Below are 110301 nucleotides of genomic sequence, written 5' to 3' on the forward strand. Positions count from 1 at the left end.
CCCCACGTCCCCGCCGCCCGCGAGGCCGCGGCCAGGGTGGGCGACTACGTCGCCGAACTGGAGCGCGACCTCGGCTTCACCACGCCCCCCGCCTCGATCCGCGGGCCCTCCGGCCTGTTCCCCGCGCTCAGGCTCACCAGGACGCTGCTGCCCCTCAACGAGGCCTCAGGACTGCCCACCGCGTTCCCCGCGGCCTGGTCCTGACGCCCCCGAACCCGCCCGCCGAAGAGAGAAGAGACGACAGTGCCCACCGTGACGACGACGCACACGAGCGCCGAGCCCGCCCAGCGGATCTGGGAGGTGCTGCTCGACTGCGAGGACTACCCCACCTACATGGACGAGGTGGTCGACGTGACGATCCTCGACCAGTCGGAGACGGGCAGGACCAGCCGATGGGCGGTGCTGCTGAAGGGCTCCGAACTGGAGTGGGTCGAACGGGACAACGTGGACCACGAGCGCCGCAGGATCGAGTTCGAGCAGATCGAGGGGGACCTGGCCTACTTCGACGGCTACTGGCAGGTCACCGACGACGGCGCCGGACGGACGACGATCGAGCTGCACGTCGAGTTCGACATCGGCATCCCGCTCATGGCGGACATGCTCAACCCGGTCGCGGCCCGCGCCCTTGAGGAGAACTCCAGGGCCATCCTGACCCGGCTGAGCACCCGCAACAGCGACGTCAGCCCCGTCGCCTGACCGCGCCTGACCGCACGGCACAACGCGGGTCCGTGTTCTCACCGGGCACGCAGAAGGTAAGGAAAGGGAAACGTTGGATCGCCACGTGCTGGAACCGTCCGCCCCGCCGGGGGCCGCGGCTCCCGACATCGCACGGGTCACCTTCCGCAGGATTCAGCGGCACATGTCCCCGGGGATCGCACTGAGCGGCAAGTTCGCCGGCCAGGGCGCGGTCGAGGAGAGCGCCTCGGGCTGCGAGGTGCTCCTGTCGGACGGCCGCTCGGTCCTGGACTTCGGCTCCTATGCGGTGACCCTCCTGGGCCACCGCAACCCGGCCGTCGTGGACGCCGTACGGCGCCAGCTCGACGTCATGCCGACCTCCACCAGGAGCCTGGCCAGCCCGGTCTCCGCCCTGGCGGCCGAACGGGTCAGCGAGTATCTCGGCGGCGGCCTGAACCGGGTCTACTTCGGCATCAACGGCGCCGACGCCGTCGAGGCCGCGGTGAAGCTCGCCCGCCTGGCGACCGGCAGGCGCGTCGTCGTCGCGGTCGAGGGCGGCTACCACGGCAAGTCGCTCGGCGCGCTCGGTCTGACCCACCACGACCGTTTCCGTGACGGCCTGACCGGGCTGCTCGACGGTGTGCTGCACGTCGCCCCCGACGACCCGGAGGCGGTGGCGCGGGTGACGGCCGAGACCGACGTCGCGGCGGTCGTCTTCGAACCCGTCCAGGGGGAGAACGGCGTGCGCCCGCTGGAGACCGAGGTGCTGCGGCGCTGGAGCGCCGACGCCAGGCGGGCGGGCGCCTTCACGGTCTCCGACGAGATCCAGTGCGGCCTGCGGCGCTGCGGCGACCCCTCGGTCGCGCTCGCGGCCGGGATCGAGGTGGACGCGGTGCTGCTGGGCAAGCCGCTCGGCGGCGGCGTCGTGCCGGTCTCCGCCCTGGTCTGCTCCGACGCCCTCTACGAGCCGCTGCTGAAGGACCCGTTCCGGCACACCGCGACCTTCGGCGGACACCCCCTGGCGACGGCCGCGGTCCCGGCCGCGCTGGCCGGGATCGAGGCCGCGGCGGACAACGGCGCCGAGCTGGCCCGGCTGATGGAACAGGGCCTGCGGACGCTGCGTGAGGACAATCCCGGGCTGGTCGCCGACGTCCGCGGCAGAGGACTGCTGTGGGGCGTCGACTTCGCCGGGACCGAGCTGGCGGGCGAGGTCCAGATGGGACTGGCCAGCCGCGGCCTGCTGGTCTCCCCGTGCCTGAGCAGGCCGCGGACCCTTCGGCTGCTCCCGCCGCTGGTGGCGGGCCCGGCCGAGGTCGGACGGGCGATGGCCGTACTCGACGACGCGCTGAAGGAGGCCGGGGCGGCATGGGGAGGACGCGGGTGAGCACGACGGTGAGCACCGGCCTCCCGTCCGGTGAGCTGTGGCCGGACGTCGGCGCCCTCATGCCCGCAGACGCCCTGGAGAGCATCGCGGCGGGCGCGGCGGCGGCCGACGAGAGCGGCCGCCCCGACCCGGCGAGCCTCGACCTGCTGCGGAGGATCGGCTGGCCCGCCCTCGCGATCCCCACGGACTTCCAGGGCAAGGGCGCGAGCCTGCTGGAGTCGTGCGCCGCGCAGCGCCTGCTCGGCAGGGCCGACCCGGCGCTCGCGGTCGCGGTGAACATGCACATCTTCACCATCGGCCTGACGGTCGAGCACTGGCGGCGCAACACCGACGTGTCGTGGCTGCTCATCGAGGCCATCGCGACCCAGAACCGGCTGGTCGCCTCCGCCTTCGCCGAACCCAACCTGGGCGGCTCGGCGACCAGGTCCACACTGACCGCCGGGCGGGTGCCCGGCGGCTGGGAGGTGACCGGCAGGAAGTACCCGTGCTCGCTGGCCGCGGAGGCGGACCTGGTCTGCCTCCAGGTGGCCGCCCCGGGCCAGGACGGCGCCGCCCCGCAGGTCCTGGTCGCGATGCTGCCGACCAACGCCCCCGGGCTGAGCGTGGTGGAGAACTGGGACGCGATGGGCATGCGCGGCTCCGCCTCCAACACCCTGGTGCTCGACCGCTGTGTGATCCCCGACGAACTGGTCTTCTACCAGGCCCCCGCGGGCGCCGAGGACGACGACGTCTTGGCGGCGGGCGTCATCTGGTTCTCGCTGACCGCGACCGCGGTCTACCTCGGGCTGGCCGAGTCGGCCCTGGGTGCCGGGCGCGACCTGCTCGGCACCCAGCGGATCGCGCACCTGGGCAGCACCAGGGCGCGGCTGCCGAGCTACCAGGCGGCGCTCGGCGACCCGTACGCGGCGCTGCTGACCCTGGAGGCGGGCTGCGCGGCGGTCGCCGCCGGGATGGACGCCGGCGCCGACCCGCAGCGGCTCCTGCCCGCCGCGCTCGCGGTCAAGCAGCAGGCGGTGCGTACGGTGCCCGACCTCGTCTCGGCGATCGCCGAGGCGTGCGGCGGGGCGTCCTACGCCAGAGGGGGCGTGCTGGCGCGGCTGTGGCGGGACGCCCAGGCCGTCCGTTTCCACCCGCCGACCCCCGTCGCGACCCGGCAGTTCCTCGGCAGGCGCGCGCTGGGCGTGCCCGCCTCGCTCGACCTGGACGAGTGCGCGCCGTCCCTGGCCCCCAAGCACCACACCTGATGAGAGAACGACGATGAACCGAGCCGAAATATCCGAGTTGATGATCGAGAAGGTGTCCGAGGTCCTGGGGGTCGACCAGGCCGAGATCGGCGAGCAGACGGACCTGGGCGCGGAGTACGCCGTGGACAGCCTCGAACTCATGGAGATCGGGGCACGGCTCGAACGGGCGCTCGGCGTCCGGATGCAGATCGAGGACCTCCTCGACATGCGCAACATCGGTCACGCCGTCGACCTGGTGGCCGCGCGGATCTCGGCGCACCCGGCATGAGCGGCCGCAGACGGGTCGCGGTGACCGGCCTCGGGGTGAAGTCCCCTGCGGGCAACACCGTCGAGGCGCTTCTGGGGCGGCTGATCGAGGCCCGGCCGACCGCGGCGACGGTCGAGGAGCTGGTCAGGAACGAGGTCGCGGTGACGTTCGCGTGCACCGTCCCGGAGTTCGACCTCGACCACTACCTCACCCTCCGCCAGCGGCGCCAGATGGACCGCGGCACGACGCTCGCCCTGGCCGCCGCGGCGGACGCCGCCGAGGGGGCCGGGCTTGAGGACCTCGCGCCCGAGCGAGTCGGGGTCGCGGTCGGCACCGGGGTCGCGGGCCTGGGCGCGACCGAGGAGGTGCTGCGGCGCTGCGAACACGACCCGGCCAGGATTCCGGCGTTCACCGTGCCGCAGATCATGTCGAACTCCGCGGCCGCCAGGATCGGCATGCGGCTGGGGGCCAGGGGCACCACGCTGACCTACGCCACCGCCTGCGCCAGCGGGGCGACGGCCATCGGCGAGGCCATGCTCAAGATCCGTTCCGGTGAGTGCGACGTCATGGTCGCCGGGGGCGTCGACGCCCCGGTCACCCCGATGGTGATGGCCTCCTTCGCGCGGATCGGCGCGCTGTCCGGCCGCAACGACGACCCGGCGGCTGCCTGCCGTCCCTTCGACGCCGACCGCGACGGCTTCGTGATGGGGGAGGGCGCGGCGTTCTTGGTTCTTGAGGACTGGGAGCACGCCAGACGGCGGGGCGCCGCCGTACTGGGGGAGGTGCTCGGCTACGGGAGCACCTCCGACGCCCACCACATCGTCGCGCCCCGGGAGGACGGCGAGGCCGCGGCCGCCTGCATGGCCATGGCCGTACGGGACGCGGGGCTGTCCTTCTCCGACGTGGGCCACGTCAACGCGCACGGCACCTCCACCTATCTCAACGACCGGGCCGAGGCCCGCGCGCTGGCCACCTGCTTCGGCGACCGCTGCCCGCCGGTGACCGCCCCCAAGGGCGTCGTCGGTCATCTGATCGGCGCGGCCGGGGCACTGGAGGCGGTGATCTCGCTCGGTGTGGCCCAGGCGGGGCTGGTGCCGCCGGTGGCCAACTTCGGCAAGAGCGAGTGCGCCGACGGGATCGACCTCGTCGCGGGGGCGCCGAGGCGGATCGGCTCGCCGGTCGCGCTGTCCAACTCCTTCGCCTTCGGCGGGCACAACGTGTCCCTGGTGCTGCGGGCCGCCGTATGAGCGGCCGTGTGGGCGGCGCGCGGCGGGTGCTGCTGACGGGATCGACCGGGGTGGTCGGCACCGAGCTGTGCCGTGCCCTCGGGAGCGCGCCCGTCGAGCTGGTCCGGGTGGCCAGACGCCCCCAGGGGGAGGGCGAGATCGGCTGGGAGATCGGCGTCCGGCCGCCCCCCGAGGAACTGCGGGGCCCCTGGGACGTCGTCGTGCACGCCGCGGCCTCCACCCGGTGGACGATGAACGCGCAGGAGGCGCTCGACTCCAACGTCCGGCCGCTCGACGCGGTGCTCGGCCTGCTCACGCCGCAGACCCACCTGGTGCACGTCTCGACGGCCTACGTCGGCGGCTCCGACGACCCCTACGCCAAGGACGAGGGGTTCGGGCGCTACCGCAACGGCTACGAGTGGTCCAAGGCCAGGTGCGAGGAGCTGGTGCGGGAACGCCACCGGGGCCCGGTCACGATCGTACGGCCGCCGCTGATCCTCGGCCGGGACGACGACGGGTCGATAGCCCGCTTCTCCGGCCCGTACACGCTGCTGCAGACCCTGGTCTCCGGGCTCGCCGCGGCCGTGATCGGCGAACCGGGGGGATACGCGGAGGTGGCGCCGGTCGACCTGGTGGCCGACGTGATCGCGGAGGCCGTCACCGGGCCGCCGCCGGAGGGCCTCAGGGTCGAGACGATCGCGGGCGGCGGCGCCTGCATGACCCTGCAGACGCTCCTGGACGTCACCTGCGGCACGCTCAACGGCTGGCGCGCGGAACGGGGCATCCCGCCGGTGGCCGTGCCGCCGTTCATCTCGCCCAGGCGCTGGCACCGCTTCTTCCTGCCCTTCGCCGAGCAGCACCTGTCGCCCATCCAGCTCCAGGCGGTGCGGCTGCTGGGCATGTTCGAGAGCTACACCAGCATGGCCGACCCGTTCGAGCCGACGCGTCAGGTGACCGACCCGGCGGCGACCCTGGCCAGGTCCGTCCTGTGGTGGGCCGACGCCAAGCCGCGCCTGGCCTCGCGGATCTCGGAACCGTGGGGCCTGATCGCCTGAGACCCCTCCCAGGCCCGGTCCCGGCGAGGACCGGGCCGGGGAACGGGTCAGCGCCCGGTGATCACGCCGCAGCCGATCCGCCCGCCCGCGTCACCGGTCTTGAGCGTCGCCTCGTCCGGCCCCGTCTTGCCGTTGGCGTCGGCGTAACGGGAGGGGATGTTGGCGAGGTTGTCGGGCAGGCCGTGGACGATGACCGCGCTGCCGTCCTTGTCGAGGAGCTGGCCGACCCGGAAGCGGTCGGTCACCACCGACGCATTCCCGGTGCCGTCCGCGCCGACCAGCAGGGCGGGCAGGTCGCCCGTGTGGTCGCCGTGGCCGCCGGTGCCGAGGTTGAAGTGGCCGCCCGCGCTGAAGAAGGGGCTGCCGGTCGCCGGATCGGTCGACTTGGGGTCGCAGATCCCGGCGGTGTGGATGTGGAAACCGTGGTAGCCGGGGGTCAGGCCCTTGACGGCCACGGTCACCCTGGACTTGCCGTAGCGTTCGTGGTCGATCCTGAGGGTGCCGACGGCCGCCCCCTCGGCGTTCTTGATCACGGTGTACGCCTGGTATCCGGAGTGGCCTGACGCCGATTCGGCCGCCGCCGCGGCGCCGACGGAGACGACGCCGGCGCCGAGGGCCACGATCAGGGCCAGATGGGTCTTGCGTAACATGGCAGACCTCCCTTGGGTCCGTGCTGGGTTGTCCGTGAGCGGTCTTTCAGGGAAATCCTTCTGCACGCTACGGTGCCGACGCCGTATCTGGCCGGATTCGGCCGGTAACGGGCACCCAGAGCACGGTGAGGGCCGGGAGGCTCAGACGTACAGCCGCAGGAGGTCCTCCTCGGTCTCCCTGCGCACGATCACCCGGGCGGACCCGTCGCGGACCGCGACCACGGGCGGGCGCGTCACGTGGTTGTAGTTGCTGGCCATCGAGCGCTGGTAGGCGCCGGAGGCGGGGACGGCGAGCAGGTCGCCCGGCCGGACGTCGGCGGGCAGCGGCAGGTCGCGGACCAGGACGTCCCCGCTCTCGCAGTGCTTGCCGACCACGGTGACCTCCCGGGCGGGGGCCGAGGAGGAGCGGGAGGCCAGGACCGCGGTGTAGGCGGCGCCGTACATGGCGGGGCGGGGGTTGTCGCTCATCCCGCCGTCCACGCTGACGTAGGTGCGGGCGCCGGGGATCTCCTTGACCGTGCCGACCTCGTACAGCGCGACGGCGCTCGGCCCGGCGACGGAGCGGCCGGGCTCGACGGCCAGCCGCACGTGGGCCGGTACGGCCTCGCGCACCGCGGCGATCACCTCGGCGGGACGCGGGGGGAGCGGGTCGCCGGGCCGGTGGACGATGCCCAGGCCGCCTCCGAGGTCGAGCTTGGGGATCGTCACGTCGTTCTCGTCCTCCATGGTCCGCAGGAAGGCGGCCATCCGGCGCGAGGCCAGGGTGAACCCCGCCAGGTCGGTGATCTGCGAGCCGATGTGGGAGTGCAGCCCGGCCAGTTCGAGCGACGGCTCGGTCAGGACCCGGCGGACGGCCTCGGCCGCGAGCCCGGCGCGCAGTGAGAAGCCGAACTTGGAGTCGTCGCCGCCGGTGGCGATGAACTCGTGGGTGTGCGCCTCGACCCCGGGGGTGACGCGGATCATGACGCTCTGCCGTACCCCCGCCTCGGCGGCGACGGCGGCCAGGCGCCCGATCTCGGCGAAGGAGTCGACGACCACGCAGCCGACCCGCCAGGAGACGGCGCGGAACAGCTCGGCCGGGGACTTGTTGTTGCCGTGGAAGACCACCCGCGCCGGGTCCATGCCGCCGGCCACGGCCACCGCGAGCTCGCCTCCGGTGCACACGTCGAGGCAGAGCCCGGCCGTGTCGAGCCAGCGCACCACCTCGGGGCAGAGGAAGGCCTTGCCGCCGTAGTGCACCTCCCCGTCGGGCAGCGCCCGGCGCCACTCGGCGCAGCGGGCCAGGAAGTCCTCCTCGTCGAGGACGTAGGCGGGGGTGCCGAACTCGGCGGCGAGCTCCCGCACGCCCACCCCGCCGATGTGGAGTTCCTCACCGGCCCACGTCGTGGTGCGCGGCCAGCCGTTCTCGATCACCAAGGTCATGGGGTCGAAGGTAGGGCTTTAAGGCATTTGTCCGGTCTGAGCATCGAAGTTTTCGATGCTCAGACTCGCAAGCATTCACCTGCATTGGGACCGTTACCTGCCGTCGGCAGCATAAGCTCAACTATTCGCAAAACAGGAGCTTAAATGACAAAAAGGACTTATTCCGTCATTGCTGCCGCCCTGATCGTCACGGCGCTCGCGGGCGGCTGCGGGCGCTCGGCGTCGGAGACGGACGCGAACACGGGCGCGGCCGCCGCGGCGGGCAAGACCGCCAAGGACCTGGTGCCCGAGGCCGTGCGCAAGACCGGTGAGCTGCGCATGGCGACCTCGGAGGGCTACCCCCCGATGGAGATGTACAAGGAGGGCACCCAGGAGCTCATCGGCGTCGACCCCGACCTCGCCGCCGCGATCGCCGCCAAGCTGGACCTGAAGATCAAGGTGACCAACGCCGCCTTCGACGGCCTGATCCCCGGCCTGCAGGCCAAGCGCTGGGACATCGTCATGTCCTCCATGAGCGACACCGAGGAGCGCCGCGCGGCCGTCGACTTCGTCGACTACTTCAACGCGGGCGGGGCCGTCATGGTCAAGAAGGGAAACCCCGAGGGCGTCAAGAACCTTGAGGACCTGTGCGGCCGCGTCGTCGTGCTCGCCAAGGGCAGCTCGAACCTCGCGATCGGGCAGCGGCAGAACGACAAGTGCGCCAAGAAGATGCAGATCATGCAGAGCGAGGACGCGCCGACCGGCCTGCTGAGCATCGACTCGGGCCGCGCGGTCGCCACCATCGTCGACTCGCCCGTCGCCGCCATGTACGCCAAGGAGACCGGCAAGTACGACGTGCTGCCCGAGCAGTACGACGCCGGCCCCTGGGGCATCGCGATCGACCGCAACAACGCGGGCCTGCGCGACGCCGTCGCCAAGGCCATGCAGGAGCTGCTGGCCGACGGCGGCTACAAGGAGGTCCTCGAAAGGTACGGCGTGACCTCAAACGCCGTGTCCGAGACGATGGTCAACACCAAGCCGTGGAAGTGACAGGCGCCCCCGAGGTGGCCACCGGCGCGCGGACGGCGCCCGAACCGCACCTGCCCATCGACGCGATCCGCCCGCCCAGGCCCGGCAGGTGGATCGCGGCGGTGGTCGCCGTCTTCGCCATGGTCTGGCTGCTCTACACGATCATCGTCAACGAGAACCTGCACTGGGACGTCATCGTCGAGTACCTGACCGACGGCAGGATCCTCGGCGGTCTGTGGGTCACCATCCAGCTCACCGTGCTGTCCATGGTGATCGGCCTGGCGCTGGGCGTTCTCGCCGCCGTGATGCAGCTGTCCGGCAGCCCCGTCCTGCGGGCCGCCTCCGGGCTGTACACCTGGTTCTTCCGCGGCACCCCGCTGCTGGTCCAGTTGATCTTCTGGTTCAACATCGGGCTGGTCTTCCCCTCCTTCGGCATCGGTGTGCCCTTCGACGGCCCCAAGCTGATCGAGTGGCAGGCCAACGAGCTGATCACGCCCTTCACCGCGGCGCTGCTCGGCCTGGCCATCAACGAGGGCGCCTACATGGCCGAGATCGTCAGGGCGGGCATCCGCTCGGTCGATCCGGGACAGCGTGAGGCCGCCGAGGCGCTCGGCATGTCGCACCGGCAGGTGCTGCGCCGGGTCGTGCTCCCGCAGGCGATGCGTGTGATCATCCCGCCGACCGGCAACCAGTTCATCTCGATGCTCAAGACCACCTCGATGGTCTCGGTCATCGCCGGAGCCGAGCTGCTGACCGTCTCCCAGCGCATCTACCTGGGCAACTTCGAGGTCATCGCGATGCTCATCGTGGCCTCCATCTGGTACATCGTGCTCACCACCATCGCGAGCGTCGGCCAGCACTTCATCGAGAAGCGGTTCGAGCGCGGCCACCACGCGCTGCAGACCAGGGTCCGCCGCAACCTGCGGCCCTTCGGCAAGGGGAGTGTGTGATGGCCGCGGCAGTCACCGGGAGCGCGTCCACGCGGCCCATGGTGCGGATCCGTTCGGTGCGCAAGTGCTTCGGCCCCGTCGAGGTGCTCAAGGGCATCAGTCTCGACGTGCCCGTCGGCGGAGTGGTCTGCGTCGTCGGCCCCTCCGGGTCAGGCAAGTCCACGCTGCTGCGCTGTGTCAACCGCCTGGAGACCATCGACTCGGGCCGCATCTGGGTCGACGGCGACCTGATCGGCTACACCGAGCGGGACGAACGCCTGCACCACCTGCGTCCCGCCCAGCTGTGCGCCCAGCGGCAGGACATCGGCATGGTCTTCCAGCGCTTCCACCTGTTCCCGCACCGCACGGCGCTGGAGAACGTCATGGAGGGCCCGGTCGTCGTCAAGGGCGTCCCCAGGGAGGCCGCCAGAAGACGGGCGATGGAACTGCTCGAACGGGTCGGCCTCGCCGAGCGGGCCACGCACTACCCGGCCCAGCTGTCCGGCGGCCAGCAGCAGCGCGTGGCGATCGCCCGCAGCCTGGCCATGGACCCCAAGCTCATGCTCTTCGACGAGCCGACGAGCGCCCTGGACCCCGAACTGGTCCAGGAGGTCCTGGCGGTCATGCGGGACCTGGCGGCCAGCGGCATGACGATGATGGTGGTGACCCACGAGATGGGCTTCGCCCGCGAGGTCGGCGACAACCTGGTCTTCATCGACGGCGGTGTCATCGTCGAGCAGGGCGACCCCCGGCAGGTGCTCGCCAACCCGGCCAACGACCGCTTCCGCGCCTTCCTCGGGCAGGTGTTGTGAACCACTTCGACCTGCTGCTGCGCGGCGGCCTCGTGATCGACGGGACGGACTCCCCGGACGCCGCGCGCCCGGCCGACGTCGGCGTCGCCGGCGGACGCCTCACCCTGCTTCCCCCGGGAGCCCCGGCCACCGCCGACGAGGTCGCCGACGTGACCGGCCTGGCCGTCGCCCCCGGCTTCATCGACGTGCACACCCACTCCGACGGCGTCACCCTGATCGACGGCGAGCTCGGCCGCGAGATGGTCATGGCCTCGGTGCTGCAGGGTGTGACCACCGAGATCTCCGGCAACTGCGGTTCGAGCCTGTTCCCCGCGCTGCCGGGACGGCTGGCCGCCATGGGCGCGGAGAACCGGGTCTACTTCGGCGGTGACGTCGGCATGTACGAGGGGTTCGCGGAGTTCGGCGCCGCGCACGCCGCCGTGCCGAGGGCCAACCACCTGGCCTCCCTGGTCGGGCACGGCACGCTGCGCAGCGGGGTGATGGGCCCCGTCGACCGGGCGGCGACCCCCGAGGAGCTTGAGGCCATGTGCCTGCTGCTCGACCGGGCGCTGACCGCCGGGGCGGCAGGGCTCTCCACCGGGCTGATCTACACCCCCGGCACCTACGCGGGCACGGACGAGGTCGTCGCGCTCGCGGCCGTCGCGGCCCGGCACGGCAAGCCGTACGTCACCCATCTGCGCGACGAGATGTCCCGGGTGGAGGAGGCGCTTGAGGAGGCCGTCGAGATCGCCGCCAGGAGCGGCGCCCCGCTGCACGTCTCCCACCACAAGACGGCGGGAAAGTACGCATGGGGCCGTACGGAGCGCACTCTCCCCAGAATCTCCACTCTTCGTACAGACGGGATGGATGTGACATGTGACGTCTATCCCTATACTGCGGGGAGTACGGCGCTGGGCGCGATGCTTCCGCCATGGGCTTCCGAGGGCGGGATCTCCGCGCTGACGGCACGCCTGGCCGACCCCGGCCAGCGCGACCTGATGCGCCTTGCCATCGCCGAAGGTGTCCCCGGATGGGAGAACACCGTCGGCAACGGAGGTTGGGATCGCATCTCGATCGCCTGTGCGCCGCGCCACTCCGAAACGGAGGGGCTCACGATCGCCGAGCTGGCCGTCACCCGCGGCCAGGACCCCCTCGACGTGGCCGCCGCCCTGCTCGTCGCCGAGCAGGGCGAGGTCACGATCATCAGCCACTCCATGGTCGAGGAGGACGTACGGCGGGTGCTCGCGGCGCCGTACTCGATGATCGGCTCAGACGGCGTGCCCAAGCCGGGCGGACGTCCCCACCCCCGCTGGGCCGGGACCTTCCCCCGGGTGCTCGGCCACTACGCCAGGGACCTGGGGCTGCTCAGCCTGGAGACGGCCGTGCACAAGATGACCGGCATGGCCGCGGCCAGGTTCGGCCTGCGGGGGCGCGGTGTGATCGCCGACGGCGCCCACGCCGACCTGGTCGTCTTCGACCCCGCCACGATCGCCGACCACGCGACCTTCACCGACCCGCTCCTGCCGCCGGCCGGGGTGCACCGGGTGGTCGTCGCCGGGCGGACCGTGGTCCGCGACGGCGCGGAGACCGGCGCCAGGCCGGGAAGGGTGCTGGCCGCATGAGCGCCGAGGTGGTGGACCAGGAGGGACCGGGCACCCTCGCGGTCTCGGTGCCCGGGCTGCTCGCCCTCCGGGAGGACACCGAGATGGTCCTCGCCAGCGCGGGCAAACTGCTGCTGCTGGCCGTGACCGCCCGGCGGATCGTCTCGGGGGAGCTCGACCCCGCCGAACCGGTGGAACTGCGCCAGGAGGACCGCTGCGGCGGCTCGGGGCTGCTCGGCCTGTTGTCGGCCCCCTCCTGGACGGTCGCCGACCTGGCCGTGCTCGTGGCCTCGGTGAGCGACAACACCGCGACCAACGCGCTGCTGCGCCGCGTCGGCCTGGAGGAGGTGGCGCGCGGCGCCGCCGAACTGGGCTTCGTCCGGACCCGTGTCCTCGACCGCATCCGCGAGCCCCGGCTGCCCTCGCACCCGCCCACCTTCGCCGTCGGCACGGCGGGTGAGCTGGCCGCGTTCGCGGCAGGGCTCGACGGGCGCACGGAGTGGACCCGGCTCATGCTGCGCTGGATGGCGCACAACGGCGACCGGAGCCTGGTCCCGGCCCTGCTGCCACACGAGGCCGAGGACCGTGAGGTTCCCCGGGCGCCTGCGCGGGGGATGGTGTGGGTGGCCAACAAGACCGGAACCGACACCGGGGTGCGGACCGACGTCGGGGTGATGATCGGCCCCGGCGGCAGGATCGGCTACGCCGTGCTGGCCAACGGCCCCGCCGGGAGCGAGCACGCCCTGGTCCGGCGCGTCCGCGAGGCGGGCCTGCGCGTCGGAGCCCTGGCCGGGCTCACCGGACAGGACTCCTGAGGCCCCGTACGGCGGGCGGCTCCTCCGTCCGCCGTACGGGCAGGGAACCCCGGCTGTTTGTCACTCTTCGCCAGAAAAGCCCAAGAAACAGTGGAAATCCATCGCTGGAACGCGCTAACACTGTTCGAAGGCAGGAGCGGGACGACATGACACGGGCCCGCCGACGGGAGGAACGCCAGTGGAGCTCCACGAGTACGCACGTCACGACGCCGTCGGGCTGCGGGACCTGATCGCGGCGGGCGAGGTGACGGCGGCCGAGGTCGAACAGGCCGCCAGAAGGGCGCTGGAGGCGGCCGACGCCGAACTCAACGCCCTGGCCCTGCCGCCGTTCTCCCCGGCGCTCGACCACGCGGCGGACGGGCCGCTCGCGGGCGTGCCCTTCCTGATCAAGGACAGCGGGCCGATGGCGCGGGGTGTGCCGTCCTTCCTGGGCAGCAGGGGCCTGAAGACGGTCCCCGGCCACGACAGCGAGCTGATGACCCGGCTGCGGGCCGCGGGCCTGGTCACCCTGGGCCTGACCACCGTGCCGGAGATGGTGGTCAGCTTCTCCACCGAGTCGCTCAAGCACGGGCCGACCCGCAACCCCTGGGACCTGGAACGCGGCGTCGGCGGATCGAGCGGCGGTGCCGCCGCCCTGGTCGCCGCGGGCGCCGTCCCCCTCGCGCACGGCACGGACGGCGCGGGCTCCATCCGTGTCCCCGCCTCCTGCTGCGGCCTGGTCGGGCTCAAGCCCAGCCGGGGCCGTGTCTCCAGCGGCCCCGACGCCGCCGAGGTGACGTTCGGGATGTCCTGCGACTTCGGGCTGACCCGCACCGTCAGGGACGCCGCCGCCCTGCTCGACGCCGTCCACGGCCCCGCCGCGGGCGACAAGTACACCGCGCCGCCCCCGGCCAGGCGCTACACCGAGGAGATCGGCGCGGACCCCGGCAGGCTGCGGATCGCCGTCACCACCACGGCCTGGTCGGGCGCCGCGGTCGACCCCGAGGTGGCCGCCGCGGCGGTCGCGACCGGCAGGACCCTGGAGGGAATGGGCCACCTCGTCACCGAGGCGAGCCCCGAGGTCGACTGGGACCTCGTGATCGGCGGCGTCGTGCCGGTCGCCGTCGCCTGCGTCGCCTCGGCCGCGGCCCCGGGAACGACCCCTGGGACGCCCCCTGACCCCGAACGGTTCGAGGCGGTCACCAGGCACGCCCTCGACGTCGCCGGAGACCTCGGCGCCCTCGACCTGATGGGCGCCCTCGCCGCGCAGAACCGGATCAGCCGCTCCGTCGGCGCCTTCTTCACCGGGCACGACCTCCTCATCACCCCCACCCTGGGGCAGCTGCCCGCGCCGCACGGAACCCTGCGCTACGACGACCCCGGCCACACCATGACCAGCTGGCACGAGAGCCTCTTCGAGTACGGCCCCTTCACGGTGGTGTTCAACATCGCCGGGCTGCCGGCCGTCAGCCTGCCGCTCGGCTGGAGCCGGGACGGGCTGCCGATCGGCGTGCAGCTGGTCGCGCCGTACGGCCGTGAGGACCTGCTGCTGCGGCTGGCCTCCCACCTGGAGGAGGCCCTGCCCTGGCGGGGCCGGGTCCCCGGCGTCTTCACCGGCGCCTGAGCCGCGCTCAGCGCAGGGCGTTGCGGATCTGGGCCGAGGCGTCGCGCAGATAGTCGATGAAGGACCGCAGCGCCGGGTTGGGGTTGGTCGGCCGGACCGCCGCCCCGATCCTGCGGTAGAGCCTCGGGCCGTCCAGGCGGCACACCTGGATGCCCGAGGCGCCCTGCGCGCCGAGACTGGGCACGAGGGCGACCCCCAGCCCGGCCCTGACCAGCCCCAGCGTCACCTCGTAATGGTCGCTGCGGCAGCGGATCGTCGGGTTGAACCCCTCAAGGGCGCTGGCCCGCTCAAGGACCGAGACCGGGGTGTCGGTGCCGTAGGTGGTGATCCACGGCTCCTCGGCCAGGTCCGCCAGCCGTACCCGCGGGCGCTGGCCCGCCGGGTGGCCGAGCGGTACGACGAGCAGCTGTGGCTCGTCGAACAGGTGGGTGACCTCGACCCCCTCCGGGGCCTTCCACGGGTCGAGGGCGTGCTCGAAGACCACCAGCACGTCCAGGGCGCCGCGCTCCAGGTCGGGCAGCAGCTCGTGCGGCTGGCCGAGCACCAGGTCCAGCTCGACGGCGGGATGACGGGCGGTGAAGGTCGACAGCGCCAGCGGCAGCAGCCGGTATCCGGCGGAGGCGAAGAACCCGATCCGCAGCTGGCCCGCGTCGGCCCTGGCCTGGGCCAGCAGGTCCTTCTCCGCCGCCTCGATGATGTCCAGGACCTCCTGGGCCCTGGTCGCCAGCCGCCGTCCCGCCCCGGTCAGCCGCAGGCTCTGCGCGCCCCGCTCGACCAGGCCGACACCCGCCTCCTCCTCCAGCTTCGACAGCTGGTGGGACACGGCGGACGGCGAGAGCCGCAGGACACGCGCTGCCCCGGCTATGCTCCCGGTCCTGAAGACCTCAAGGAGCACCCGCAGGCGTTGACTGCTCAGCACGTTTTCAGTATCGGCGCAGGCAGGGGGTGCCGAGCACGGGGCGCAAGGACCGGAAGGTGAGACGAGAAGGTGAGAAAAAGGGGCGGAGACGCCGACCCCCGGCTCCTCGACCGAGGAACCGGGGGGACGCGAAGGGCGCGGGCCGGGTCAGGCGCTCTTGCGGCGCTGTGCGCGCAGGATGGCCAGGCGCTCGTTGAGGACCTCCTCCAGATCCTCGATGGTGCGGCGCTCAAGTAGCATGTCCCAGTGGGTCCGCGGGGGCTTTACCTTCTTGGTCTCCGGCAGTTCTCCGTCCACCCGTAGCGCCGTCGCACCGCACATCCGGCACTCCCAGGTCGCCGGGATCTCCGCCTCGGCGGCGAGGGGAACGTCGAATCGATGGCCCTTCGGGCAGGTGTAGGACACCTCCTGGCGCGGGGCCAGATCGGTGTTGCGGTCGTTCTCGTAGCTGGTCGCCCCGAGTCGGGTACCGCGTAGCGCACGCTCGCCCATGTCTCAATGCCTCCTGAGGGCCCCGTCGTGAGGGGTTCGTCTCCCACGGCGTACAACGCTTGATACCGTGTGTGGATTCCCACACCCGGGGTGATCCAATCGCGCCTTCTTGACCCGGTCTGCGGAGAGAGCCGTTCTCGGGCCGTTCAGATGCGCTCGGGAACCCTGTTGCCCGCGGCCCTGATCGCCTTCGGCAGGTTGATCGCTCCCAGCGCCACCAGGCCGACCAGGAAGAACACCAGCAACGACAGCACGCCGAGCCGGTAGCTGTCGGTCAGCTGCAGGGCCACGCCCAGGGCGAAGGAACCGAGAAACGTCGAACCCTTGTCGCTGATCTCGTAGAGGCTGTAGTACTCGGCCTCCTTGCCCGCCGGGATCACATGGGAGAACAACGAACGCGACAGGGCCTGGGTGCCGCCCATCACGATCGCGATCGCGAAGGCCAGCGCGAAGAACGGCAGCGCCGAGCCCCTCGGCAGGAAGTAGGCCACGCCGACCACGGCCATCCAGGCGACCAGCGCGCTCATCACGACCCGCTTGGCCCCGTAGGAGGAGGCCAGCCTGCCCAGCAGCAGGGCGCCGCCGAAGGCGACGAACTGCACCATCAGGATCGCCGCGATCCGCGAGGTCTGGCTCAGCCCCAGCTCCTTGTCGGCGTAGGTGGCCGAGAAGGAGATGACGGTCTGCACGCCGTCGTTGTAGATCAGGTAGGCCACCAGGAAGGCCAGCGTCAGCGGATACCTGCGCAGCTCCGCGAGCGTACGGCCCAGCTGCCTGAAACTGCCCGTGACGACCGTGCCGTGCGCCCCGGCCGCCGATCCCGGGTTGCGCAGCCTCAGCATCGGGATGATCGTGAACCCCGCCCACCACAGGCCCGCCGAGGCCAGGCAGATGCGCACGGCGTCGGTCTCGGAGACGCCGAGGGTCTCGTGCCCCAGGAAGAGCGCCAGGTTGAGGGCCAGCAGCAGGCCGCCGCCGAGGTAGCCGAAGCCCCAGCCGCGCGCCGAGACCCGGTCGCGTTCGTCGGCGGTCGAGATCTCCGGCAGGAACGAGTTGTAGACGACGAACGCCGTCGAGAACCCCAGGCTGGCCACGATGAACAGCACCCCGCCCAGCAGGTATCTCCCGTCGGAGACGAACCACATGCCGACCGTGGCCCCGGCGCCGACGTAGGCGAACAACCCCATGAGCTCCTTCTTGCGCCCGGTGTGGTCGGCCAGGGCCCCGGCCACGGGCATCAGGATGATCTGCAGGACGGCCGCCGCCCCGACCACGAAGGAGTAGTAGGCGCTGGGCCGTACGTCGAACCAGAGCACCGGCACGTACGGCCTGCCCCCGGCGGCGTTCTCGGCGATCGTCGTCAGATAGGGGCCGAGGAAGACGGTCAGCACGGTGGAGTTGAAGGCGGAGTTCGCCCAGTCGTAGAAGTACCAGCCGCGCTGCTGCCTGCGGCGGGCGAGGGGGGATTCCTCGACGGCCTGTCCTGCGGTCATGGGCGTCCTTTGCTCACGGGGGGACGGGGGGTCGTGCGCTCACGGAGAGAGGGGTCAGGCGGCGCCGGGGTGCCACTGCCCTCGGGCCTGGAGCACCTCGCGCAGGCCGGAGATGTTGTCGGTCATCACACCGTCCACCCCCAGGTCGAGCAGGCGCTCCATCTCCCGGGGGTCGTTGACGGTCCACACGTGGATCTGCATGCCGAGGGCGTGCGCGGTGCGCACCAGCGCGGGCGTGGTGACGCGCAGCCCGCGAAAGCCCAGCGGGACCTGCGCGCACGGCACGCCCGCGCGGGCCAGCCGGGCCAGCAGGCGGCCGTAGCCCGAGGTGGTGGCCGCGGCGCGCAGGGCCGCGACCCCGCGCGGCCCCAGGGAGGAGCAGACCGGCCTGCCGACGGCGGCGCGGGCGCGGGCGAGCCGCTCGTCGGAGAAGGACGTCAGGCAGACCCTGTCGTAGGCGCCGGTCCGCCTGATCGCCTCGGCCAGCGGGGCGATGGCCGAGGCCTCCTTGACGTCGATGTTGAAGCGCGCCTCGGGCCAGGAGCCCAGCAGGTCGTCCATGAGCGGGATCTCGTCGACGCCGTCGATCCGCGCCTGACGCACCAGCCGGTACGGCAACTCGGCGATGCGGCCCCGCCGGTCGGTCACCCGGTCCAGGGTGTGGTCGTGGAAGGCCAGCAGCACCCCGTCCGAGGTGGCGTGCGCGTCGGTCTCCAGGTAGGTGTATCCGAGCTCGACGGCGCGGGCGAACGCGGCGTGGGTGTTCTCCCGGCCCTCGGCCGCCCCGCCCCGGTGGGCGAAGGCGAGCGGGCCGGGATGGTCGAGGAAGGCGTAACGGGGCTGCACGTGCAGGAGTATGCCCGTTACGGGCACGGCCCGTCATCGCCGGAAGCTGAACGTTCGGGAACCACCCGCCTCCGGCGGGCCGCTCACTGCCCTCCGGTCACCCCGCCCCCGGCCGGGAGCCCGGCCCACTCCCTGCGGCGCACCTCGGCGACCGCGATGGCGGTCGCGACCGCCACGTTGAGCGAGCCGACCCGGCCGACCTGCGGGATGTAGCAGACGGCGTCGGCGGCCTCAAGCAGCGCGGGGGAGCAGCCGTGGTCCTCCCCGCCGACCACCAGGCACACGTCACCGTCCAGCTTGGCCTCGTGCAGCGGTACGGCGTCGCCGGTCAGCTCGATCGCGACCACCGTGAACCCCTCGGCCCTGGCCGCCCGCACCGCCTCCGCCGAGGGGACCGGCTCCTCCCAGGCGACCAGGCGGTCGGTGCCGAGGGCGGTCTTCTGCGCCTTCGGGTTGGTCGGGGGAGTGGCGTTGCCCGCCAGCCAGATCCGGTCCACACCGAACGCGGCGGCCGTACGGAAGATGGAGCCGATGTTGAACGGGCCGGTCACCGACTCGACGATCAGGGCCAGGCGTCCCCCGGTGTTCCTGCGCCAGGTGCGGTTGAGCCGCTTGACGTCGGTCGGCCGTAGCTGCCTGCGCGGGTTGGCGGTCATCGGTCGTTCACCGTTCCTCGTCCGTTGTCGTTCTTCGTCTCGCCCATCGGCCCGCTCACCGCTCCTGGTCCGCGGGGCGGGCGCCGACCCGGAGGATCCGGTAGGAGGAGCGGGAGGCGGCGCGCTCGGCGGGCCAGCCCTGATCGTTCAGCCAGCGCTGCAGGGAGTCGGAGCCCAGGTGCTTCTGGACGACCAGATGGGCCTGGCCGTCCGGGGTCAGCCGGGACAGCCAGCGGGCCAGCATCTCGTGCAGCGCGGCCTTGCCGATGCGGATCGCCGGGTTGGACCAGATGGCGGAGAAGCGCACCTCGGAGGGGACCTCGTCGACGTGCACCGACCTTACTTTGTCAAGGGCGGCGGTCCGGGCGTTCCTCGCACACAGCTCGACCGACCTGCGGTTGACGTCCACGGCCCACACGGTCGCCTCAGGCGCGCGTGAGGCCATCGTCAGCGCGATCGGCCCGTAACCGCAGCCCAGGTCGAGCAGGTCGCCCGTCGCGGGCGGGGCGGGCACGCTCTCCAGCAGGATGCGGGTCCCCTGGTCGACCCGCTCGGGGGAGAAGACCCCGCTGTCGGTCTCAAGTCTCAGGTGCAGGTCGGGGAGCACGAGCGTGACCGAGCCCGGGCGGCTGGCGGTCTGGGGACGCTCCTCGAAGTAGTGGGCCACGTCGTAGAACGTTACCAACGGTGGAGACCCGGTCAGGGCAGCCGTGATCCCAGCAGCCCCGCCGTCACGGCCACCAGCAGCCCGGTCACGATCGCCGCGACCACGAACCACTGGCTGACCTCCTGGTTGACCGTGCGGTAGCCCAGCGAGGTGCCGATCTGCTCGTACACCTCCCGCAGCTGGCTGCCCGACTCCGCCTCGTAGGCCCGTCCCGAGGTGCCCTCGGACAGGGACTGCAGGGTGGTCTTGTTGACCGGCACGTTCACGTCGCGGCCGTCGATCGAGACGGTGCCCTCCTGGGTGCCGTAGGCGATGGTCGAGACCGGCACGCGCGCGTTCATCGCGGCGTCGATGGCGTCGCCGACCGAGCGGCCCGAGGTGTTGTCGCCGTCGGACAGCAGCACGATCGCCGCGGGCGGCGGGTCGGTGACGGCCTGCTGGTCGAAGGAGCGCAGGGAGTCGATCGAGCTGAAGACGGCCTCGCCGATGGCGGTGCCGGCCCTGGTGGTGAGGTTGCCGATGGAGGTGACGACGGCCTGGTGGTCGGTGGTGGGGGAGACCACGACCGAGGCCGAACGGGCGAAGGCGACGACGCCGACGTTGAAGCGCTCGGGCAGGTCCCTGACGAACCGCTGGGCCGCCTCCTTGGCGGCGCTCAGCCTGCTCGGCGGGACGTCGGCGGCCTCCATCGACAGCGAGACGTCCATCGCGATGATGATCGTGGCGCGGTCGCGCGGAACCCGTACGGAGTCCGCGGGCCGGGCGGCGCCGACGACCAGCAGGCCCATCATCAGCAGGAACAGCAGCGGAGCCAGGTGCCTGCGCCAGTCGGGCCCGGAGGGGGCGACCAGCGTCAGCAGCGGCAGGTTGGTGAAGCGCACCGCGTAGCGCCGCCGGGCGAACTGGGCGACCACATAGCCCGCGACGAGCAGCGCGAGCACCGCGAACAGCCACAGCCACGCCGGTGAGAGGAAGGTCATCTGGCCGCTCCGGGGACGATGGACCGGTGCGCCAGGTGGGCCGTGCGCCGCTGCCGCAGGACGAAACGGGCGATGTCCGCCACCCAGTCGCGGTCGGTGCGCAGCACCAGGTGCGAGACCCCGCAGCGCCGCAGCGCCACCGCGGTGGCCTCCCGCTGGGCGGCGGCGGCCCGCGCGTAGGCCGCGCGGACCCTGCCGGTCAGGCGGATCCTGCGGGCGCGGCCCGTCTCCGGATCGGTCAGGGTGACCAGGCCGACCGGCGGCAGTTCGAGTTCACGCGGGTCGATCACCTCGACGGCCAGCACCTGGTGCCGGGCGGCCAGGCGGCGGATCGGCCGTTCCCAGGGCGGCTCGGCGCCGGGATCGAGGACCGGGGCGGCGTCGAGGAAGTCGGAGACCACCACCCGCAGGCCGCGCCGCCGCCGCGCCGAGGCCAGCACCTCGATCGCCTCGGCCAGGTCGGGGGCGTCCGCGACGGGACGGCCCCTGGGCGCCTGGGCCAGGGAGTTCAGCAGGCCGTACAGGGCGGGCCTGCCGCCTCTGGCGGGCATCCGGTGGACGTACTCGTCGTGCAGGACGTAGGCGCCGAACCGGTTGCCGATCCGGCTCGTCAGGAAGCCGATCGCACCGACCGCGGCGACCACCAGGTCCCTCTTCTCCATCGTGTCCGTGCCGAAGTCCATGCTGGGCGACAGGTCGGCCAGCGCCCAGGTCTCCAGCTCCCGGTCGGCGATCAGGTCGCGCACGTGCGGGACGGTCGTGCGGGCGGTCACCGCCCAGTCCATCCTGCGGATGTCGTCCTCACCGGGGACGTAGACCCTGCTGTCGCCGAACTCGCCGCCGGGGCCGGGCAGCAACCCCTGGTAGGAGCCGTGCAGCAGGCCGTCCAGGCGTCTGACGATGGTCAGTTCGAGCCGTCGCAGCGCCCGCTCCGAGGCGCCGGTGACGCCCGTCACCGTGAGTCCTGGTTCCACACGACCAGGGGCGGGGGCACGGCGGCCAGCACCCGCCCGACCACGTCCTCGGGGTTGACCCCGTCGGCGAGGGCGTCGAAGGTGAGCATCAGGCGGTGGGACATCACGTCGGCGGCCACGTCGCGGACGTCGTCGGGCAGCAGGTAGTCACGGCCCCGCAGCAGGGCCAGGCCACGGCCTGCGGCGACCAGGCCGAGGGTGGCGCGGGGGCTGACCCCGATCTCGATGTCGTCGGCCAGCTCCGCCAGGCCGTACTCGGCGGGGGAGCGGGTGGCCATCACCAGCCGGACCACGTAGTCGGCGACCAGGTGGTGCACCGACACCTGTTCCGCGGCGGCCTGCAGCGCGATCAGCCGGGCCGGGTCGAGCACGGTCCTCGGCTCAGGCGGGGTCACGCTCATCCGGTGCAGGATCTCCAGCTCCTCGTGGGCGCTGGGGTGGGCGACCCGGATCCTGAACAGGAAACGGTCGCGCTGGACCTCGGGCAGCGGGTAGACGCCCTCGGACTCGATCGGGTTCTGGGTGGCCAGCACGATGAACGGCCTCGGCAGCCGGTGGGTGCGTCCCGCGAGCGTCACCTGGCGCTCGGCCATGACCTCAAGCAGCGCCGACTGCACCTTGGCCGGGGCGCGGTTGATCTCGTCGGCCAGCAGGAAGTTGACGAACACGGGCCCGAGCTCGACGTCGAACTCCTCGCGGGAGGGATGGTAGACCCGGGTTCCCACGATGTCGCTGGGCACCAGGTCGGGGGTGAACTGGATGCGGGCGAAGTCACCGCCGACGACGGTGGCCAGCGTCGAGGCCGCCAGCGTCTTGGCCACCCCGGGCACGCCCTCCAGCAGGCAGTGGCCACGGGCGAGCAGGGCGACGAGCAGGCGTTCGACCATGTGCTCCTGGCCCACGATGACCCGCCGGACCTCGGCCAGGGCCTCGCGCAGCAGTCCGGCGTCGGTCTCGCTCGGCAGTTCTTCCGCGACGGTCATGTTGACATTCCACCAAATGAAGTGCCGGGTCGCACGGCTGGTCGGGTGCCCATTTCCCGTTCCTACCCACAACGCGGTGCCCGTGTGGACGAGGGGACGTCCGCGCCGTGTGCTTTCATGGCAGGCGTGGCCAGTCCGCTTCAGCACGGTGACCCGCCCCACCTGGGGCCCTTCGTGCTGCGGGCGCGGCTGGGGGTCGGTCCCGCCGGGCTGGTCTACCTCGGGCAGGGCTCCGACGGCAGGCAGGTCTCGGTCGCGGTGCTCACCAGGGGCGCCGCGCACGACCCCGCGGCCCGCGACCGCTTCGTCACCGGCATCCGCGAGGCGGCGGCGAGCCGTTCGGGGATGCGGGGCTGGATGGTCAGGGCGGCCCGCGGCCGTACGGCGGTCGCGGACACGATGCCCCAGGTTCTGGCGATGGACGGCGGAGACGCGCCGTGGGTGGCGACGCCGTACGAACCGGGCAGGGCGGGGGCGGAGCGCTTCCTCGAACCGGTGCTGGTGCGCGGCACACTGATCGGCGAGCGGCACGGCCCCGACTTCGCGCCGCACTGGGTGAGCGATCGATCGCCCGCGCTGCCCGCGCCGCCGGTCGGAGCGCCGCCGCCCGTCGAGACGCGTCGTTCCGTGCTTTTCGCCACGGTCACGCTCGCCGTGCTGCTGGTGCTGCTGGCCGTGATGCTGCTGGTGCTGCTGCGCAGGCAGGAGGAGGGGGCGCCGCCGCCGAGGCCGCGTCCGCAGACGACGTTCGTGCCGACTCCGCCGCCGGTTCCCGCGACGACCGAGCCGGGGCAGCCGACCCCCTCGCCGTCCCCTTCGGAGAGCGGCGGTGGCAGGCCGGGGCCGGGGGAGGGCGACGAGGACGACGGTTCCCCCATCTGAGGCGTCCCGCCGGGTGGCTCACGGGGCCCGCGGTGTCACCTGGGGGAGACGAAGCCCGACTCGTAGGCGGCGATGACGGCCTGGGGGCGTTCGCGGGCGTCGAGTTTGGACAGCACGTCGCTCACGTGCGTCCTGATCACGTCCGTGCCGACGGCCAGTTCCACGGCGATCTCACCGTTCGACAGGCCGCGTGCCATCAGGCGCAGTACGTCCGCCTCGCGTTCGGTGAGCCTGCCGATGCCGGGGACGGTCCTGCCGTCGCCGTGCAGGGCGGCGAGGGTGCGTACGGCGGAGGGGAAGAGCAGGCGGTCTCCGGCGGCCACGGTCCTGATCGCCTGGACGAGTTCGTCGGGGCGGGTCCGTCTGAGCAGGAAGCCGCTCACCCCGGCTCGCAGCGCCTCGTAGACGAGGTCGTCGTTGCCGAAGGTGGTGATCACGATGATCTTGGGGGGTTCGGGCGGGGAGAGCAGGTGCCGGATGGCCTGGACGCCGTCCACCGCGGGCATCCGCACGTCCATGAGCACCACGTCGGGGCGCAGTTCGCGTGCGGCGGTCAGGACCCCGGCGCCGTCGGCCGCCTCGCCGACCACGGTGAGTCCGGGTTCGGAGTCGATGATGATCCGCAGCCCCGTGCGGGTCAGGTCCTCGTCGTCGGCGATCACCACGCGCAGGGTCATGGCCATGACCATACAGACCGCGCTCGCAGGGGCCCGCCCCGCATCGGTGGAGGTCTTTCCCGGGCCGCCGCTGTAGGGAAAGGGCAGGGCTCATCGGTGATTTACGAGCTTGCCGGGAATTGCGAGGAAAGCCGGGCTGTCGCCTTTTGGTGTGGCATGCCCGTCAAGTCTCAAGTTTGACATGAAAAGGCGTGCCGCGCCCGGTTTGTCGTGCTTGGGGCATGAAAAACCCCTGACGAGAAAAGCGCTGGCCAGTCACTCTTCGCGTCAGGGGTTGGTGCTACGTGAGAATCCTCGTGCCTCTATGACGGTGCCCGCTGTGCACATGAGCGGCCGTCACAGGCGCCTAGTTGTTGTTGCTGCTAGGGCTGAGGATGGGGATGTTGACGTCGCACAGGTTCAGGCCGAGGCCGAGGCCCAGGAGCAGGCCGAGACCCTGGTTGTTGGTGGAGCAGGTGGTCTCGCTGCTGGTGACGTCGACGTCCTGGTCGTGGCCGACGTGGAACGGCGGCACGTGGTAGGGCGACGGGAAGGGGTCGGTAGCAGCGGAGGCCGCGGTGGCCTGCGTCATGGCGGCGACAGCCAGGGCGCTTGCGACGGCCGCGCCGACGATAACGCGACGGATCATGGTATTCCTCCATGGAGACTAATGGGAAATTCTGGGCGAATCAGCGTGAGTGCCTTTCGGCTCCCTGCGGATCGCCAGGGACAATGATTGTGCATCGAGGGTCTGGATTTCAACGTTGTCGAGCAACTGGAAAGTAAAGTACTGAGGGTTTATCTCAAAAAATAGAATATGATCGTTTTGGTCCTTTGGGGACGACAGTGATATGTCATCGATGGCGCTTTTTTCTGTCTCCGGTGTATCTGGTACTGACATGTCGTAAAAGCGCGACAAACGAGCCCTTTGCGGGAATTGGTGCACGGATATTTCCCGACACTTCCGACGAGATCGACCACGTCGATCGCGTCAGGCGGCGTCCCGCACGCCGTGCGAGGCCGGAGATCGTGGCCCGCTCCGGCTGAGAGACGGGTGGAACGTGACCTGTGCCATATCCATGTCGTGGCCGTGTCGTGGTCGTACGGCAGGGCCGACGGGTGTCCTGAGGGAGTTCGGCGGACGGCCCGGGAGGGCCGCCGGCCTCCGGCGGCCGTCATCGGCGGGCGGGAAGGAGCGCGGAGGTTCGGAGATCGTGCCCTTGACGGGCGGCTTCTCAGGGAAATCCGAGGTCAAGACGCCCCGATTTTTCCCCCGAAAAGGTATGAATGTACTTCCTGCGGGCACGCGATCCAGAAGCCGAGCCGCCAACCGTCGAGCTTCCTCACCGTCATTGGATCGCCTATGTCTCTTCAGGGCAACGTCATCCCCATCATCCACTGGTCGCGCCGTTCTCTCTGTCTCACCGAGGACCCCGAACTCTTCTTCCCCGTCTCCACGGAGGGGCCGGGGCGGGAGCAGTACGAGCAGGCCAAGGCCGTGTGCCGCCGCTGCCCGGTGCAGCACCGCTGCCTGGAGTACGCCCTGAACACCCACCAGATGTACGGGGTGTGGGGTGGGACGAGTCCCGACGAGCGCAGGGCGGCGATGACGGCGCCCAGACGCGGGGCCAGGTGACGGATCACGGGAACGGGGCCGTACCCCTCAGCGGGGGCGGCGCGCGGCGGGGTGGGTGAGGACCCCGGCGCGGAAGGAGGGCGCGGCGTCCCCGGCCTGTCGTGACTCCTCGATCAGGGCGGCCAGCCGGGCGGCGGTGCGCTGCGAGGTGTCACCGCAGCAGACGTTGGTGAGCACGTGGGTCGTCTCCGCGCTCCGGGAGAGCGCGAGGATCCGGGAGGCCCACCGCCTGAGCTCGGCCTCGGTGTACCGGTAGGAGAAACGCTCCTCGACGTTCCCGCCCACCCACCGCGACGAGTGGCCGTGCAGGCGGACCACGGCGAGGTCGGAGGTCACGGCCGTCACCGGAGGGATCGAGGAGGGGTGTCCCTGGGGCATGTCGACGCACACGTAGGGGATGTCGTGCTCGGCGAGGAAGCCCAGGGTCGCGGCGCGGCCGGCCCCCTCCATCCAGGTCCGGTTGCGGAACTCGACACAGATCCGCATCGGCGCGCATCGGCGGGCGCATTCGAGGACGCGCCGCCTGCCGTGCTCCCCGGCGGGCAGCCACGGCGGGAACTGGAACAGCAGGGCGCCCAGCTTGCCCGCCTCGTGCAGCGGGGTGAGCGCGCCGAGGAAGCGCCGCCAGACCTCCTCGGCGATCCGCGGGCCGACGCCGTCCAGATAGAGGCGCTCCGGTACCTCGCCGAGCGTGTCCCGCAGGTCCTTGTAGAGCGCCTCGGGGCGGGTCGGGTGACCGGTGAGCAGGGAGAACGCCTTGACGTTGAAGACGAAGCCCGCCGGGGTGCGGTCCCGCCAGGCCTGCACGGTCCGCAGTGACGGCGGGTGGTAGTAGGTGGAGTCGACCTCCACGATCGGGAACCGCGAGGCGTACCAGGCCAGTCGCGCGGCCGGGGTCGAGGCCTCCTCGGGATACCAGCCCGACTCCAGCAGCGATCTGTCCGTCCAGGAGGCCGTACCGACCAGAATCCGGCCCGGGCGGGCCGTCCGGTGGATGGCGTGTGTCATGCCCCGCCCCTGCCCCCGCGCCGGCTCCTCTCACCCGTGAGCCGACCGTGAACCACCCGCCCGCCGTTCGAACGCCGTCCGGGAGGCCCTCTGTGCGACCGGTTTGCCGAAGTTTCCAGCTTTAGTGAAATGTCGCCGTTTCCGAGGGTCGGTCACTAGGGTTGCCCGGGTGGGGGCGGATACGGGGACACGGGTGTGGAGCGAACTGCGGGTTTCCTCGGCGCCGAGGGTCTCGGTGTCGATCTCGCCGAATCTGACGGCTCTGGCCGTGATCGCCGACGCGCTGGCGGGCAGACGGAGGGGGCTGCCCGAGCGGTGGCGGCGGGTGATCCAGGATTCGGTCGGCCCGCAGGCGCGTGAGGCGGTCAGGCCGCTCGGCGCGCCGGGATACTCGGTCGTCCCCGACAGCGTGGTGCCCCAGACCCCGATCGAGGGCTTCTCCGTCGCCTCGCAGGCCGAGCTGCTGCGCGCGGTACCCGAGGAGCAGCTGACCGCCGACCTCGAACAGGCCTTCGGCGAGCAGGGGGTGCCCGAGCACTGGCGCTGGGCCGCCGACCGGCCGAAACGCTGGCTGGCGGGGTACGCGGCGGCGCTCGGGGACGTGTGGGACGCGACGGGGCCGGTGTGGGCGCGAGCCGCGTCCCTGCTGGACCGGGAGGTCGAGCGGGTCGGCACCGCCGTCGTCAGGGGCGGCCTCGACGTGCTGCTGAGCTCCCTGAGCGAGCGGATCCAGTACGGCGAGGACGGGCTGCTGATCGCGGACCTGGAGCCGAGCCGGTACGACCTCGGCGACCGCAGGATGATCCTGGTGCCGATGCTGGCCGGGCGTGACGCCGTGATCGTGAAGCTGGACCACCCCGAGGTGGTGTGGATCGCCTATCCGGTCCCCGGAGCCGAGACGCTGTGGCACGGGCCCAACCCCCGGGCGGCCGACGAGCTGACGGCGCTGATCGGGCCGGTGCGCGCGGCGCTGCTGCACACCCTGGACCAGCCCGCCACGATGAGCGCCCTGGCCGCCGGGGCGGGGATGGTGCCCAGCGCGATCACCTACCACTGCGAGCGGCTGGTCGCGGCGGGCCTGGTCAGCCGCGAACGGCGGGGCCGTGAGGTGTGGATCGTCCGTACCCGCAGGGGCGAGGAACTGCTGGACCTGTTCCGGCACTGAGGCCCGCCGGGGCCGAGGCCCGCGCGATCCGTCGCGGGGGCGTGTGCGAACCTTGGCCCATGGCTACTGCGCGCTGGAACGGCGAGATCATCGCGGAAAGCGACGAGACGGTGATCGTGGAGGGCAACCACTACTTCCCGATCGAGTCCGTCTCCTCCGAGTACCTCAGGCCGTCGGAGACCACCACCGTCTGCGGCTGGAAGGGCACGGCGAACTACTACACGCTGCACGTCGAGGGGGCGGAGAACCCCGACGCCGCCTGGTACTACGCGGACCCGAAGGAGGAGGCCGCCCAGATCAGGGGACGGGTGGCCTTCTGGAAGGGCGTCGAGGTCACCGGCTGAGCCGGCTGCGGGACGGAGCGGAAAAGGAAGGGGGACGGCCGCGGTGCCGTCCCCTTTCCCATGGCCGGGCGCCGGCGCACCGGTTCAGTGCACCAGTTCGGCCTCGACCTCGTGGCCGTACAGCCAGGCGTTCTGCCGCAGCGGGTCGCCCTTGGCGAAGCCCTCGTCGCGCCTGCGCTGTTCGGGACCGTCGGGCAGGTGGTTGACCACCTCGCGCCCCCGGCTGCCGAGCTGCACCTGGGAGGCTCTCGGCTTGCGGATCTCCTCGTAGCGCAGCAGCGCCCGCGCCGCGGTCTCCGGCGTCGCCTCCCGCAGGCATCCGGCCAGGACCGTGGCGTCCTCGACCGCCTGGCAGGCCCCCTGACCGAGGAAGGGCAGCATCGCGTGGGCGGCGTCCCCGAGCAGGGTCACCCGCCCGTCGGTCCAGCGGTCGAGGGGGCCGCGGTCGTACATGGCCCAGCGCTTGGTCTCCGACGCGGCGGCGATCAGTTCCCCGAGCCGGGGGTCCCACGTCTCGAACTCCCGGGCCAGGTCCTCAAGCCGGCCGTCCGTCGTCCACGACTCGACGCGCCACTCGCCGGCGGGCACGACCGCGACGACGTTGACCAGCCGTCCCCGGCTGACCGGGTAGTGCACGAAGTGCCTGCCCGGCCCGAGCCAGATCGTCTGGGACGGCCTGGTCATCAGGGAGGGGGCGGCGTCGGCGGGGACCAGGCACCGGTAGGCGCACAGCCCGGAGAAACGCGGCGGCGCCTCGGTCACGACCGTGGGCCGTACGGTGGAGTGGATCCCGTCGGCGCCGACGACCACGTCCGCGACGGCCGTGCTCTCCCGGCCCGCCGAGTCGGTGAGGGTCAGCTCGACCTCCCGCTCGTCCTGCCGCAGGCCGGTCAGCCGCCGGTCGAGCCGTACGATCTCCTCGGGCAGCGCCTCGGCCAGCATGGCCAGCAGGTCGGCCCGGTGGGCGACGTAGCAGTCGACGCCGTACAGCTTGCGGCACTCCGCCCCCATCTTCTGGGCGAACAACACACTGCCGTCCTGCCAGCGCCGCATCTCCCAGGCGGTCTCAAGGCGTACGGCGAACTCGGCCAGCCGTTCGCCGAGCCCGGCCCTGACCAGGGGGCGCACCATGTTGGGGGCGACGATGATGCCCGCGCCGACCTCACGCAGCTCACCGCTCTGCTCGTAGACGGTCACCTCGACCCCCGCCCGGCTCAGCAGCAGGGCGGTGGTCAGCCCGCCGAGTCCCCCTCCGACGACGGCGACTCTCATCGGGCACCTCCGCTGTTCACAGGCCCCGCCAGACGGCCGAGCCCTCCGTCAACTCTGATTCTGGACGGTCCCCCGCCGGGCAGCGGCGGCAGCCCGTCGTCGTCGGAGCGCCAGTCCTGTACGGGCACCAGCCCCGGGGCGAGCAGGTCGAACGGGCCGAAGAGCGCGCGGACCCGCTCGTGCGGGCGGAAGGTCACCTGCATGGGGGTGTTCGCCGTTCCCGAGGACAGCTGTGCCCGCGCGGCGGGCGTGCTCTCGGTCATGACGTGTGAGAGCGCGAGATGGCTGCCCGGCGCCACCCGTCGGGCGAACTCCCCGACGAGGCCCTCCGGGTCCTCCTCGTCGGTGACGAAGTGCAGCACCGCGACCATGACCAGGCCGACCGGCTCGGAGAAGTCGATCAGCCGGGTGACCTCGGGGTCCTCGACGATGTCACCGGGCCTGCGGACGTCGGCCTGGACGCTCGTCACGTTCTTGCCGCCGGCCAGCAGTACCTCGGCGTGCAGCCGTACGACGGGGTCGTAGTCGACGTAGACCACGGTGGCGGACGGGTCGGCCGCGTGCGCGATCTCGTGCACGCTGGGGGAGGTCGGGATGCCGGTCCCCAGGTCGATGAACTGCCGGACGCCCTGTTCGGCCATGACCTGGACCGCTCTGACCAGGAAGTCGCGGTTGGCCCTGGCCGTCGTCCTGGCGTCGGGGGCGACCGTGAGCAGCCGTTCGGCGAAGGTCCGGTCGACCGCGAGGTTGTCCTTGCCCCCCAGCAGGTAGTCGTAGACCCGCGCCGAGCTGGGCACGGTCGGATCGACCCCCGGGGGAACACGTTCCAACTTGGTCACCGCGACTCCTCCGTCGGCGAAGGCCAGCGCGTTGATCATACTGGTGGAATTACCACTCAGGATGGCTTATCAGGACCAAGTATCCGTTCTCGCTATCCCCTTCCGTACGGCCCCGCCAACGGGCGCGGGCCGTACGGAAAGAGAGTGTTCAGCGTGTCTGGACCTGGACGGAGACGATCTGGTGTGCGGTGATCCAGGTCGAGGAGGTCGTGCCCGCCGGGGCCCATTCGCTGTAGATCGGGATGTATCCGACCTCGGCGAGGAAGTGCTTCTGCAGGACGAAGACACGGTGCTCGCCCGTGCCACCCGAGCAGTAGCTGCTGGCGGTCTGGCCGTTGATCTGGTAGCTGCAACCCGTTGGGGCCGCCGAGGCGCTCGTCGCGGTACCGGTCACCATCGTGGCGGTCAGCAGCGCGGTGGCGCAGACGGCCGAGACCCGGCTTCTGGCGTTCATGCGTGACTCCTGGGGGGTGGGCGTCGGGTGTGCCGCCCGCCTTTCCGGTCCGCGCCGGGGTCGCGGCCTTCCTGGGCGGGCAAGAAGGCGGCCCCCGGGGCGGGGCGCGCCGAAGTCGCCGTCGAAGGCGATTAGATGAGGATGATGTCGCAGGTCAGCGCGCTTATGGTTAGGAAAGTTTCTTTAAAGAAAAGATAAACCGGGTCTTGGGGGGCGTCAATATCCCGTTTGGGGGAGTGCGCGGGCCGCCGTTTTCCTGTCCGGATCGGGGGTCGTGCGGGTCCCCCGGTGACGGTGCCCGGGAGGCGGCGGGCCGTTGTGGCGGGTGCCGGCCGCGTCTGTCCCCCCGCCGCCACGTCTGGGCTGTCCGTCCCCGGATGGCCATCACTTCGGGTGATCCCCCCGGCCTCTTCTCGTGTCCGCGGGAGTCGTGAGGTCGCCGACAAGAAGGATGGAACGGTCTAGAGTGTGCTCTCCAGGCGTAACCCCTTGTATGCGGCCAGAAGCAGGGAAGGGCGAACGGCTCGGCATGGTATTACGGACCCGCCGATTCCAGCAATTCGCCCGTGGCCGAAAACGGGCGGCGCGAGATGAAAATCATCCGCGAACGCCTTGACCTGCTCGTTTACTGGAAAAAGGTGCATAGCGTGAAGTTATAGAAAACTGTGGGGTTCAACCCACTCCCGCACGGTGTCAGCTTTGGTCCAGTCCAGGCTGCCTGGTTCGTTCGGCCCGCCCGCGGCGGCATCGCACATCGCCGGTCCCTCACCGGCCTCGTCGGCGCCGTGCGCGGCCGGGAGGAGCGGCCAGGCACGACCCCCCGAAGGCCAAGGAGGCCATTGTGGACGCCGAGAACATCCCCGTCGAGGAATTCGACGAAGAGAATGACACCAGGGGCATCAGCCGTAAGACCCTGCTGAAGGCCGCCATCATAGGTGCCCCGATCCCGCTGCTGATGGGTGGGGTGCCCGCCCTGGCTCGGGACGCCAAGCAAGAGGGCAAGCTGCTCGACCCGACGCCGTTCTGTGGCAACGGCGACGCGGCCACGATCGCCCAGACCGAGGGCCCGTACTTCAAGCCGGGTTCCCCGCTGCGCGACACGCTGACCGGTCCCGGAACGCTGCTGACCGTGAGCGGTTACGTGTTCAACCGCTCCTGCCAGCCGGTCGCCAACGCGCTGATGGACTTCTGGCAGGCGGACAACGCCGGTAACTACGACAACTCCGGCTACACCTTCCGCGGTCACCAGTTCACCAACGCGCAGGGCTTCTACAAGCTGACCACGATCGTGCCGGGTCTGTACCCGGGCCGCACCCGTCACATCCACATGAAGGTGCAGGCCCCCGGCCGGGGCATCCTGACCACCCAGACGTACTTCCCGGGTGAGCCCCGCAACAGCACGGACACCATCTACGACTCGCGTCTGCTGATGAACGTCAGGACGGTCGGCTCGGGCAAGGAGGCGACCTACGACTTCGTGCTCAACTTCACGGGCACGCCGCAGACCCCCACCCCCACGCCGACCCCCACCAACAGCAGCACCCCGACCCCGACCGGCAACCCGGGTGGCACCTGGGCCGCGGGCACGAGCTACGCCGCCGGAGACGTCGTCTCCTACGGTGGCTCGAACTACCGCTGCATCCAGGGCCACACCGCCTACCCCGGGTGGGAGCCGCCGAACGTCCCCGCCCTGTGGCAGCGCGTCTGACGCGCCGGCCCGTCATGACCGGTGTCCGCGTGCGCGCGGCCACCGGTGCCGGATACTCCGGCCGGCGCACCGTGGGGCCGGTGCAGCGCGGACCGGTGGGCGGGACGGCCAGCCGTCCCGCCATGGCGGCGGTCTCCTTCCGCCGCGCGAACCCCGTAGTCACCGTGCCAGGGCGGGCGCTCATCCGGTGACACAGCGGGACGCGCGGGCGGCGGGGGACCGGCGCCGCGTCCGCGGATCGGGTGCCACGCCTGGGCGTGGCACCCGATCCCGTCGTGGTCTTCCCCGGTGCGCCCGGACCCTCCCGGGTCCGCACCCCCTTTTTTCCGGGGAACGCCGGGAGGCGGCCCGTCCGTCCAGGACGCGCCTCCCGGCGGCCAGGAAGCGGTCAGCGGTTCTGTTCGGTGACGAGGAAGGCCACGGAGCCCCCCTCGCCGATGTCCGCGTCCAGCGCCTTGTCGTCGAGCATGTCGGCGGCCGCCCGGTCCAGGAAGATCCGGGCCCCGTCCGTCTCGACCACCTTGTCGTCCGTCTCCGGGCCGTTCACGACCGACAGTGTCAGTGAGCCCGTGCCGTCCGCCTGCGAGGCGATCCGGACGCCGGTGTCCTCCGATTCCGCCACCTGAGAACTGAGGTCCCTGATCACCTGGGCAGCGGTGTCCGTCAATGTGAGCATTGTGACTCCTTGTCGGGATCTCGGGTTGATTACTCGCCCTTGCCCGCTGTGAAAGTGCCCAACCTCCTCGCCGGTCGTTATTTCCTCCGCCGTGCCGTACGAGGTCCCGGACGGGAAACCGGTGCCGAGGAGTTCGGTGGCGCTTGGCGACGCCTGGTGGCGCCCTTCACGCGCTCACCCGAACGGACGCCTCGCCGGGTGGTCGGCGAGGGTGGCATCGCTATATTTGCTATATTTAGTACATGCTAAATATGACCGATGCGCTGTCGTTCGACGGGTGTGACCTGCGTTACGGCGACAGCGGCGGTGAGGGGGTGCCGGTGGTCCTCACGCACGGCGCCGGGGCCGACCACGTGATGTTCGACGCCCAGGCCGAACATCTGCGCGTCCGGGGGTTTCGCGTCGTCGTCTGGGACATGCGCGGCCACGGCCTGTCCCAACCGGCCGCCGGCCCGTTCACCGCGGAACGGGCGCTGGCCGACCTGCGCGCGCTCATCGAACACCTGGCGCTGGACCGGCCCGTGCTGGCAGGCCAGTCTCTAGGCGGCAACCTCGGCCAGGCCCTCGTCCGGCGGGACCGCCACCTGGCGCGGGCCCTGATCGTCATCGACTCCGCATGGAACACCGGGCCGCTGTCCTGGGGCGAACGCGTGCTGCTCAAGATGGCCGCGCCGATGTTGCTGGCGCTTCCGGCCAGGCGTCTCCCGGAGCTGATGGCCAACGCCTCAGCGGTCACACCGTCCGCCCGGGCGGACGCGCGGCGCGCCTTCTCCCAGATGCCCAAGGAGGACTTCGTCCAGGTGTGGAAGGCCGCCGTCGAGCTGGTCGTCCCCGATCCCGGCTATCGCACGCCCGTTCCGCTGTGCCTGATCCGCGGCCTGCACGACCGAACCGGCAACATCGCCTCGGCCATGCCCAGATGGGCTCAGGCCGAAGGTGTCGAAGAGGTCGTCATCCCTGACGCGGGCCACATGTCCACCCAGGACAATCCGCGAGCCGTCAACGCGGCGATCGAGACGTTCCTCGACACGCTGACCCGTCAGGAGCGGTGATGGACGCCGACAAGCGCGACTCGTTCACCGTCTCGGTGGGTGACCTGCTGGCCTCCTGGAACCTGCCGCACGCCACCGGCCGCGTCTACGGGCTGCTCCTGGTGAGCGAGGAGCCGCAGTCCCTGGACACGATCGCCGCCGAGCTCTCGCTGAGCAAGGGATCGGTGAGCACCGCCGTGCGCCAGCTGGACTCCTGGGGGCTGGCCAGGACCATTCCCCAGCCGGGAAGCCGCAGGCTCCTGGTCGAGGCCGCCGGTGGAATCGCGTCCTTGCTGGAGGCCAGCCACGCGCGCGCCGGGACCCTGATCGCCGCCCTGCGAGAAGGAGAGGACCTGGTCGGCCCCGGTCCCGCGCGACGGCGGCTCCAGGACGTGATCGGCCTGTTCGAAAGTTATGTCGACGTCGGAAACCAGATGCTCACCGCGTACCGCAGGCAGCGGGAACGCCGGCCGTGAGCTCCGGCGGGTCGTCCTCGCCGGACACGTGGGGGAGGGGCACCCGTCCCGGGGGAGGCCGGGGGACACCGGGGAACGCTGTGGGGCGGCTGCGGGACAATGGTGCGCATGCGTGCGAGTCGCCTGCTGTCACTGCTGCTGCTTCTGCAGACCCGGGGGCGGATGACGGCCACCGAGCTCGCGGGAGAGCTTGAGGTCTCGATCCGCACGGTCTACCGGGACGTCGAGGCGCTGTCGTCGGCGGGTGTGCCGGTCTACGCCGACCGGGGGCCCGCCGGGGGATACCAGCTGCTGGACGGCTACCGCACCCGCCTCAACGGCCTGACGGCACAGGAGGCCTCCTCGCTGTTCCTCGCGGCGCTGCCGGGGCCCGCGGCGGAACTGGGCTTGGGGGAGCTCGCGGCGAACGCCGAGCTGAAGCTGCTCGCCGCACTGCCGCCGGAGCCGCGTTCCCACGCCACCCGGATGCGCGAGCGCTTCCACATGGACGTCCCCGGGTGGTACCGCGACGCCGACGAGACCCCTTTCCTGGCCGACGTCGCGGAGGCGGTCTGGGAACAGCGGCCGATCCGCATGACCTACCGGCGCTGGGGGCCTCGCGAGGTCGTACGGCTGGCCCAGCCGTACGGCCTGGTGCTCAAGGGCGGGACGTGGTACCTCGTGGCGGCGGCCGACGGGGGAGGCCCGCGCACCTACCGCGTGTCGCGGATCGTGACCGCCGAGATCCTCGACGGCCGCTTCGAACGGCCCGAGGGCTTCGACCTGTCCGCGTTCTGGAGGGACTACTCGGCCGAGTTCCGTGCCCGCATGCACACCGGGCACGCCCTGGTGCGGGTCGCGCCGGAGGCGACGAAGATGCTCCGTTACGCCGTCGGCGCCGAGATCGTCGACACCGCCCTGGCCGACGCGGAGCCGCCGGACGAGCGGGGCTGGACCACACTGCTCCTGCCGACCGAGTCGACCAGGCACGCCCACTGGCTGCTGCTGCGAATGGGCGCGGACATCGAGGTGCTCGAACCGCCCGAGCTGCGCGCCATGATGACCGAGACGGCCGCCGGGCTCCGCGACCTGTACGGTTCCCGGGGGGAGCCCGGAGAAGGCGTCTGAACAGCGGAAACGCCAGGAGGAAAAACCGTCGCCCATCGCAGGGTCGCTGCCCTACTCTGTCCGGATGCCGAAGCCTTTCTCCCCCGCCTTTCCCATTCGCACCGCCCGTCTGATCCTGCGCCCCTTCACCCACGACGACCTGGAGGAACTGCACGTCATCCGGTCGCTGCCCGAGGTCGCACGGTACGTGCCCTGGGAGCCGGGTGACCTGGAGAAGACCGCCAAGGCGCTGGAGGCCAGGATCGGGCAGACGACGCTGACCGAGGAGAACCAGCCGCTCACCGTCGCGGTCGAGGTGGCCGAGACCGGCGAGCTGATCGGCGACGCCATGTTGTTCTGGGTGAGCGAACAGCACCGCTGCGGAGAGGTCGGCTACGTCTTCCACCCCGCCCACCACGGCAGGGGATACGCGACCGAGACGGTCATGGCCCTGCTCGAACTCGGCTTCGACGGCCTGGGCCTGCGCCGGATCATCGGCCGTCTCGACACCCGCAACGAGGCGTCCGCCCGGGTGCTGGAGCGCGTCGGCATGCGCCGTGAGGCCCACCTGGTGGAGAACGAGCTGTTCAAGGGGGAGTGGACGGACGAGTTCGTCTACGCGATCCTGCGGCGCGAATGGGAGTGCCGGTAGGACCCGTGCGACCAGGTACACCCGTTCAACGGATCTTTCCGTGATCGTCGGGCGTACGTGGTCGTGATCCGGATTCGTGAGGGTCGCGGCGGCGCGGCCGACCGCTTCGCGAGAGAGCCGGACGCCGCGTGCGCCATCCCGGCGCGCCCCCGGGCTGCTTCGGCGACGGAGGAACCGCAGGTCGAAACCCCTCGAAGTCAGACTCTGAGCAGCCCCGGCGGGGCACGCGGCAGACGGATGCAGGGTGCGCCCCGGTCATCGACGCCTGGTGTTCGCTGGACCGAGCTGTCGCGTGGGAAGCGGTTCGCCCCGGGCGAGGGCGGGTGTGGTCAGCCGACGCCTTCGACGATGCGGAAGTCGCGCTCGACGCCGTCGGGGAGGGCCACCAGCGCCTTCTGGTAAGCCTCGCTCTCGTATGCCGCGACGGCCTGTTCAAAGCTGTCGAACTCGATCAGAACGACGCGTTGCGTGATTCCGGCCTCGTGGGCGATGACTCGACCGCCACGGGACGGCAGGAGGGACAGGTTGCGCCCGCCCCCAGCCTGGACAGCCAGACCGGCCAGCTTGTCGTAGGCGGTCAGCCTCTCAGGGTCGGAGACGGCAGGGTAGACACTGACCCAGTAGCCCTTGGCCATGGAAACCTCCTGTGTTCGGCCGGACACGTCCGACTTCGAATCGGCACTCGGATCGATCGATCCCGGCGGCGGGTACCGCGGCCGGTCGAATCGCCGTACGCGCAGGTTAGGGCTTGATGTGCGGCCGGGGGAAAGACCGGTCCGGGATAGACTCAGAACGGATCGTTATCAATCGGCAGGGGGCACATGGCGCCGGACACGGTGAGCCTGCGGTACTTCCTGGTGCTGGCACAGGAGCTGAACTTCACCCGCGCGGCCGCACGGATCGGTATCGCACAGCCCGCGCTCAGCGCCCGGATGCGCCGACTGGAGGCGGAACTCGGTACGGCCCTGCTGGTCCGCAACACGCGTAGCGTCGTGTTGACCACGGCCGGGGCGGCTTTGGCGGAGTCCGCGCCGCCCGCGCTGGCGGCACTGGACCGGGCATGGGACACCGCCCGGAGCGCGGCGGCCGGTGAACTGGGCACGCTGCGCATCGGATACAGCCTCACCGCCGGGGCCGAGACGGCACCGGCCCTGGTGGACAGGCTCATTCGCAGCAGCCCGGGGCTCAAGGTCGGCGCGGTCCCGATGGCGACACCGGAGATCTGCCCCGCGGTCGCCGACGGCCGCATCGACGCCGGGATCACCCGCGGTGAACAGCCGGGCCGTGGCGTGCGCCGGTTCCTGCTGCGGCGTGAGCGCGTCGGGGTCCTGCTGGCGCGGCACCATCCGCTGGCCGAACACCCGGAGATCGAGATCGCCGACGCGGCCGCGTATCCGCTGCGGCTCCCGGACCGTGCGGCCAACCCCGTGATCTACGATCAGCTGTCCGCGCTGTTCCGAGACATCCGGCCACACCCCCGGTTCCACACGCCCGCGGTCACTGTCGACATGTCTCTGCGCGACCTGCGCGACGGGGCCACCCTCGCCCCGGGCGGAGAAGCCGCGGTCACGGCACAACCGGCCGGTCTCACCTGGCGACCGCTGCGGGGCGCGCCCAGCCTGACGATCCACCTGGTCCTCCCACGTGAGCCGTCGCCGCTACACCGCCGCATCCGTGCCGTCGCCAAAACCCTGGCGCACGAACTGCACTGGCTGCCGGACTGACGCGCGAGAGGTCAAGCGAGACGGACGCCTGCGGTGGCGGGGCCGGAGACCTTGCCCCGTCCGCTGACCCGGCTCAGTCCTCGATGCCCGGGTTCGCCGCGAGGACGTGGTCCCTGAGCCGCCTGAGGCGCGGCAGGAAGTCGCGGACCCGCAGCGCCCGTTCGCGCAGCCCGGCGGCGGAGCCGACGCCCAGGTCCTCGGTCAGGTCGAGGAAGCCGGGCATGAACGCCTCGGCCGCCCCGGGGCCGCCGTGGGCCAGGATCTTCAGGCAGCGGGCGTAGGTCGCGGCGATCCAGAAGACCGCCTCCCGATGGTGCCCGCGAGCCAGAAGGTCGTGGCCGCCGCCGACCGCGATCGGCCGCGCCGCCGCTGTGACGTCCGAGGCGAAGGGGTACGGCGTCGCGGGCCCGGCGGAAGCGGCGTCGAAGGCCCGTGTCATCGTCCCCAGGTGGTGCGCCACGCGTTCCGGGGTCAGATGCGCGCAGCCGAGCAGCGCGAGCAACTCCTCGTGGGCCTCCGGTCTGCCGTACTCGATCAGCAGCGCCCGTGCCGCCAGGTAGCGCAGCCGTACGGTGGGATTGCGCAGCCCCGCGGTGAGCAGGACATGCGTGGTCACACCGGTCGGGAACAGCCAGCCCGTCACCCGGTCGTACGGCGGAGCGGAGACGTCGAGTGCCGCGAGCCCGTCGGTCACCCTGCGCTCGGCCTCCTCGCAACGCCTGACGACCCACCTCCGCCTGGCGTAGTCCCCGGCGGCCGCGGCCCGCAGCGCGGTCAGGGCACCCGTGGGGTCGGCCAGGACCGTCTCTCCCCGCAACGCGCCCGCGAGGTGGTAGGAGGCCAGGATCTCCTCACCTGAGGGCATCGGTTCCCAGCCCAGATAGGTGACTTCGAGCAGGGCCCCGCCGTAGCGGAACTTGCCGGGCTTGCGGGGGGTCCGCCTGGCCGAGAGGACGACCATGACGTCGACGTCGGAGGAGGGGGAGAGCTCGGCCTCCGCGGGCAGCCAGGCCGTCGACCCGCTGAGGAAGGCGCCCGCGAAGTCAGGGATGTCCGAGGAGTGTTCGGCGACCCACCGCTCCGCCACCGCTCGTGCCTCTCCAGCGTTCACCGGTTCATCTTATTGATTTACTTTGTAAAGGCGTCGGCTCCGGACGAAGCCGTCACAACGGAAACCACAAATAAACTGGCCTTGAGGCCGGGAAGCTGGAGGCGGGATGGAGTTCGTCGTGCAGGCGCCACCGCCTGTTTTGCGGCCCTTTGTCGCGGGCTACACCGGCTATCGGGAGGCGGGGCCGGAGCCGAGGGTGCACCGTGGCCTGCCGTCGCCGTACCTCACGTTGATCGTCACCCTCGACGAGCCGCTCGTGATCGCGGTGCGTTCCGACGGGAGGGCGGGGCCGGAGCGGTACGACGCGTTCGTCGGCGGTCTGCACACCAGCTCGGCGCTGATCACCCATGACGGGCGTCAGTCGGGCATCCAGCTGGCGTTGACGCCGCGGGGCGCGCGGGCGCTGCTCGGCCTTCCCGCGGGGGAGATGGCGGGCGCCGACCTGCACCTGTCGGAGGTCGCGGGAGGCTGGGCGGGGCGGTTGCGTGAGCGGGTGCTCGAAGGCGGGGCCGACGGCTGGGCCGGGCGTTTCGCGGCTCTCGACGCCGAGCTGCTGGCCCGGGTGAGTGTGGAGCGGGTGATGCCGGCCGAGGTGGCGCGGGCCTGGGGGTTGCTGACGGCCTCCGGTGGTACGGCGAGCGCGGCCGAGCTGGCCCACGCGGCGGGCTGGAGTGGCCGTTACCTGAGCCGGAGGTTCGCCGCGGAGATCGGTCTCCGGCCGAAGGAGGCGGCGCGGGTCGTGCGTTTCGACCGGGCGCGGCGGAGGTTGCGGCGGGCGGCGGCGCTGGGGGAGAGGCTGACGCTGGCGGATCTGGCGGCCGGGTGCGGTTACTGCGACCAGGCTCATCTGGCCAGGGAGTTCGGTGCGCTCGCGGGGTGCCCGCCGAGTCGCTGGCTGGCGGAGGAGTTCCGAAACGTCCAAGCCTGGGGTGCCGCGCTGGCGGAAGACTCGGGTTCATGAGCAACAACACTTCACAACCCCGGGTGTGGCCCATGTTGCGCGCCCGGAATCCTCGTGATCTCATCCGTTTCCTCACCGAGGCGTTCGGTTTCGAGGAGAGCGTGGTGTACGGCGACGGCGAGCGGGTCGACCACGCCGAGCTCTCCTGGCCGCTCGGCGGCGGTGTCATGCTCGGCGGGACGCGCGACGTCGCGGACGATCCGTGTGGGCTGGTGCCGGGTACGTTCGGCGCCTATGTCGTGACGGACGCGCCCGATGAGCTGTTCGCCAGGGCGGTCGCCGCGGGGGCGCGTCCGGTTCGCGAGCTCACGGACACCGACTACGGTTCCCGTGACTTCGTCGTCGCCGATCCTGAGGGCAACCGGTGGTCGTTCGGTACCTACGGGGGGCATGTCGCGGAGTGAGGCGCGGGCCACGGGGTCGTCCCGTGGCCCGCGCGTTCACCGGCCTTCGGTTCCGGCCAGAAGGTCAGTGGGTCAGGGGGTCAGGATGTCGTCGATGGCGGCGTGCAGGTTGGGCTGCGGGCCGATGTGGTGGGGGTCGCCGGTGGGCTGGGCCGTTCCGGTGAGTTTGAGGGTGTCGCGGACCTGGGCGGGGGTGAGCACGCCGCTGTTGACCTTGGCGACGCCCTGCAGGGCGGCGACGGTTCCGGCGATGACGGCGCTGGCGCTGGAGGTGCCGTTGAAGGAGCCGTTGTAGAGCTTGTTCGGGTTGGTCTCCGAGGGGGTCAGTTCCTGCCAGCCGGGGACGCCCAGTGTCGCCACGCAGGCGCCGTAGGCCTGGACGTCCAGGCGGGAGCCGTAGGTGGAGAAGGACAGGGCGGTCCGCTCGGCGGCCGGGCTTGAGCCGGTGCAGTTGGTTCCGCCGGGGCTCGGGGGTGCTCCCGCCCCGACCATGATGGCGCCGGAGTCGGGGCGGCCCATGATGGTGGTGGCGTAGGTGTCGGTGGTGTCGTCGAGGTTGTTGCCGCCGTTGCCCGCGGCCTCGACCACGGTCACTCCGGCGGCGACGGCCAGGACGGTCTGGTCGTAGACGCTGCCGTCGACCTCCCAGGGGTACCAGGGGCCGCCGCCGCCGGACGGGGTCACCGCGACCTCGTACAGGATGACGTCGCCCGGTCCGGAGTGGGCGGTGGCGTAGGCGACGCTGTCGGGTACGGCGGTGCCGGACACGTGGAGGGTGGCGTTCGGGGCGATGCCGGCCATGCCGACGCCGTTGTCGTCCTGGGCGGCGATCACTCCGGCGACGGCGGTGCCGTGGGCGACGGAGGAGTCATGCGAGCAGGGGTCGCCGAACAGGGACGGCACCTGGACGATCTCGCCGGTCGCGACGCGTCCGGCGAGGTCCTCGTGGCAGAGGTTCCACTGGTTGGTCAGCCCGTTCAGTTCGACGGGGCTGTGCCGGTTGGTGGTGGTTCCGTCGCCGAGCTGGCCGCTGCTGTTCATGCCCCAGACGTAGAACCACTGGCCGAGTTTGGTGATGGTGTGGGCCAGGCCCGCCACGGCCGCCTCGCTGTTGGCGGTGGTGGCGGTGGGGGAGTGTCTGTCGGTGGTGGTTCCGTCGCCGAGCTGTCCCTGGTTGTTGTCGCCCCAGGTGTAGGTGGTCGAGGAGACCGAGGAGGTGGTGGCGACGCTGTGCTTGGTTCCTGCGGAGACGCCGTTGACGTTGGTCAGGCCGGTGACGGAGACCGGGGTGGTGCGGGTGGTGGTGGTTCCGTCGCCGAGCTGGCCTTCGCTGTTGTCGCCCCAGGCCTTGACGGTGCCGCCGGTGATGAGGGCCAGGTTGTGGTCGCCGCGGCTGCTGACCTGGCCGACGTTGGTCAGGCCGGTGACGGTGGCGGGGGTGGTGTGGTTGGTGGTGGTTCCGTCGCCGAGCTGGCCTGCGCCGTTGTTGCCCCAGGCCTTGACGGTGCCGTTGGCCATCAGGGCCAGGGAGTGGACGCCGCCCGCGGCGATCGTGCCCGGTCCGGCGGCCACGCCGGTGAGGCCGGGGACGGTGATGGCGACGGGGGAGTCGGAGCCGGCGTAGCCGAGTTGTCCCTGGCTGTTGTCGCCCCAGGCGCGTACGGTGCCGTCGGACAGGACGGCGAGGGAGTGGCCGATGCCGGCGCTGATGCCCACGGCGTTGTAGATTCCGGCGACCTGTACCGGGACGGTGCTGTCGGTCAGGGTGCCGTTGCCGAGCTGGCCCTGGCTGTTGTCGCCCCAGGCCCAGACGGTGCCGTCGCTCTTGAGCGCGAGTGAGTAGGCGGCGCCGGCGGAGACGGAGGAGATGTCGGTCAGGCCGGGGACCTGGGAGGGGACTGTCTTGGCCGTGGTGTTGCCCAGGCCGAGCTGGCCCTGGCCGTTGTCGCCCCAGGCCCACACCTGCCCGAGTGTCGGTGACCAGGAGACCATCAGGGAGTGGTCCTCGCCCGCGGCGATCGTCTGTGCGCCGTAGGAGGGGATGACCGGGGACTGGACCTCGATGTCGGTGACGGTGATGCCGTCGCCCTTGCCGCCGGTCTGGGCGTTGGCGTAGTCGGCGTCGACGCCGCCGCCGGCCGGGGAGCCGGTGGCGTTGCGGTACTTCTGGTGTGAGGCCAGGGGTTCGGTGGGGGAGACGAGGTTGGGCCTGGCCTGGGCGATCTCGACCGAGGGCAGGGCGTTGAGGTCCTTCAGCAGGCCTTCGACGCCGCTCTTGGGGGCGGTGACGACGAACCAGGAGTTGAGGTCGGGCAGTTGCCTGCCGGTCTTCCTCTCCAGCTGGAGGCGCCGTTCGGTGGTCTTCGTCTCGGAGGTCGAGGACAGGGGCCTGATGGAGGCGTCCTTGTACTTGGCCAGGACCTTCTGGATGTCCGCGGTGTCTCCGGAGTCCTTGGCGACCAGGCCCTGCCCGCGCAGCCGTACGGTGAGGCCGGGTTTGAACTTCACCGTGAGCTGGGTGGTCGAGAAGCCCTTGGGCAGGGGGGCGTGGGTTCCGGGGGCGGTGGCCTTGTCCTTGCTGTGGTCGTAGGCGGGGGCGGGTTCGGCCGAGGCGGGGCCCGCGGTGACCACGCCGGACAGTGCGCCGACGGCTATGGCGAGTAGAGCGGCGGCGAGTCGTCGTCCGGTTCGCCGTTGTGGGGGAGATCCCGCGTGACCCCGGGTGGCGGAGTGATCTGGCACCGAATTCTCCTCTTTTCTTGCTCGTCGTCCTCTGTGGTGCGTGGGTGCCGCCCGGTGTTCGTGACTTTGGGCATGCGGGCACGCCGAATGGCGCGTTTCCCACGCGATGGGTGTTTGTTGTGAAACCAAGGGAGCCGACGGGTCAGCATAGGCCGATCACATGTGTGAAAATCAACTGTGAATTTGATTTACACGGTTGGCTTCCAGGTGGATGCGCAGCGTCATTGTGCCGGCCCTTGTTATGGGAGATTGGCTGTCCACCGGCTTGACAAAATGGATTGCGCACCATATTGAATCTGTTGATTCACTGAGGGTGACGCGTTTCTGTGAAGGAAGAGCAATTCGGGGTTTCCCGATGCGTTCCGTCCTGTGGAAATCACTCTGGCGGCATTTCCCGCCATATGGGGAGTTTTCCGGGAGGGGGTCAGCGGGGCGGGCGCAGGGCGCCTGCCGAGGCGGACATGAACGCGGCGAGCAGTACGGGGATGCCCAGCGCGGCGGGCAGGCCGACGATCTCCGCAGCCCCGCCGATGAGGGCGGGCCCGGCGACCAGGCCCGCGTAGCCGATGGTGGCGACCTGGGCGATGGAGGCTCCGGCCCGCTGCGGGTCGTGGTTGCCGGCCGCGGAGAAGACCTGGGGCACGATCGTGGACAGGCCGAGGCCGAACAGGGTGAAGCCCGCGACGGCGACGGGGACCTGGCCGACGAGCAGCGCGGCCCCCAGGCCTGCGGTGGCCAGCAGGCCGGAGACGCGGACCAGGCGGACCGGGCCGAAGCGCAGGGCCAGCCGGTCACCGGCGAGGCGGCCGATCGTCATGGCGGTGGAGAAGGCGGCGAAGCCGAGGGCGGCGACGCCCTGCGAGGAGCGCAGGTCCTCGAAGAGGTAGACGGCGGTCCAGTCGACGGCGGCTCCCTCTCCGACGAGCCCGGCGAAGGCGACCACGCCGATGAGGACGATCCAGCCGTTTCTGCGTGTCCCGGCGGTGGCCTGGTCCTGTGACGGCGCGGCGGGCGGGGCGGGGGGCAGCAGGTGGCGTCCGGCCAGGAGCGACGCCAGGGCGAGGGTGACGCCGGTCGTGGCCAGGGTGGGGCCCGCTCCGGCGCCGAACCAGGCGAACAGGCCGCCGATTCCCGCGCCGAGGAGGCCGCCGACGCTGTACATGCCGTGGAAGCCGGACATGAGGGGGCGGCCGCAGGCGCGCTCGACCTCGACGCCGTGGGCGTTCATGGAGACGTCGAGGGAGGCGTTGACGACGCCGTACAGGAAGAGGGCGGCGATGAGCAGGGGCAGGGTCGGGGCGTAGCCGGGCGGGATGACGGCCAGGGCCGTGACGACGGCGGCGGGGGTGATGACGCGGGCGCTGCCGAAGCGGTCGGTGAGGCGTCCGGCGAAGCGCATTCCGACGATGAGGCCGGTGGTGAGGGCGAACAGGCCGTAGGCGAGCTGCCCGTTGCTGAGGCCGAGGTCGCTCTTGACGGCGGGGATGCGGGCGGCCCAGGCGCCGGAGACGGTGCCCAGCGCCAGGAAGAAGAAGGACACGGCCAGGCGGGGAGCGGTGAGGGCGGCTCCCCGTTCGCGGTTCAGAGGGAGTCCTGACGGTCGAAGGCGGCGGTGGCCGCCTCGATCCTCGTCATGACGCTGAGCGCGTCGCGGAGGGTCTGGGTGTCGAGGAAGCCGAGGAGGTGGCGGAAGTCGGCCAGGCCCGCGTCGGCGATCCGCTCGACGAGGGTGCGGCCCGCGGAGGTCAGCTCGACCCGCCGCACGCGGCGGTCGTTGGGGTCCTCCCGGCGGGTCACCAGGCCGTGGCCGACGAGGCGGTCGACGATGCCGGTGACGGTGCCGAGGCCGACGTCGAGGTGGTGCGCGAGGTCCTGGCCCGAGGCGGAGTCCCGGTAGGCGAGGAGCATGACCACTTTGAGCTGGCGCATCGTGAGGTTGGTGTCGAAGAGCGGAGAGGGCGCCCTGCGCTGGGCGAGGAATCGTCCCAGGTCGCGCTGTAGCTCACCGATGCGGCTGATCAGTCGGTCGCGTTCGTCGTCCACACTCACCCTCTCGCTTCCTGAGAAGGTTATCAGGAAAGCTAGACAGCGTTAAATATTCGCATAATGCGAAGTGTTAGGCTGGAGAGAACTTACTGTGTCGTACCCCTCAGGCCCTTAGGAGTCCGCCCCCATGACCGCCCTGGCCAGGTTGAGTCTTGCCAACCGCAGCCTTGTCATAATGATCGCGGTCGTGTTGAGCGCGTTCGGCGCCTTCGCGATCCCCTCGCTCAAACAACAGTTGCTGCCCTCGCTTTCGTTTCCCGGCGCCTTCGTGGTCGCCCCTTACCTGGGAGCCTCCCCCGAGATCGTCGAGGAGCAGGTCACCAAGCCCATCGAGGACAGCTTCCAGGGTCTTGAGGGGGTCACCGAGGTGACCTCGACCTCCCGCGAGGGGATGGCGCAGGTCCAGGTGTCGTTCGAGTACGGCACCGACATCGACGCCTCGGTGAGCGAGATGCAGCAGGCGATCTCCCGGATCGGCTCCCAGCTGCCCGACGGCGTCGACCCGCAGGTCCTGGCAGGCGGCACCGACGACATCCCGGTGCTGGTGCTGGCGGTGTCCGCGGGCGGTGACCAGCGGGCCACAGCGGACAGGATCAGGCGGATCATGGTGCCCGCGCTGCAGGGCGTCGACGGGGTGCGCGAGGCCACGGTCACCGGCACCCGGGACGAGACCGTGGTGGTCACCCCCGACACCAAGAAGCTCGCCAAGCACGGCCTGGCGCCGACCGCGGTCGCCGACGTGCTGCGCGCCAACGGCCAGCCGATCCCCGCGGGCAGTCTCACCGAGGACAACCTGTCCCTGACCGTCCAGGTCGGCGACCGGATCACCTCCATCGAGGACCTGGAGAACCTCTACCTGCAGCCCGCCGCCCCGGCGCAGCTCCAGCAGCAGGGGGCTCAGCAGAGCCGTACGGCGCAGGCCCAGGCGGCGCAGGCTCAGGGCGCCCGTGGCGCGGGGGCGCAGCGGCCGCCGGTCGCCGTGGCGGCCCCCAAGCCGCCCAAGCCCGTCAAGCTCGGCGACGTTGCCACGATCGAGCGCTCGCAGGCCGACAGCACCTCGCTGACCCGCACCGACGGCGAGCCGAGCCTGGGCGTCTCGGTCACCATGAAGCCGGACGGCAACGCGGTGGCCATCTCCCACGCGGTGAGTGAGAAGCTGCCGGAGCTGAAGAAGGAGATCGGCGACTCCGCCAAGGTGAGCGTGATCTTCGACCAGGCGCCGTACGTGGAGCGTTCGATCGAGGACCTCACCACCGAGGGCCTGCTCGGCCTGGCCTTCGCGGTGCTGGTCATCCTGATCTTCCTGCTGTCGGTGCGCTCGACGCTGGTGACGGCGATGTCCATCCCGCTGTCGGTCGTCATCGCCCTGATCGCGCTGTGGCTCGGCGACTACTCGCTGAACATGCTGACCCTGGGCGCCCTGACCATCGCCGTCGGCCGCGTGGTCGACGACTCGATCGTGGTCCTGGAGAACATCAAGCGTCACCTGGGGTACGGCGAGGCCAAGCGGGACGCCGTGCTGGCGGGTGTGCGCGAGGTGAGCGGCGCGGTCACGGCCTCGACCCTGACGACCGTCGCGGTCTTCCTGCCGATCGCGGTGGTCGGCGGCATGGTCGGGCAGCTGTTCGCCCCGTTCGCCGTCACCGTGACGGTCGCGCTGCTGGCCTCGCTGCTGGTGTCGCTGACGGTCATCCCGGTCCTGGCGTACTGGTTCCTCAAGGCCCCCGTGCTCAGCCCCGAGCAGGCGCGCGCGATGCGCGAGGAGGCCGAGGCCAAGGAACTGCGCAGCCCGCTGCAGCGGATCTACCTGCCGGTTCTGCGCTTCGCCACCAAGCGCAGGCTGATCACCGTCCTGGTCGGCGTCGTGATCTTCGTGGGCACGATGGGCCTGGCGGGGCAGCTGCAGACCAACTTCCTGGACTCCTCCGGCCAGAACACCGTCTCCCTGACCCAGAAGATGCCTCCCGGCACCGACCTGGCCACCACCGACGCGGCGGCCAAGAAGGTCGAGCAGGTGCTCTCCTCCGTCAAGGAGGTGGAGACCTACCAGGTCAACGTGGGCGGCGGTGGCGGCTTCATGGGCGCCGCCTCCGGTGGCGGCGGCGGGGACCGCGCCTCCTACTCGATCACGGTGGCCGACGGCACCGACACCGCGGCGCTGGAGAACACGCTGCGCGACCGGTTCAAGGGGCTCACGGACGCCGGTGAGATCACCGTCGGCGGCTCCCAGGGCGGTCCGGGCGGCGGCTCGACCAACCAGCTCCAGGTGCTCGTGCAGGCGCCGGACATCGACACGCTGCGCGGCGCGGCCGAGACGGTGCGCGGCGCGATGGCGGACATGGGCGGCCTGCGGGACGTCTCCTCCAACCTGGAGGCCAGCGCCAAGCGCATCGAGGTCCGGGTCGACCGGAGGAAGGCCGCGGAGAAGGGCCTGACCGAGGGCCAGATCGGGCAGTTCGTCGCGCAGTCCTTCCGGGGCGCGACGCTGGGCCAGGTCACCCTGGACGGCCGGGCGAGCGATCTGATCCTGCGCAGCGGCGACGCCCCCGAGGACATGGCCGAGATCGGCAGGCTGAAGCTGCCGACCGCGACCGGCACGGTCAAGCTGTCCGAGGTCGCCAGGGTGTCCAGGGTCGACGGCCCCACCCAGGTGACCCGGGTCGACGGGGAGCGCAGCGCGACGGTCTCGGGTACCTCGACCGCCAGCGACCTGGGCGCCCTGACCACGACGCTGACCGCCAAGCTGAAGGACCTGAAGCTGCCCGACGGCGCGCGCTACACCATCGGCGGCGTGAGCGCCGACCAGAGCGAGGCGTTCGGACAGCTCGGCCTGGCGATGCTGGCCGCCATCGCGATCGTCTTCATGATCATGGTGGCGACGTTCCGCAGCCTCGCCCAGCCGCTGGTGCTGCTGGTCTCCGTGCCGTTCGCCGCCACCGGCGCCATCGGCCTGCTGCTGGCCACCGGCACCCCGCTCGGCGTGCCGGCCCTGATCGGCATGCTGATGCTGATCGGCATCGTCGTGACCAACGCCATCGTGCTCATCGACCTGATCAACCAGTACCGTGAGAGCGGCCTGGGCGTGGTCGAGGCGGTGATCGAGGGCGGCCGCAGGAGGCTGCGGCCGATCCTGATGACCGCGGTCGCCACGATCTTCGCGCTGATCCCGATGGCGCTCGGCCTGACCGGCTCCGGCGGGTTCATCTCCCAGCCGCTGGCCATCGTGGTCATCGGCGGCCTGGTGTCCTCGACGCTGCTGACGCTGGTGCTGGTGCCGACGCTGTACGTGATCCTCGAACGGACCAAGGAGCGGCTGAGCCGCGGGTCCAGGGCGGGCAGGCACGAGGCCGACGCCAAGGTCGAGGACGACAGGCTGACCCCGGTCGGCTGACCTCCGCCTCACCATCCGCCGCCCGCCGTACCCCGCAGGAGGGGGACGGCGGGCGGCGGCGCGCCTACCCCCTGGCGGGTCCGGAACGCGGGCGGCAATAGACTGAGGCAACGTGACTGCCAAGCCTCGCATCCCCAACGTTCTGGCCGCCCGCTACGCCTCGGCGGAGCTGGCCCGCCTGTGGTCCCCCGAGTACAAGGTGGTGGCCGAGCGCCGCCTGTGGCTGGCGGTGCTCGCCGCGCAGGCCCGGCTGGGGATCGCGGTGCCCGAGGAGGCCGTCGCCGACTACGAGAAGGTCGTCGAGCAGGTCGACCTGGCCTCCATCGCGGAGCGCGAACGGGTCACCCGCCACGACGTCAAGGCCCGCATCGAGGAGTTCAACGCGCTGGCCGGGCACGAGCACGTGCACAAGGGCATGACCTCGCGCGACCTCACCGAGAACGTCGAACAGCTGCAGATCCGCGACAGCCTCCTGCTGGTGCGCGACCGGTGCGTGGCGCTGCTGGCCCGTCTGGGCACGCTGGCCGCCGAGCACTCCGGCACCGTGATGGCCGGGCGCTCGCACAACGTGGCCGCGCAGTCCACCACCCTGGGCAAGCGGTTCGCCTCGGCCGCCGACGAGCTGCTGGTCGCCCTGGCCCGGCTTGAGGAGCTCATCGCCCGTTACCCGCTGCGCGGCGTCAAGGGGCCGGTCGGCACCGCGCAGGACATGCTCGACCTGCTCGGCGGCGACCGGGCGAAGCTGACCGCCCTTGAGGACCACGTCGCCGGGCACCTGGGCTTCGCGAACCGGCTGACCAGCGTCGGGCAGGTCTACCCCCGGTCGCTGGACTACGAGGTCGTCACGGCGCTGGTGCAGCTGGCCGCCGCCCCCTCCTCCCTGGCCAAGACCATCCGGCTGATGGCCGGTCACGAGCTCGTCACCGAGGGCTTCGCCGAGGGGCAGGTCGGCTCCTCGGCCATGCCGCACAAGATGAACACCCGCTCCTGCGAGCGGGTCAACGGGCTGACCGTGGTGCTGCGGGGCTACGCCTCCATGACGGGCGAGCTGGCCGGCGACCAGTGGAACGAGGGCGACGTCTCCTGCTCGGTGGTACGGCGGGTCGCCCTGCCCGACGCCTTCTTCGCCTTCGACGGGCTGGTCGAGACGATGCTGACCGTGCTCGGGGAGTTCGGGGCCTTCCCCGCGGTCATCGCCGCCGAGCTGGACCGCTACCTGCCGTTCCTGGCCACGACCAAGATGCTGATGGCCGCGGTGCGCGCCGGGATGGGCAGGGAGAGCGCCCACGAGGTGATCAAGGAGCACGCGGTCGCCTCCGCGCTGGCGATGCGCGAGCGCGGCGTGGGCAACGAGCTGCTTGAGCGCCTGGCCGCCGACGAGCGCTTCCCTCTCGGCCAGGCCGAGCTGCGGGAGCTGCTCCAGGAGCGGCTGTCCTTCACCGGCGCCGCCGCCGACCAGGTCGCGACGGTCGTGGTCAGGATCGAGGAGGTCGTCGCCCGCCACCCGGCCGCGGCCGCCTACACCCCGGGCGCGATCCTGTAGCTCTACCCTTTCCGGATTTTTCTGGACCTTTCTGGAGCCCCCCATGGAGTTGACCTCCGCCGAGGACGTGGCCGCCGCCTGCCAGGACGACACGATCGTCATGTGGGCGGCGCAGGGAATGCGCCCCGGGATCCGGGCGTGGGCGCACGGGGAGGCGGTCGCGGTCGCCAGCCCCGACCTCAACCGCCGCGACCGGCTCACCGTCCGGGGCCCCGCCGGTCAGGTCGCCGTTCTCGTACGGCGGGTGCTGCCGGAACTGGCCCCCTCCTACCGGGTCATGGCGGAACGGGACCTGGCCGGGGAACTGGTGGGCCTGTTGCCCGGCTCGGGCCCGGTCCGGCCGTTCGAGTGGATGGAGACCGCGACCCCGCCCTCACCGCAGGACTCCGGGGAGGAGGAGACCGGATGGCTTGAGGAGAGGGACGCGGAGGTCGCCGCCCTGCTGGCCGAGGCGGCCCCCGCGGCGTGGGCCGTACCGGGGCTGCCGGGGATCCGCCGCTGGGCGGGGGTGCGCGCGGCGGACGGGAGCCTGGTCGCCACGGCCGCCGACGCCTGGTCCTGCCCGGAGGTGGGGTTCGTCGCCGGGGTGGCGACCGTCTCCGCGCTGCGCGGCAGGGGATACGGGCGGCGGGTGTGCGCCTTCGTCTTCCGGTCGCTGATCGCCGCGCACGGCAGGGTCGCGCTGGTCGTGGACACCGACAACCGCGCCGCGATCGGCGTCTACGAGCGGCTCGGCATGCGCCTGCGCCCGGTCGCGGCCCTGGCGCCGTTCTCCGCCGGCTGAGGCGACCGGGCCACTTCGTGGAATTGGCCGTTCTCCGCGGGAAGGGGCGCAGGACAGGATGCGGTCATGACATTGACGGTATCGCTCAGCTCCCTCGCCGCCGTCGCGGTGATCTCCCTCGGAATGGTCCTCACCCCCGGCCCCAACATGCTCTACCTGATCTCACGGTCGGTGACGCAGGGCCGGGGGGCGGGCATGATCTCCCTGGCGGGTGTCGCCGCCGGGTTCCTGGTCTACCTGGCCGCCACCGCGGCGGGGATCGCGGTGCTCTTCGCGGTCGTGCCCGCCGTCTACACCGCGATCAAGCTCGCGGGTGCGGCCTATCTGCTGTGGCTGGCCTGGAAGGCGGTGCGCCCCGGGGGCGGCTCCGTCTTCACCCCCGGCGAGACGCGTTTCGACCCGCCGGGCAGGCTGTTCTCGATGGGGCTGGTCACCAGCCTGCTCAACCCCAAGATCGCGGTGATGTACGTGTCGCTGCTTCCGCAGTTCCTCGATCCCGCGCACGGCGACGTCGCGGCCCAGGGCCTGACCCTCGGTCTCGTGCAGGTCGTCGTCTCCCTGTCGGTCAACGCCCTGATCGTCCTGGGCGCCGGGTCCGTCGCCTCCTTCCTGACGGGCAGGCCGCTGTGGTCGCGGGTGCAGCGCTATCTGATGGCCACCGCCCTGGTGGGGATCGCCCTGCGGGTCGCGACCGACCGCTCGCGTGCCCTGGTCGCCGTACCGTAGCGACGATCTTGGGCGAAGCGGGGAATATGGGACACTGCTGTCGTGCTCACCGCCGTGCTCGCCTTCATCGCCGTCGCACTGGTTCTCACCGTCTCCCCGGGCCCGGACACCGTGATCGTGCTGCGCACGACGATCGCCTCGGGCCGGGGGGCCGGGTCGCTCGCGGGGGCAGGGGTGATCCTCGGCTGCTACGTGTGGGGGATCGCGACCGCGCTCGGCCTGACGGCGCTGCTGGCCACCTCGGACCTCGCCTACACCGCCGTCAGGATCGCGGGCGCCGTCTACCTGACCTGGCTCGGCGCGCGGGCGCTGTGGAAGAGCCGTTCCGGCTCCGCGACGCGCCGGGAACAACCCGAGGGGGAACCCGTGACCGGCGCGTGGAAGGTCATGCGGACCGGGTTCGTGACCAACCTCCTCAACCCCAAGGTCGGGGTCATCTACATGACGCTGCTGCCGCAGTTCGTCCCCCACGACGCGGCCGTGCTTCCGACGACCCTGCTGCTGGTCACGGTGCACGGCCTGCTGGGCGCGGCGTGGTTCGTGCTCGTGGTCTGGGCCGCGCACGCCCTGCGCGGCGGGCTCTCCCGGCCGTCGGTGCGCCGCCTCACCGAGCGGCTGACCGGCCTGGTGTTCATCGGCTTCGGCATCCGCCTGGCCGCGGAGGCGCGCTGAGGACCGGCCGCGGGGACGGGGTCAGTCGCCGAACCAGCCGGGCACGTCGAGCCGGAACACCTGGCCCGCGGTGAGCGCGCGCAGATCCGCCTCGAACGCCCCCATGCGTTCCCGTCCCAGCGTTCGCGCCCAGCGCTCGCGCAGGTCGTCGAAGATGCGGGCCGAGAGCGCCAGGCTCTCCAGGCCGTGGGGCGTGAGCCGTACGATCTTGCGCCTGGCGTCGCCGGGGTCGCAGGCACGCTCGACGTAGCCCAGCCGCTCCAGGGTGGCGACGGTCTTGCCCGCGGCCTGCTTGGTGATCCCCAGGCGTCTGCCGAGCTCGACGGCGGTGGTGCCCTCGACGCCGATCGCCTGCATGACGAAGCCGTGCATCGGCCGCATGCCCGGGTGCCCCCGGCGGGCCAGCTCGGCGTGGAGGTCGTCGATGAGCATCCGGAAGCCGATCAGGAGCCTGAGCGGAAGCTCGAAGCCGGGAGGATCACTGGGCACGGTCGGTAACCTGGTTCGCCGATTCGACAACTACGTTTACGTTGTCCACCTTAGGAGCTCCCTCCGGCCCTGTCACCCGAGGCCCGCCCCGGTGCCCGTTCCGCCGGACAGGACGATCGCCACCGTAGGTCGTGATTTTTCATGTGTTGTCCTCACTTTCAAGGGCATACGGATGGCAGCCAAGCAAGAGGGAGTGTGGACCATGACAGTCACCGGCATCATCACCGCCATCGTCATCGGAGCGATCATCGGCGCGCTGGGCCGGCTGGTCGTCCCGGGGCGGCAGGGCATCCCCATCTGGCTGACCATCGTGATCGGCATCGTCGCGGCCCTCATCGGCACCGCGATCGCCGGTGCGCTGGGCGTGGCGAGCACCCGGGGGGTCGACTGGATCGAGCTGCTCATCCAGATCGCCCTGGCGGCCGTCGGCGTCATCGCGGCCGCGGGCCTGTACGGCAGGCGCGGCGTGCGGTGACCGGTCCCGCGCGGACCTGTGAGCGAACGCGGAACGGCCCCGGCCGGGGAGAACCCGGCCGGGGCCGTCCGGCGTGTTCAGGAGGTCCGGCGCGTCACTCTCCGCGCGCCTTGGCCAGCGCCGCCTCGAAGGCGTCCATCTCCCGCTGGAGGCGGTCAAGGCCCGCGGACGGCAGCCAGGCCATCACCCGGGCGACCCCCGCACGCTCGCACGCCTCCAGCACGGCGGGGTCGGCCGGCGCGGCCATGACCACCGTCACGACCGTCCGTCCCGCGTCCTCGGCCCTGCGCCGGAGCTCACCCACCCGGTCCAGGACGTCCGGCGCGTAGTTCGGCAGCCAGCCGTCGCCGTAGGAGAGCACCCGGTCGAGCACCCGGGGGCCGGTGCCGCCGACCAGCACGGGGGGATGAGGGCGCTGCGCGGGCTTCGGCCAGGAGAGGATCGGGTCGAAGGAGACGAACTCCCCGTGGTACTCGGCCTCGTCCTGGGTCCAGATGCGGCGCATCGCCTCGATGTTCTCCTTCATCACCGCGAAACGCCGCGCCGGGTCGACCCCGTGGTTGCGGATCTCGGGTTCGTTCCAGCCAGCCCCCACGCCGAGCTCGAACCGGCCGCCGGTGAGGTGGTCCACACTCGCCACGGTCTTCGCCAGGCTGATCGGGTGGTGCTGCGGCACCAGGCAGACGCCCGTCCCGACCCGCAGCCGGGTCGTGACCACGCCCGCGGCCGTACAGGCGGTCAGGGCGTCGTAGGTGTGCGCGTACTTGCGCGGCAGCGTCCCGCCCTCCGGCGGCACGGGAGGCTCCCCCCAGGCCTGGATGTGGGTGTGCTCGGTGAAGAGAAGGGCGTCGTGACCCCGTTGCTCGACCAACTGGGCCAGCACACCCGGGCGGACCGCGTCATGCGTAGCGAAATATCCGAAACCAGATTCCATGGCGTCCCCGTCTCCCACGGAGGGCGGGTACGGCACCGCTGTGCCGCACCCGCCCCGATGTCATCGGAACTTCATCTGAAGCGGCGGAGCCGGAGGCTGTTGCTCACCACGAACACCGAGGAGAACGCCATCGCGGCTCCGGCGATCATCGGGTTGAGCAGTCCGAGCGCGGCCAGTGGCAGCGCGGCCACGTTATAGGCGAACGCCCAGAACAGGTTCCCCTTGATCGTCGCCAGTGTACGGCGCGACAGCCGGATCGCCTCGGCCGCGGCCCGGAGATCCCCCCTGACCAGGGTCAGGTCGGCGGCCTCGATCGCCGCGTCGGTCCCGGTGCCCATCGCCAGGCCCAGGTCGGCCTGGGCGAGCGCGGCGGCGTCGTTGACCCCGTCGCCGACCATGGCCACCGAGCGGCCCTCGGCCTGCAGCCGCCTGACCACCTCGACCTTGCCCTCGGGCAGCACCTCGGCGATCACCTCGTCGATGCCGACCTCGGCGGCGACCGCGCGGGCCGCGGCCTCGTTGTCGCCGGTCAGCAGCACCGGGGTCAGGCCGAGGCCGCGCAGCCGCTCGATCGCCTCGGCGCTGGTCGGCTTGACGGTGTCGGCCACGACGAGGACCGCGCGGGCCCTGCCGTCCCAGCCGACCGCGACGGCCGTACGGCCCGCGGCGTGCGCCGCCTCCACCGCCCGCTCCAGCTCGGCGGGCAGGTGCTGAGCCCAGTCGGCCAGCAGCCTGGGCCTGCCGACGACCACGGCGTGGCCGTCCACGACACCCTGGACACCGAGTCCCTCGACGTTGGCGAAGTCCTCGGGCGTGGGCAGCTCGCCCACCCGTTCGGCGGCGGCGCGGGCGACGGCCCTGGCGATGGGGTGCTCGGAGGCGTGTTCGAGGGCTCCGGCCAGGCGCAGCACTTCGTCACGGTCCTCGCCCTCGGCCGGGTGCACGTCGGTGAGGGTCATCCGGCCCTCGGTGACGGTGCCGGTCTTGTCGAGCACCACGGTGTCGACCGTACGGGTCGACTCCAGGACCTCGGGGCCCCTGATCAGGATGCCGAGCTGGGCGCCGCGTCCCGTGCCGACCAGCAGGGCGGTCGGGGTCGCCAGGCCGAGCGCGCAGGGGCAGGCGATGATCAGCACCGCGACCGCCGCGGTGAAGGCGGCCGAGGCGCCGCCCCCGGTGCCGAGCCAGAAGCCGAGCGTGGCCACGGCCAGTGCGATCACGATCGGCACGAAGATCCCGGAGACGCGGTCGGCCAGGCGCTGCACCTGCGCCTTGCCGGTCTGGGCCTCCTCGACGAGCTTGGCCATCCGGGCCAGCTGGGTGTCGGCGCCGACACGGGTGGCGCGGACCAGCAGCCGGCCGCCCGCGTTGACGGTCGCGCCGGTCACCGCGTCGCCGGGCCGCACCTCGACCGGGACGGACTCGCCGGTCAGCATCGAGGCGTCGACCGCGGAGGAGCCGTCCTCGACCACGCCGTCGGTGGCGATCTTCTCGCCGGGTCGTACGACGAACAGGTCGCCGACGGCGAGCTGGTCGGCGGGGACACGGACCTCGCGTCCCTCACGCAGCACGGCCACGTCCTTGGCGCCGAGTTCGAGCAGGGCCCGGAGCGCGGCGCCGGCGCGGCGCTTGGAACGGGCCTCGAAGTAGCGGCCCGCGAGGATGAACGCCGTCACCCCCGCCGCGGCCTCCAGGTAGATGTTGCCCGACCCGTCGGTGCGCTCGATGGTGAACGCGAACGGGTGGGTCATGCCGGTGGTGCCCGCGCTGCCGAAGAACAGCGCCCACAGCGACCAGCCGAAGGCCGCCAGGGTGCCGATGGAGACCAGGGTGTCCATGGTCGCCGTGCCGTGGCGCAGGTTGGTCCAGGCGGCCCGGTGGAAGGGCCAGCCCGCGTAGACCACGACCGGCGCGGTCAGCGTGAGCGAGAGCCACTGCCAGTTCGGGAACTGCAGCGCGGGGACCATCGCCATCGCGATCACCGGTACGGCGAGCGCCACGGAGGTGATCAGGCGGTCACGCAGTGGCCGAAGCTCCTCGGCCGCCTCCGCCTCCTCGTCCCGGCTCTCGCCCGCCGACGGCGCGGCGGGCGGGTCGGGCAGCTTGGCGGTGTAGCCCGCCTTGGCCACTTCGGCGACCAGGTCCTCGGGACTGATGTCCCCGGAGTAGGTCACCTTGGCCTTCTCGGTCGCGTAGTTGACCGTCGCGGTCACGCCGTCGAGCTTGTTCAGCTTGCGTTCGATGCGGTTGGCGCAGGAAGCGCACGTCATGCCGCCGATCGAGAGTTCGACCGCGCCGCCGGAAGCCGGGGCCCTGTCATCGGTGAGGGGGGACATCGTCTCTCCTTTCTCGGTTCTCGGTTCGCGCCCTCGTCAGTGGGCGTGTCCTCCGTGGCCGCCGTGTCCGGCCTGCTCGCCGGTCCCCGAGGCCGGGGCGGCGGCCTGGCCGGTGCGCACGGTGAAGCTCGCGGTGCGCACGACCCCTCCGTGCTGGAAGTCTAGGAAGAGCCGGTAGGCGCCACGGCTGGGCACCTCGGTGTAGAAGGTGATCCCGGGGCCCGCGGCGGTCCTGCCGTCACCGGGCTCCCCATCGGGGTGAACGTGCAGGTAGGCCAGGTCCCCGTCGCGCAGCGCGACCAGGTGGCCGTAGGCGCCCAGGTAGGGCTGCAGGTCGGTGACGGGCCTGCCGTCCTTGGCGACGCTCAGGGTGAGCTTGCTCAACGCGCCGGGGGTCAGGTCGCCGTCGAGAGTGACGGTGTAGCCGTCCACGGTGGTCGTACGGCTCGCCGCGGGCAGCGCCGCGGGCCTGTAGTCACCGGGGGCCAGCAGGTCGACGCCCAGGGTCAGCGCGTCGCCGCCCTCGGGGGCGAAGTCGGCGAACGCCCGGTAGGCGCCCGCGGCGGGCAGCGTCAGCGGCACCGACCACTCGCCGCCCCCGGCCTCCCGGGGATGCAGGTGCCAGAAACCGCCGAGGTCGCGCGAGACGACGATGAAGTGCAGCTTCTTGTCGTGCTGGACCTGGTATCCGGTGACGGGCCTGCCGTCGGGGCCAGTGACGGTGAAACGGAAGTCCGTCTCCTGGCCGGGCTCGACGGTGGTGGTCCGCGGAGTCAGGGTGTAGCCGTTGTTCGACACTTGAAGTCCTTCCGGTACGGACGTCTCGCCGGAGGCGGGTGAGGCGGTCGTGTGGGGTGTGGCCTGGGGGGTGAGGCCGGCGGTGTCCGCCGCCCTGCCCGCGCCGAGGGCTCCGCCGAAGAGAACGGCGAGGCCGAGAAGGTAGGCCCCCAGCCTGGCTGGGGTGTTCATGCGGGATCGACCACTTCGTATCCGGCGGTCCGCACCGCGGCCCTGACCGCGTCGTCGCTGACCGGGCCCTGTCCGCTCACCGTCACCAGGCCGGTCGCCAGGTCCACCTCGACGCCGGTGACGCCGGGAACCTCGCCGACCTCCTCCTTGACGGAGCTGACGCAGTGGCCGCAGGTCATGCCCTTGACGGTGTATGTGGTGGTGCTCATCGTCTTCTCTTTCCGTTCTTCTCTCGTGTGCCCGGTCAGGACCTGACCAGGCGCGCGATGGCGTCGGTGGCTTCCTTGACCTTGCTGTCGGCCTCGGCCCCGCCCTTGGCGGCCGCGTCGGCCACGCAGTGGGCCATGTGCTCCTCGAGCAGGGACAGGGCGAAGGATCTCAGCGCGTGGTCGGCCGCGGACACCTGGGTGAGGATGTCGATGCAGTACTTGTCCTCGTCGACCATCCGCTGCAGGCCGCGGACCTGGCCCTCGATCCTGCGCAGCCGCCGGAGGTGGTCCTCCCTGTTCGCGGTGTAGCCGCTCATCTCCCTCTCCTCTCCGGTGGTCGCTTCACCCTTCACAACACGGTACCCCCCTACCGTATTCCGGACTCTCGGGATTCCGGTTCCCGGTTGATACCCTGGGGGGGTACTGGAATGACCATAACATACCCCCACGGGGTTGCCTCCCTCAAGGTGTGCGCCCCTCGTCGTGTCGATCGCGGAGAGTGGCGCGTTCATTACTCATTGTTATTACATTGTTTGGAGTAATGGCACGGAATCGATGCCTTTGCCTCTCTGGGGTGACCCTTTCAAGGTCTTTCTCATTAGCGTGGTCTTTAAGTCCACGCCGTGTCGGCGTCTTTTTGAGATGCCTGAACGGTGTTCCCGGCGACCTGGGACCACCAGGGCGCATCCATCACGACATGGAGTGATCACTCATGGTCAAGCAGATTCTCGCGGCCGGTGCGATGGTGGCTTCCGCTCTCGCCGCCCCCGTGACGATGCCGGCTGAGATCGCCAACGCCTCGACGGCGCCTCAGGCCCTGTCGGCCGGTTCCGTGCACCTCACCCAGAGCAGTCTCGTCCTGCGGCCCTGCCGTCACGGCCGATGCCACCGCGGTGGCGGAGGCGGCGGCGGAGGCGGCGGAGGCGGTGGCGGTGGCGGAGGCGGTGGCGGCGGTAACCATAGCGGCGGCGGAGGCGGCGGCGGCGGAGGCGGAGGCGGCGGAGGCGGCGGAGGCGGCGGAGGAGGCGGAGGAGGTGGAGGTGGAGGTGGAGGTGGTGGAGGTGGCGGCGGCTGATCCCGCCCGAACTCTCCGCACATCCCGGATGTCCCTCCGGTCGGTCGAGGCCACACGGCCGCCCGCCGGGCAGGGGGACGGCCTCCAGGCCGTACGCCATCCGTTCTCCGGGGGGCGTCTCCGGCGTCAAGGAGAATTCCCTCTTGGCGCCGGAGACGGTCTTCGCCGCCTTTCCGATGCTGTGAGAAACCGATGAGGTGAAAGGCCGATTCCAACCGAAACAATGGAATTCCGATGACCGGCCGCGGGTTTCCCGGCGGCCGGTTTCCGGGCCGGGAGGGAGGCGCCGAGGGGTTTTCGCCGGGCCGTACGGTGGGAGGCTCATCGGCGTGGACGACATATGGGATCTTGTGGTCGTCGGCGGTGGTCCTGCCGGATCCGCCGCCGCCCTGCGGGCCAGGCAACTCCGTCCTGACGCCCGGGTGCTGCTGCTCGACAAGGCCGACTTCCCCCGCGACAAGGCGTGCGGCGACGGCATCGCCGCCCACGGGCACGACGAACTCGCCCTGCTGGGCCTGCCGGACCTGATCGCCGACCATCGGCCGACGCGACGCCTGTCGATCGTCTCGCCCGGGGGAGCGCGGGTCGACGCCACGGTCGCCAGACCGAACCACGTCGTCCCCCGCGCGGTCTTCGACGCCCGCCTGGTGGAGGCCGCCAGGGAACGGGGCGTGGAGGTCCGGCGCCACCGGGTCCGCGCCCTGGCCGTACGGCACGGGCACGTCGTCCTCGACGGCACCGTGACGGCCCGTGCCGTCGTCGGCGCCGACGGGGCCAACTCCGTCGTACGGCGCCTCATCGGCATGCCGGCCTCCCCGGGCAGGCACACCGCGATCGCCGTGCGCGGTTACGCGGACGTGCCCCTGGACGACGACGTCCAGCGCATCGTCATGCAGGGGGAGGGATGGCCCGCCTACGCCTGGTCGTTCCCCGTCGGGGACGGCAGCGCCAACGTCGGCTTCGGGATGCTGCTTCCCCGGCTGCGGGCGACCGGCCTGCCCGGACGCCGGGTCCTGCACGACAGGCTCGCCGAACTGCTGCCCCACCTGCCCGCCCGCGACCTGCGGGCCCACCACCTCCCCCTGTCCCCGGGCAGGCCGGGGGCCGGGGTGGGCAGGGTGATGCTCGCCGGCGACGCGGCCGGGCTGATCAACCCGCTGACCGGGGAGGGCATCTACTACGCCCTGCTGTCGGGCAGGCTCGCGGGCGAGGCCGCGACGCAGGCGCCGGACGACCCGCTGCCCCGGTACCGGGGAGAACTGGGCAGGGCGCTCGGGCGGCATCTGAGGACCACCGACGCGCTCGCCCTGGCCGCTCGTTCCCCCCGGTTCATCGACGCCGCGATCGGTGTCGCCGCCCGGCGGCGGGAGGTGTTCGACCTGCTGGTCGAGGTGGGGCTCGGGGCGGGGACCGTACCGCCCTCCCTGCTCTTCGCCGTGGCCCGCCGCTGGCTCGGCGAAGCCGTACGAGGAGCCTGAACTTCCGGGACTGTTGCCTTGATCACTCTTATGGTAAAGAAGGTTTCCAGTAAGGCGCCTCGACCTCCCCCCATCGAAAGGCCCCCTATGCGACTGCGTTCGCGTGTCCTGAGCATGATCGTGGCGTTAACGGCGGCGACGGCCACCGCCACCCCCGCCCTGGCGGACGGGCCGACCGGCGACATCGTCTACGCCACCCGTAACGGCGGCAAGGTCGTCGCCCTCACCTTCGACGACGGCCCCTCTCCCGACTGGACCCCCAAGGTCCTCGACCTGCTGCGGAGCAGGCAGATCCGCGCCACCTTCTGCCTGCTCGGAAACCAGGTCAAGGCGCACCCCGAGCTGGTGCGCCGCATCGTCGCCGACGGCCACGCCGTCTGCAACCACACCGTCAACCACGACTCGCTCGCCGGCTGGACCCCCGAGGCGATCCGCGCCGACCTGACCGCGACCAACGACGCGATCCGCACGGCGGCGGGCGACCCCAACCTGCCCATCAGGTACTTCAGGGCCCCCTACGCCGCCTGGGGTGCCTCGCCGCAGGTCGCGGCCTCCCTCGGCATGTCGGCCCTGGCCTGGACGATGGACCCCTCCGACTGGGACGGTTCCCCGGCGGACGTGCTCGTCCAGCGGCTGAGCTCGCAGATCTACCCGACGGCTGTCTCGCTCTCCCACGACGGCGGTGGCGACCGCTCGGCGACCGTGGCCGCCTACGGGCAGCTGATCCCGCAGTGGCAGCAGGCCGGCTGGGGGTTCGAGCTGCCCGCGACCACCGGCGGGCCGTACCCGCCCGCGTGCACCTCGCCCGTCTGGCGTGGCCGTGACAGCTACAGCCAGGGCGACAGGGTCTCCCGCAAGGGGCACATCTACCAGGCCCGGTGGTGGACCCGGCTTGAGGACCCGGCCAACGCCTGGTGGGTGTGGGCCGACCTCGGCGTCTGCTGATCCCGGACGGCCCCCGAAGGCCGGGCGAACCGTGCGGCGTCGTGCTGGAACGTCCGTGGCGCCCGAGTCTGAAGGGGGCCGTTCTCCCGGTCCGGCCTGGACGGCGTGTCAGCAGGTGGCGGCGGCTCCGGCGCGCTCCTGGGCGAGGCTCTCCGCCGGTGACCGCCCCCTGGTACGGCCGAGCTCGGGCAGGAGGGACACCACCCCGAGCACGGCCAGCCCGGCGCCCAGCCAGAGGGGGGCGCGCAGCCCGAAGCCGTCGATGACCAGCCCACCGGCCGAGGAGCCGATGATCACCCCGAGGGTGATGAAGGAGGCGTGGATGGTGTTGACCAGCGGCCCAGGGTTGCCCACCCGCTGGACGCGTACGGCCATCGCCGGGTTCATGGTCACTCCGACCAGCCCGACGCCCAGCATGGCGATCACCGCGGGAACGCTGAGGTGGGCGAACGCCGCGAACCCGGCCAGGAAGACCGTGTTGAGAACCAGCCCGGACAGCAGGACGCCGACGGTGTGCCTGTCGGCCAGGCGCCCGACGACGTGATTGCCGGCCACGGTGGCCGCGCCGTACGCGACGAGCAGGAGGGGAACGGTCTCCGAGGCGAACCCGGTGACCTGGGTGAGGATCGGGCTGAGATAGCTGAAGGCGGCGAAGGTCGCGCCGATGATGAGGGTGCTGGTCGACAGCGCCAGCCACAGCCGGCCGTTCCTGAAGACCGCCATCTCCCGCCTGAGACCGCCACCGTCGGCACGCCCGAGTCTGGGGACGCCCGCCGTCGTGGCGAGCGCGGCGACGACGGTCAGGGCGCCGACGGCCCAGAAGGCGGCGCGCCAGCCGAGCCGCCCGCCGATCAGCGTGGACAGCGGCAGCCCGAGCAGGGTGCCGAGCATCAACCCGTTCAGGACGACGGCGAGGGCACGGCCGCGCACCTCCGGGCGGCTCAGCCGGACCGCGACCGAGATGGCGACCCCGAAGAAGGCCTGGGAGGCGACACCGGTGACGACACGCGCGACGATCATGATCGGGTAGGAGGGCGCGACGGCCGCGAGCACGTTGCCCGCCAGAAAGACGGCGAACAGCAGTATGAGCGCGGGTTTCGGGCGTATCCGTACCAGTGCGACGGTCATCAGCGGTCCGCCGACCGACATGGCCACCGCGAAGGCGGTGATCAGATAGCCGATCTGGGAGATGGTCACGCCGAGTCCGCCCGCCATCTCGGGCATCAGGCCTCCGACGGCGAACTCGCTGGTCACCATGGCGAAGATGCCGATGGCCAGGACGTAGACGGCTCTGGGCAAGGGGAGCTCCTTTTTGCACCGATCGGTGTAGAACTTGGGCGTGAAAAGGCAGGGGTCAGGCCAGGGCGTCCATGGCCGTGGCCGCGATGGCCGCGACGGTGGCGTCGTCGGCGCCCCCCTGGGCGGCCACCCGGATCCCGGCGATCACGGCGTTGACGAACCTGGCGAGTTCGGCGGGGTCGCGGGTGGAGCCGATGTCGCCCGCGCGCTGCCCGCTCTCGATGACGGCGCTCAGGTCGGCGATCCGCCGTTCGGTGTCGCGGCCGAGCATCAGGGCGATCTCCGGGTCGCGGCCTGCGAGCTCCATCGTGGTGTTGACGGTCAGGCAGCCGAGGCCGTGGCCGTCGCGCCGGTTCTCCGCCTCCGTCCTGAGGATCCCGGCGAACAGCGCGCGGATCCGCTCGATCGCCGGCAGTTCGTGACTGTCGAGAATCCGCAGCTGGTCGGCGGTGGTGGCGTCCATGTAACGGGTCAGCGCGCGCTTGAACAGCTCACGCTTGTTGACGAAGGCGTTGTACACGCTGCTGCGGTCCAGGCCGAGCGCTTCGCACAGGTCTCTGGTCGAGGTCGACTCGTAGCCGTTCGCCCAGAACGTGCGCATCGCGGTGTCCAGGACCCGGTCCTCGTCGAATGATCTCGGCCTCGCCATGAGAGCACGCTACCCGTTTTGCATCGGTCGGTGCAATATGGGGTGGGGTGTCCCCGTTCGTGCCGGTCAGGGGAGGGGCGGCGAGCGCCCCTCCCCGGAGGGTCAGGAGAAGTTCGGCTCGGGAACCGGCAGGGTCACCCTGCCGGGGCCGCGCCAGGGGCCCAGTTCCTTGGGCACGTCACCGATGTGCAGCGCGCCGATCGCCAGCGGGAGCACCACCTTGCTCCTGGCCAGGTCGACGGTGACAACCGCCCCGGTCGGGCTCTCCGAGCTGTAGGTGGCGTCCGTGCCCGCGATCACGAAGCCCAGCCGGTGGCCCTTCTTGAAGGTGTACTCCTGCGGCAGGGTCTCCCAGCGGACCCTGCCGTACGTGCCGGGCGGCAGGGGAGTGGGCGCGCTGAGGGAGTCGCGGTTCTGCACGTCGATCCAGCCGCGGGCGACGATCTCCAGCGGGCGGGTGGCCAGGTTGGTGGCGACCTTCCGGTAGCAGGCGTCGTCGGCGGCCGTGCTCTCGCCGTGGCAACTCTCCTCGGGAAGGGTGGAGACGCCCTGGCCACGGCGCCAGTCGACCCGGGTGTCCTCCCCGAAGTCGACCAGGAGCGCGGTCAGGTTCGAGGTCGGCCGGTCGAGCGCTACCCGCAGGTCGACGACGGGCGTCCCGGACAGGCGCAGGTCCAGGGGCAGGCTCCCGGTGGTGAAGGCCACCCTGCCCGGTGCCCCGGTGCCGACGTCGGCGACCATCGTCTCCTCGGACTGGCGCAGGTCGGTGAAGGAGGCCGTCTGCCCCCTGCGCGCCGGGACGAGGCCGAGCGAGCCGTCGGCCGCCGGATGGAAGGGGACCTTGAGGGACAACGGCTCCGGCCAGTCACGCTGGGTGATCCAGCGATCGACGCCGACCTGCACGTCGGCGCGGGGACGGCGCATGACGCCGTTGTCCACGCCGAGCAGCCAGTGGTCGAACCACTGGTGCAGGGTGTCGACCCAGACGTCACGGCGCCCGGCGAAGTCGAAGGGGTCGACGTGCTGGTACTGCCCGACCCAGATCTTGCGGGGCACGTTCCGCGCCGCGAGGGCCCGCCACCAGGTGGAGAAGTTGTCCGGCCTGACGTTGAGGTCGTTGACGGTGTGCACGGCGAAGACGCTGGCGCGCACCTTGGAGACGTCGGCGAGGGAGCCCGCGAGATAGTCGCGCTCGGCCCAGAAGGGGTTGTAGTCGCCGGTCGCGTCGCCGTCCTCGGCGTCCATCCGCGCCCGAGCCGCGGCGCACTTGGCGTCCGGGTCGGTGTCGACGTAGGAGGCCAGCCAGGACATGTAGTCGTAGTTGTAGACCACCCCGTTGGATCGCTGGTACCTGTACCAGGAGCTGATCGCCGAGATCGGGACGATGGTCTCCAGCCCCCGGACCCCGGTCGCCGCGACGGCGTTGGCCAGTGTGCCGTCGTAGGACTTGCCGATCATCCCGGACTTGCCGGTGGTCCAGTCCGCGGCGACGGGGGTGCCGTCCTCCCGGCGGGCGACGGCGCGGCCGTTCAGCCAGTCCACCACGGCCTTGCCGCCCAGCACGTCGGCCCGGCCGCCGCCGTCGGGGCAGCCGTCGGACCTGGTGGTTCCGTTCATGTCGACGTTGAGGACGGCGTAGCCACGTGGGACGAAGTAGTTGTCATAGAAGAGGGGGAATTTCGTGATATTTCCGGCGGCGTCGTAGACCTTCCGCTCGCCCTCGTTGCCCCGGCCCGCGTTGTCGTAGTACGGGCTCTCGTCGATGATCACCGGGACCTTGAGCCTCGGGCCCGACTCCCTCGGCCTGATGATGTCGACGCGGATGCGGTCGGGGCGGCCGTCGGCGTCGCTGTCGGCACCCGACTCGACGTAGACGTGCTCGCGGACGGCGTCGGCGTAGGAGAAGACCGGCTGGCTCCGCCCCCGCTCGACGGTGATGGCGGGAGAGGTGCCGGTGGGGACGGTCGGGGCCGCGTTGGCGGGCGTGACGCCCGCCGCGACCACCGCCAGGGCGATGAGGACTGCTCGTAACTGTGGCACTGCCTGTGGCACGCGGAGCCTCCGGGGGGTCGAGAGAGACATCCGCAATATCGGTGGCGCCGGGTCGGTTAACAAGATTCCTTTACGGCTTTGACATCACCCTGGTTCTGGTGCGTGACATGTCGTATCCGCCGGCCGTACGGCCGTGCACACCGGGTGACACCGGCCCGCCCCGTGGCGGGCCGGGAAGCCCGCATGGAGCCGGTCGTGACGCCGTCGCCGAGGCGTTTCCCGCGGGGGACGCCACGGTCATCGGGCCGGGCGGCGCGTCCCGAGGGAACGTATCCTCGCGGAATGAAGATCGTACGCGGGACGATCGCCTCCCTGGCCGGTGACGCGGTCTCCCACCACGGCCCCGTGACCCGGCCGCGCCGCCTGGTCAGCAGCCCGCGCTCACGGGTGTGGCGCGCCGACATGGGCGGGACCGCCGTGGTGATCAAGCGGATCGTCGGCGGTGCGGACGCCGACGAGCGCTTCCGCCGCGAGGTGACCGCGCTGCGGCTGGCCGCACGGGCCGATCCGCCCCTGGTACCCGTACTGTTCGGCGCCGACCCCGGCCACCGGATCATGGTCATGGAGTGGCTCGACTCCGGTGAACCGCCCGCCGACTGGGCGGTCGGCTACGCGACCGCGCTGGCCCGGTTGCACGCGACGACGGACGCCGGTGACGCCGGGGCGCTGCCACGCTGGTCCCCGCCCGGCCCCGACGTCCTGGACGCCTTCTTCCGGCTGGCTGCTCGGCTCGGCGTCGCGGTCGCGCCGACCGTCAGGGCGGAGCTCGACGGCGTGCTCGACCGGCTGGGGAGGGAGAGGGGCCACGCCCTGCTGCACGGAGACCCCTGTCCAGGTAATGACCTGTACACCGGCGGCGGAACGCGTTTCGTCGACTTCGAGCAGGCCGCCCTGGGGAACGGCCTGGTCGAACTGGCCTATCTGCGCGTCGCCTTCCCGACCTGCTGGTGCGCCACCGCCCTGCCCGGGCCGCTGCTGCGTCGCGCCGAGGAGGCCTATCACGCCGCCTGGAACACCACCACGGGCACCGGGCCCCGGGGCGACCTGGCCGACGCGTGCGTCGGGTGGTTGCTGCGGGGAGACGCACTCGTCGAACGGGCCCGCCGTGACGGGACCGACCACCTGGCCGCGCTCGTCAAGGACGACTGGACCTGGGGTACGGCCACCGCCCGGCAACGGCTGCTCCACCGCCTCGGCGTCGTCGGTGAGGTCACCGCGGACACCGCCCTGGCCGGTGTCGGCGACCTCACGGCGACGATGCGCGACCGCATGCTCGATCGCTGGCCCACGCTGCGGCCGCTCTCTCCTGAGCGCCCGCCGGGGCAGCACGGCCTCCGGAGGCCGAACGTCCTCGACCGCCTCAGGAACCGGTTCTGAGCCGCACCGCTGACGCGGCCGGTGAGGAGGCGGGAGCTCCCCGCCCGGTGAACAACCCCGACGTCCGGCCCGCCGGCACGGCGCGGCACCGAACCGGCTCCGCTCGGCCGTACGGGCGGGCGAGACGCGGCTCCTCGGCCAGGGTCACCTGTCAGGGCCCCGGGGGGTGAGATGGCGGGCCAGGGTCTCCAGGGCTGAACGCACTTCGGCCAGGGCGGTGTCGTCGGGGAGGACCTCGGCGAGGGTGGCGTCGACGGAGACGGCGCGCACCTCCTGGACGCGCTCCGACACACGTGGGTGGACCAGGGAACGGCGGCGGTCGCGCGGGTCGGGCTCGGTGACGACCGCTCCCGCCTCGCGCAGCCGGGCGACCGCGGCCGAGACGGCGCTCTGCGGCAGGCCGGTGCGGACGGCGATCTCACCCACCGCGCTACCCGGGTGGTCCCGCAGGTCGTTGACCACGATCAAGACCGTACGGGTGCTCGCCGCGTGGTCGCCGACCCCCTCGGCCGGAAGCGCCCGCTCACCGAGCTTCATCAAGGTACGGCCCAGCACGAACAGCTCGATTCCATTCACCCGGTAGACGATACATCAACCTTGATGCATCAATTTTGATGTATCAAGGTTGATGCTTTATGGTCGACTCCTGGCGAACAAGCCATACGAACCATCCGAAAGGACCCCTCACATGAGCGAGCTGCGTGTTCCCGGCGCCACCCTGCACTACCAGGTGCGTGGAACCGGCCCGATGCTGCTGATCTCGCAAAGCGGCGAGGGCGACGCCGACCGCACCGTCGACCTGGTGGAGCACCTCGCCGGCGATTTCACCGTGGTGACCTATGATCGGCGTGGTCTGTCCCGTAGCGCGCTCGACGAACCGGCGCGCGGCGCGACGATGGCCGAGCACGCCGACGACGTGCACCGGCTGCTCGCCGAGCTCACCGACCAGCCCGTCCGGATGCTCGGCTGCAGCCTGGGCGCGGTCATCGGCCTGCACGTGGCGGTCAGGCACCCGGATCAGATCGGCACACTCGTCGCCCACGAGCCGGTCGCGCCCCGTCTGCTCCCAGACGACCGGCGGGCCCGGCACGAGCGCGAACTGGCCGAGGTCCAGGCGCTCTACGAGCGCGAGGGCCTGACCGCCGCGTTCAAGGCCATCGCCGACGTCCTGGGCATCGACCCGGCCAACCCCGACGCCGAGCCCGGCCTCACCCCGCAGCCGATGACACCGAACCGGATCGCCAACTTCGACTACTTCATCCGGCACGACTTCTCGGCCGTCATCACCGACACCCTCCCGGTCGCCCGCATCGCCCACACCCGGACCCGGATCGTCCCGGCCGTCGGAGCCACCACCCCGCACCACGTCTTCGACTACCGGTGCGCCGAGGCGCTGGCCGCCCTCCTCGGCACCCAGGTCGTCCGCTTCCCCGGCGGGCACAACGGCAACACCGCGCACCCCCGCGGCTACGCCACCCTGCTCCGGCGGATCCTCCAGCCCTGACACCCTTCTCCGCACGGCGCCGGCCCGGCATCGCGGGCTCGGGCGACCGCGAGAACCGATGAGCAGGACGCGCCGTGAGCGGATGCCTCCGACCGTCCTCGTTCTCGGCGGCGGCCATCAGGCCGTACGACCGCCCGTCCGGCCGGGAAGGCCGGAACGGGGCACGACGAGGCCGCTCTCGTAGGCGAAGACGATCGCCTGGGCACGGTCCCGCAGATCGAGTTTGGCCAGGATGCGGCTGATGTGCGTCTTGACGGTCTGCTCGGCGACGACGAGGGCCTCGGCGATCTCGGTGTTGGACAGGCCTCGGGCGATGTGGAGGAGCACCTCCGACTCCCGTTCGGTCAGTGACCGAACCCGGGGCGCGGCGCCGGGCAGCGCGGGCCTGCACCGGGCGATCTCCTCGATGAGGCGCCGGGTCACCGAGGGGGCGAGCAGGGCGTCCCCGGCCGCCACCACCCGTACGGCCGAGACCAGGTCCGCGGGCGGAGCCTCCTTCAGCAGGAACCCGCTGGCGCCCGCGCGCAGCGCCTCGTACACGTAGTCGTCCAGGTCGAAGGTGGTGAGCATCAGCACACGCGGCCTGTACTCCCCGCCGGGCGGCGCCAGGAGCAGCCGGGCCGCCCGCAGGCCGTCCATCCCGGGCATGCGGACGTCCATGAGGACGACGTCGGGCCGCAGCCGCCTTGTCTCGGCCACCGCCCGCTCGCCGTCGGCCGCGCCGCCGACGACCTCGATGTCTCGCTCGGCGGCCAGCAGCGCGCCGAAACCCGCCCGGACCATCGCGTGGTCGTCGGCGACGAGCACCCGGATCGTCACGGGCGCCCCTCCTCGTGCTCGGCCCGCACCAGGGGCAGCGTCAGCTCGACCCGGAACCCGCCCCGGGGCGTCGGCCCGGTCAGCAGGACCCCGCCCACCACGGCGGCACGTTCCCGCATCCCGGCCAGCCCGTGGCCGGTGCCCGCGGGCTCGGCGAGGGCGCGTCCCGCACCCGCGGGCGGCGCGTTCTCCACCACGGCCCGCAGCCCGGTCCCGTTCCCGGTGACCGCCACGGTCGTGGCGGAGCCCGGCGCGTGCCGGATCACGTTACTGAGCGCCTCCTGCACGATCCGGTAGACCGGCAGCTCCGTTTCCGGCCGCATGCGCGCGGGCAGGCCCGTCACCGTCAGCTCGACGGGGACTCCGGCCCGCCTGGCGCTCTCCACCAGTGCGTCCATCTGGCCGAGGCCCGGCAACGGGGAGCGCCGCGGTGTCGCGTCGTCGCTGCGCAGCACGCCCAGCAGACGCCGCATCTCGGCCAGCGACTGCCGGGCCGCCGCCCCGATGGAGTCGAACTCCCGCTCGGCGTCGGCGGGCACCCCGCCGAGCCTGCGCGCCGCGCTGGAGGCCTGTACGGCGATCACCGACATGTGGTGCGCGACCACGTCGTGCATCTCCCTGGCGATTCTGGTCCGCTCCTCCAGCAGTTCGCGCCGGGCCCGCTCGGCCGCACTGACCTGCTCCTGCTCGGCGACACGCGCCTGTGCCAGGCGGCGCCAGCGCAGATTGTCGCCGGCGAACAGCGGCACCGGCACGATGGCCGCCACGAGCTGCAGCACCACGGCCGGGTTCGTGGACGACACGGGCACCAGGGAGACGTCCACCAGGGCGCCGAGGAGGGAAAGCGCCCAGACGGCCGCCAGCGTCCGTCGCGGCCGGTGCCGAGCCAGCGCGAACAGCACGACCAGGTAGGCGACCACCGGCATCGGAGGCCATGGCCACGGGTTGCTCACCGGCGGCGGCGAGACCAACGGCGGCGTGACCAGCATCCCGATGTAGATCATCAGCCAGGCGGCCACCGGCCGGTGCCCGCAGATCATCACCGGAGCCGCGCAGGCTGCGGCGAGCGGCACCGTCAGCGCGACCGGGGCGTCGTAGACGGTGGCGAGCATCCCCACGTTCATCACGAACATGAAGCAGGTGATCGCCCAGGGCGCGACGGCTCGTACTCTCGCGAACCGGAGCGTGGGCAGGACCGTGGCTCCGGCCGGGGCGAAGGCGCGCGACATGCCATCACGGTAGTCCTCGGCCTTCGCGAAGAGCTCCTTCTCACAGCCGACCTCAGGCCTCCCACCCGGGTATGACCCGCGGGCCGGGTGGCTCCAAGGTATGACGGGTCCGGACGGCTCCGTGGTGTGACGTGCCCCGCCGGGGCCGCCGCCTAGCGTCGGGTCCCGTGAACGACGACAGGGACACGAAGCGCGGAAGGACATCCCGCCGGCCGGCCGCCGTACTGGCCGCCCTGGGTATCGCCGTAGCGGGACAGGTCGCGGCACCGGCCGCCGGCGCCGCCTCCGCGGGGCGGGGGCCGCTGGACGGGCTCTGGCGGGCCGACGGCTACGGCACGATCTTCAGCATCGGCCGGGGACGGCTCACCACCTTCGACACGACGGCGATCAGCTGCCTGCCAGGAGTGCTTTCGGCGGAACAGACGGCGGGGACGGGCGGTTCGGCGTCCTTCACGGCACGGGAAGGCGGCCGGGGGATCACCGTCCGGACGCGGGGGCCCGGCAGGGCGCGGCTTCGGTATTCGGGAAGCGTCGGCGCCATCGAGTTGCGGAGGCTGCCCCGCCTGCCCGGGGCCTGCTCCACCCCCACGCCCGGTAATCCGGTGAAGGTGTTCGACGTCTTCTGGACGACCTTCGCCGAGAACTACCCGTTCTTCGCCGTCAAGGGCGTCGACTGGCGAGCCGTCCGGGACCGGTACCGATCCAGGATCAGCCCGAGCACCGGGGACGAGGAACTGTTCGCCGTGCTGCGTGACATCCTCAGGGAACTCGGCGACGCGCACACCGCCCTCCTCGCGGGAGACAGGCGGTTCGCCAGGCCGCTGCGGCCGGGCACCAGGCGGCTGGACGGAATACCGGCCTTCGTGGCCTTCGACAGACGGGTCCAGGAGTTCGTCGAGAAAAACGACACCCGCGGACCCCTGAAGCGGTGGGGGCGGGGCGTGATCGGGTACGCCGACCTCCCGGACGGGCTGGGCTACCTGCGGCTGAGCGCGTTCGACGGCTACGCCGACGGTGGCTTCGAACCCAACGCGGCCGAGCTGGACCGGGCACTCGACGAGATCTTCACCGCGTCCCGCACCTCGGGTCCCGACCGGCTACGCGGCCTCATCATCGACGTCCGGGTCAACCTGGGCGGCTACGACGCGCTCGGCCTGCGGCTCGCCTCCAGGCTCACCGGCAGACCGTACCCGGCCTACGCCAAGCAGGCCCGTAACACCCCGGACGACCCACTCCGGTTCACCCGCCCCCGCAAGGTGCCGGTACGGCCGGCGACCGCGCCGGTGTACACGGGACCCATCGCCGTGCTCACCGGTGGCCTGACCATCAGCGCGGGCGAGACCTTCACCCAGGCCATGACGGGACGAACACCCCGGCCTGAGCGGATCGGGGAGAGCACCCAGGGGGCCTTCTCCGACTTCCTGTGGCGGAGGCTGCCCAACGGGTGGAGCTTCGCGCTGCCCAACGAGCGTTTCCTGACCCGGGACGGGACCTCCTTCGACGTGACCGGTATCCCGCCGCACCTGTCCGTTCCCGGCGTTCTCAGCGATGAGGAGCTGAACGGCGACCACGACACCGCCTTCGCCAAGGCCCTCTCCTATCTGGTGAACCAGCGGCGACGGTAGCCCCGACCCTGGTCCGGGGGAGTCCAGTCGTCGGTTCGCGTCCACGGCGGACGGCCTCGCCGCGCGGGACGCTTCGACACGGCGCCACCGGGGGTGACCGTCAGCCCTGGAACGGTTTCACCGTCTCACGTGCGGGGACGGGGCCCGGGACCGGTCTGACGGCTCCTGGCGGCCCGGCCCCGTGCGGCGGACCTGCCGACGCTGCGCAGCAGGACGCGCATGGTCCGGTCGAGGACCCTGCGCTCCTCGGCGGTGAGCCCGGACAGCAGCAGGGTGAGGCTGGCCACGTGCTCGGTGAGCGCGGCGTCCGCGGTCTCACGACCCTTTGGGGTGAGGGTGACCCGCACGCTCCTGCGGTCGTCGGGGGCGAGGGTGCGCTCGATCAGCCCCGCCTGTTCGAGCCGGTCGAGCCGGTTGGTCATACCGGCCCGCGAGATCATCAGCGCCGAGGAGAGCTCGGAGGGGGTCAGCGTGTACGGCGGGCCGGAGCGTCTCAGTGAGGCGAGCACGTCGAACTCCCCGCGGCGCATGCCGTATCGGGCGGAGGCCTCCTCGACCGCGGGGACGATGAGGCGGGAAAGCCGGGTGAGCCTGCCGAAGATGCCCATCGCGGCCAGGTCCAGGTCGGGGCGCTCGTGCCGCCACTGGGCGAGGGCGGCGTCCACGGCGTCCCCGCGGCCGCCGTCGTCCCTGCGTGCGCTGCCTTGACTCATGGGGGAATCATATTCGGCCCGTTACATTTGGATGTCAGATTGTTTGACCTGCGGTGAACCGGCTGCCCTGGTTGCTCCGCCTCGAACACCAGCTCCCGGGGGCGTCGATGACCCGGGAGATCACAATCTCGCGGTCGGCCGTGGCGGACCGCTCCGGCGCTCCCCGCCCCGTCTCGCTCATCGGTTGTCTCCTTCCTGAATTGCCTGCTTGAGGTCCTGCACATAGGCGTCCAGCCGGTCGAAGCTCTCGTTCCAGAACCGTTCGAACCGGCCGGTCCACTCGTGGACCGGCCGCAGCCCCCGGGCGTCGAGGCCGTACAGGCGCTGTTTGCCCGCCCTGCGATCCCGCACCAGCCCGACCTCCCGGAGCACCCGCAGGTGTTTGGACGCCTGCGGCTGGGTCATCCCCAGCTCCTGGGCCAGCTCGGTCACCGGCCGCTCGCCCGCCCGCAGCAGCGCCAGGATCTCCCGGCGCTGCGGTTCGGCGATCGCGTTGAAGACGTCCGACGTCGTCGCTGCTCGTGCCATGATCATCATCATATGCCTATATCGGAATGTGTGAATCCGGGGGAGGAGGCCGGGGCAACGGGACACCGGGCCTCGTCGTGGAGGCGGCGGACCGGTACGGGTGCCGGCGCGTGCCGCTCAGGCGGTGGGGGCGCCGAACCAGCGGGTGGCGGCGCGCCGGAACGCCTCGGGGTCGGGGTCGGGGCCCTCGGCCCAGGCCACGACGCCGTCGGGCCGGATCAGCAGGGCGCCGAGTCCGAGGTCGTCGGCGACCGGGCCGGGGGCGTGGCGGACGCGGCCCTGCCAGCCGGCCGTGGTCTCCCGCAGGCTCTGCGCGGCGGTGAGGTCGACGGCGACGCCCTGGCCTTCACGCAGCAGGTCTCCAAGGTGGGTGCCGTCGCGGAAGCGGAAGTCCGGGGCGGTGAAGCCGACGACCCGCTGGTCGCCGCCCAGGTCGTAACGGTGGGCGAGCCCGGAGGTGGCGCGGAAGACATGGGTGGTGCCGTCGGCGGTGCGCAGCAGGTCGTGGACGAGCCGGCGCAGGGCAGGGGTGTTGGGGCCGGGGTTCATCGTGGCGACCTGGGCGCGCGACCAGTCGAGGACGGCGGCGCCGACGGGGTGGCGTTCGGCGGTGTAGGTGTCGAGCAGGTTCTCGGGGGCGGTGCCGTGGAGGGTGGCGGCGAGCTTCCAGCCGAGGTTCATGGCGTCGCCGATGCCGAGGTTGAGTCCTTGGCCGCCGAGCGGGGAGTGGATGTGGGCGGCGTCACCGGCGAGCAGGACGCGGCCGTTGCGGTAGCCGCTGGTCTGCATGGCGCGGTCGGTGAAACTGGAGGCGAGGTGGACCTCGTCGATCGTCACGTCGGTGCCGGAGACGCGGCGCAGGACCGTCTGGAGGTGGTCGCGGGTCAGCGGCCGGGAGCGGTCGAAGGCGCCGCCGTCGAAGTCCATCATGCCCAGGTGCCCTTCGAAGGGTGTGCGCAGGTACATGCCGGTCGGCGTCGAGTTGAAACCCGGGCGCAGCTTGTCCGGGTCCTCGAAGGTGACGTGGGCGACGTAGCCGGTGAACAGCGGCTCGGTGCCGACGAAGTCGAAGCCCGCCAGGCGGCGCACCGCGCTGCGTCCGCCGTCGCATCCCACGAGCCGGCGCGCCCGGTACTCACGCCCGCCGGCCCGGGCCAGGACGCCGTCACCGTCCTGGTCGACGGCCTCGAGCGGGGCGTCGCGCACGATCCGCGCGCCGAGCGCGACCGCCCGCTCCTCCAGGACGCCGGTGACCGCTTCGAGACTGGTCATGATCCCTTCCGACGCGGGGCCGGGCAGCCGGGGCGGGAGGGCACCGGTATCGACGTCGGCGGCGTCCAGACGCAGGCCCGCGAAATGGCTCACGTCGCGCGGGGCGGACACCTCGCGCGCGCCGACCTGCCGCGCGTCGACGCGTGAGGCGTCCAGGAGGGCGGTGAGCATCCCTCGGCGGTGGAACGCCTCGACGGACCCGGCGTTCAGGCCCCGCATCCCCAGCGGGAGCGCCCAGTACGGCGAGGCGGCCTGTGGGTTCTTCTCCAGTACCAGGACCGAGCAGTCGGCCAGGGCGAGTTCACCGGCGAGGAACAGGCCGACCGGCCCGGCCCCCACGATCACCACGTCGCGCATGTCGGTTCTCCTCCAGTCGCGAGTTTCCGGATCGGCCGGGGCTCGACGGGCCGGGACCGTGCTCCGTGAAGCTCGAAGCGGCAAAATTGGAGCAACGCTCCAATTTTGGAACCGTACTCCATTTTGGAGCGCTGCACCAAAACTGACAGGATGAGGGCATGACCACACCGACACCCCAGTCACGAAGGCGCAGGCAGGTGCTCTCGCGTGAGCGCATCATCGAGGCGGCGGTCGGGCTGCTGGACACGGCGGGGGCCGGGGCTCTGACGGTCCGCGCGCTGTCGGAGCGCCTGTCCACCGGATCCGGGGCCATCTACCACCACGTCGGAAACATGGGCGAGTTGCTGCAGGCCGCGACCGAGAGCGTCGTCGTCGCCGCCCTTCCCGCCCCGCAGGAGTCCACGACGGATCCCGGGACCGAGGACACCGGCCGCGAGCGGATCCGCGCCGCCGCCCTCGGCCTGTACGACGCGGTCGCCGAACACCCCTGGCTCGCCGTCCAGCTCGCCGTGCAGGTCACCCGCAGCCCCTGGGGAACGGTGACACCCCGGATCTTCGAGAGCATCGGCGGGTGCGTGCGCACGCTGGGCGTTCCACGGAGCGACTGGTTCGCCACGACCTCGACGCTGGTGCACTACATCCTTGGCGCCACCAGCCAGAACGCCCAGTCCTCCGACACCGCGGACGACGTCGGGGTCCCTCGGGCCGGCGCGCGGCGCGCCGAATTCCTCGACTCCGTGTCCAAGGCGTGGAAGAGCCTCGACGCCGGTGACCACCCGTTCCTCCACGACATCGCCGACCAGATGCGCGGGCACGACGACCGGGAGCAGTTCCTCACGGGCATCGACCTCATCCTCGCCGGCATCACCGCCGTCAGCCGCCCTTCCTGACCCCGCGCCCACCGGAGAACCGGCCGGCCCGGCCAGCCGGCGACGCTCACTGCCCGGTTTCCGGGTCACCCGGCATCGTGGACGGCATGAACGGGAACAGGCGGACGTCGAGGCCCTCGACGTCCTGCTCGGCCGGTCACGTCCCAGGAGGTCACCCCGGTGTCGCGGTCAGGGCGAGGTCGTCCACCGTCACCGTGACGGAGGTGTCGGTGGCCTTACGAGACAAGAAGGTCAGCAGGCCGGCCCCACCCGGGACCTGGAGTCCGGAGGTCGCGTCCGTGACGGAGAGCAGCCAGTCCGGCTCGGCCGCGCCGACGGCCCAGACCTTGCCGCGGATCGTGGTCGGCGACGTGCCGGTGACCTGGACGCGTACTCGCATCGCGATGCCCGCGCCCGCTGTCAGCCGGGGGACCCACAGCGGCTGTGCGAGGTCGATCTCACCGCGGCCCGCCTCGTAGCGGATCAGCTGGAGCAGGACCTTGCCGTTGGGCCGCAGGCTCACGTGCGCCCGGTAACTCCCCACCGCCGGGACCCTGCGCCCCACGGCGGTCACGTAGATCCCGCCCCCGGTGGGGGGCCTGTCGCCGGCGAAGGTGAAGCCGAGGTCGGTTCCGGTCTCCTTCACCCCGTCCAGGTAGGCGCTGGAGCCGGTTCCGGAGGACGTCGTGATCCGGCCCTTCCCACCGTCCACCGAGTAGTCGCTCTCCGGAACGCCGACCGACCAGTGACGCTTCCCGTCGTCCGTCGTGCCGAATCCGGTGCTGACCGTGCGTCCGAACGTGTCGGACACCCGCAGCCCCCCGCCCGGGGCCACCGACGCACCCGGACTCGCCGACCCGCTGGGCGAGACCTCTCCTGAGCTCGACGGCGAGGCAGACGGGGGCCCGGAGGTGGGAGCGGAGGCGGACGAGGTGCCCGGCCCGCCGGTGCCTGAGGACGCCTGGGACCCCGCCCCGCCGAACGGCCGTAACCAGGTGAGCGCCCCCACCACGACCGCGACCAGTGCCGCCGCCACGGCGAGCGCCCTACGGCGGCCCCGCCCGGCGGCCCACCCGATGAACACCGGGGCCCGTGCCGAGGGCGGGGCCGTGGGCTCCCCGGTGGGTCCCGCGGTGTCCTCATGACCGGCCGTCCCGGCAGGATCCCGGCCGCCGGCCGGGTCCGGCGTTCCCCGATCGCCGGCCGGTTCTGCGGCGAGGCGGCTGCCCAGGCTGGTGAGTTCCACGATCGACCTGCCGCGGCCGCCGGAGACCGGGTCGATCAGGCGGGACAGCAGCTCGCCCGCCGTCGGCCGGTGCGAAGGGTCCTTCTCCAAGGCGGCGGCGACCGAGTCGCGCAACGGCGGCGGGACCGCTGACAGATCCGGTTCGTGGGTGACGATGCGGTTCAGCACGTCCGCGACGCTCGCGGCGGCGAACGGGGAGGTGCCGGTGGCGGCGAAGATCATGGTGCCCGCCCAGGCGAAGACGTCCGAGGCGGGTGAGGCGGGGGAGCCGCCCAGCTGTTCGGGCGTGAGGTAGGCGGGGGTGCCGATGAGCCCGCTGGTCATGGTGGTGACACCGTCCGCGCGGGCGATGCCGAAGTCGACCACCCGGGGACCGTCCGGGCCGAGCAGCACGTTGCTCGGTTTGAAGTCGCGGTGCACGACGCCGGCCGCGTGGATGGCGGCCAGGGCCGTCGTGGTGCCGACGGCCAGCCGTTCCAGCTCGCCGCCGCGCAGGGGGCCGTGTTCGTGCACCCGTTCCGCCAGCGTCGGCCCGTCCACGAACTCGCTCACCACGTACGGCCGTGGCCCGTCCGGCACGGCCGTGAGCACGCGGGCGGTGCAGAAGGGCGCCACGCTCTCCACCGCCGCCAGCTCGCGGGCCAGACGGGCGCGGGCCTCGGCGTCGGCCCTGATCAGCACCTTCACCGCCACCCGTTGCCCGACCGGGTCGCGGGCCAGGTAGACGATTCCCTGTCCGCCCTCCCCGAGGCGGCCCAGCAGCTCGAACTCACCCAGACGCGGAGGATCCTCAGGGGCAAGAGGGGCAACCATGCTCCATACGGTACTGATCCGCTCAGTCAAGTTCGAGGCGTCCGGGCCGAGCTCCCGCGTCCAACGCGACGAGCGCGTCCTTCCTCTGGACTGACGACAGGAAGCCAACAGGGGCGGTGCTGAGCCGTCAGAGCAGGTCGCTAGATCAGGGCGGCGAGGAGGTCCAGCGCGGTCGCCCTGCCGGGTTCGTCGGCGATGCCGTCGAAGATCTTGAACGCGTCCTCGGCCAGTTTGCGCGCCGCCTCGCGGTCGCCCTCAGCCCGGTTGACCCGGGCCAGCGCCAGCAGCGCGTGCGCGTCCAGCAGCCGGTCGCCGAGCCGTACGGCGATGGACCTGGCCCGCTGCGCGCAGTCCCTGGCGTCGGGCACCCGCCGCTGCGCCAGCCGTGCCTCGGCCAGCTCCAGCAGGGTGTCGGCGTGCCGGTGCCGGTCGCCCCGGTCATCGAAGAGGCCCGCGGCGGCGGTGAGCCGGTCGGCCGCCTCGCCGGGGCGGCCTGCCCGCCGTAGCACCGCGCCAAGCGCCTGCTGCGCCTCGGCGCCGGCCCTCCCGCCGCCGAAGGCGCGCAGAGAGGAGGTCAGCTGGCGTTCCGCCTCGTCCAGGTGGCCCTGTTCCAGGTGAACCTGGCCGATCCTGCGCCGGACCTGCGCGGCTTCCTTGCCGCTGGACGTACCGGGACCCGTGAACACCCCGAGCGCCCGGGTGAGCAGGTCCAGCGCCTCCGCCCACCGGCCCTCGGCCCGGTACAGGTCGCCCTGGTCGCGCAGGAGCAGGGCCTCGGCGCGGGCGTCACCCGTGCGCCGTGCCGCCGCGAGGCCGGTCTCGGCGACCGGCCGCCAGTCGTCCAGGAAGCGCCGCCGTTCCAGGAACGGGCCCAGCAGATGCGCGAGCCGCCACGCGCCCTCGTCGAGGCCGGCCCCGTACAGATCACCGACGAGGGCGGAGAGGAACGCGCGCTCGGCGACGAGCCACTCGACCGACTCCTTGATGTCCCCGGTCACGAAGCCGCGCATGCTCGGCTCACCGGAGACCAGCGGGAACCGGGACGCCTGCACCCGGGCGATCACGACGGCCTGGAGCCGCGCGAGCGCCTCCCGTACCGCATGCACGCCCTCCTCCTCGACCAGTCGCTCGCGGGCGTAGAGCCGGGTCAGGTCGTGCATGCGGTAACGGACCTGACCCGCCACGTCCACGGTGTGCGCCTCCAGCAGGCCGGCGTCCACGAGCGCGTCGGCCTGGTCGCCGAAGACCTGGACGGCCCAGTCGGCGACGTCGGGGGCCGACAGCGCGCCCAGCAGCCGCGTCATTCGGCGCGCCGGCACGGGCAGGCCCTCGTAGCCGACCGCGTACACGCTGCGGATCGTCTGGTCGCCCGAGTGAAGACGGTCCAGCCGCACGCGCTCGTCCTCCAGCAGGCCCGCGAGGTAACCAGGGGTCCAGCCCGGTCTGGTGGCCAGGCGGGATCCGGCGATGCGCAACGCGATGGGCAGCCCGCCGCAGAACCGCATCAGCTCCCGCACCCCGCCGTCGTCCGCCCGCTCCTCGCCGATGAGCTTGACGAGCAGGTCACGGGCCTCGCCGTCGTCCAGGACGCCCAGCGGCAGCCGTACGGCGCCGGTCAGCCCGCCGAGCGCCGACCGGCTGGTGATCACGGTGGGGCATGAGGTGAGCAGCGGCCGTACCTGGGACTCGTCGGTGGCGTCGTCCAGCACGACGAGCATGCGGCGGTTGGCGGTGTAGGTGCGCAGCAGCCGCTGCCGCCGGCCCTCCGACGCCGGTACCGCCTGGGCCGGGCAGCCGAGCCAGCGCAGGAAGTCCTCCAGGATCGCGCCGGGCCGGGTGGTCTCGCGCAGGTCCGCGTACAGGATCCCGTCGGGGAAACGCTCCCTGTGCCGCCAGGCGGCGTGTACGGCGAGTGCCGACTTGCCCACCCCGGCCGGGCCGTGCACGACGACCAGGCCGGAGAACACCTGATCGAGCAGGTCGGCGCGGCCGGTGAAGTGGGCGACGTCCCGCGGCAACAGCACCGGCGGGCCCGCGGAGACGTGCAGCATGACATCGTCGTGCAGCATGCGGTGGTAGAGAAGCTGCAGCTCGGGGTCGGGCTCGATGGCGTGCCCGCCGTCGAGTTCGTCGCGCAGCGCCGTGTACGCGGCCAGCGCCTCCACGCGCCGCCCGCTGCGATAGAGCGCCAGCATGAACTGGCCGCGGAAACGCTGCCAGAGCGGGTGCTGCGCGACCAGCATCCGCACCTCGGACAGCAGCTCGCGGTGCCGGCCCGCCTCCAGGTCGAGCTCGATCCGGCGCTCCAGGGCGAGCAGGCGAAGCTCTTCGAGTTCCTCGCGCAGCCGCCCGGTCTCGGCCCAGCGCCGCGCGTCAGGGTCCACGTCCGCCAGAACCGGTCCGCGCCACAGGTCCAGCGCCTCCCGCAGCTTCCCGCTGTCACGCCCGGACAGCCCTTCCTGTATGAGCCGACGGAAGCGGCCGACGTCGAGCTGGTCGTCGTCGATGGCCAGCGTGTACGTGCCGGACACGGTGGTGATGACGTCCTGGCCGATCAGCTGCCTGAGCCGGCCGACGTAGCCGCGGATCAGCGAGTCCGACCGGTCACCCTCCTCCAGCGGCCACAGCAGCTGTCGCAGCCGCTCGACGGTGAGCGGTCGGCGGGCGTTGAGCGCGAACATCGCCAGCAGGTCACGGTGCTTCGGAGCGGTGGGAGTGCGATCCTCTGCGCCGTCACGTATCGACAATGCCCCCATAATCCGAAATTCCATGACAAATCCCCGGGTACGGCGGGCAGGATGTGGCGTCAAAGCCCCCACGATCCCACAGCTCCACCGCGTCTCGCGCCGGGATTCCCCACCATTCCTGACCAATGAGCAGGTGTCGGTTTCCGAAGCCGAGCTGGTCCCGCCGCCCCGGTCCGCCCGGCCGAGCCTGGGCGGCGACGGCGTGTCGTGCAACCTCAGGACGGTGGCGCCCGCCGCGGCCCACGCCGCCGGGGGCGCGGCCGACGGCTCGCCCAGGCGCCCTCGCGCGCGAGCCGTCGCGGTGCCGTACGTCGCCGGCGCTATGACGGGGACGGGGCCGCGCACCGGGTGGCGAGGCCGTCCAGGAGGCAGCCGAGGCCGAACGCGAAGCGCCGCTCGCTCTCATGCTCGACGTCGATCTCACCCGTGGCGGCCATCCGGCCGGCCAGCGTCGGGTGGCGTTCGGCGACCTGGCGTAGATACTCGGCCGCCCGCTCGTCCCATTCGGACCCGGTCCCGCTCATGCGGGCCAGCGTGTCGCGCCAGGCGACCTCCGCGATGACCGCGCCGACCACGTGGTCGTTGACGGCGGCCATGGCGGCGTCGAGGTCGGAGCCGGTGAACCCGGCGTGCTCCAGCAGGCGCAGCCCGGTCTCGGCCAGGGCGAGCGCGTTCGGGCCGAGGTTGGGCCTGACGGTCAGTTCGGACAGGGCCCACCGGTGGCGCAGCAGCATGGCGCGGTTGCTGCGGGCCAGCGCCGCCAGGCCGTCCCGCCAGCCGGACGTGCCGGGGCCGGCGCTCACCTCGGCCAGTACGCGGTCGAGGGCCAGTTCCAGCAGGTCGTCCTTGGTGTGGACATACCAGTACAGCGACCCGGCGGTCACCCCGAGGGAGGTGGCGACGCGACGCATCGACAGGCCGCGGTGGCCTTCGGCGTCGAGGACGGCGACCGCCACGTCGACGATCCGCTCGCGGGTGAGCTGGCGGTCGCGCGGCGGCCGCTCGGGACGCAGCCACACGGACCCGCCGGAGGACTCTGACGACGGCACGCGATCACCCTACCCGCCTTGACGTCGCCTTCCGATTCCCTTATACAACGTTCAATAGTGTTAAACGATGTTTAAGGAGGAGTCGGATGTCCGCTCCCACCCCGCTGTTCCGCGCGAACGGCCCGCTGACGGGTGAGGTGCACGTGAGCGTGCTCGGCCCTGAGTCCGGGCCGCCTGCGGTCCTCGTGCACGGCTCCACGAGCTGGGGCGACGACCCGGTGTACGGTTTCGCGGCGCAACGCCCGCTGGCCGGCCGGTTCCGGCTGCTCCTGATGGACCGCCGAGGCTACGGCGGCAGCCCGGACGCCGGGGACAGGTTCCCCGGCGACTACCTGGCCGACGCCGACGACGTCGCCGAACTCCTCGGCGAGGGCGCGCACCTGGTCGGCCACTCCTACGGCGCCGTCGGAGCCATGATCGCGGCGGCGCGCAGGCCGGAGGCGGTGCGCTCGCTCACCCTGGTCGAGCCAGGCTGCTACCAGGCGGCCGCCGACCACCCCGCCGTGGCCGAGGCGCTGCGCGCCAACCGCGCCGCCTACGCCGACCTTCCCGACCTCACACCCGAGGAGTGGCTGCGGACCGCCGCCGACTCGGTCGGCACGCCGGAGCCGGAGACAGGCGATCGGCGGTTGCGCGCGGCCGCCACGGCGCTGCGCGAACGCGTCTGCTGGGAGGCGGGTCTCCCGCTGCCGGCGCTGCGGGCGGCGGCCTTCCCCAAGCTGGTCGTCTCGGGCACCTGGGAGGAGGCCCCCGGGCCGTACCGGGAGCGCGGCGGTGTCCCTCTCATGGCCTGCGCGCGCGTCACCGCCGAGCGGATCGGAGCACGGCACGAGCAGGTGCCGGGCAGCGCCCACTACCCGCACGTCGAGGCGCCGGAGCGGCTCAACGCGCTGCTCACCGCCTTCTGGTCCGGCGCGTGAACGGCCGCCCTCGCGTGGTCGTTCCCCGACGTCAGGGATGGTTCGGATGAGCTTCGGAGGCGAACCAGACGGTGATGGACAAGCCGCCTTCGGGGCGTGCGCCGGCGATGAGGGTGGCGCGGTGCGCCTGGGCGACGGCGTTGACGATGGCGAGGCCGAGGCCGTAGCCGTCGTGGTGGCCGTGACGATCGGGTGCCAGTCTCTGGAAGGGCTGGAAGAGGCGCTGGACCTGGTCACCGGGTATGACCGGTCCGCTGTTGGTGACCGTAAGGGCCACCTGGGTGCCGCAGGACTGAGTGGCGACCCTCACGTGCCCGTCCGGGAGGTTGTGGCGGATGGCGTTGTCGATGAGGTTGGCGACGAGGCTTTCGATCAGTCCCGGGTCCCCGGCCGTCACCGCGGGCGACAGGTGTTCGGTGAGGTCGACGCCCTTCTCCGCGACCTGGTGACGGCGGGAGGCGAGCACTCCTTCGACGATGTGGGCAAGATCGAGGGCGTCCCGGCGGGTGACGCCGCGCTCGCCGGTGGCCAGGGCGAGCAGTGCCTGGACGAGCCGCTCCTGGTGTTCGCCGAGGGCGAGGGCCTCCTGGCAGGCCGAGCGCAGGGTGTCGGTGTCGGCGTCGGGGTCGGCGAGGGCGACTTCAAGGAGGGTGCGCAGGCCGGCGAGCGGGGTGCGCAACTCGTGGGAGGCGTTGGCGACGAAGTGGCGCTGGGCGTCGAAGGAGGCCTGAAGGCGGGCGAACAGGTCGTCGAGGGTATGGCCGAGTTCGGTCAGCTCGTCCATGGACTCGCCGAGGTCAAGGCGCCGGTGGAGGTCGCCGGCGGAGATGATTTTGGCGGTGGCGGTGATGGCGCGCAGCGGACGCAGGAACCGGCCGGAGACGAACCAGCCGAGGGTCAGGGCGACGGGAATCAGAAGGGCCAGGGCGACGGCGGACCCCGTGAGAAGTCGGGGAGGGCCGATCCCGGGCCCGGCTTCGGCGGTCGCACCCGGCGAAGGACGGCCTGCGGACGTGGCCGCGTCGACGCTGGCGAGCGGGACGGCGACGAACAGGAGCACGAGGACTCCGGCGGCGTAGATGCCCGCCGCGTAGGCGAGCGCGAGCCGCGTCTGCAAGGACCTTCCGGCGAGCCGCAGGCAGGTCATGACGGTCCGATGCGGTAGCCGCCTTCGCGGACGGTCTCGATCACGGGCGGGTCGCCGAGCTTGGCCCGTAGCCGGTGCACGGTGTGCTTGACGGCGCTGCTGAAGGGATCGGCGGCCTCGTCCCAGACGCGCTCAAGGAGTTCCTCGGCGGAGACGACCAGGCCGGGTACGGCGAGCAGGCATTCGAGCAGGGCGAACTCCCTGGGGCTCAGCTCAAGGCGCCGACCGGCCCGGAACACGGCACGGCGGGCCGGATCGAGGGTGATGTCCCCACATGCCAGGGTCGGCGGCAGCGGCGGGGTGGCACGGCGGGCCAGGGCACGGACGCGGGCGACCAGTTCGGTGAACGCGAACGGTTTGGGCAGGTAGTCGTCGGCGCCGAGACCCAGCCCGTCGACACGGTCCTCGATCGTGCCGGAGGCGGTGAGCATCAGTACACGGGTCACACAGCGGCTGTGGGCGAGTCGCCTGCAGATCTCGTCCCCGTGGACGCCGGGCAGGTCGCGGTCGAGGAGCACCACGTCGTAGCGGGTGGCGGCCAGGCGCTCAAGGGCGGTGGTTCCGTCCAGGACGACGTCGACGGCCATGCCCTCGCGGCGCAGCCCGGTTCCGATGGAGCGGGCGAGGATCTCGAAGTCCTCGACGACGAGGACTCTCACCGCTCACCGCCGCTCGTCGCGCGGGCAGGACGGCCGGTCCGGCCGCCGGGTCGGGAAGGCATGGGTCAACGATGCCAGATCCCCGGTCGCAGCCAGGTCGCAGCGGCTGCGACCTGGCTGGAACCGGGTGCCGCGTACAACCGTCGGCATGAGTTCATTCACGCCCCACCGGTCCGTCCGGCGGGCCGGTTTCCTTCGGACGCTGCGCGCGGAGTGGACGAGGTTCCGCTCCGCACGAGGCCGGGTGCTCGCCATGGTGGCCTCCGTGCTGGTCACCGTTTCGCTCGGGCTGCTGATCGCCGCAGGCGCCCGCAGCACCTGCGTGACCGGGAAGGGCGAGGGCCCCTGCCCCGCGCCCCTGGTGGGACCCGACGGCACGGCGGTGATGGACAAGTACTACTTCGTGCACCAGACGCTCAAGGGGAACGGCGGCGTCACCGCCCGTGTATCGGACATGACCGGGCTGATCCGGCTGCCGGACGCCGTACCCGGGGTGCGCAACGTCAAGGAGGGGGTGGTGCCGTGGGCGAAGGCCGGCCTCCTGGTCAGGCAGAGCCTCGAACAGGGCACGCCGTATGCCGCCGTCATGCTCACCGGAGATCACGGCGTGCGGATGCAGTACAACTACGTCCACGACGTGCCCGGCGGTCCTCACAACGGCCCGCAGTGGCTACGGCTGACCAGGTCGGGCGACACCGTCACCGGCTACGAGTCGGACGACGGCAGGACGTGGACCGAGATCGGCACGGTCACGCTGACCGGGCTGCCGGAGGCGGTCGAGATCGGGCTGTTCGCCGCCTCGCCAGGCGCCCTGTGGGATATGGCGCAGGCCTTCGCCCAGGCCACCGCGACCTTCGACCGGATCACGCTGCAGGGCGCGAACGGTTCGTGGCGCCATGACGACGTCGGCGTCGTCATGGAGTCCGACGGCAGGACCCCCCATCACCCGGGCGGGGTCGTCGAGTCCGGCGACAAGCTCATCGTGACCGGGGGCGGTGACATCGGGCCCGCCACGGTGGAGGGCGGTCTGCGCGCCGACCTCATGCTGATCGGCGGGGCCGTGGGACTGGTCCCGATGCTCGTGGCGGCGGTCATGTTCCTTTCTGCGGGACACCGGAGCGGGCCGATCGGGAACGGCCCGCCGGTCGAGCCGCATCCGGCGCGGCCGCTGGCGGCCAAGGCCGCGGTGGTCGGCGTGGCCGCGTTCGTGACGGGGCTGGCGGCCTCGGGAGTCGTGGTCCCTGCCGGCCTGGCGATGTTGCGCGCCAACCAGAACCCGGTCCAGCCGATCACCCTGGGTACCGAACTACGGGTGATCGTCGGCTACGCGGCGCTGACCGCGGCCGCCTGCGTGCTGGCTCTGGGCCTGGCCGCGCTGGTCAGGCGGGCTGTCGTCGCCGTCGGGCTGGCCGTCGCGCTTGTCGTCGTGCCCCACCTGCTGGCGGCCGCGGGTGTGGCGCCGTGGCTGCTGACGATCACCCCTGCCGCCGGGTTCGCGATCACACAGAGCGTCCCCACGTTCGCGCATGTGGACGTGGACCCGTCACCGCTGGGAGGCCACTACCCACTCCCGCCATGGGCAGGTTTGGCCGTGACCTGTGGATACGCCGCCTTCACCCTGGGGGTGGCGATCGCCGCACGCCGGCCCTCGCGCGCGGCTCGGCTCTGACGCGTGGGTGGTTCCGGGCGGTCGTCGGTCCAGCCGACCGCCCGGAACGGGCCCGGATCAGTCGTGGTCCGCCGGCGTCAGGGAGGCACCCCAGAAGTCGGCGTAGCGGCCGGCGCGGCGGAGCAGTTCGTCGTGGCCTCCCTCCTCCACGATCCGGCCTCCGTCGAGGAAGGCGATACGGTCGGCACGCCGGACGGTTCGCATCCGATGAGCGACCATCACGACCGTCCGGCCGGCCATCAGGCGTTCGATGCCCTCGTGGACGGCCGCCTCGTTCACCGGGTCCAGGGCGGAGGTCACCTCGTCCAGGAGCACGATGGGCGCGTCCTTCAGCAGCGCGCGAGCGATCGAGACACGCTGACGTTCGCCTCCCGACAGCAGCGCGCCGCCTTCGCCGACCTTCGCCGCCCATCCGCCGGGCAGCCGGTTGATCACCTCGTCCAGCCGCGCGGCGCTCGCCGCCGTCCGCAGTTCGGCCTCGGTGGCCTCGGGGCGGCCCAGCCGTACGTTGTCCTCAATCGTGCCGTCGAAGAGGTGGACGTCCTGGAAGACGATGGCGATCCGCGCCGTCAACACCTCGGTGTCGATGGCACGCACGTCCACCCCTCCTACGCGCACCGCGCCCGCGTCCACGTCGTGGAACCGTGCGAGCAACTGCAGCAGCGTGCTCTTGCCCGCGCCTGAGGGGCCGACCACGGCGAGCCGCTGCCCCTCGGGCACCGTCAACGACAGGTCGTCGAACACCGTGCGGTCACCATGCCGGAAGGCGACGGACTCCACCTCCAAACCGTGACCCACCGGCTGGATCGGCTGCGGTGCCTCCGGCAGCGGCTCGGTGCGCAGGACCGCGTCGAGCCTGGCCAGTTCGGAGCGTGCGGCGCGGAGCTTGCCGCCGATGTCGGCCAGCGACAGGACCGGATCGGCGCAGCGGGCGGTCAGCACCAGGATCGTCAGCACCTCCGCCACACCGATGCTCCCGCCGAGCGCGAGGTAGGCGCCCAGAACAAGCAACACGGTGAACATCGCCTGCACCACGAGCGTCAAGCCGATCATGCCGGGCAGCACCGACAACACGGTACGGCGGGAAGCGCGCTGAAGTTCCCGCAGCGCGTCGTCGAGCAACGCGAAACGTTGGACGCTCCGCCCGCCGGCGCGCAGCACCGGCTGAGCCTGAAGGAACTCGACGACCCGCCCGGTGGCCTCGGCGTCACGTTCGTGGCGGCCTGCGTCGTCCGCGGCCATCGAGCGGCCGGTCCAGATCTGGATCGCCGCCACGAACGGCACGGCGGCCAGCGCGGCCAGCCCCAGCTGCCAGTTGAAGGCGAGCATCACGCCGACGATCGTCACGGGGGTGACGAAGGCGGAGACGTAGGGCGCCAGCAGGTGCGCGATCGCGCCCATCGTCTCCAGCACGCCCTGGCCGGCCAGGACGGACACCTCCCCGACCCGGCCGGCGCTGTACCAGCCGAGGGGCAGCCGGGCCAGATGATCGCCGAGGCGGTGATACATCCCGCGCAACAGCGTGATTCCGGCGCGGAAACCCAGCAGATCGCTGACATAGCGCAGCACCGCGTAGATCACGACCGCGCCGCCGAACGCGATCAGCCAGGGCAGCGCGTCCGCGGGGGCGCCGCCGAACAGGGCCCGCAGCACGGGAACCAGCAGGGCGTAGGACAAACCCTCGACGATCGCGGTCGTCGTCATCAAGGCCACGGTGCGACGCACCGGCCGGGCGTGATCATGGCCCAGGACGCGTAGCAGCATGCGGATCATCGGTACTCCCTGGATCGCCAGAAGGCGGCGAATCTCCCGTTCGCCGCCAGGAGGTCGGCGGGCCTGCCCTGCTCGACGATCGACCCGTTGTCCAGCATCACGACGGTGTCGGCGTCGGCGACCGTCTCAAGGCGGTGGGCGATGACCAGGATCGTGCGATCGCCCTCCAGCGCCCTCAGCGCCTGCCGTACCGCCTGCTCGGTCTGCGGGTCGGCGAACGCGGTCGCCTCGTCCAGCACCAGGACGGGCGTGTCGGCGAGCAGCGCGCGAGCGAGCGCGATCCGCTGCGCCTCGCCACCCGACAGCCCGGCCTCCTGCCCGATCACCGTGTCGTAGCCGTGTGGCAGCTCAAGGATCCGATCATGGATGTTCGCCGTCCGGGCGGCGCGCACCACCTCGTCGAGACCGGCGTGCGGTACGGCGAGCATGATGTTGTCGGCGACCGACGCGCGCAGCAGGCGCACGTCCTGGAAGACGAAGGAGACCGTCCGGTAGAGGTCATGGCTGCTGATCCGGCGCAGATCGACGCCGCCCAGGGTGATCGAACCGTGGGCCGGGTCGAAGAAGCGCGGCAGCAACCGGACCAGTGTGGACTTGCCGCCGCCCGAGGGCCCGACGATCGCGGTGACCGTGCCCGGTTCGAGGACCAGGTCGATCCCGCGCAGCACCTCGCGATCGTCTTCGTAGCCGAAGCGGACGCCCCGCAGTTCCACCCGGTGGCCCTGTGGCGCGATCGGGCGCGCGGGCTCCGGCAGCGGCGCAACCTCAAGCACGTCCCGAATCCGGCCGACCGCGCGCCTGGCGGCCTGCAGGTCGTCGAAGCCGTGGGCGATGAGGGCCGCAACCGGAGCTGTCAGTCCCAGTCCCAGCAGCAGGAAGGGCAGCAGGTCGGCCGGGGGCAGGCCACCGGTCGTGATCAGGACGGTGCCGCCGATCAGGACGACCAGCAGTGCGAACGGCGGTGACAGCACCAGCTGCATTCCGGCGGCGATCACCGAGATGCCGCGCACGAAGCGGTGGTAGACGTCGACGAAATCGTCGGTGGCCGTGCGGAACCTGCGGTGGGCGCGCCCGGAACCGCCGAACGCCTTGACCACGGAGATGCCCTGGACGAACTCGACGACGGAATCGGCGATCCGTCCCATGGCCGCGTCGAACCGCCTCTCCTCGCGCAGCCGGGCCGGGGTCATCATCAGCGGGACGTGCGCCAGGGCCAGCACCACCGGGATCAGCGTGATCAACGTGAGCCGCCAGTCGACGGTGAACAGGTAGGCCAGCGAGAGCAGCGGCACCACGAACGCGGAGACGAGTTCGCCGGGGGAGTGGGCGATGAACGGGTGCACGGCACTGACGTCCTGGCCCACCACCTTGGTCAGCTCGCCGGTCCGGCGCCGGGAGAACCAGCCGATCGGCACACGTCCCAGCCGCTCCGCCAGGTGCCGGCGCAGGGCCAGTTGCACCTGACCGTCGAGCAGGTGCCCGATTCCGGACGACGCGGCCGTGAACAGCAGCCGGACAAGCAAGCCGGCCGCACCGGCGATCACGACGAACCAGACACGATCGTGATCGATCGGGCCAGACGCCAGCAGGGCGCGCCCCAGTTCGACGACCGCCAGCAGCGGTGCCAGCCCCGCGACGGCGCCGATCACCTGCAGGATGACAACGGCGGTGAAGCTCCATCGGTAGGGGCGCAGCAGTCCCGCAACGGACTGTTCCCCCGTGTCGTCGGCGTCCGGTGAGGGTGGATGCTGCTCCCTCGGCGGTGCGAGGTCGGTCGTGGTCATCGTTCTCCTGTCTTCTCTGCGGGCCCCTGCCGGCCGAAGAGGGCCCTTCCGCCTGCGCGGCCGTTCGTCTCGCGGAGCAGTGCGGGCGTGCCGACCGCCGTCTCCACGGCTCGGTGCGGGCCGGGGCGGGCGAGGCAGTGGCATGCCTTCGTCGGTGTCACCGTGTGGGACGTGCCGCGGTGAAAGCGGCGTTCTCCGGCCCGGTCAGCCGTTCATCGCCAGGCCGTACAGGGCCGTGAGCGCGTCGTCGATGGCGTGGGGCCGCGGCTTGCCCGAGGAGTCGAGCCTGCTCCACCTCTGCAGGTTGATCGCGACGGACATCTGCCGCTTGGAGTCGGCGCTGGTCATGGAGATCGTTCCGGCGCCCCAGACCGTGCCGCCGCCGCCCCAGAAGGTGGTGCCGCCGGGGGCCTTCATCGGATACGTCCCGAGGCCGTACTCGATCGTCCTGCCCTCCTGGGAGATGACCGTGACGGTGCGTCGCATCTGCGCCAGCGACGACCGGCTGACGATCTCGCCGTCGAACAGCAGGCCGAAGAAGCGGTTGAGATCCGCCACGGTCGACACCAGCGAACCCGCCACACCCGCATATGACATGTCAAAGACGCTGAAGTCTCGCGGTGGGTCGATCATGCCGAACCACGCCTCGTACATCTGCGAGTGCGGCCCGCCGAGGTGCGGCCCGTCGGGAAACCCGGTGTCCTGGAGTCCGGCGCGCTCGACGACGTTCTGAGTGATGTACTTCTCGGCCGTGGTGCCGGTCACCTGTTCCAGGAGTTGGCCGAGGAGCAGGTAGTTGGTGTTGGAGTACAGCCCCGGCGTGCCGCCCGGGGCGCTGAAGGCGGGCGCGGTGACCCCCATCTCGATCAGTTCGACGGGATCGAACCGGGTGAACCGGTGGTCGTCCAGGCTCTGGGGCCTGGTGTCCGCGAGGTTGGGAAACGGCCCGAGGGAGGGATAGGCGTAGGGGAGGTATTCGGCGAGGCCGCTGGTGTGGTTGATCAGCATCCGGACCGTGATCGCATCACCTCGTGCGCCCGGGACCAGTTTCGGAAGGTAGCGCCTGATCGGTGCGTCGAGTCCTATCCGACCGCTCTCGACCTGCTGCAGGACCGCGGCGGCGGTGAAGGTCTTGGTGACGCTGCCGACACGGTGCCGCATGTCGGCGGTGACGGGGCGGCCGACGACGAGGTCGGCGACCCCGGCGGCGCCGCGCCAGACCTGGTCCTCGGCGCGCACCTCGGCGAACACGCCCGGAACCCCGGCCCGGTGGACGTTCTCGATGGCGGTGTTCAGCTTTGCGGGATCCAGCAGGTTCGTCATGACATGTGACCTTTCGTCTTCCTCGGATGAGCTCCGCACCGACCTGGCGGGACACGGCACGTCGGCCGGTACACTCGTGCACTCATTATGCACGCGGTGCGTGCAACAGCAAGTGCATAGATTGGTCCGAGATCGGTGGGAGGGGTGAAACGGCAGGTCGGGGAGGTCCTGGAGGTGGCCTGTGGCAGGCGCGGGCCACCCTCGGGGTTCGTCGCCCGTTCCGGGTGAACGCGACGACGGGGACGGGCTTGGCCCTGGCTCCAGCCGCCGGTGTACCGGTCGGGCGGGCGCCGTCCGGCGGCCGGGCCGCCGGTGCGGGTGCGGGTGCGGCCCGACGCCTTGGCGGACTCCGGCCGCACCTCGACGCGGGTGCCGGCCTTCTCGGAGAAGATCGTTTCGCGGTCCGTCTCCGCTGTGCCGTCCCGGCTTTGCGGCCGGTGTCGGGGTCTGAACGGGCACGACTACTCGCGTTTGACTAGTTGAGACTACTCGTGTTTGAGTAGTCGGGTGAGCGACACGCGCATGTTCGTGCTCGGCGCCCTGCTGCGTGGTCCGATGCACGGGCATCAGATCCGCAGGCAGGCGCAACTGGACCGCACCGAACTGTGGACCGACGTCAAGGTGGGGTCCCTGTACGGGGCGTTGCACCGGCTGGTCGCCGAAGGCGCGATCGAGGTGGTCCGCACCGAGCAGGCGGCGGGCCCGGCGCGGACGGTGTACGCGCTCACCGCGGCCGGGCGCGAGGAGTTCATCGCGCTGCGCGACCGGACACTGCGTGAGGTACGGCTGCGGCCCGACCCGGTGGATCTCGCGTTGCACTACGCCGACGACCTCACCGAGGAGAAGCTGCGGGCACTGATCGGCGACCGGCGTGAGGCGCTGGTCGCCCGGCTGACGGCCTGGCGGCACCAGCGTGAGCAGGCCGAGCCGTACCTGCGCGGGCTGGAGCCGATGACCTTCGACCACACCACGGCACGCCTGCGGGCCGAGATCGCCTGGCACGAGAGCCTGCTGGAGCAGCTGCCGAAACTGCTCGCCGCGAACGACCGCGGCCAAGCGCCGACGACGGAAGGACGGCAGGAATGATTCTGGTGACCGGAGCGACCGGTCCGGTGGGGCGGCACCTCCTCACCACGCTGCGCGGGGACGGCGCGGAGGTGCGCGCCCTCAGCCGCCGTCCCGAGACCGCGAACCTGCCGCACGGCGTTCAGGTGGTCGGCGGTGAGCTGGGCGAGCCGGCGTCGCTGGCGCGGGCGTTGACCGGCGTGGAAGCGGTGTACCTGTTCTCCGCCGGGCGGGCGGCCGGCGGGTTCGCCGCGTCCGCCGTACGCGCCGGGGTCAAGCGGGTCGTGGTGGTCTCCGGGCTCGACGACGACCCCGCCGACGTCGAGCGGCCGTTCACCGACGCCGGGCTGGAATGGACCCATCTGCGGCCCAACGCGTACGCCTCCAACGCGCTGCGGCACTGGGGCGACATGATCCGGTACCAGGGCGCGGTCCGTGTCCCGTACCCGGACGCGGCGACCGCTCCCGTCCACGAGGCCGACCTCGCCGCCGTCGCCGCGATCGTGCTCAGGGGTGGACACGCGGGCCGGCGGTATTCGCTCACCGGACCGCGGTCGCTGACCTTCCGCGAGCAGGTCGGCGTCCTCGCCCGCGCGCTGGGCCGTGAACTCGCCCTCGTCGAGGAGACGCCGGACCAGGCCCGCGAGCGGATGTCCCGCTACGGCATGCCGGGCTCCGTCGTCGACGAACTCCTGACCATGTGGGCTGCCACCGCCGGAACGCCCGCCACCGTGTCGCCCGTCGTCGAGCAACTCACCGGGCTGCCCGCCCGGAGTTTCGCGCGGTGGGCCGACGAGCACGCCGACGACTTCCGCTGAGGGCCGTCATGCTGCGCAACCGCGTCTTCGCCTGGCATCGGGAGTTACAGGACGTCCACCACCGCCTGGAAAAGGCGCTGGAGGACGCCCGCAGGGCCATCCGCTCCGGCGAACGCGCCCAGAGCCTCAAACCCGAGCTCCGCGACTTCTGCTACACCTTCTGCTCCGCCCTGGGCAGCCATCACCGCAGCGAGGACAGCGACTTCTTCCCGGCCTTGCTGCAGCAGATGCCCGAGCTGGAGCCCACGATCGCCCGCCTGGGGCGTGAGCATGAGGTCCTCGCACGCTTGCTCGCCGACTTCCAGGCGAGCCTCGACGATTCACAGTCGTCACCACAGCGGCTCTTCCGGCAGATCAACGACATCAAGGCCGCGATGAAGGCTCATTTCGGTTTTGAGGAAGGCTCCCTGAACCGGGCACTTCGTGCTCTTGATGTTCCGAAGAGCGACAGGAACCGCATGTTCGGGGACGTCTGACCGCAGCCGGGGCTCCGCGGCCGCCGTCTCGTCACGGCGTGTTCGCCCACCGCTGGAGGGGGGTTGCCGTAGTACTCGGGAAAGACCGGTTCCGGCCTGGCAGGAGCCGGCGGTGTACGTGACAGCGGCGCGCACTTCGTCGGGCGCGCCGCCTCGGTCGTCGGCGGAACCGGGACACCGGCCGATACCGCTCCTGACGGCTGATCACGGACGTGTTCGGTCACCTGGCGGAGGCGCCGGTGCCACGGCGATGACACTTGATCCACACGCGAGCCACGTCCGCCTCCTTGGAGATCGGTGGGGCCTGTTCAGCTTTCTGACTTCAAGACGGTCACGCCTCTGATCGCCCCGCCGCCGGGAGGCCTGACGGTGGAGGTGGCGCCGACGGGGGCTTTCTGCCCCGAGTCCGAGCCACAGTAGTTGACCCACGGGTTGACGAAGCAGTAAGACACAACGATCTGGTGGTAGCCGGTACCGGTGGAACAGTAGGAGCTGATGGACCCGTCGCTCCCGTAGGAGATCGAACAGGAGTCGGGCAGGGCATGGGCGGGCGTGGCAACGCCGGTGACGACGGCAGCGGCGATGAGAGCGCCGCCGGAGAGGGTGGCGGCGGCACGTCTTACTTTCACGCGCTGGCTCCTTCCGCGAGGTCGATACCTCGTACTGTTAGGAAAGTTTCCTTATCGGGGAACTTAGCTGGCGTGATCGGCATGTCAAGATGCCTGTCCGGTCCGTCGTTCTCTCCGCGGTGCCCGGCATGCGGTGACACTCACGGATGTCAGGTGCCAAGATCCTTAAGCTGATGACCGGCCCCGGACGATCGGCAAGCAGCCGGCCGCCGACGGCTTCCCCGTCACCGGCGGAGAGCCGACGAGGATGCCGCCTTTCGCCACCGCTGCGGCGGCGAAAGGCGGGCTCGGGGGCATTGGGCTGGAAGGCGCGACCCCCTTGAGTCGGTGCGTGCCCGGGACCACCGGGCACCACGAGAACCTGGGAGATCGAACCGGGAGCCGGATCCTCCCAAGGCAGGGCTGGCTCCGCCTACCTCAAGTACTGTGACTTCGCATGATCGAATCCGAGATTGAGATCAGCGAAGATCTGGTCCGTGACCTACTGCGGGAACAGCATCCGGATCTGGCCGAGCTGCCTATCCGCGAGGTGGCGGGCGGCTGGGGCAACCAGATGTGGCGCCTGGGAGAGGAGTTGGTCGTCCGGATGCAGCGGATGGACAACGGCCCCGATCCGCAGCTCAAGGAGCGGCGCTGGCTGCCGGTGCTGGCCTCGCGGCTGCCGCTTCCGATCCCGACCCCGGTGCGGAGCGGTGCACCGTCCGAACGCTTCCCCAAGATCTGGACCGTCATGACATGGGTTGAAGGCACACCGCTGGACCACGGCTCAATCACCCGCGGGGACCACGCGGCCGACATGCTGGCGGCCTTCCTCAAGGCGCTGCATGTGGAGGCGCCCGCCGACGCGCCGGACGCCTCGGACCGTGGTGGCCATCCCAAGGAGTGCGTGGACGGCTTCGAGTACTTCCTGCGGACCGTGGATCTCGGGCGTTTTGCCGAGGACGACATCCGGGCCGTGTGGGACGACGCGGTCGCGGCTCCCGAGTGGGAGGGCCCGCGGGTGTGGGTGCACGGTGACCTGCATCCCGCGAACGTCGTCGTGGCGGACGGCACACTGGCGGGCGTCGTCGACTTCGGCGACGTGTTCGCCGGCGACCCGGCGTGGGACCTTGCGGCCGCCTGGGTGTTGCTCCCCACAGGGGGTGCCTCACGGTTCTTCAACGGCTACGCACAGGCGGATGAGGCGACGATCCGACGGGCGCGTGGGCTGGCCGCGATGAAGAGCCTGTTTTTGATGCTGATGGGCCAGAACGGGGACCGTGGCCTGCCCGGCGGCAAGCCGAACTGGGGGCCCGCAGGCCGGTCGGCACTTGAGTGTGTCTTGAAGGGCCTTTGACCGGGGCGTCTGGATCAATCGGATAGCCGTTGGCGGTAAGCCGGTGCAGGACGTTGTCGATCACGGCACCGCCGGGTGAGCCGAAGCCCGCCCGGCGGTCTCCACGGCGAGACGGTCCTGGTGCCGGGCCTTCCTGCGGTGGTTTCGGATGCAGGCCGGAGCGCCGAGGTAGTTGCGGTCCGCCCCGGGGCACGCCTCCCGGTAGCCGCTTTCGACCGCGGCCTCGCGGATGCCGTTGTCGGGGCCGAAGCCGTGGTGAGCGATGAGCCGATCGACACCGGCCGGCCACCGCTCACGCACCTCGGCGGGCCGGTCGTCCACCGAGAACTCGCTCGGCGGCCCGGGCGGCACCGGCCAGCCGGGCAGGGAGCCGAGGACGGCGAACAGGTCGGGGCCGGTCAGCCCGATGCGCAGGCTCTTCAGGGCTTCCCTCGAAACGCGCTCACCTCCGGCGAACGACCGGAGGGCCCGGAAGGAACGGTGCCGGGAGCCCGGAGCGGCCGTTCGAGCGCGCTACAAGAGCGTTGCAGCCGAGCCACAAGCGGGCTTTCCTAGCCTTGGGATCATGTTGACGACCCTGGTTGTGACCGCCTCTCTCCTGTTCACCGGCGCGCCCGCGCAGAGCGTGGCGACCAAGCCGCTGACCTTCCGCGGCATGACGCTCCAGATTCCCAAGACCTGGAAAGTCGGAAAAGAAGACATGTGGGGCATCCACGTCAAGACCGGCGGCTGCGACCGGCTCGCCGTCGAGTGCCGCGGGTTCTACCTCGTCGGGCCGGAGGGCATCTCCCTGGGCCGCCACGGCAACCCCTACGATCCCAAGGAGCAATACCACCCGGGTAACGGGCTCTCGGCCTGCGCGCCCGACAAGCGCTACGTGGAGGACTTCCCCGGAAAGCTCGTCGCACGTGCCCTCCGCCCGGTGGGCGCGGGACACCAGGCCACCTACCGGGTCTGGCGCGTCGGCTGCACGACGCAGTCGGCCAAGAGGACCGGCGTCTCCTACCAGGAGCGGATCTGGTACCTGCCCACGTCGAAGATCCTCATCTTCGACCGGTGGAGCGACAGCCGGCTCGGCACGATTCTCAAGCGAGCGACCTGGAACTGAGCCCGCCGGTCGCGCCGCTTGCCACCACGGCGAAACAGAGCAGGTGCGAGAACGGCCGTGGCGGCAGTGGTGATCAGCACGAACCGCCGTCGCGCCAGGACGTGGAGCGACCGGCTGCCGCCTGACCGGCATCCCGGCGGCCGGCGCCCTCCTGCGGCTCTCCAGGAACAGGCGCTTGGCGGCGTCCAGCGGTACCTCGCCATAGGGCTGGACGTGCTGCCGGAACAGCGGTGTCAGCCCGCGACGGTCGCCTCGATGCCGTCGAGGAGTACGGCCAGGCCGGTCTCGAAGCTCTTCCTGGCCTCACGTTCGAGGTAGGGCAGGCCGTCGTCGTGCGAGGAGGTGGCGGCTGTCGCGCCTTCGAGCCAGGCCACGGCGGGGAACCGTTCGGTCAGGCCGGGGGCGATCTCCAGCAGCGTGGCCGAACGGGCGAGCCACCACTCCTCGTCGGAGACGCCGGTGGCGGCGGGGGCCTGCCGTACCTCGGAGACCGTCCCCGCCGAACCGCGCAGGAAGTGGAACAGCGTGCCGACGACCCCCCGGATCCGGGGGGCGTCGAGGCCGGTCTCACGCAGGATGCGCACCAGCGTCTCAAGGCTGAGGTACTCGTTGGGACCGAGCACGGGCCTGGCCTGCGACACCTGGAGCACCCAGGGATGGCGCAGGTAGAACTCCCAGGTGTCGCGGGCCCACACCGTCAGGGCCGCCCGCCAGCCCTCCTCGTGCCCGTAGCCGGTCGGCAGCTCGCCCAGGACCCGGTCGTACATCAGGTCGACGAGCTCGCCCTTGCTGGGGACGTAGGTGTAGAGGGCCATTCCCGAACGTCCGAGCCGTTCGCCGACCGCCCGCATGGACAGCGCCGCCATGCCTTCGGCGTCGGCGAGGGCGATCGCCGTGTCCACGATCAGATCGACGCTGAGTCCCGGTTTCGGACCGGGCCGGGACTCCTCGGCGGGACCGGCGGAACGCCACAGCAGAGCCATGGAACGGCGCGCGTCGCCCTGGCCCGCGAAGACGACCACCTGTGGCTCCCTCCCGTCTCCTTACGCCCTAAAGCTATCAGCGGGCCGGATCAGCCGGTGATCAGGCGTTGCAGCGCGGGTGCGTAGAGGTCGGCGATGCCTTCGGCGTCGGCCTGCGCTGCTGCGCCCGAGGGGTGCAGCGCGAGGGTGGCTCCGAGCCCGAGCAACTGGCCCGCGACCAGTTCCGCCCGCAGGGCGTTGTCCTGGCCGGGGAGCAGCGTGGTCAGCCGCGCGGTGACCTGCTCGTGGAAGCGGTCCCGCAGCAGGGAACGCTCATCGGTGTTGCCCAGGGAGAACACGACACGCAGCATCGGATCCCGCTGGAATTCGCGGCGGCTGCGTACCAGCGTCAGCACCATGTGCCTGCCGAGCGCCTCAAGGGGGGCCGCGAAGAGCTCGTCGGTGTCGGGACCGAAGTCGGCGACGGTGTTGAACAGCTGTTCCTTGCTGCCGAAGTGCTTGACGATGAGCGAGGCGCTCACCCCCGCGTCCGTGGCGATGCCGCGTAAGGTCACCTCGGCGTACGGGCGCAGGGTGAAGGCCCGCCGGGCGGCGCGCAGGATCGCGTCCCGGCCGCTGCGGGTTCCGGTGTCCCGGGATTCCTCGGTCTGCCTTCCGGTGGTGTGCACGCTCATGGGCTGCTCTCCTGGGCGAGCGCCGCCGGTGGGCGCTCGGCTGCGCCCGCCGTACGGTCCTGCCCGACGGTATACGGGGCCGGAGCCTGTCCGCCCGGTAGACACAGAGTGACGGCCAGGGCGAGGAGCGCGGCGGCCCCGGCGATGACGAAGACCGTCAGGTAGGCGCCCAGGGTCGGCACGGTACGGCCCGCGACCTGGAAGGTGACGTGGGCGAGGACCGCGGCGACGACCGCGCTGCACGCCGCCTGGCCGATCGACCTCATCAGTGTGTTGAGGCCGTTGGCCGCGCCGGTCTCGCTCACCGGCACCGCGCGCATCACGAGCGCGGGCAGGGCGGAGTAGGCGATGGCGGTGCCCGCGGACACCACGGTTGCGCCGAGGACGATCGTCCACAGCTGGTGGTTGGTGAAGAAACGCACCACGTATCCGGCGGCCATGCATGCGGAGGCGACCGCCAGGGTGACCTTGGGGCCGTAGGCGGCCGAAATCCTGGCGGAGACGGGGGACAGGAACACCATCGCGACACCGCCGGGCAGCAGGCACAGGCCGCTGACGACGATGGAGGCGCCCAGGCCGTACCCGGTGCTCGTGGGCTCCTGCACCAGTTGCGCGGTGGCCAGCGAGTTGGCGTAGAAGGCGAAGCCGATCAGCAGGGCGGCGAGGTTCGTCAGCAGCACCGCGGGCCGCGCGGAGACCCGCAGGTCGACCATGGGGGAGGGGGAGCGCAGTTCGTGGGCTCCCCAGAGCAGCCCGATCAGTACGGCGGCGGCCAGCAGGGCGAGGGTGGGAGTGGAGGTCCAGCCCCAGTCGCCGCCCTGGGTCACCGCCAGCAGCAGGCTGACCAAGGAGGTGGAGAGGCCAAGCACGCCCAGGACGTCGGGCCGGCCGCCGGCGCGCAGCGGTGACTCGGGCACGTAGCGCAGTACCAGTGCGATGTCGAGCAGGCCCAGACCCACCGAGACCCAGAACATGGTGTGCCAGTCGGCGTTCTCGACGACCAGTGCGGCGAGGGGGAGCCCGATGGCGGCGCCGATGCCCAGGGTGGAGCTCATCAGGGCCACCGCGGAGAGCAGCCGGCCGGGTGCGAGCTCGTCCCGCATGATGCTGACGCCGAGCGGCATGACGGCGAGCGCGGCTCCCTGCAGGGCACGGCCCGCGATGAGCACGCCGATCTGGGAGCTGGCGGCGCACAGCACCGATCCCATGGTCAGCAGGCCGAGGGAGGCCAGTAGGACCTTGCGTTTGCCGTACATGTCGCCGATCCGTCCGAGAACGGGGGTGCAGACGGCGCCGCTGAGCAGGGTTATGGTGACCAGCCAGCTCGCGGCGGTCGGGGTGCTCCCGGTGAGCGCGGGGACGTGCGGCAGGAGAGGGATGACGAGTGTCTGCATGACGGCCACGACCACGCCGCAGAAGGCCAGGACGGCGACGAGGAGGCGCGGATGAGGCGCCTCGGCTGGTTGAGGGGGCACTGCGACTCTCCATGGGAAGGGGGACAGGGGGTGCACATCTGTTCACCTCCAGCGTAAACGGATGTGCACTCCGGCGGGAGCCCATTCCTTGAAGTTAGTGATCTACATTGTAAAGGCACCCGCTTGGGCCTCAAGATCAAAAACAACAAAGGACTAAAGACCCTCCCTCAAGGAGACCCAAGCGGCCCTGGGGTGTGGTTCGGCGTTTCGCAGGTAGCTGCTCGAAATCGGCTGTTCGGGCTGCCGGAACCGTGCGCCGGCCCCTGCCTCAGGGCGCGAAGTTCTCGCCGATGCGGTGGTGTCCGGCGGGGTCGGCGTGGTCCGTCTCGCCATATAGGTCGCGGCCGTCGAGGTGGTGCAGGTTCGGGGTCGTCGGCCGTGCGTTGTTCGACGATTTGGTGATTGGGTCGCGGATGATGTTGGGCGTGAGTCGGTCGGCGGCGTGTTCGGCTGGATCGCCGGTGGTCTTGAATCGCAGGTCTCGCTGTCGAAGCCGGGCGCGAGGGGGCCTGGGGTGTCCTCCTGGATTGGGTACAGGGTGGTGTTTGTGGGTGTCTCTCGCGGATGGCCTCGAGGAGGCGGTGCGCGGCGGGTCTTGACGCTGATCATGTCCGCGGGAGTGCCCTGCATGGCGTGGGCGGTGAACGGGTCCGGCAGTGCGCTGCCGCTGAAGCCGAGGTTGGCTACACCTTCACCGAGTCGCGCCCCACGTTCACCGCCTTCTGCTGAGTCGGTGTCAGTTCGATTGAGCCAGGGCGGTTGGGTGGTGTCGGTTGCCTGGGCTCCTGATGATGGCTCTTCTGCGACTCCACCGCCGTGGGGTTCCTGGCTCGCCTGTGGCGACGCGTCGAGGGCATGGCCACCGGTCGTCCGTCGCTCGTGGGTCTGCTTCATGGGCTTGTGGTATCTGCTGGACCAAACCGGCCTGCTGGTGTGCGTTGAGCTGTGCGACAGCATCGACCGGGCTGTTGCCGGCCTGTCCCTTTCGGGTGGGAGCTCGTCCTGGCTTCGCCGCTACCGAAAATCTGTAGTGGCCAGAATAGACATCTGCCGTAAGGGGGGCTAGGATTTCTGGCATCGCAAGGAACGGATCCACGAGGGCAGAGCAGTGGGTAGGCATCACGACGAACTGCCCGGACGGACGTGGATAGCAGGAGATGACGTAGGTGGACGGGCAGAAGGTCGGACGTGCCAGGGCCAACGTGGTTGAAGGGCCCTGACCGTTGACGCGCTGCCCAAGCAGTGGTGCAAGTGGAGGCAGAAGGTCGGACGTGCCGGGGCCAGCAGGATCGAAGGGTCCTGGCCGTGGACGCGCTGCCGAAGTAGTGACAGATGAAGTCGAAGTAGAGATACCGAAGGGAGTGTTGAACGCCATCAGGATCGCCCGTCGTCGGCTGAAGTTCGTCGCACGGGTACCGCACCTCCACGGATTGGACGGTGGTTTACGGTTACGCTTACGCGATCCCCGCACCCCTGCCTTTGCGGGCGGCCAGTGCGGAAGCAGTGAGTCGGCCATAAGGCCGGTAGATGGTGTTGAACCTCTGGGCCCCGGCGCATCATGGCGCCGGGGCCCTCGTCCGCGTTAGGGAAGGTTGTATGGATCAAGCAGTCACATCCCCGGGCTCTCACCCCCGGGACACCGCCGAGAAGGCGGAGACGGAGGCGGCTCGGACGCTCCCCGACGTGGCCGGTGGCAGGCCCGGCCGGAAACTCGACGATGAGGATTACCCCGCCTACAGCATGGGCCGGGCCGCGGAGGTCCTCGGTGTCACCCCGGCGTTCCTGCGCAGTCTGGGCGCCGCCAGGCTGATCGAGCCGCAGCGCTCCGAGGGCGGTCACCGCCGTTACTCGCGCTACCAGCTGCGCCTGGCCGCCCGCGCCCGGGAATTGGTCGACCAGGGCACCGCTCTGGAGGCCGCCTGCCGCATCATCATCTTGGAAGATCAGCTCGCCGAGGCCCTGCGCATCAACGCCGAACTGCGCCGACGCGGCTGACCGGGCCTCCGCCTGCGCGGCCCGCGTCCTGTTGCCCGTCCTGTGGCGCGGCCGGGTGAGCGGCAAGGAGCCGGCCCGGTGCTCGGCCGGAGTCGTCGGGGTGCATCAACTCTCGGCGGGTTCGACAGTGGGCAGGTCCGGCAAGCGGTGCACCGGTGCCGCACCTGCCCGCTGTCATCGAATGGGCGCACGCCGGTCCCCGGGCACGCCGTCCCTACGGTCTGATGGTGGCGGGGTTATTGAGGCTTGGCGGACGTCCGCGCTCCGGCCTCTGCCTCCTCAGCAGTGCGGCTGGCACTCCAGATCATCGTCCGCTGGTGGACCCGTCGGCCGTCGTGCCGGAGGCCGGGCACCAGTGGTGCCGGGCCGTGCTCGGCGAAGCCCATGCGCTCAAAGAACCGCACCGCCCGGGTGTTCTCGACCAGGGTCTGCAGGTGGCAGCCGGGAGATCCGGCCTTCCTGAGCCTGTCAAGCCACCGGCTCATCAGCCCGTCGGCGGCACCTGTCCCTCGCGCTTCGGGTGCCACGTTGATGTGCAGGTGCGCGGGCCACCTGGCGTCGGTGAACTCGCCGACGCCAGGCTCCCTGCGGACCGCGGCCCACGCCAGATCGGCCAGGCTGCGCGCGAAGAAGGCCGCGGGCCTGGGTCGGAAGACCAGCCGGTAGGTCCGCATCGCCTTCTCCATGCGCTCGTCCTCCCCGGGGAACCTCGCACTGTCGAGGCATCCCGTCAGGTAGCCCACCAGGGCGCCCCCGGTGACGGCGACGAAGAGCGAATCCGGTTCCAGCTCCATGTAGGGATCCAGGTAGACGGCCGCCTCCGAGTCCACGTGCCCCCACAGCGACGCCGTGGGAGCGCCCTCGCCCACGCGCTCGAACAGCTCGCGCAGCTCGGCGCGGTCACTCCGTGCGAACGTACGGATCTCCATGACGCCTCCCTTATTGTGTACAGCCTACTCTGTACGTCATACACGATTATTGTGCTATATGACGTACACAGATTCCGGCCGCACGAGAGGATGTTCCATGGCAGAGCTGCCCCCCGTCGTGGCGCGGATGTGGGACCGCGAACCCACCGCGCGCAGAGGCCCGAGGCCGCGCCTGGACCTGGCCACGATCACGACGGCCGCCATCGAGATCGCCGACACCGAGGGGCTGGCCGCCGTCTCCATGAGCAACGTCGCCGCCCAGGTGGGCGTCGCTCCGATGGCGCTCTACCGGTACGTCGGCAGCAAGGACGAACTGCTGACCGTCATGGCCGACAGCGCCGTGCCCCCACCGCCCGAACGCGAGAACCTGTCCTGGCGCGCCTACCTCGCCACGTGGACCCGGCTCACCCGCGACCTCCTGCTGTCCCGGCCCTGGCTGCTGGACCTGCGCCAGAGCACCCCGCCCATGGGGCCGCGGCGACTGCTCTGGCTTGACCGGGCTCTGGACGCGTTGTCCGGTACCGGGCTGGACGACGGCCAGAAGTTCAACGCCGCCACGGTGCTGACCGGCTACGCCCTCACCGACGCCACACTCACGCACTCGCTCGGCGCCGGTGGCAAGGAGCTCGCGGCCAGGGCCAAGGGAGCCACCGAGTACGGCGAGATACTCACCGAGGTCCTGGACCCCGCGACGTACCCGGCACTGTCGGCCATGATGCGCTCCGGCCTGCTCAGGGACTCCACCGGCTGGACGGAGGACGCCGACTTCCGGTTCGGCCTCGACCTCCTGCTGGACGGCATAGAGGCGCTGATCGCCCGCCCAGCCCGGTAGGGGTGCCGTTAACGAACGTGTCGCCAGCCCCAAACGAGCGCCGTCTCTTCAGTTCACGGCCCCTTACGGGGCGGGGGCTTCGGTCGCGTCGTCGTGATCGCGGAGCATGCGCAGCACGGTGGCCGGTGAGGGGTGCTGGCCCTTTTTCCTGCCGCGGGTGATGACCAGGCGGGCGGCGATGTCGCGCAGGCTGAGGTTCCGGCCGCGCAGGTGCAACGCCATCGACAGCATGGATTCGTCGGTGACGGTGGCGCCGCCGATGTGCTTGTCCCGGGTGCGGGTCGGCTCGTGACCTTCCAGAGTGCGGTCGCGGATGTACCCGCGCTCCATGTCCGACAGTGCCGTGAGCACGGTGAAGACGATCCCCGTCGGGTCGTGGCTGCCCTGCAGCTCGCCGGACAAGGACTCCAGGCCGATGCCCGCCGCCCGCAGTTGTTCGGCCAGCGCGACCAGTTCGCTGCCGCGCCCCAGCCGCTTGTGCTCGTGCACGACCAGAGTGACCGCCAGGCCCGAGGCCCGCATCTCGGCCGCCAGGGCGAGGGCTCGCTCGAGTTCGGGGCGAACAACGGCGCGAGTGATGCCGGTGGCCTTGAGCGCGTCGAGCTGGGTGTCGAGCGACAAGCGGGCGGTGTGATACTGCGCCGCCACCTTGCCGCGCCCAGTACGGCAGGGCGAGCCGGCCGGAGCGGCGCAGGAGGTCATCGGGCAGTCGCGGGCTTCCACGCGCGCGAAGTCGTCATCCGTCACCGCCGAAGTGTTTCAGGCGTGCGCGGTGATCCAGGTGAACAGCGCCGAGACGTGCGCGAGGTGGTTGTTGACGGTCGTCGGCGCCATCGGCGCGGGCGTGCCGTCGCGGCCGCGGTTGCCGGCGGCGGCCAGGTGGTCGCGCCAGGCGCTCACCTCGCGCGGGGTGACGGCCGAGAGCCGGTCGCGCCCGAGGCCGTCGGTGATCCAGGCGGCGAAGCGCTGCAGATTCCGGGAGATCTTGGCGCTGACCTCAGCCGAGCGGACCCCGCGCACGGCCAGTTCGAGGTAGCGCTCCGTCCACACCGGCAGGCTGTCGTCGGCCAGATCGAGCCGGTCGGGAAGCCCCGCTACCTTTCGTGAAGTGATTTCGGCGCGATCCGGAGCCGGGCTGAGCGAGGCCGAGCTGGGCGTGGAGGACGGCATGCAGCCAGGGTTACTTCACGGAAGGGCTGTTTCCTGAAGAGAAGTGAGGCGGCCCGCCACCACAACGAATGGCCCGCGCGTCGCGTTGGGCCATCGTCAGCTCTGGAGTTTCTTCCGTACGTGGTCCGCCCCTTCGGAGTCCCGCGGTTCCGTACCGCTCCCGACGCCCGGTCGGATTCATGCCGCTGCGTCGTCGTCGATGCCGAGGGTGACCGCCAGGTCGCGCAGGCACTCTTCGAAGACGGGCTCCAGGTCGGTGTAGGCGAAGTCCAGTTGGTGCAGGACTTCCATGCACAGCAGGCCGTACAGCCTGATCCAGCACGACAGGAAGACGTGGGCGGCTTCGGGCGGCAGTCGCCCATCGATGGTGGCGGAGTAGGCGGTCAGCTGCTCGCGCAGGGAGGCGGACAGGTCGGCCGGGTCGGGCACCGGGAACGGCCGTGTCCGCCACAGCTCGACCGTCAGGTCGAGCAGGACCTGCTCGAAACTCAGGGCGGCCTGGTGACGCACCGAGCCGGCACCGCGGTTCGGCGGTGCGATGGGGCTGGCGAAGATCCAGCCGAACTCGGCCGGGTGGGCGATGGCCCAGGTGCGCATGGCCCGGCAGACGGCCAGCAGGCGGTCGCCGATCGGCGCGCCGGCGCGGGCGTCGCGGGCCTGCTCCATGATGGCGGTCAGCTCGCGGAAGAAGTCTGCGGTCACCGCGCCGACCAGCTCGTCGTGGCCGGCGTAGTAGTGGTAGAGAGCCGGGCCGCTCATGCCGACCTGCCGGGCGACCGCGTTGATGGTCACCGCGGCCGATCCCTGCTCGACCAGCAGCCTGCGCGCGGCCGCGTGAATCTCCTCCAGGGTGGCCTGGCGCAGCCTTTCCCGCCTGCTGGTGTGTGCGGACATCGTCACCCCTTGTGTTGTTTCTTTGGCGCCGTTGACATCTTAGGGCATCTATGTTTCCTTAATGCCTCTAAATAACCTAGAGGTCGTAAGGAGCGAACATGGGACTTGCGTGGTGGATCCTTCTCGCGGTCGTGGTGCTGGTTACGGCCGTGTGGTGGCGGATGTCCAGATCCGCCCGCCTTCGGCGGCGCAAGGACTCCTGACATGACACGTACGATGCGCGACCGCTTGTTCGGCAAGTACGCCATGGAGGCGACCGTCACCGTGGCCCAGCAGGTCAACCCCGCCATGCGCCGGATCCGGCTGGAAACCGACCAGCCCGTCGCCTTCCCCTACACCCCCGGCCAGCACGTCAGGATCCAGCTGAAGGACCCGCTGTCGGTGTCGGGCATCCTGCGCCCGGCCGAGACGCTGCGCACCTACACGATCTGGGACCTCGACCCCGGCAGGAAGGCGATCGAACTGCGCATCCACCTGTACGCGGGTGACGGCATCGGACTGAAGTGGGCGCGGGCGGCACGGCCCGGGAACCGGGTGACCTTCTGGTGGCCGCAAGGTGACTTCTTCACCCGCGAGGCCGACTACCACGTGTTCGTCGGAGAGGAGACCGCCGGCGCCGCCTTCGGACCGATGATCAGAGCGTTGGGAGCCTCGACCGAGGTGTACGGCGTCCTGGAGAGCGAAACCCCCGAGCACGACCTGCCCATGCCCGGGACGCCGCCGCTGCGCCGCGTCCACCGCCACGGCGCCCCCGCTGTCGCCTCCCCGGTGCTGCTCGCGGCCGTGGCCGAACTCGACCTGCCGGGCAATGCCGGAGCCGCCTACGTGGCCGGGGAGGCGAGAACCTGCCAGTTGGTGCGCGATTTCCTGGTGCGCGAGCGCAACTGGCCACGGGCCTCGATCAAGACCAAGCCGTTCTGGGCCCCGGGCAAGCGGGGCCTGCACTGACCGTCAAGGAGACCTGAACATGAAAGTGATCATCGTAGGAGGCGGCATCGGCGGACTCGCCACGGCCGTCGCCTTCCATCGGCGAGGCTGGCAGGTGGAAGTCCTCGAACGCGCCGCTGAGTTCACCGAGGTGGGCGCGGGACTGACCATCCAGCCCAATGGCCTGCGCGCTCTGGACGCCATCGGCCTGGGCGAGCGGCTGCGCGCCGGTGGGCTGGCCGACCCGCTCGCGGGGATCCGCAGCAGGCGCGGGGACTGGCTGGTCCGCAATGACGTGGGCAGCCTCAAGCGCCGCTTCGGATCATGGGTGACCGTGCACCGGGCCGCCCTGGTCGACCTGCTGAGAGCAGTCGTGCCGCCCGACGCTCTGCGGTCCGGCATCGACGTGCAGCACGTTCAGCGCGACGGCACAGTCCGCCACAGCGGCGGCACCTCCACCGCCGATCTCGTCGTGGGCGCCGACGGCGTGCACAGCGTGACGCGCCGCTCGCTCTGGCCGCACCTTCCCGGTCCGCGCTATGTCGGCTACACCACCTGGCGTCTCATCGCTCCGCCTCAGCGCGTCGAGGGGAGCGTGGAGACGTGGGGTAGGGGCGAACGGTTCGGGCACGTGCCGATGCCCGACGGCCGCATCTACTGCTACGTGATGGCCAACGCGCCGGCCGGCTCCCGCGTCGGCCTGGATGAGCTGCGCGAACGCTTCGCCCGCTGGCACCACCCCATCCCCGCGCTCCTCGGCTCCGCGCAAGAGGAGGCGGTGCTGCAACACGACACCCACGAGCTGCCCATGTTGCCCGCGTACGTCTGCGGGAACGTGGCCGTTCTGGGAGACGCGGCCCACGCCATGACCCCCAACCTGGGGCAGGGCGCCTGCCAGGCGCTCGAGGATGCGGTCACGCTCGCGCACGCGGTGGACACCCTCGGCGTACGCGCAGGGCTGGAGGCGTACGACCGCACCCGCAGGCCGCGCACCCAGCTGATCGTCCGCCGTTCCCGCCAGGCCGGCGCCGCCGCGCACTGGACCTCCACGCCGCTGACCATCCTGCGGGACGCGGTTCTTCCCCTACTGCCCACCAGGTTCTTCGCCCGCTCGCTCACCCCCGCCTACACCTGGACGATCTGATGCTTCTCCCACGAATCCTGATCATTGCCGTCGCAGCGATCACGACGGTCGGTGCCGTGCTCGCCGACCTGGTCATCCCCGACCTGGCGGCACAGCACGCCTTCAACCCGGCCTGGCCGCCCCACGCCAAATTCCACGATGCCCAATACATGGTGATGACAGTGCTCCTCGGCCTCACCGGCCTGGCCCTCGCGCTACGGCCAGGCCGGAACACGCTGCTGCACGCCGCCGCCATCCTGGCCATCCCGTGGCTCGGCATGATCGGTGCGCTCCTGTTCCCCGCGACCGCCACCTACGACCCGGAGTTCGCCGACCGGACTGTCTTCGTCCTAGGACTGCACGGGCAGGTCTTTATGGCGATCGTCCTGCTCGTAGCCCTGCTCGTTGCGGCAGCGGTGACACTGCGCATGCCGTGGTCTCCGCCACCTGGTCATGAGCGCTATCACAGCCCTGCCTGAGTGCCTGTCTTCGAACCCGGACTGGATCTTGTAGTGGGTCACTACATGTGCGGCCCGAGGAAGCAACCGCCGGACGCGTCGATGACCTGCCCGGTGACCCAGCGGCCCGCGTCAGAGGCCAGGAAGCCGACCACGTCGGCGATGTCCTCGGGCTGGCCGACCCGGGGGATCGCGTTGCTGCTCGCGACCATCTTCTGGGCCTGGGGGTTGCCGCGCATCCACGGGTTGGCGTCGGTCTCGGTGGGGCCCGGGGTAACCGTGTTCACCGTGATGCCACGGGCCCCCACCGCATTGGCCAGGGTGCGGCCGAAAACGTTCATGGCCGCCTTGCTCATGGCGTACGCCAGTTCCGGGAGTGCGATCCGGGTCGCCGCCGACGACACGTTGATGATGCGACCACCGTCGTTCATCAGAGGAAGCGCTCGCTGGGCGATGAACAACGGCGCCTTGGTGTTGACGGCGAACACCTGGTCGAAGGCTTCGGGGGTGATCGACTCGATCGGCCCCGGGGCGCCGGTGGCGGCGTTGTTGACCACGATGTCCAGCCGCACCTGCCCTGTCCGTTCGCGCAGCCCGGCTTCCATCCCGGTGAACAGCGTGTCCACGTCGGTGGGAACGCCCAGCTCCGCCCGGACGGCGAAGGCGTTGCCGCCAGTTTTCTCGATCAGGGAGACGGTCTCCTGGGCAGCTGTCTCGTTGGACCCGTAATGCACGATCACCAGCGCGCCGTCGGCCGCCAACCGCCGCGCGATGGCCCGGCCGATGCCCCGCGAAGCCCCTGTCACCAGCGCTGTCCTGCCGTTGAGAGTCACTGCTTCCTGCCCTTCTTCACGTCCGTCACGTGCTCGTGCTTCACGATGTGAAGCCTGGCCAAGCGCGCTGACAACACAGTGACAACCCACTGACAGGTCGGAGCCCGTTCAGCAAGGGGCCGGGGCGTGACCGGGGTGTAGGGGACATTTCCGTTTGTGGGTGCTGCGCGGCGGTGCGTGCCGGTCGTCGGTGCCGGGCTCTCCCTCTCCGGTGAGGATGTGGCGGACCTGGAGAGCATCGCCCGCTGAACGCCACGTTGAACGGTTCGTGCCGTGCGTGGCCGTGCCGTGGCCGGGCACGGCTGCGTGCGCCGGATCAGTCGAGCAGTGCGGTCGCCTCGACCTCGACGAGGACGTCCGGCTCGAAGAGGTGGTCGACGCCGATGAGGGAGGCCGGGGGCATGGGGAGCCGAAGGCCGATCTCCTCGGCGACGGTCTCGACTCCGGCCATGAGGTCGCCGATCTTCTCCGGGCTCCACCGGGTCACATAGAACGTCAGGCGCAACACGTCCGCGAACGAGGCGCCTGCGCCGGCCAGGCCGGCGGCGGTGTTGCGCAGGGCCTGTGCGACCTGTCCGGCCAGATCGCCGGGGGCCACCGGGGTTCCGTCGGCCTGTCGGGCGACCTGCCCGCTGACATGGACGTGTGTGGTGCCCGTGCCGACGGCGACATGGTGGTAGGGGGTGGGCTGGAGCAGGCCTTCAGGGGTGAAGTGCTTGACGGTCATGGCTGTTTCTCCTTGTCAATGTAGGTATCTGTAAGCTACCTAGTAGGAGAAAGGCACTTCAACGAGACCAGGTTTCACCATGGATACCGACGGCGGGCTCCGCATCGACGCCCCGCACCGCGAGCTCCTCGATCAGGTGCTCGACAAGTGGTCCCTCGGTGTGCTCAACGAGCTCTGCGAACGCCCCTGCCGCTTCAACCAGCTGCGCCGGGCCATGCCCGCGGTCACGCAGAAGTCGCTGACCACGACTCTTCGCCGCCTGGAGCGTAACGGGGTGATCGAACGTGAGGTTCTCTCCACGCGGCCGGTGGCGATCGTGTATCGGATCACACCGCTCGGCAAGACCTTGCGGCAGCCCATCGACGTCCTGCTGGCCTGGGCGTCGGAGCACATGCCCGCCATCGAACACGCCCGCGACGCCTTCGACATGCGTGAGGACGCGGGCCTGTGAGACCTGTGCCCCGGCCCTGTTCGGGTCGGTGGCCGATGTCCTGGCGGGGCGGGCGGGGATCGGAGCCTTCTCCGCTGCCGTGTGGGGACTTCCGAGGGTGCGGCGTATCCACGGCTCGTCTCGGCGCGGTGATCGTCGGTTCCGCGGGGTGAGATGTGCCGTCGGGTCATCGACGCCGCACCCGGCCTGCTGGAGCGGAAGGAGTTGTGCGGCGGCTGGGGCGGCGTGGTGGAGTTCGGGCCGGCTGTCCCGTCCTTTACTCGCTGGTGTGGCATGGCGCTCTGCCGCCTTGCCGGGTCAAGGCACGCATGATCGGTTGTGTGGCGTTGCTTTGCGGCTGGTGGCATGGGCCTGAGCGGGGGCCTATTTGATCGGTCGCTGGGGCGGGTCGGTTGGCGGTCGGCGACAGAGGCGGA

At 71.3% G+C, this 110301-nt stretch carries 108 protein-coding genes; 50 read left to right on the forward strand and 58 right to left on the reverse strand.

The features are described from left to right. The first annotated feature begins 252 nt into the window (after positions 1–252). The 6 genes from ACFOYY_RS38900 (at position 253) to ACFOYY_RS38925 (ending at position 5831) form a co-directional block, all read left to right on the forward strand. Positions 253–696, forward strand: a complete 444-nt coding sequence (locus tag ACFOYY_RS38900; protein WP_352013258.1) for a type II toxin-antitoxin system RatA family toxin — start codon at positions 253–255, stop codon at positions 694–696. Positions 697–781: 85 nt separating this feature from the next. Beyond that, a complete protein-coding gene (locus ACFOYY_RS38905; RefSeq protein ID WP_362783833.1) occupies positions 782–2059 on the forward strand; it encodes an aspartate aminotransferase family protein in 1278 nt (425 codons plus the stop codon). Next, entirely contained in the window at positions 2056–3303 is a 1248-nt protein-coding gene (locus ACFOYY_RS38910) for an acyl-CoA dehydrogenase family protein (protein ID WP_386196291.1), read from the forward strand. Before ACFOYY_RS38905 ends, ACFOYY_RS38910 begins: the two co-directional genes overlap by 4 nt. Positions 3304–3316: 13 nt before the next feature. Beyond that, entirely contained in the window at positions 3317–3571 is a 255-nt protein-coding gene (locus tag ACFOYY_RS38915; RefSeq protein WP_352013261.1) for an acyl carrier protein, read from the forward strand. After that, entirely contained in the window at positions 3568–4797 is a 1230-nt protein-coding gene (locus tag ACFOYY_RS38920) for a beta-ketoacyl-[acyl-carrier-protein] synthase family protein (RefSeq protein ID WP_362783841.1), read from the forward strand. Before ACFOYY_RS38915 ends, ACFOYY_RS38920 begins: the two co-directional genes overlap by 4 nt. Beyond that, complete coding sequence (locus ACFOYY_RS38925) at positions 4794–5831, forward strand: SDR family oxidoreductase (RefSeq protein WP_386196294.1); 1038 nt, start codon at positions 4794–4796, stop codon at positions 5829–5831. The genes ACFOYY_RS38920 and ACFOYY_RS38925 overlap by 4 nt, the downstream gene beginning before the upstream one ends. 47 nt (positions 5832–5878) lie before the next feature. On the opposite strand, the gene ACFOYY_RS38930 is transcribed toward ACFOYY_RS38925, so the two are convergent. Then, a complete protein-coding gene (locus ACFOYY_RS38930) occupies positions 5879–6481 on the reverse strand; it encodes a superoxide dismutase family protein (protein ID WP_352013264.1) in 603 nt (200 codons plus the stop codon). A gap of 141 nt (positions 6482–6622) precedes the next feature. Next, the gene (gene lysA, locus ACFOYY_RS38935; protein ID WP_386196295.1) at positions 6623–7903 is read right to left on the reverse strand and encodes a diaminopimelate decarboxylase; all 1281 of its coding nucleotides are present in this window, start codon (positions 7901–7903) and stop codon (positions 6623–6625) included. A 144-nt stretch (positions 7904–8047) separates the two neighbouring features. On the opposite strand from lysA, the gene ACFOYY_RS38940 reads away from it, so the two are divergent. From ACFOYY_RS38940 to ACFOYY_RS38965, 6 genes are all read left to right on the forward strand, one after another. After that, complete coding sequence (locus tag ACFOYY_RS38940) at positions 8048–8932, forward strand: ABC transporter substrate-binding protein (RefSeq protein ID WP_352013266.1); 885 nt, start codon at positions 8048–8050, stop codon at positions 8930–8932. Next, positions 8923–9861: an amino acid ABC transporter permease gene (locus ACFOYY_RS38945; protein WP_362911850.1), complete on the forward strand. Its 939-nt coding sequence runs from the start codon at positions 8923–8925 to the stop codon at positions 9859–9861. The genes ACFOYY_RS38940 and ACFOYY_RS38945 overlap by 10 nt, the downstream gene beginning before the upstream one ends. After that, positions 9861–10652 (forward strand): amino acid ABC transporter ATP-binding protein, encoded by a 792-nt coding sequence (locus tag ACFOYY_RS38950; protein WP_352013268.1) that lies wholly within the window; start codon positions 9861–9863, stop codon positions 10650–10652. The genes ACFOYY_RS38945 and ACFOYY_RS38950 overlap by 1 nt, the downstream gene beginning before the upstream one ends. Continuing rightward, entirely contained in the window at positions 10649–12253 is a 1605-nt protein-coding gene (locus ACFOYY_RS38955) for an N-acyl-D-amino-acid deacylase family protein (protein WP_386196298.1), read from the forward strand. The genes ACFOYY_RS38950 and ACFOYY_RS38955 overlap by 4 nt, the downstream gene beginning before the upstream one ends. After that, positions 12250–13047, forward strand: a complete 798-nt coding sequence (locus ACFOYY_RS38960; RefSeq protein WP_386196300.1) for a serine hydrolase — start codon at positions 12250–12252, stop codon at positions 13045–13047. Before ACFOYY_RS38955 ends, ACFOYY_RS38960 begins: the two co-directional genes overlap by 4 nt. Before the next feature lie 178 nt (positions 13048–13225). Continuing rightward, a complete protein-coding gene (locus ACFOYY_RS38965) occupies positions 13226–14650 on the forward strand; it encodes an amidase (RefSeq protein WP_362911853.1) in 1425 nt (474 codons plus the stop codon). 7 nt (positions 14651–14657) lie between these two features. Here ACFOYY_RS38965 and ACFOYY_RS38970 read toward each other — a convergent pair whose 3' ends face one another. The 9 genes from ACFOYY_RS38970 to ACFOYY_RS39010 all read right to left on the reverse strand — a co-directional run bounded on the left by ACFOYY_RS38970 (position 14658) and on the right by ACFOYY_RS39010 (position 22660). Beyond that, positions 14658–15569, reverse strand: a complete 912-nt coding sequence (locus ACFOYY_RS38970; RefSeq protein ID WP_386196302.1) for a LysR family transcriptional regulator — start codon at positions 15567–15569, stop codon at positions 14658–14660. Between the two features lie 147 nt (positions 15570–15716). Beyond that, positions 15717–16061 (reverse strand): RNA polymerase-binding protein RbpA, encoded by a 345-nt coding sequence (locus ACFOYY_RS38975; protein WP_352013273.1) that lies wholly within the window; start codon positions 16059–16061, stop codon positions 15717–15719. Positions 16062–16207: 146 nt separating this feature from the next. Continuing rightward, positions 16208–17554 carry an MFS transporter gene (locus tag ACFOYY_RS38980; RefSeq protein WP_352013274.1) on the reverse strand — a complete coding sequence of 449 codons (1347 nt, stop codon included), beginning with the start codon at positions 17552–17554 and terminating at the stop codon, positions 16208–16210. 54 nt (positions 17555–17608) lie between these two features. Next, positions 17609–18400, reverse strand: coding sequence for a glycerophosphodiester phosphodiesterase (locus ACFOYY_RS38985; RefSeq protein ID WP_352013275.1), 792 nt, complete (start codon positions 18398–18400; stop codon positions 17609–17611). 83 nt (positions 18401–18483) lie between these two features. Continuing rightward, positions 18484–19056 carry a TrmH family RNA methyltransferase gene (locus tag ACFOYY_RS38990; RefSeq protein ID WP_386196305.1) on the reverse strand — a complete coding sequence of 191 codons (573 nt, stop codon included), beginning with the start codon at positions 19054–19056 and terminating at the stop codon, positions 18484–18486. Between the two features lie 55 nt (positions 19057–19111). Then, on the reverse strand, positions 19112–19723 hold the full coding sequence (locus tag ACFOYY_RS38995) for a class I SAM-dependent methyltransferase (protein WP_362783870.1): 612 nt from the start codon (positions 19721–19723) through the stop codon (positions 19112–19114). Positions 19724–19755: 32 nt separating this feature from the next. Beyond that, positions 19756–20703, reverse strand: a complete 948-nt coding sequence (locus ACFOYY_RS39000) for a VWA domain-containing protein (RefSeq protein ID WP_352013278.1) — start codon at positions 20701–20703, stop codon at positions 19756–19758. Beyond that, complete coding sequence (locus ACFOYY_RS39005) at positions 20700–21659, reverse strand: DUF58 domain-containing protein (protein WP_362783874.1); 960 nt, start codon at positions 21657–21659, stop codon at positions 20700–20702. Before ACFOYY_RS39005 ends, ACFOYY_RS39000 begins: the two co-directional genes overlap by 4 nt. Further along, a complete protein-coding gene (locus tag ACFOYY_RS39010) occupies positions 21656–22660 on the reverse strand; it encodes an AAA family ATPase (protein ID WP_352013280.1) in 1005 nt (334 codons plus the stop codon). The genes ACFOYY_RS39005 and ACFOYY_RS39010 overlap by 4 nt, the downstream gene beginning before the upstream one ends. A 117-nt stretch (positions 22661–22777) precedes the next feature. Here ACFOYY_RS39010 and ACFOYY_RS39015 point away from each other — a divergent pair, with 117 nt between their 5' ends. Further along, the gene (locus ACFOYY_RS39015; protein ID WP_386196308.1) at positions 22778–23542 is read left to right on the forward strand and encodes a hypothetical protein; all 765 of its coding nucleotides are present in this window, start codon (positions 22778–22780) and stop codon (positions 23540–23542) included. A 35-nt stretch (positions 23543–23577) separates the two neighbouring features. Here the strand turns inward: ACFOYY_RS39015 and ACFOYY_RS39020 are convergent, their stop codons facing one another. Together ACFOYY_RS39020 and ACFOYY_RS39025 are read right to left on the reverse strand one after the other, a co-directional pair. Further along, positions 23578–24219, reverse strand: a complete 642-nt coding sequence (locus ACFOYY_RS39020; protein ID WP_386196309.1) for a response regulator transcription factor — start codon at positions 24217–24219, stop codon at positions 23578–23580. A gap of 346 nt (positions 24220–24565) precedes the next feature. After that, complete coding sequence (locus tag ACFOYY_RS39025; protein WP_352013283.1) at positions 24566–24847, reverse strand: hypothetical protein; 282 nt, start codon at positions 24845–24847, stop codon at positions 24566–24568. A gap of 714 nt (positions 24848–25561) precedes the next feature. Here ACFOYY_RS39025 and ACFOYY_RS39030 point away from each other — a divergent pair. Continuing rightward, entirely contained in the window at positions 25562–25834 is a 273-nt protein-coding gene (locus ACFOYY_RS39030; RefSeq protein WP_352013284.1) for a WhiB family transcriptional regulator, read from the forward strand. Between the two features lie 27 nt (positions 25835–25861). On the opposite strand, the gene ACFOYY_RS39035 is transcribed toward ACFOYY_RS39030, so the two are convergent. Further along, complete coding sequence (locus tag ACFOYY_RS39035) at positions 25862–26842, reverse strand: DUF72 domain-containing protein (RefSeq protein WP_386196311.1); 981 nt, start codon at positions 26840–26842, stop codon at positions 25862–25864. Positions 26843–27011: 169 nt separating this feature from the next. On the opposite strand from ACFOYY_RS39035, the gene ACFOYY_RS39040 reads away from it, so the two are divergent. Together ACFOYY_RS39040 and ACFOYY_RS39045 are read left to right on the forward strand one after the other, a co-directional pair. After that, complete coding sequence (locus tag ACFOYY_RS39040) at positions 27012–28007, forward strand: ArsR/SmtB family transcription factor (RefSeq protein WP_352013286.1); 996 nt, start codon at positions 27012–27014, stop codon at positions 28005–28007. 59 nt (positions 28008–28066) lie between these two features. Continuing rightward, the gene (locus tag ACFOYY_RS39045; protein ID WP_352013287.1) at positions 28067–28351 is read left to right on the forward strand and encodes a DUF427 domain-containing protein; all 285 of its coding nucleotides are present in this window, start codon (positions 28067–28069) and stop codon (positions 28349–28351) included. An 84-nt stretch (positions 28352–28435) separates the two neighbouring features. Here ACFOYY_RS39045 and ACFOYY_RS39050 read toward each other — a convergent pair whose 3' ends face one another. The 3 genes from ACFOYY_RS39050 to ACFOYY_RS39060 all read right to left on the reverse strand — a co-directional run bounded on the left by ACFOYY_RS39050 (position 28436) and on the right by ACFOYY_RS39060 (position 30916). Further along, positions 28436–29623, reverse strand: a complete 1188-nt coding sequence (locus ACFOYY_RS39050) for an FAD-dependent monooxygenase (protein WP_352013288.1) — start codon at positions 29621–29623, stop codon at positions 28436–28438. Then, complete coding sequence (locus tag ACFOYY_RS39055; RefSeq protein WP_386196314.1) at positions 29620–30462, reverse strand: SAM-dependent methyltransferase; 843 nt, start codon at positions 30460–30462, stop codon at positions 29620–29622. The genes ACFOYY_RS39050 and ACFOYY_RS39055 overlap by 4 nt, the downstream gene beginning before the upstream one ends. Before the next feature lie 148 nt (positions 30463–30610). After that, the gene (locus ACFOYY_RS39060) at positions 30611–30916 is read right to left on the reverse strand and encodes a hypothetical protein (RefSeq protein ID WP_352013290.1); all 306 of its coding nucleotides are present in this window, start codon (positions 30914–30916) and stop codon (positions 30611–30613) included. Between the two features lie 841 nt (positions 30917–31757). On the opposite strand from ACFOYY_RS39060, the gene ACFOYY_RS39065 reads away from it, so the two are divergent. After that, positions 31758–32624, forward strand: coding sequence for a dioxygenase family protein (locus tag ACFOYY_RS39065; RefSeq protein WP_386196316.1), 867 nt, complete (start codon positions 31758–31760; stop codon positions 32622–32624). Positions 32625–33012: 388 nt separating this feature from the next. Here ACFOYY_RS39065 and ACFOYY_RS39070 read toward each other — a convergent pair whose 3' ends face one another. Further along, positions 33013–33300, reverse strand: coding sequence for a Fe-S cluster assembly protein HesB (locus ACFOYY_RS39070; RefSeq protein ID WP_352013292.1), 288 nt, complete (start codon positions 33298–33300; stop codon positions 33013–33015). A gap of 251 nt (positions 33301–33551) precedes the next feature. Between ACFOYY_RS39070 and ACFOYY_RS39075 the strand changes: the two genes are divergently transcribed. From ACFOYY_RS39075 to ACFOYY_RS39090, 4 genes are all read left to right on the forward strand, one after another. Beyond that, positions 33552–34352 (forward strand): alpha/beta fold hydrolase, encoded by an 801-nt coding sequence (locus tag ACFOYY_RS39075; RefSeq protein ID WP_386196318.1) that lies wholly within the window; start codon positions 33552–33554, stop codon positions 34350–34352. Further along, positions 34352–34807, forward strand: a complete 456-nt coding sequence (locus ACFOYY_RS39080) for a GbsR/MarR family transcriptional regulator (RefSeq protein WP_362783896.1) — start codon at positions 34352–34354, stop codon at positions 34805–34807. Before ACFOYY_RS39075 ends, ACFOYY_RS39080 begins: the two co-directional genes overlap by 1 nt. A gap of 108 nt (positions 34808–34915) precedes the next feature. After that, positions 34916–35914, forward strand: a complete 999-nt coding sequence (locus ACFOYY_RS39085; protein ID WP_386196320.1) for a helix-turn-helix transcriptional regulator — start codon at positions 34916–34918, stop codon at positions 35912–35914. A 64-nt stretch (positions 35915–35978) separates the two neighbouring features. Then, on the forward strand, positions 35979–36545 hold the full coding sequence (locus ACFOYY_RS39090; RefSeq protein ID WP_352013296.1) for a GNAT family N-acetyltransferase: 567 nt from the start codon (positions 35979–35981) through the stop codon (positions 36543–36545). Between the two features lie 329 nt (positions 36546–36874). Here the strand turns inward: ACFOYY_RS39090 and ACFOYY_RS39095 are convergent, their stop codons facing one another. After that, positions 36875–37180, reverse strand: coding sequence for a DUF1330 domain-containing protein (locus tag ACFOYY_RS39095; protein ID WP_386196322.1), 306 nt, complete (start codon positions 37178–37180; stop codon positions 36875–36877). Positions 37181–37366: 186 nt separating this feature from the next. Here ACFOYY_RS39095 and ACFOYY_RS39100 point away from each other — a divergent pair, with 186 nt between their 5' ends. Beyond that, on the forward strand, positions 37367–38269 hold the full coding sequence (locus ACFOYY_RS39100; RefSeq protein WP_386196324.1) for a LysR family transcriptional regulator: 903 nt from the start codon (positions 37367–37369) through the stop codon (positions 38267–38269). A gap of 73 nt (positions 38270–38342) precedes the next feature. Here ACFOYY_RS39100 and ACFOYY_RS39105 read toward each other — a convergent pair whose 3' ends face one another. Further along, a complete protein-coding gene (locus tag ACFOYY_RS39105; protein WP_386196326.1) occupies positions 38343–39380 on the reverse strand; it encodes a hypothetical protein in 1038 nt (345 codons plus the stop codon). A 106-nt stretch (positions 39381–39486) separates the two neighbouring features. On the opposite strand from ACFOYY_RS39105, the gene ACFOYY_RS39110 reads away from it, so the two are divergent. Next, positions 39487–40341: a helix-turn-helix domain-containing protein gene (locus tag ACFOYY_RS39110; RefSeq protein WP_386196328.1), complete on the forward strand. Its 855-nt coding sequence runs from the start codon at positions 39487–39489 to the stop codon at positions 40339–40341. Further along, positions 40338–40745, forward strand: coding sequence for a VOC family protein (locus ACFOYY_RS39115; RefSeq protein WP_362911867.1), 408 nt, complete (start codon positions 40338–40340; stop codon positions 40743–40745). The genes ACFOYY_RS39110 and ACFOYY_RS39115 overlap by 4 nt, the downstream gene beginning before the upstream one ends. 72 nt (positions 40746–40817) lie before the next feature. Here ACFOYY_RS39115 and ACFOYY_RS39120 read toward each other — a convergent pair whose 3' ends face one another. The 3 genes from ACFOYY_RS39120 to ACFOYY_RS39130 all read right to left on the reverse strand — a co-directional run bounded on the left by ACFOYY_RS39120 (position 40818) and on the right by ACFOYY_RS39130 (position 45536). Next, entirely contained in the window at positions 40818–43487 is a 2670-nt protein-coding gene (locus ACFOYY_RS39120; protein WP_386196330.1) for a S8 family serine peptidase, read from the reverse strand. Positions 43488–43911: 424 nt separating this feature from the next. After that, positions 43912–45027 (reverse strand): MFS transporter, encoded by a 1116-nt coding sequence (locus ACFOYY_RS39125; protein ID WP_386196332.1) that lies wholly within the window; start codon positions 45025–45027, stop codon positions 43912–43914. A 41-nt stretch (positions 45028–45068) separates the two neighbouring features. After that, a complete protein-coding gene (locus ACFOYY_RS39130) occupies positions 45069–45536 on the reverse strand; it encodes a MarR family winged helix-turn-helix transcriptional regulator (protein WP_352013304.1) in 468 nt (155 codons plus the stop codon). Between the two features lie 124 nt (positions 45537–45660). Here ACFOYY_RS39130 and ACFOYY_RS39135 point away from each other — a divergent pair, with 124 nt between their 5' ends. The 5 genes from ACFOYY_RS39135 (at position 45661) to ACFOYY_RS39155 (ending at position 52649) form a co-directional block, all read left to right on the forward strand. Further along, entirely contained in the window at positions 45661–48924 is a 3264-nt protein-coding gene (locus ACFOYY_RS39135; RefSeq protein ID WP_352013305.1) for an efflux RND transporter permease subunit, read from the forward strand. A gap of 112 nt (positions 48925–49036) precedes the next feature. Beyond that, complete coding sequence (gene purB / locus ACFOYY_RS39140; RefSeq protein ID WP_386196335.1) at positions 49037–50467, forward strand: adenylosuccinate lyase; 1431 nt, start codon at positions 49037–49039, stop codon at positions 50465–50467. A 43-nt stretch (positions 50468–50510) separates the two neighbouring features. Next, entirely contained in the window at positions 50511–51251 is a 741-nt protein-coding gene (locus ACFOYY_RS39145) for a GNAT family N-acetyltransferase (protein WP_352013307.1), read from the forward strand. Between the two features lie 66 nt (positions 51252–51317). Beyond that, the gene (locus ACFOYY_RS39150) at positions 51318–51977 is read left to right on the forward strand and encodes a LysE family translocator (protein WP_386196337.1); all 660 of its coding nucleotides are present in this window, start codon (positions 51318–51320) and stop codon (positions 51975–51977) included. 42 nt (positions 51978–52019) lie between these two features. Next, positions 52020–52649, forward strand: coding sequence for a LysE family translocator (locus tag ACFOYY_RS39155; RefSeq protein WP_352013309.1), 630 nt, complete (start codon positions 52020–52022; stop codon positions 52647–52649). A gap of 21 nt (positions 52650–52670) precedes the next feature. Here the strand turns inward: ACFOYY_RS39155 and ACFOYY_RS39160 are convergent, their stop codons facing one another. Further along, positions 52671–53138 carry a MarR family winged helix-turn-helix transcriptional regulator gene (locus ACFOYY_RS39160; protein ID WP_352013310.1) on the reverse strand — a complete coding sequence of 156 codons (468 nt, stop codon included), beginning with the start codon at positions 53136–53138 and terminating at the stop codon, positions 52671–52673. Positions 53139–53340: 202 nt separating this feature from the next. Here ACFOYY_RS39160 and ACFOYY_RS39165 point away from each other — a divergent pair, with 202 nt between their 5' ends. Beyond that, positions 53341–53613, forward strand: a complete 273-nt coding sequence (locus ACFOYY_RS39165) for a GlsB/YeaQ/YmgE family stress response membrane protein (protein WP_352013311.1) — start codon at positions 53341–53343, stop codon at positions 53611–53613. Between the two features lie 94 nt (positions 53614–53707). Here the strand turns inward: ACFOYY_RS39165 and ACFOYY_RS39170 are convergent, their stop codons facing one another. The 5 genes from ACFOYY_RS39170 to ACFOYY_RS39190 all read right to left on the reverse strand — a co-directional run bounded on the left by ACFOYY_RS39170 (position 53708) and on the right by ACFOYY_RS39190 (position 58378). Continuing rightward, entirely contained in the window at positions 53708–54547 is an 840-nt protein-coding gene (locus ACFOYY_RS39170) for an LLM class F420-dependent oxidoreductase (RefSeq protein WP_362911875.1), read from the reverse strand. 71 nt (positions 54548–54618) lie between these two features. Continuing rightward, positions 54619–56883: a heavy metal translocating P-type ATPase gene (locus ACFOYY_RS39175; protein ID WP_352013313.1), complete on the reverse strand. Its 2265-nt coding sequence runs from the start codon at positions 56881–56883 to the stop codon at positions 54619–54621. 36 nt (positions 56884–56919) lie between these two features. Next, positions 56920–57852: a hypothetical protein gene (locus ACFOYY_RS39180; RefSeq protein WP_386196341.1), complete on the reverse strand. Its 933-nt coding sequence runs from the start codon at positions 57850–57852 to the stop codon at positions 56920–56922. After that, positions 57849–58061: a heavy-metal-associated domain-containing protein gene (locus ACFOYY_RS39185; protein ID WP_352013315.1), complete on the reverse strand. Its 213-nt coding sequence runs from the start codon at positions 58059–58061 to the stop codon at positions 57849–57851. Before ACFOYY_RS39185 ends, ACFOYY_RS39180 begins: the two co-directional genes overlap by 4 nt. 35 nt (positions 58062–58096) lie before the next feature. Then, positions 58097–58378 (reverse strand): metal-sensitive transcriptional regulator, encoded by a 282-nt coding sequence (locus ACFOYY_RS39190; RefSeq protein WP_352013316.1) that lies wholly within the window; start codon positions 58376–58378, stop codon positions 58097–58099. Between the two features lie 576 nt (positions 58379–58954). Here ACFOYY_RS39190 and ACFOYY_RS39195 point away from each other — a divergent pair. The 3 genes from ACFOYY_RS39195 to ACFOYY_RS39205 all read left to right on the forward strand — a co-directional run bounded on the left by ACFOYY_RS39195 (position 58955) and on the right by ACFOYY_RS39205 (position 61559). Next, positions 58955–59332 (forward strand): hypothetical protein, encoded by a 378-nt coding sequence (locus ACFOYY_RS39195; protein WP_386196343.1) that lies wholly within the window; start codon positions 58955–58957, stop codon positions 59330–59332. A gap of 133 nt (positions 59333–59465) precedes the next feature. After that, the gene (locus ACFOYY_RS39200) at positions 59466–60614 is read left to right on the forward strand and encodes an NAD(P)/FAD-dependent oxidoreductase (protein ID WP_352013318.1); all 1149 of its coding nucleotides are present in this window, start codon (positions 59466–59468) and stop codon (positions 60612–60614) included. An 87-nt stretch (positions 60615–60701) separates the two neighbouring features. After that, positions 60702–61559, forward strand: a complete 858-nt coding sequence (locus tag ACFOYY_RS39205) for a polysaccharide deacetylase family protein (protein WP_386196345.1) — start codon at positions 60702–60704, stop codon at positions 61557–61559. 108 nt (positions 61560–61667) lie between these two features. Here ACFOYY_RS39205 and ACFOYY_RS39210 read toward each other — a convergent pair whose 3' ends face one another. The 3 genes from ACFOYY_RS39210 to ACFOYY_RS39220 all read right to left on the reverse strand — a co-directional run bounded on the left by ACFOYY_RS39210 (position 61668) and on the right by ACFOYY_RS39220 (position 65559). Then, a complete protein-coding gene (locus ACFOYY_RS39210; RefSeq protein WP_386196347.1) occupies positions 61668–62858 on the reverse strand; it encodes an MFS transporter in 1191 nt (396 codons plus the stop codon). Positions 62859–62913: 55 nt separating this feature from the next. Continuing rightward, the gene (locus ACFOYY_RS39215) at positions 62914–63507 is read right to left on the reverse strand and encodes a TetR/AcrR family transcriptional regulator (RefSeq protein WP_352013321.1); all 594 of its coding nucleotides are present in this window, start codon (positions 63505–63507) and stop codon (positions 62914–62916) included. 102 nt (positions 63508–63609) lie between these two features. Then, positions 63610–65559, reverse strand: a complete 1950-nt coding sequence (locus ACFOYY_RS39220; protein WP_352013322.1) for a Xaa-Pro dipeptidyl-peptidase — start codon at positions 65557–65559, stop codon at positions 63610–63612. A gap of 282 nt (positions 65560–65841) precedes the next feature. Between ACFOYY_RS39220 and ACFOYY_RS39225 the strand changes: the two genes are divergently transcribed. Further along, a complete protein-coding gene (locus ACFOYY_RS39225) occupies positions 65842–66936 on the forward strand; it encodes a hypothetical protein (RefSeq protein ID WP_386196350.1) in 1095 nt (364 codons plus the stop codon). A 144-nt stretch (positions 66937–67080) separates the two neighbouring features. Here ACFOYY_RS39225 and ACFOYY_RS39230 read toward each other — a convergent pair whose 3' ends face one another. After that, complete coding sequence (locus ACFOYY_RS39230) at positions 67081–67512, reverse strand: MarR family winged helix-turn-helix transcriptional regulator (RefSeq protein ID WP_352013324.1); 432 nt, start codon at positions 67510–67512, stop codon at positions 67081–67083. A 112-nt stretch (positions 67513–67624) separates the two neighbouring features. On the opposite strand from ACFOYY_RS39230, the gene ACFOYY_RS39235 reads away from it, so the two are divergent. Beyond that, positions 67625–68440 carry an alpha/beta fold hydrolase gene (locus ACFOYY_RS39235; RefSeq protein WP_352013325.1) on the forward strand — a complete coding sequence of 272 codons (816 nt, stop codon included), beginning with the start codon at positions 67625–67627 and terminating at the stop codon, positions 68438–68440. Positions 68441–68557: 117 nt separating this feature from the next. Here ACFOYY_RS39235 and ACFOYY_RS39240 read toward each other — a convergent pair whose 3' ends face one another. Next, positions 68558–69259, reverse strand: a complete 702-nt coding sequence (locus tag ACFOYY_RS39240) for a response regulator (protein ID WP_386196353.1) — start codon at positions 69257–69259, stop codon at positions 68558–68560. Then, positions 69256–70488: a sensor histidine kinase gene (locus tag ACFOYY_RS39245; RefSeq protein WP_352013327.1), complete on the reverse strand. Its 1233-nt coding sequence runs from the start codon at positions 70486–70488 to the stop codon at positions 69256–69258. The genes ACFOYY_RS39240 and ACFOYY_RS39245 overlap by 4 nt, the downstream gene beginning before the upstream one ends. A 167-nt stretch (positions 70489–70655) precedes the next feature. On the opposite strand from ACFOYY_RS39245, the gene ACFOYY_RS39250 reads away from it, so the two are divergent. Continuing rightward, positions 70656–72113: a S41 family peptidase gene (locus ACFOYY_RS39250; protein WP_352013328.1), complete on the forward strand. Its 1458-nt coding sequence runs from the start codon at positions 70656–70658 to the stop codon at positions 72111–72113. 125 nt (positions 72114–72238) lie between these two features. Here the strand turns inward: ACFOYY_RS39250 and ACFOYY_RS39255 are convergent, their stop codons facing one another. The 4 genes from ACFOYY_RS39255 to ACFOYY_RS39270 all read right to left on the reverse strand — a co-directional run bounded on the left by ACFOYY_RS39255 (position 72239) and on the right by ACFOYY_RS39270 (position 74983). After that, positions 72239–72826 (reverse strand): MarR family winged helix-turn-helix transcriptional regulator, encoded by a 588-nt coding sequence (locus tag ACFOYY_RS39255; RefSeq protein WP_352013329.1) that lies wholly within the window; start codon positions 72824–72826, stop codon positions 72239–72241. A gap of 34 nt (positions 72827–72860) precedes the next feature. Then, entirely contained in the window at positions 72861–73007 is a 147-nt protein-coding gene (locus ACFOYY_RS39260) for a hypothetical protein (protein ID WP_352013330.1), read from the reverse strand. Beyond that, complete coding sequence (locus ACFOYY_RS39265; RefSeq protein WP_386196357.1) at positions 73004–73354, reverse strand: ArsR/SmtB family transcription factor; 351 nt, start codon at positions 73352–73354, stop codon at positions 73004–73006. The genes ACFOYY_RS39260 and ACFOYY_RS39265 overlap by 4 nt, the downstream gene beginning before the upstream one ends. Before the next feature lie 117 nt (positions 73355–73471). Beyond that, the gene (locus ACFOYY_RS39270) at positions 73472–74983 is read right to left on the reverse strand and encodes an FAD-dependent oxidoreductase (RefSeq protein WP_386196359.1); all 1512 of its coding nucleotides are present in this window, start codon (positions 74981–74983) and stop codon (positions 73472–73474) included. A 158-nt stretch (positions 74984–75141) separates the two neighbouring features. Between ACFOYY_RS39270 and ACFOYY_RS39275 the strand changes: the two genes are divergently transcribed. Next, complete coding sequence (locus tag ACFOYY_RS39275; RefSeq protein WP_386196361.1) at positions 75142–75873, forward strand: TetR/AcrR family transcriptional regulator; 732 nt, start codon at positions 75142–75144, stop codon at positions 75871–75873. 151 nt (positions 75874–76024) lie between these two features. On the opposite strand, the gene ACFOYY_RS39280 is transcribed toward ACFOYY_RS39275, so the two are convergent. The 3 genes from ACFOYY_RS39280 to ACFOYY_RS39290 all read right to left on the reverse strand — a co-directional run bounded on the left by ACFOYY_RS39280 (position 76025) and on the right by ACFOYY_RS39290 (position 81707). Beyond that, positions 76025–77911 (reverse strand): serine/threonine-protein kinase, encoded by a 1887-nt coding sequence (locus ACFOYY_RS39280; RefSeq protein WP_386196363.1) that lies wholly within the window; start codon positions 77909–77911, stop codon positions 76025–76027. A gap of 140 nt (positions 77912–78051) precedes the next feature. Next, positions 78052–80682, reverse strand: coding sequence for an AfsR/SARP family transcriptional regulator (locus ACFOYY_RS39285; protein WP_386196365.1), 2631 nt, complete (start codon positions 80680–80682; stop codon positions 78052–78054). Between the two features lie 296 nt (positions 80683–80978). Beyond that, a complete protein-coding gene (locus ACFOYY_RS39290; RefSeq protein ID WP_386196367.1) occupies positions 80979–81707 on the reverse strand; it encodes a TetR/AcrR family transcriptional regulator C-terminal domain-containing protein in 729 nt (242 codons plus the stop codon). Positions 81708–81793: 86 nt separating this feature from the next. Here ACFOYY_RS39290 and ACFOYY_RS39295 point away from each other — a divergent pair, with 86 nt between their 5' ends. Further along, a complete protein-coding gene (locus tag ACFOYY_RS39295; protein WP_386196369.1) occupies positions 81794–82627 on the forward strand; it encodes an alpha/beta fold hydrolase in 834 nt (277 codons plus the stop codon). A gap of 31 nt (positions 82628–82658) precedes the next feature. Here the strand turns inward: ACFOYY_RS39295 and ACFOYY_RS39300 are convergent, their stop codons facing one another. Together ACFOYY_RS39300 and ACFOYY_RS39305 are read right to left on the reverse strand one after the other, a co-directional pair. Then, complete coding sequence (locus tag ACFOYY_RS39300) at positions 82659–83774, reverse strand: sensor histidine kinase (protein WP_386196371.1); 1116 nt, start codon at positions 83772–83774, stop codon at positions 82659–82661. Next, entirely contained in the window at positions 83771–84433 is a 663-nt protein-coding gene (locus tag ACFOYY_RS39305; protein WP_386196373.1) for a response regulator transcription factor, read from the reverse strand. The genes ACFOYY_RS39300 and ACFOYY_RS39305 overlap by 4 nt, the downstream gene beginning before the upstream one ends. A gap of 148 nt (positions 84434–84581) precedes the next feature. Between ACFOYY_RS39305 and ACFOYY_RS39310 the strand changes: the two genes are divergently transcribed. After that, a complete protein-coding gene (locus ACFOYY_RS39310) occupies positions 84582–86102 on the forward strand; it encodes a hypothetical protein (protein ID WP_386196375.1) in 1521 nt (506 codons plus the stop codon). Positions 86103–86159: 57 nt separating this feature from the next. On the opposite strand, the gene ACFOYY_RS39315 is transcribed toward ACFOYY_RS39310, so the two are convergent. From ACFOYY_RS39315 to ACFOYY_RS39325, 3 genes are all read right to left on the reverse strand, one after another. Then, positions 86160–87875 carry an ABC transporter ATP-binding protein gene (locus ACFOYY_RS39315; RefSeq protein ID WP_386196377.1) on the reverse strand — a complete coding sequence of 572 codons (1716 nt, stop codon included), beginning with the start codon at positions 87873–87875 and terminating at the stop codon, positions 86160–86162. Beyond that, complete coding sequence (locus tag ACFOYY_RS39320) at positions 87872–89659, reverse strand: ABC transporter ATP-binding protein (RefSeq protein ID WP_386196379.1); 1788 nt, start codon at positions 89657–89659, stop codon at positions 87872–87874. The genes ACFOYY_RS39315 and ACFOYY_RS39320 overlap by 4 nt, the downstream gene beginning before the upstream one ends. A gap of 204 nt (positions 89660–89863) precedes the next feature. Further along, a complete protein-coding gene (locus tag ACFOYY_RS39325) occupies positions 89864–90982 on the reverse strand; it encodes a serine hydrolase domain-containing protein (RefSeq protein ID WP_362778821.1) in 1119 nt (372 codons plus the stop codon). A gap of 507 nt (positions 90983–91489) precedes the next feature. Here ACFOYY_RS39325 and ACFOYY_RS39330 point away from each other — a divergent pair. Genes ACFOYY_RS39330 through ACFOYY_RS39340 form a run of 3 tightly spaced genes read left to right on the forward strand, consistent with a single transcriptional unit; the run spans position 91490 to position 93341 of the window. Further along, complete coding sequence (locus tag ACFOYY_RS39330) at positions 91490–92068, forward strand: PadR family transcriptional regulator (RefSeq protein WP_352013344.1); 579 nt, start codon at positions 91490–91492, stop codon at positions 92066–92068. Next, on the forward strand, positions 92065–92865 hold the full coding sequence (locus ACFOYY_RS39335; RefSeq protein ID WP_386196382.1) for an NAD(P)H-binding protein: 801 nt from the start codon (positions 92065–92067) through the stop codon (positions 92863–92865). Before ACFOYY_RS39330 ends, ACFOYY_RS39335 begins: the two co-directional genes overlap by 4 nt. A gap of 8 nt (positions 92866–92873) precedes the next feature. Continuing rightward, positions 92874–93341, forward strand: a complete 468-nt coding sequence (locus tag ACFOYY_RS39340; RefSeq protein WP_352013346.1) for a hemerythrin domain-containing protein — start codon at positions 92874–92876, stop codon at positions 93339–93341. A gap of 308 nt (positions 93342–93649) precedes the next feature. Here the strand turns inward: ACFOYY_RS39340 and ACFOYY_RS39345 are convergent, their stop codons facing one another. Further along, positions 93650–93970 (reverse strand): hypothetical protein, encoded by a 321-nt coding sequence (locus tag ACFOYY_RS39345; protein ID WP_352013347.1) that lies wholly within the window; start codon positions 93968–93970, stop codon positions 93650–93652. 436 nt (positions 93971–94406) lie between these two features. Between ACFOYY_RS39345 and ACFOYY_RS39350 the strand changes: the two genes are divergently transcribed. Then, positions 94407–95306 carry an aminoglycoside phosphotransferase family protein gene (locus tag ACFOYY_RS39350; protein ID WP_386196385.1) on the forward strand — a complete coding sequence of 300 codons (900 nt, stop codon included), beginning with the start codon at positions 94407–94409 and terminating at the stop codon, positions 95304–95306. Positions 95307–95366: 60 nt separating this feature from the next. Here ACFOYY_RS39350 and ACFOYY_RS39355 read toward each other — a convergent pair whose 3' ends face one another. Next, a complete protein-coding gene (locus ACFOYY_RS39355; RefSeq protein WP_386196387.1) occupies positions 95367–95627 on the reverse strand; it encodes a hypothetical protein in 261 nt (86 codons plus the stop codon). 244 nt (positions 95628–95871) lie between these two features. On the opposite strand from ACFOYY_RS39355, the gene ACFOYY_RS39360 reads away from it, so the two are divergent. Continuing rightward, positions 95872–96414, forward strand: coding sequence for a hypothetical protein (locus ACFOYY_RS39360; RefSeq protein ID WP_362778833.1), 543 nt, complete (start codon positions 95872–95874; stop codon positions 96412–96414). A 233-nt stretch (positions 96415–96647) separates the two neighbouring features. Here the strand turns inward: ACFOYY_RS39360 and ACFOYY_RS39365 are convergent, their stop codons facing one another. From ACFOYY_RS39365 to ACFOYY_RS39375, 3 genes are read right to left on the reverse strand one after another with little or no spacing between them, the layout of a single operon-like run. Continuing rightward, the gene (locus ACFOYY_RS39365; RefSeq protein WP_352013351.1) at positions 96648–97436 is read right to left on the reverse strand and encodes a TetR/AcrR family transcriptional regulator; all 789 of its coding nucleotides are present in this window, start codon (positions 97434–97436) and stop codon (positions 96648–96650) included. Positions 97437–97486: 50 nt separating this feature from the next. Beyond that, positions 97487–98071, reverse strand: coding sequence for a TetR/AcrR family transcriptional regulator (locus tag ACFOYY_RS39370; protein WP_352013352.1), 585 nt, complete (start codon positions 98069–98071; stop codon positions 97487–97489). After that, positions 98068–99546, reverse strand: coding sequence for an MFS transporter (locus ACFOYY_RS39375; RefSeq protein WP_386196390.1), 1479 nt, complete (start codon positions 99544–99546; stop codon positions 98068–98070). Before ACFOYY_RS39375 ends, ACFOYY_RS39370 begins: the two co-directional genes overlap by 4 nt. 1740 nt (positions 99547–101286) lie before the next feature. On the opposite strand from ACFOYY_RS39375, the gene ACFOYY_RS39380 reads away from it, so the two are divergent. Continuing rightward, positions 101287–101541 (forward strand): MerR family transcriptional regulator, encoded by a 255-nt coding sequence (locus ACFOYY_RS39380; protein WP_362912143.1) that lies wholly within the window; start codon positions 101287–101289, stop codon positions 101539–101541. Positions 101542–101777: 236 nt separating this feature from the next. On the opposite strand, the gene ACFOYY_RS39385 is transcribed toward ACFOYY_RS39380, so the two are convergent. Then, the gene (locus ACFOYY_RS39385) at positions 101778–102470 is read right to left on the reverse strand and encodes a GNAT family N-acetyltransferase (RefSeq protein WP_386196391.1); all 693 of its coding nucleotides are present in this window, start codon (positions 102468–102470) and stop codon (positions 101778–101780) included. A gap of 97 nt (positions 102471–102567) precedes the next feature. Here ACFOYY_RS39385 and ACFOYY_RS39390 point away from each other — a divergent pair, with 97 nt between their 5' ends. Then, positions 102568–103302, forward strand: coding sequence for a TetR/AcrR family transcriptional regulator (locus tag ACFOYY_RS39390; RefSeq protein WP_386196393.1), 735 nt, complete (start codon positions 102568–102570; stop codon positions 103300–103302). Positions 103303–103365: 63 nt separating this feature from the next. Here ACFOYY_RS39390 and ACFOYY_RS39395 read toward each other — a convergent pair whose 3' ends face one another. The 3 genes from ACFOYY_RS39395 to ACFOYY_RS39405 all read right to left on the reverse strand — a co-directional run bounded on the left by ACFOYY_RS39395 (position 103366) and on the right by ACFOYY_RS39405 (position 105366). Next, a complete protein-coding gene (locus tag ACFOYY_RS39395) occupies positions 103366–104049 on the reverse strand; it encodes a recombinase family protein (protein ID WP_386196395.1) in 684 nt (227 codons plus the stop codon). A 12-nt stretch (positions 104050–104061) separates the two neighbouring features. Further along, positions 104062–104472 carry a hypothetical protein gene (locus tag ACFOYY_RS39400; protein WP_386196397.1) on the reverse strand — a complete coding sequence of 137 codons (411 nt, stop codon included), beginning with the start codon at positions 104470–104472 and terminating at the stop codon, positions 104062–104064. A gap of 177 nt (positions 104473–104649) precedes the next feature. After that, positions 104650–105366, reverse strand: a complete 717-nt coding sequence (locus ACFOYY_RS39405) for a TetR/AcrR family transcriptional regulator (RefSeq protein WP_362778860.1) — start codon at positions 105364–105366, stop codon at positions 104650–104652. A gap of 204 nt (positions 105367–105570) precedes the next feature. Between ACFOYY_RS39405 and ACFOYY_RS39410 the strand changes: the two genes are divergently transcribed. The 3 genes from ACFOYY_RS39410 to ACFOYY_RS39420 are packed head-to-tail and all read left to right on the forward strand — an operon-like array spanning position 105571 to position 107895. Beyond that, positions 105571–106314, forward strand: a complete 744-nt coding sequence (locus ACFOYY_RS39410) for a siderophore-interacting protein (protein WP_386196399.1) — start codon at positions 105571–105573, stop codon at positions 106312–106314. 19 nt (positions 106315–106333) lie between these two features. Beyond that, positions 106334–107437 carry an FAD-dependent monooxygenase gene (locus ACFOYY_RS39415; RefSeq protein ID WP_386196401.1) on the forward strand — a complete coding sequence of 368 codons (1104 nt, stop codon included), beginning with the start codon at positions 106334–106336 and terminating at the stop codon, positions 107435–107437. Next, positions 107437–107895 carry a DUF6640 family protein gene (locus ACFOYY_RS39420; protein ID WP_352013362.1) on the forward strand — a complete coding sequence of 153 codons (459 nt, stop codon included), beginning with the start codon at positions 107437–107439 and terminating at the stop codon, positions 107893–107895. Before ACFOYY_RS39415 ends, ACFOYY_RS39420 begins: the two co-directional genes overlap by 1 nt. A 41-nt stretch (positions 107896–107936) precedes the next feature. Here the strand turns inward: ACFOYY_RS39420 and ACFOYY_RS39425 are convergent, their stop codons facing one another. After that, on the reverse strand, positions 107937–108707 hold the full coding sequence (locus ACFOYY_RS39425; protein ID WP_362914737.1) for an SDR family oxidoreductase: 771 nt from the start codon (positions 108705–108707) through the stop codon (positions 107937–107939). A gap of 316 nt (positions 108708–109023) precedes the next feature. After that, the gene (locus ACFOYY_RS39430; protein ID WP_352013364.1) at positions 109024–109434 is read right to left on the reverse strand and encodes a RidA family protein; all 411 of its coding nucleotides are present in this window, start codon (positions 109432–109434) and stop codon (positions 109024–109026) included. A 79-nt stretch (positions 109435–109513) separates the two neighbouring features. Between ACFOYY_RS39430 and ACFOYY_RS39435 the strand changes: the two genes are divergently transcribed. Further along, positions 109514–109885 (forward strand): winged helix-turn-helix transcriptional regulator, encoded by a 372-nt coding sequence (locus tag ACFOYY_RS39435; protein ID WP_352013365.1) that lies wholly within the window; start codon positions 109514–109516, stop codon positions 109883–109885. Positions 109886–110301: the final 416 nt, after the last annotated feature.

The organism is Streptosporangium jomthongense (genome assembly GCF_042650425.1).
GTDB lineage: Bacteria > Actinomycetota > Actinomycetes > Streptosporangiales > Streptosporangiaceae > Streptosporangium.

What these genes read in the sequence shown, in the direction of transcription:
- ACFOYY_RS38915 (WP_352013261.1), top strand. Translation starts at nt 3,317, where the DNA reads ATGAACCGAGCCGAAATATCCGAGTTGATGATCGAGAAGGTGTCCGAG.
- ACFOYY_RS38920 (WP_362783841.1), top strand. Translation starts at nt 3,568, where the DNA reads ATGAGCGGCCGCAGACGGGTCGCGGTGACCGGCCTCGGGGTGAAGTCC.
- ACFOYY_RS38925 (WP_386196294.1), top strand. Translation starts at nt 4,794, where the DNA reads ATGAGCGGCCGTGTGGGCGGCGCGCGGCGGGTGCTGCTGACGGGATCG.
- ACFOYY_RS38930 (WP_352013264.1), bottom strand. Translation starts at nt 6,481, where the DNA reads ATGTTACGCAAGACCCATCTGGCCCTGATCGTGGCCCTCGGCGCCGGC.
- lysA (WP_386196295.1), bottom strand. Translation starts at nt 7,903, where the DNA reads ATGACCTTGGTGATCGAGAACGGCTGGCCGCGCACCACGACGTGGGCC.
- ACFOYY_RS38940 (WP_352013266.1), top strand. Translation starts at nt 8,048, where the DNA reads ATGACAAAAAGGACTTATTCCGTCATTGCTGCCGCCCTGATCGTCACG.
- ACFOYY_RS38950 (WP_352013268.1), top strand. Translation starts at nt 9,861, where the DNA reads ATGGCCGCGGCAGTCACCGGGAGCGCGTCCACGCGGCCCATGGTGCGG.
- ACFOYY_RS38960 (WP_386196300.1), top strand. Translation starts at nt 12,250, where the DNA reads ATGAGCGCCGAGGTGGTGGACCAGGAGGGACCGGGCACCCTCGCGGTC.
- ACFOYY_RS38975 (WP_352013273.1), bottom strand. Translation starts at nt 16,061, where the DNA reads ATGGGCGAGCGTGCGCTACGCGGTACCCGACTCGGGGCGACCAGCTAC.
- ACFOYY_RS38980 (WP_352013274.1), bottom strand. Translation starts at nt 17,554, where the DNA reads ATGACCGCAGGACAGGCCGTCGAGGAATCCCCCCTCGCCCGCCGCAGG.
- ACFOYY_RS38990 (WP_386196305.1), bottom strand. Translation starts at nt 19,056, where the DNA reads ATGACCGCCAACCCGCGCAGGCAGCTACGGCCGACCGACGTCAAGCGG.
- ACFOYY_RS39000 (WP_352013278.1), bottom strand. Translation starts at nt 20,703, where the DNA reads ATGACCTTCCTCTCACCGGCGTGGCTGTGGCTGTTCGCGGTGCTCGCG.
- ACFOYY_RS39010 (WP_352013280.1), bottom strand. Translation starts at nt 22,660, where the DNA reads ATGACCGTCGCGGAAGAACTGCCGAGCGAGACCGACGCCGGACTGCTG.
- ACFOYY_RS39015 (WP_386196308.1), top strand. Translation starts at nt 22,778, where the DNA reads ATGGCAGGCGTGGCCAGTCCGCTTCAGCACGGTGACCCGCCCCACCTG.
- ACFOYY_RS39020 (WP_386196309.1), bottom strand. Translation starts at nt 24,219, where the DNA reads ATGACCCTGCGCGTGGTGATCGCCGACGACGAGGACCTGACCCGCACG.
- ACFOYY_RS39025 (WP_352013283.1), bottom strand. Translation starts at nt 24,847, where the DNA reads ATGATCCGTCGCGTTATCGTCGGCGCGGCCGTCGCAAGCGCCCTGGCT.
- ACFOYY_RS39030 (WP_352013284.1), top strand. Translation starts at nt 25,562, where the DNA reads ATGTCTCTTCAGGGCAACGTCATCCCCATCATCCACTGGTCGCGCCGT.
- ACFOYY_RS39035 (WP_386196311.1), bottom strand. Translation starts at nt 26,842, where the DNA reads ATGACACACGCCATCCACCGGACGGCCCGCCCGGGCCGGATTCTGGTC.
- ACFOYY_RS39045 (WP_352013287.1), top strand. Translation starts at nt 28,067, where the DNA reads ATGGCTACTGCGCGCTGGAACGGCGAGATCATCGCGGAAAGCGACGAG.
- ACFOYY_RS39050 (WP_352013288.1), bottom strand. Translation starts at nt 29,623, where the DNA reads ATGAGAGTCGCCGTCGTCGGAGGGGGACTCGGCGGGCTGACCACCGCC.
- ACFOYY_RS39060 (WP_352013290.1), bottom strand. Translation starts at nt 30,916, where the DNA reads ATGAACGCCAGAAGCCGGGTCTCGGCCGTCTGCGCCACCGCGCTGCTG.
- ACFOYY_RS39070 (WP_352013292.1), bottom strand. Translation starts at nt 33,300, where the DNA reads ATGCTCACATTGACGGACACCGCTGCCCAGGTGATCAGGGACCTCAGT.
- ACFOYY_RS39075 (WP_386196318.1), top strand. Translation starts at nt 33,552, where the DNA reads ATGACCGATGCGCTGTCGTTCGACGGGTGTGACCTGCGTTACGGCGAC.
- ACFOYY_RS39080 (WP_362783896.1), top strand. Translation starts at nt 34,352, where the DNA reads ATGGACGCCGACAAGCGCGACTCGTTCACCGTCTCGGTGGGTGACCTG.
- ACFOYY_RS39085 (WP_386196320.1), top strand. Translation starts at nt 34,916, where the DNA reads ATGCGTGCGAGTCGCCTGCTGTCACTGCTGCTGCTTCTGCAGACCCGG.
- ACFOYY_RS39090 (WP_352013296.1), top strand. Translation starts at nt 35,979, where the DNA reads ATGCCGAAGCCTTTCTCCCCCGCCTTTCCCATTCGCACCGCCCGTCTG.
- ACFOYY_RS39095 (WP_386196322.1), bottom strand. Translation starts at nt 37,180, where the DNA reads ATGGCCAAGGGCTACTGGGTCAGTGTCTACCCTGCCGTCTCCGACCCT.
- ACFOYY_RS39100 (WP_386196324.1), top strand. Translation starts at nt 37,367, where the DNA reads ATGGCGCCGGACACGGTGAGCCTGCGGTACTTCCTGGTGCTGGCACAG.
- ACFOYY_RS39110 (WP_386196328.1), top strand. Translation starts at nt 39,487, where the DNA reads ATGGAGTTCGTCGTGCAGGCGCCACCGCCTGTTTTGCGGCCCTTTGTC.
- ACFOYY_RS39115 (WP_362911867.1), top strand. Translation starts at nt 40,338, where the DNA reads ATGAGCAACAACACTTCACAACCCCGGGTGTGGCCCATGTTGCGCGCC.
- ACFOYY_RS39135 (WP_352013305.1), top strand. Translation starts at nt 45,661, where the DNA reads ATGACCGCCCTGGCCAGGTTGAGTCTTGCCAACCGCAGCCTTGTCATA.
- ACFOYY_RS39145 (WP_352013307.1), top strand. Translation starts at nt 50,511, where the DNA reads ATGGAGTTGACCTCCGCCGAGGACGTGGCCGCCGCCTGCCAGGACGAC.
- ACFOYY_RS39150 (WP_386196337.1), top strand. Translation starts at nt 51,318, where the DNA reads ATGACATTGACGGTATCGCTCAGCTCCCTCGCCGCCGTCGCGGTGATC.
- ACFOYY_RS39165 (WP_352013311.1), top strand. Translation starts at nt 53,341, where the DNA reads ATGACAGTCACCGGCATCATCACCGCCATCGTCATCGGAGCGATCATC.
- ACFOYY_RS39170 (WP_362911875.1), bottom strand. Translation starts at nt 54,547, where the DNA reads ATGGAATCTGGTTTCGGATATTTCGCTACGCATGACGCGGTCCGCCCG.
- ACFOYY_RS39175 (WP_352013313.1), bottom strand. Translation starts at nt 56,883, where the DNA reads ATGTCCCCCCTCACCGATGACAGGGCCCCGGCTTCCGGCGGCGCGGTC.
- ACFOYY_RS39180 (WP_386196341.1), bottom strand. Translation starts at nt 57,852, where the DNA reads ATGAACACCCCAGCCAGGCTGGGGGCCTACCTTCTCGGCCTCGCCGTT.
- ACFOYY_RS39185 (WP_352013315.1), bottom strand. Translation starts at nt 58,061, where the DNA reads ATGAGCACCACCACATACACCGTCAAGGGCATGACCTGCGGCCACTGC.
- ACFOYY_RS39190 (WP_352013316.1), bottom strand. Translation starts at nt 58,378, where the DNA reads ATGAGCGGCTACACCGCGAACAGGGAGGACCACCTCCGGCGGCTGCGC.
- ACFOYY_RS39205 (WP_386196345.1), top strand. Translation starts at nt 60,702, where the DNA reads ATGCGACTGCGTTCGCGTGTCCTGAGCATGATCGTGGCGTTAACGGCG.
- ACFOYY_RS39215 (WP_352013321.1), bottom strand. Translation starts at nt 63,507, where the DNA reads ATGGCGAGGCCGAGATCATTCGACGAGGACCGGGTCCTGGACACCGCG.
- ACFOYY_RS39225 (WP_386196350.1), top strand. Translation starts at nt 65,842, where the DNA reads ATGAAGATCGTACGCGGGACGATCGCCTCCCTGGCCGGTGACGCGGTC.
- ACFOYY_RS39235 (WP_352013325.1), top strand. Translation starts at nt 67,625, where the DNA reads ATGAGCGAGCTGCGTGTTCCCGGCGCCACCCTGCACTACCAGGTGCGT.
- ACFOYY_RS39245 (WP_352013327.1), bottom strand. Translation starts at nt 70,488, where the DNA reads ATGTCGCGCGCCTTCGCCCCGGCCGGAGCCACGGTCCTGCCCACGCTC.
- ACFOYY_RS39255 (WP_352013329.1), bottom strand. Translation starts at nt 72,826, where the DNA reads ATGAGTCAAGGCAGCGCACGCAGGGACGACGGCGGCCGCGGGGACGCC.
- ACFOYY_RS39260 (WP_352013330.1), bottom strand. Translation starts at nt 73,007, where the DNA reads ATGAGCGAGACGGGGCGGGGAGCGCCGGAGCGGTCCGCCACGGCCGAC.
- ACFOYY_RS39265 (WP_386196357.1), bottom strand. Translation starts at nt 73,354, where the DNA reads ATGGCACGAGCAGCGACGACGTCGGACGTCTTCAACGCGATCGCCGAA.
- ACFOYY_RS39270 (WP_386196359.1), bottom strand. Translation starts at nt 74,983, where the DNA reads ATGCGCGACGTGGTGATCGTGGGGGCCGGGCCGGTCGGCCTGTTCCTC.
- ACFOYY_RS39275 (WP_386196361.1), top strand. Translation starts at nt 75,142, where the DNA reads ATGACCACACCGACACCCCAGTCACGAAGGCGCAGGCAGGTGCTCTCG.
- ACFOYY_RS39280 (WP_386196363.1), bottom strand. Translation starts at nt 77,911, where the DNA reads ATGGTTGCCCCTCTTGCCCCTGAGGATCCTCCGCGTCTGGGTGAGTTC.
- ACFOYY_RS39285 (WP_386196365.1), bottom strand. Translation starts at nt 80,682, where the DNA reads ATGGAATTTCGGATTATGGGGGCATTGTCGATACGTGACGGCGCAGAG.
- ACFOYY_RS39295 (WP_386196369.1), top strand. Translation starts at nt 81,794, where the DNA reads ATGTCCGCTCCCACCCCGCTGTTCCGCGCGAACGGCCCGCTGACGGGT.
- ACFOYY_RS39300 (WP_386196371.1), bottom strand. Translation starts at nt 83,774, where the DNA reads ATGACCTGCCTGCGGCTCGCCGGAAGGTCCTTGCAGACGCGGCTCGCG.
- ACFOYY_RS39310 (WP_386196375.1), top strand. Translation starts at nt 84,582, where the DNA reads ATGAGTTCATTCACGCCCCACCGGTCCGTCCGGCGGGCCGGTTTCCTT.
- ACFOYY_RS39315 (WP_386196377.1), bottom strand. Translation starts at nt 87,875, where the DNA reads ATGATCCGCATGCTGCTACGCGTCCTGGGCCATGATCACGCCCGGCCG.
- ACFOYY_RS39320 (WP_386196379.1), bottom strand. Translation starts at nt 89,659, where the DNA reads ATGACCACGACCGACCTCGCACCGCCGAGGGAGCAGCATCCACCCTCA.
- ACFOYY_RS39325 (WP_362778821.1), bottom strand. Translation starts at nt 90,982, where the DNA reads ATGACGAACCTGCTGGATCCCGCAAAGCTGAACACCGCCATCGAGAAC.
- ACFOYY_RS39335 (WP_386196382.1), top strand. Translation starts at nt 92,065, where the DNA reads ATGATTCTGGTGACCGGAGCGACCGGTCCGGTGGGGCGGCACCTCCTC.
- ACFOYY_RS39340 (WP_352013346.1), top strand. Translation starts at nt 92,874, where the DNA reads ATGCTGCGCAACCGCGTCTTCGCCTGGCATCGGGAGTTACAGGACGTC.
- ACFOYY_RS39350 (WP_386196385.1), top strand. Translation starts at nt 94,407, where the DNA reads ATGATCGAATCCGAGATTGAGATCAGCGAAGATCTGGTCCGTGACCTA.
- ACFOYY_RS39360 (WP_362778833.1), top strand. Translation starts at nt 95,872, where the DNA reads ATGTTGACGACCCTGGTTGTGACCGCCTCTCTCCTGTTCACCGGCGCG.
- ACFOYY_RS39370 (WP_352013352.1), bottom strand. Translation starts at nt 98,071, where the DNA reads ATGAGCGTGCACACCACCGGAAGGCAGACCGAGGAATCCCGGGACACC.
- ACFOYY_RS39380 (WP_362912143.1), top strand. Translation starts at nt 101,287, where the DNA reads ATGGGCCGGGCCGCGGAGGTCCTCGGTGTCACCCCGGCGTTCCTGCGC.
- ACFOYY_RS39385 (WP_386196391.1), bottom strand. Translation starts at nt 102,470, where the DNA reads ATGGAGATCCGTACGTTCGCACGGAGTGACCGCGCCGAGCTGCGCGAG.
- ACFOYY_RS39390 (WP_386196393.1), top strand. Translation starts at nt 102,568, where the DNA reads ATGGCAGAGCTGCCCCCCGTCGTGGCGCGGATGTGGGACCGCGAACCC.
- ACFOYY_RS39400 (WP_386196397.1), bottom strand. Translation starts at nt 104,472, where the DNA reads ATGCCGTCCTCCACGCCCAGCTCGGCCTCGCTCAGCCCGGCTCCGGAT.
- ACFOYY_RS39405 (WP_362778860.1), bottom strand. Translation starts at nt 105,366, where the DNA reads ATGTCCGCACACACCAGCAGGCGGGAAAGGCTGCGCCAGGCCACCCTG.
- ACFOYY_RS39410 (WP_386196399.1), top strand. Translation starts at nt 105,571, where the DNA reads ATGACACGTACGATGCGCGACCGCTTGTTCGGCAAGTACGCCATGGAG.
- ACFOYY_RS39415 (WP_386196401.1), top strand. Translation starts at nt 106,334, where the DNA reads ATGAAAGTGATCATCGTAGGAGGCGGCATCGGCGGACTCGCCACGGCC.
- ACFOYY_RS39420 (WP_352013362.1), top strand. Translation starts at nt 107,437, where the DNA reads ATGCTTCTCCCACGAATCCTGATCATTGCCGTCGCAGCGATCACGACG.
- ACFOYY_RS39430 (WP_352013364.1), bottom strand. Translation starts at nt 109,434, where the DNA reads ATGACCGTCAAGCACTTCACCCCTGAAGGCCTGCTCCAGCCCACCCCC.
- ACFOYY_RS39435 (WP_352013365.1), top strand. Translation starts at nt 109,514, where the DNA reads ATGGATACCGACGGCGGGCTCCGCATCGACGCCCCGCACCGCGAGCTC.